Source organism: Brevundimonas aurifodinae (assembly GCF_040195595.1).
GTDB classification, from domain to species: Bacteria; Pseudomonadota; Alphaproteobacteria; order Caulobacterales; family Caulobacteraceae; genus Brevundimonas; species Brevundimonas aurifodinae.
On the sequence record NZ_JBEGDD010000011.1, the window covers coordinates 54,892 to 143,186 of the forward strand.

Annotated in this window: 87 protein-coding genes, 1 tRNA gene and 1 pseudogene (1 of these 89 running past the window's edge); 36 read left to right on the forward strand and 53 right to left on the reverse strand. The window is 68.9% G+C overall.

The window, feature by feature from the left end; all coding sequences use genetic code 11:
- From ABN401_RS12990 to ABN401_RS13005, 4 genes are all read right to left on the reverse strand, one after another.
- Window positions 1-812: the 5' portion of an MBL fold metallo-hydrolase gene (locus tag ABN401_RS12990; protein WP_349685283.1), read on the reverse strand. It extends 130 nt beyond the left edge of the window; 812 of the gene's 942 nt are visible here — the first part of the coding sequence; its start codon is at window positions 810-812; the stop codon falls past the left edge of the window.
- A gap of 121 nt (window positions 813-933) precedes the next feature.
- A complete protein-coding gene (locus tag ABN401_RS12995; RefSeq protein ID WP_349685284.1) occupies window positions 934-1,548 on the reverse strand; it encodes a superoxide dismutase in 615 nt (204 codons plus the stop codon).
- Between the two features lie 77 nt (window positions 1,549-1,625).
- Window positions 1,626-2,009: a VOC family protein gene (locus tag ABN401_RS13000; protein ID WP_349685285.1), complete on the reverse strand. Its 384-nt coding sequence runs from the start codon at window positions 2,007-2,009 to the stop codon at window positions 1,626-1,628.
- Between the two features lie 60 nt (window positions 2,010-2,069).
- The gene (locus tag ABN401_RS13005; protein WP_349685286.1) at window positions 2,070-3,176 is read right to left on the reverse strand and encodes an S-(hydroxymethyl)glutathione dehydrogenase/class III alcohol dehydrogenase; all 1,107 of its coding nucleotides are present in this window, start codon (window positions 3,174-3,176) and stop codon (window positions 2,070-2,072) included.
- 61 nt (window positions 3,177-3,237) lie between these two features.
- Between ABN401_RS13005 and ABN401_RS13010 the strand changes: the two genes are divergently transcribed.
- The gene (locus tag ABN401_RS13010) at window positions 3,238-3,948 is read left to right on the forward strand and encodes an NAD-dependent deacylase (RefSeq protein WP_349685287.1); all 711 of its coding nucleotides are present in this window, start codon (window positions 3,238-3,240) and stop codon (window positions 3,946-3,948) included.
- A gap of 66 nt (window positions 3,949-4,014) precedes the next feature.
- On the opposite strand, the gene ABN401_RS16420 is transcribed toward ABN401_RS13010, so the two are convergent.
- Genes ABN401_RS16420 through ABN401_RS13030 form a run of 5 tightly spaced genes read right to left on the reverse strand, consistent with a single transcriptional unit; the run spans window position 4,015 to window position 6,876 of the window.
- On the reverse strand, window positions 4,015-4,128 hold the full coding sequence (locus ABN401_RS16420) for a GIY-YIG nuclease family protein (RefSeq protein WP_490424186.1): 114 nt from the start codon (window positions 4,126-4,128) through the stop codon (window positions 4,015-4,017).
- Window positions 4,129-4,143: 15 nt separating this feature from the next.
- Window positions 4,144-4,311, reverse strand: coding sequence for a GIY-YIG nuclease family protein (locus ABN401_RS13015; RefSeq protein WP_349685288.1), 168 nt, complete (start codon window positions 4,309-4,311; stop codon window positions 4,144-4,146).
- A 3-nt stretch (window positions 4,312-4,314) separates the two neighbouring features.
- Window positions 4,315-5,130 carry an RNA methyltransferase gene (locus tag ABN401_RS13020; protein WP_349685289.1) on the reverse strand — a complete coding sequence of 272 codons (816 nt, stop codon included), beginning with the start codon at window positions 5,128-5,130 and terminating at the stop codon, window positions 4,315-4,317.
- A 5-nt stretch (window positions 5,131-5,135) separates the two neighbouring features.
- The gene (locus ABN401_RS13025; protein ID WP_349685290.1) at window positions 5,136-6,170 is read right to left on the reverse strand and encodes a phospholipase C/P1 nuclease family protein; all 1,035 of its coding nucleotides are present in this window, start codon (window positions 6,168-6,170) and stop codon (window positions 5,136-5,138) included.
- Window positions 6,171-6,201: 31 nt separating this feature from the next.
- Complete coding sequence (locus ABN401_RS13030) at window positions 6,202-6,876, reverse strand: nitroreductase family protein (RefSeq protein ID WP_349685291.1); 675 nt, start codon at window positions 6,874-6,876, stop codon at window positions 6,202-6,204.
- Window positions 6,877-6,973: 97 nt separating this feature from the next.
- Here ABN401_RS13030 and ABN401_RS13035 point away from each other — a divergent pair, with 97 nt between their 5' ends.
- Window positions 6,974-8,278, forward strand: a complete 1,305-nt coding sequence (locus tag ABN401_RS13035; RefSeq protein ID WP_349685292.1) for an FAD/NAD(P)-binding protein — start codon at window positions 6,974-6,976, stop codon at window positions 8,276-8,278.
- Here ABN401_RS13035 and glmM read toward each other — a convergent pair.
- Complete coding sequence (glmM, locus tag ABN401_RS13040) at window positions 8,275-9,624, reverse strand: phosphoglucosamine mutase (RefSeq protein ID WP_349685293.1); 1,350 nt, start codon at window positions 9,622-9,624, stop codon at window positions 8,275-8,277. The two genes, ABN401_RS13035 and glmM, sit on opposite strands and share 4 nt — an antisense overlap.
- Before the next feature lie 136 nt (window positions 9,625-9,760).
- Here glmM and glmS point away from each other — a divergent pair, with 136 nt between their 5' ends.
- Entirely contained in the window at window positions 9,761-11,590 is a 1,830-nt protein-coding gene (gene glmS, locus ABN401_RS13045) for a glutamine--fructose-6-phosphate transaminase (isomerizing) (protein WP_349685294.1), read from the forward strand.
- A 74-nt stretch (window positions 11,591-11,664) separates the two neighbouring features.
- On the forward strand, window positions 11,665-11,919 hold the full coding sequence (locus tag ABN401_RS13050) for a GlsB/YeaQ/YmgE family stress response membrane protein (RefSeq protein WP_349685295.1): 255 nt from the start codon (window positions 11,665-11,667) through the stop codon (window positions 11,917-11,919).
- A 254-nt stretch (window positions 11,920-12,173) separates the two neighbouring features.
- Here ABN401_RS13050 and ABN401_RS13055 read toward each other — a convergent pair whose 3' ends face one another.
- Entirely contained in the window at window positions 12,174-13,160 is a 987-nt protein-coding gene (locus tag ABN401_RS13055) for a 2-hydroxyacid dehydrogenase (protein ID WP_349685296.1), read from the reverse strand.
- A gap of 35 nt (window positions 13,161-13,195) precedes the next feature.
- Between ABN401_RS13055 and ABN401_RS13060 the strand changes: the two genes are divergently transcribed.
- The 3 genes from ABN401_RS13060 to fabB all read left to right on the forward strand — a co-directional run bounded on the left by ABN401_RS13060 (window position 13,196) and on the right by fabB (window position 15,809).
- The gene (locus ABN401_RS13060; RefSeq protein ID WP_349685297.1) at window positions 13,196-13,765 is read left to right on the forward strand and encodes an SH3 domain-containing protein; all 570 of its coding nucleotides are present in this window, start codon (window positions 13,196-13,198) and stop codon (window positions 13,763-13,765) included.
- 225 nt (window positions 13,766-13,990) lie between these two features.
- On the forward strand, window positions 13,991-14,524 hold the full coding sequence (gene fabA / locus ABN401_RS13065; protein WP_349685298.1) for a 3-hydroxyacyl-[acyl-carrier-protein] dehydratase FabA: 534 nt from the start codon (window positions 13,991-13,993) through the stop codon (window positions 14,522-14,524).
- Between the two features lie 55 nt (window positions 14,525-14,579).
- On the forward strand, window positions 14,580-15,809 hold the full coding sequence (fabB, locus tag ABN401_RS13070; protein WP_349685299.1) for a beta-ketoacyl-ACP synthase I: 1,230 nt from the start codon (window positions 14,580-14,582) through the stop codon (window positions 15,807-15,809).
- Here fabB and ABN401_RS13075 read toward each other — a convergent pair.
- The gene (locus ABN401_RS13075; RefSeq protein WP_349685300.1) at window positions 15,806-17,083 is read right to left on the reverse strand and encodes a Vgb family protein; all 1,278 of its coding nucleotides are present in this window, start codon (window positions 17,081-17,083) and stop codon (window positions 15,806-15,808) included. The two genes, fabB and ABN401_RS13075, sit on opposite strands and share 4 nt — an antisense overlap.
- Before the next feature lie 418 nt (window positions 17,084-17,501).
- Between ABN401_RS13075 and ABN401_RS13080 the strand changes: the two genes are divergently transcribed.
- Window positions 17,502-18,815: a cation:proton antiporter gene (locus ABN401_RS13080; protein ID WP_349685301.1), complete on the forward strand. Its 1,314-nt coding sequence runs from the start codon at window positions 17,502-17,504 to the stop codon at window positions 18,813-18,815.
- 37 nt (window positions 18,816-18,852) lie between these two features.
- On the forward strand, window positions 18,853-19,674 hold the full coding sequence (locus ABN401_RS13085; protein ID WP_432763561.1) for an enoyl-ACP reductase FabI: 822 nt from the start codon (window positions 18,853-18,855) through the stop codon (window positions 19,672-19,674).
- Between the two features lie 123 nt (window positions 19,675-19,797).
- Here ABN401_RS13085 and ABN401_RS13090 read toward each other — a convergent pair whose 3' ends face one another.
- The gene (locus tag ABN401_RS13090) at window positions 19,798-20,502 is read right to left on the reverse strand and encodes a glutathione S-transferase N-terminal domain-containing protein (protein ID WP_349685302.1); all 705 of its coding nucleotides are present in this window, start codon (window positions 20,500-20,502) and stop codon (window positions 19,798-19,800) included.
- A gap of 140 nt (window positions 20,503-20,642) precedes the next feature.
- On the opposite strand from ABN401_RS13090, the gene ABN401_RS13095 reads away from it, so the two are divergent.
- On the forward strand, window positions 20,643-20,822 hold the full coding sequence (locus ABN401_RS13095; RefSeq protein ID WP_349685303.1) for a YegP family protein: 180 nt from the start codon (window positions 20,643-20,645) through the stop codon (window positions 20,820-20,822).
- Window positions 20,823-20,826: 4 nt separating this feature from the next.
- Here ABN401_RS13095 and rimM read toward each other — a convergent pair whose 3' ends face one another.
- The 5 genes from rimM to ABN401_RS13120 all read right to left on the reverse strand — a co-directional run bounded on the left by rimM (window position 20,827) and on the right by ABN401_RS13120 (window position 24,425).
- Window positions 20,827-21,351: a ribosome maturation factor RimM gene (rimM, locus tag ABN401_RS13100; protein ID WP_349685304.1), complete on the reverse strand. Its 525-nt coding sequence runs from the start codon at window positions 21,349-21,351 to the stop codon at window positions 20,827-20,829.
- A 72-nt stretch (window positions 21,352-21,423) separates the two neighbouring features.
- Entirely contained in the window at window positions 21,424-22,044 is a 621-nt protein-coding gene (gene rpsP / locus ABN401_RS13105; RefSeq protein ID WP_349685305.1) for a 30S ribosomal protein S16, read from the reverse strand.
- A 21-nt stretch (window positions 22,045-22,065) separates the two neighbouring features.
- Entirely contained in the window at window positions 22,066-23,601 is a 1,536-nt protein-coding gene (gene ffh / locus ABN401_RS13110) for a signal recognition particle protein (RefSeq protein WP_349685306.1), read from the reverse strand.
- Window positions 23,602-23,802: 201 nt separating this feature from the next.
- On the reverse strand, window positions 23,803-24,132 hold the full coding sequence (locus tag ABN401_RS13115; RefSeq protein ID WP_349685307.1) for a type II toxin-antitoxin system HicB family antitoxin: 330 nt from the start codon (window positions 24,130-24,132) through the stop codon (window positions 23,803-23,805).
- A complete protein-coding gene (locus ABN401_RS13120; protein ID WP_349685308.1) occupies window positions 24,129-24,425 on the reverse strand; it encodes a type II toxin-antitoxin system HicA family toxin in 297 nt (98 codons plus the stop codon). The genes ABN401_RS13115 and ABN401_RS13120 overlap by 4 nt, the downstream gene beginning before the upstream one ends.
- Window positions 24,426-24,507: 82 nt before the next feature.
- On the opposite strand from ABN401_RS13120, the gene ppc reads away from it, so the two are divergent.
- From ppc to ABN401_RS13135, 3 genes are all read left to right on the forward strand, one after another.
- The gene (gene ppc / locus ABN401_RS13125; RefSeq protein WP_349685309.1) at window positions 24,508-27,213 is read left to right on the forward strand and encodes a phosphoenolpyruvate carboxylase; all 2,706 of its coding nucleotides are present in this window, start codon (window positions 24,508-24,510) and stop codon (window positions 27,211-27,213) included.
- Window positions 27,214-27,397: 184 nt separating this feature from the next.
- Entirely contained in the window at window positions 27,398-27,703 is a 306-nt protein-coding gene (locus ABN401_RS13130) for a UrcA family protein (RefSeq protein WP_349685310.1), read from the forward strand.
- 66 nt (window positions 27,704-27,769) lie between these two features.
- Window positions 27,770-29,722, forward strand: a complete 1,953-nt coding sequence (locus tag ABN401_RS13135) for a hybrid sensor histidine kinase/response regulator (RefSeq protein ID WP_349685311.1) — start codon at window positions 27,770-27,772, stop codon at window positions 29,720-29,722.
- Window positions 29,723-29,795: 73 nt separating this feature from the next.
- Here ABN401_RS13135 and ABN401_RS13140 read toward each other — a convergent pair whose 3' ends face one another.
- Window positions 29,796-31,961: a M3 family metallopeptidase gene (locus tag ABN401_RS13140; RefSeq protein WP_349685312.1), complete on the reverse strand. Its 2,166-nt coding sequence runs from the start codon at window positions 31,959-31,961 to the stop codon at window positions 29,796-29,798.
- Window positions 31,962-32,082: 121 nt separating this feature from the next.
- Here ABN401_RS13140 and ABN401_RS13145 point away from each other — a divergent pair, with 121 nt between their 5' ends.
- From ABN401_RS13145 to ABN401_RS13160, 4 genes are all read left to right on the forward strand, one after another.
- Window positions 32,083-32,946 carry a glutamate racemase gene (locus ABN401_RS13145; protein ID WP_349685313.1) on the forward strand — a complete coding sequence of 288 codons (864 nt, stop codon included), beginning with the start codon at window positions 32,083-32,085 and terminating at the stop codon, window positions 32,944-32,946.
- A 149-nt stretch (window positions 32,947-33,095) separates the two neighbouring features.
- The gene (locus ABN401_RS13150) at window positions 33,096-33,623 is read left to right on the forward strand and encodes an SRPBCC family protein (protein ID WP_349685314.1); all 528 of its coding nucleotides are present in this window, start codon (window positions 33,096-33,098) and stop codon (window positions 33,621-33,623) included.
- 119 nt (window positions 33,624-33,742) lie between these two features.
- A complete protein-coding gene (gene katG / locus ABN401_RS13155) occupies window positions 33,743-35,980 on the forward strand; it encodes a catalase/peroxidase HPI (RefSeq protein WP_349685315.1) in 2,238 nt (745 codons plus the stop codon).
- Between the two features lie 265 nt (window positions 35,981-36,245).
- Entirely contained in the window at window positions 36,246-37,130 is an 885-nt protein-coding gene (locus ABN401_RS13160; RefSeq protein ID WP_349685316.1) for a hydrogen peroxide-inducible genes activator, read from the forward strand.
- Between the two features lie 53 nt (window positions 37,131-37,183).
- On the opposite strand, the gene acnA is transcribed toward ABN401_RS13160, so the two are convergent.
- On the reverse strand, window positions 37,184-39,877 hold the full coding sequence (gene acnA / locus ABN401_RS13165) for an aconitate hydratase AcnA (protein ID WP_349685317.1): 2,694 nt from the start codon (window positions 39,875-39,877) through the stop codon (window positions 37,184-37,186).
- Between the two features lie 358 nt (window positions 39,878-40,235).
- On the opposite strand from acnA, the gene ccmA reads away from it, so the two are divergent.
- Window positions 40,236-40,859, forward strand: a complete 624-nt coding sequence (gene ccmA, locus ABN401_RS13170; RefSeq protein WP_349685318.1) for a heme ABC exporter ATP-binding protein CcmA — start codon at window positions 40,236-40,238, stop codon at window positions 40,857-40,859.
- Window positions 40,856-41,521, forward strand: a complete 666-nt coding sequence (gene ccmB, locus ABN401_RS13175; RefSeq protein WP_349685319.1) for a heme exporter protein CcmB — start codon at window positions 40,856-40,858, stop codon at window positions 41,519-41,521. Before ccmA ends, ccmB begins: the two co-directional genes overlap by 4 nt.
- Window positions 41,522-41,528: 7 nt before the next feature.
- Here ccmB and ABN401_RS13180 read toward each other — a convergent pair whose 3' ends face one another.
- Window positions 41,529-41,849, reverse strand: a complete 321-nt coding sequence (locus tag ABN401_RS13180; protein ID WP_349685320.1) for a hypothetical protein — start codon at window positions 41,847-41,849, stop codon at window positions 41,529-41,531.
- A 171-nt stretch (window positions 41,850-42,020) separates the two neighbouring features.
- Here ABN401_RS13180 and ABN401_RS13185 point away from each other — a divergent pair, with 171 nt between their 5' ends.
- The 3 genes from ABN401_RS13185 to ABN401_RS13195 all read left to right on the forward strand — a co-directional run bounded on the left by ABN401_RS13185 (window position 42,021) and on the right by ABN401_RS13195 (window position 46,815).
- The gene (locus tag ABN401_RS13185) at window positions 42,021-44,108 is read left to right on the forward strand and encodes an AsmA family protein (protein ID WP_349685321.1); all 2,088 of its coding nucleotides are present in this window, start codon (window positions 42,021-42,023) and stop codon (window positions 44,106-44,108) included.
- Between the two features lie 201 nt (window positions 44,109-44,309).
- Window positions 44,310-45,170 carry an alpha/beta hydrolase gene (locus ABN401_RS13190; protein WP_349685322.1) on the forward strand — a complete coding sequence of 287 codons (861 nt, stop codon included), beginning with the start codon at window positions 44,310-44,312 and terminating at the stop codon, window positions 45,168-45,170.
- Window positions 45,171-45,357: 187 nt separating this feature from the next.
- Window positions 45,358-46,815, forward strand: a complete 1,458-nt coding sequence (locus tag ABN401_RS13195) for an AMP nucleosidase (RefSeq protein WP_349685323.1) — start codon at window positions 45,358-45,360, stop codon at window positions 46,813-46,815.
- 5 nt (window positions 46,816-46,820) lie between these two features.
- Here the strand turns inward: ABN401_RS13195 and ABN401_RS13200 are convergent, their stop codons facing one another.
- From ABN401_RS13200 to kduD, 16 genes and pseudogenes are all read right to left on the reverse strand, one after another.
- Window positions 46,821-47,360 (reverse strand): periplasmic heavy metal sensor, encoded by a 540-nt coding sequence (locus tag ABN401_RS13200; protein WP_349685324.1) that lies wholly within the window; start codon window positions 47,358-47,360, stop codon window positions 46,821-46,823.
- A complete protein-coding gene (locus ABN401_RS13205) occupies window positions 47,357-47,782 on the reverse strand; it encodes a hypothetical protein (protein ID WP_349685325.1) in 426 nt (141 codons plus the stop codon). The genes ABN401_RS13200 and ABN401_RS13205 overlap by 4 nt, the downstream gene beginning before the upstream one ends.
- Window positions 47,779-48,363 (reverse strand): annotated as a pseudogene (locus tag ABN401_RS13210) (RNA polymerase sigma factor); the annotation flags it as partial. The pseudogene ABN401_RS13210 and the gene ABN401_RS13205, both read right to left, overlap by 4 nt.
- A gap of 57 nt (window positions 48,364-48,420) precedes the next feature.
- A complete protein-coding gene (locus tag ABN401_RS13215) occupies window positions 48,421-49,002 on the reverse strand; it encodes an EF-hand domain-containing protein (RefSeq protein WP_349685326.1) in 582 nt (193 codons plus the stop codon).
- Between the two features lie 72 nt (window positions 49,003-49,074).
- A complete protein-coding gene (locus ABN401_RS13220) occupies window positions 49,075-51,960 on the reverse strand; it encodes a bifunctional [glutamine synthetase] adenylyltransferase/[glutamine synthetase]-adenylyl-L-tyrosine phosphorylase (protein WP_349685327.1) in 2,886 nt (961 codons plus the stop codon).
- Window positions 51,957-53,417 carry a sensor histidine kinase gene (locus ABN401_RS13225; RefSeq protein WP_349685328.1) on the reverse strand — a complete coding sequence of 487 codons (1,461 nt, stop codon included), beginning with the start codon at window positions 53,415-53,417 and terminating at the stop codon, window positions 51,957-51,959. The genes ABN401_RS13220 and ABN401_RS13225 overlap by 4 nt, the downstream gene beginning before the upstream one ends.
- A 7-nt stretch (window positions 53,418-53,424) precedes the next feature.
- Window positions 53,425-53,823 (reverse strand): endonuclease domain-containing protein, encoded by a 399-nt coding sequence (locus ABN401_RS13230; RefSeq protein WP_349685329.1) that lies wholly within the window; start codon window positions 53,821-53,823, stop codon window positions 53,425-53,427.
- A gap of 72 nt (window positions 53,824-53,895) precedes the next feature.
- Window positions 53,896-54,567, reverse strand: coding sequence for a response regulator transcription factor (locus ABN401_RS13235; RefSeq protein WP_349685330.1), 672 nt, complete (start codon window positions 54,565-54,567; stop codon window positions 53,896-53,898).
- A gap of 85 nt (window positions 54,568-54,652) precedes the next feature.
- Window positions 54,653-56,221 carry a Do family serine endopeptidase gene (locus ABN401_RS13240; protein WP_349685331.1) on the reverse strand — a complete coding sequence of 523 codons (1,569 nt, stop codon included), beginning with the start codon at window positions 56,219-56,221 and terminating at the stop codon, window positions 54,653-54,655.
- 110 nt (window positions 56,222-56,331) lie between these two features.
- On the reverse strand, window positions 56,332-56,838 hold the full coding sequence (locus ABN401_RS13245) for a cytochrome c-type biogenesis protein (RefSeq protein WP_349685332.1): 507 nt from the start codon (window positions 56,836-56,838) through the stop codon (window positions 56,332-56,334).
- Window positions 56,835-58,829 (reverse strand): heme lyase CcmF/NrfE family subunit, encoded by a 1,995-nt coding sequence (locus ABN401_RS13250; RefSeq protein WP_349685333.1) that lies wholly within the window; start codon window positions 58,827-58,829, stop codon window positions 56,835-56,837. Before ABN401_RS13250 ends, ABN401_RS13245 begins: the two co-directional genes overlap by 4 nt.
- Window positions 58,826-59,353 carry a cytochrome c maturation protein CcmE gene (gene ccmE / locus ABN401_RS13255; RefSeq protein WP_349685334.1) on the reverse strand — a complete coding sequence of 176 codons (528 nt, stop codon included), beginning with the start codon at window positions 59,351-59,353 and terminating at the stop codon, window positions 58,826-58,828. The genes ABN401_RS13250 and ccmE overlap by 4 nt, the downstream gene beginning before the upstream one ends.
- A 39-nt stretch (window positions 59,354-59,392) precedes the next feature.
- A complete protein-coding gene (gene ccmI / locus ABN401_RS13260) occupies window positions 59,393-60,205 on the reverse strand; it encodes a c-type cytochrome biogenesis protein CcmI (protein ID WP_349685335.1) in 813 nt (270 codons plus the stop codon).
- Between the two features lie 78 nt (window positions 60,206-60,283).
- Window positions 60,284-61,642, reverse strand: coding sequence for a hypothetical protein (locus tag ABN401_RS13265; protein WP_349685336.1), 1,359 nt, complete (start codon window positions 61,640-61,642; stop codon window positions 60,284-60,286).
- A gap of 87 nt (window positions 61,643-61,729) precedes the next feature.
- On the reverse strand, window positions 61,730-62,740 hold the full coding sequence (locus ABN401_RS13270; RefSeq protein ID WP_349685337.1) for a sugar kinase: 1,011 nt from the start codon (window positions 62,738-62,740) through the stop codon (window positions 61,730-61,732).
- A gap of 9 nt (window positions 62,741-62,749) precedes the next feature.
- Window positions 62,750-63,511 carry a 2-dehydro-3-deoxy-D-gluconate 5-dehydrogenase KduD gene (gene kduD / locus ABN401_RS13275; RefSeq protein ID WP_349685338.1) on the reverse strand — a complete coding sequence of 254 codons (762 nt, stop codon included), beginning with the start codon at window positions 63,509-63,511 and terminating at the stop codon, window positions 62,750-62,752.
- Between the two features lie 142 nt (window positions 63,512-63,653).
- On the opposite strand from kduD, the gene ABN401_RS13280 reads away from it, so the two are divergent.
- Window positions 63,654-64,289: an RpiB/LacA/LacB family sugar-phosphate isomerase gene (locus ABN401_RS13280; RefSeq protein ID WP_349685339.1), complete on the forward strand. Its 636-nt coding sequence runs from the start codon at window positions 63,654-63,656 to the stop codon at window positions 64,287-64,289.
- 4 nt (window positions 64,290-64,293) lie between these two features.
- Here ABN401_RS13280 and ABN401_RS13285 read toward each other — a convergent pair whose 3' ends face one another.
- Window positions 64,294-65,358 carry a LacI family DNA-binding transcriptional regulator gene (locus ABN401_RS13285; RefSeq protein WP_349685340.1) on the reverse strand — a complete coding sequence of 355 codons (1,065 nt, stop codon included), beginning with the start codon at window positions 65,356-65,358 and terminating at the stop codon, window positions 64,294-64,296.
- 206 nt (window positions 65,359-65,564) lie between these two features.
- Here ABN401_RS13285 and ABN401_RS13290 point away from each other — a divergent pair, with 206 nt between their 5' ends.
- The 3 genes from ABN401_RS13290 (at window position 65,565) to ABN401_RS13300 (ending at window position 67,875) form a co-directional block, all read left to right on the forward strand.
- Window positions 65,565-66,377, forward strand: a complete 813-nt coding sequence (locus ABN401_RS13290; RefSeq protein WP_349685341.1) for a 2-keto-4-pentenoate hydratase — start codon at window positions 65,565-65,567, stop codon at window positions 66,375-66,377.
- Window positions 66,378-66,562: 185 nt separating this feature from the next.
- Window positions 66,563-67,117, forward strand: a complete 555-nt coding sequence (locus ABN401_RS13295) for a 3D domain-containing protein (protein WP_349685342.1) — start codon at window positions 66,563-66,565, stop codon at window positions 67,115-67,117.
- Between the two features lie 62 nt (window positions 67,118-67,179).
- Complete coding sequence (locus ABN401_RS13300; protein ID WP_349685343.1) at window positions 67,180-67,875, forward strand: hypothetical protein; 696 nt, start codon at window positions 67,180-67,182, stop codon at window positions 67,873-67,875.
- Here ABN401_RS13300 and ABN401_RS13305 read toward each other — a convergent pair.
- From ABN401_RS13305 to ABN401_RS13315, 3 genes are all read right to left on the reverse strand, one after another.
- A complete protein-coding gene (locus tag ABN401_RS13305) occupies window positions 67,872-68,192 on the reverse strand; it encodes an Mpo1-like protein (RefSeq protein ID WP_349685344.1) in 321 nt (106 codons plus the stop codon). The genes ABN401_RS13300 and ABN401_RS13305 overlap by 4 nt on opposite strands.
- A gap of 37 nt (window positions 68,193-68,229) precedes the next feature.
- Window positions 68,230-69,036 (reverse strand): undecaprenyl-diphosphate phosphatase, encoded by an 807-nt coding sequence (locus ABN401_RS13310; protein ID WP_349685345.1) that lies wholly within the window; start codon window positions 69,034-69,036, stop codon window positions 68,230-68,232.
- 71 nt (window positions 69,037-69,107) lie between these two features.
- Window positions 69,108-70,304, reverse strand: a complete 1,197-nt coding sequence (locus ABN401_RS13315) for a citrate/2-methylcitrate synthase (protein ID WP_349685346.1) — start codon at window positions 70,302-70,304, stop codon at window positions 69,108-69,110.
- A gap of 126 nt (window positions 70,305-70,430) precedes the next feature.
- Between ABN401_RS13315 and ABN401_RS13320 the strand changes: the two genes are divergently transcribed.
- The 3 genes from ABN401_RS13320 to queG all read left to right on the forward strand — a co-directional run bounded on the left by ABN401_RS13320 (window position 70,431) and on the right by queG (window position 73,397).
- On the forward strand, window positions 70,431-71,369 hold the full coding sequence (locus ABN401_RS13320; RefSeq protein ID WP_349685347.1) for a cation diffusion facilitator family transporter: 939 nt from the start codon (window positions 70,431-70,433) through the stop codon (window positions 71,367-71,369).
- 37 nt (window positions 71,370-71,406) lie between these two features.
- Complete coding sequence (gene fzlA / locus ABN401_RS13325; RefSeq protein WP_349685348.1) at window positions 71,407-72,087, forward strand: FtsZ-binding protein FzlA; 681 nt, start codon at window positions 71,407-71,409, stop codon at window positions 72,085-72,087.
- A gap of 155 nt (window positions 72,088-72,242) precedes the next feature.
- Window positions 72,243-73,397 carry a tRNA epoxyqueuosine(34) reductase QueG gene (gene queG, locus ABN401_RS13330; protein ID WP_349685349.1) on the forward strand — a complete coding sequence of 385 codons (1,155 nt, stop codon included), beginning with the start codon at window positions 72,243-72,245 and terminating at the stop codon, window positions 73,395-73,397.
- On the opposite strand, the gene ABN401_RS13335 is transcribed toward queG, so the two are convergent.
- The 3 genes from ABN401_RS13335 to ABN401_RS13345 form a co-directional block, all read right to left on the reverse strand.
- Window positions 73,364-73,753 carry an endonuclease domain-containing protein gene (locus tag ABN401_RS13335; protein WP_349685350.1) on the reverse strand — a complete coding sequence of 130 codons (390 nt, stop codon included), beginning with the start codon at window positions 73,751-73,753 and terminating at the stop codon, window positions 73,364-73,366. The genes queG and ABN401_RS13335 overlap by 34 nt on opposite strands.
- Before the next feature lie 66 nt (window positions 73,754-73,819).
- On the reverse strand, window positions 73,820-74,344 hold the full coding sequence (gene bamJ, locus ABN401_RS13340) for a BamJ family beta-barrel-assembly machinery protein (protein WP_349685351.1): 525 nt from the start codon (window positions 74,342-74,344) through the stop codon (window positions 73,820-73,822).
- A complete protein-coding gene (locus ABN401_RS13345; RefSeq protein WP_349685352.1) occupies window positions 74,325-75,527 on the reverse strand; it encodes a threonine ammonia-lyase in 1,203 nt (400 codons plus the stop codon). Before ABN401_RS13345 ends, bamJ begins: the two co-directional genes overlap by 20 nt.
- Before the next feature lie 171 nt (window positions 75,528-75,698).
- On the opposite strand from ABN401_RS13345, the gene ABN401_RS13350 reads away from it, so the two are divergent.
- From ABN401_RS13350 to ABN401_RS13360, 3 genes are all read left to right on the forward strand, one after another.
- Window positions 75,699-76,199 carry a hypothetical protein gene (locus ABN401_RS13350; protein ID WP_349685353.1) on the forward strand — a complete coding sequence of 167 codons (501 nt, stop codon included), beginning with the start codon at window positions 75,699-75,701 and terminating at the stop codon, window positions 76,197-76,199.
- Between the two features lie 46 nt (window positions 76,200-76,245).
- Window positions 76,246-76,770, forward strand: coding sequence for a BA14K family protein (locus ABN401_RS13355; protein WP_349685354.1), 525 nt, complete (start codon window positions 76,246-76,248; stop codon window positions 76,768-76,770).
- 123 nt (window positions 76,771-76,893) lie between these two features.
- On the forward strand, window positions 76,894-77,091 hold the full coding sequence (locus tag ABN401_RS13360) for a hypothetical protein (RefSeq protein WP_349685355.1): 198 nt from the start codon (window positions 76,894-76,896) through the stop codon (window positions 77,089-77,091).
- Here ABN401_RS13360 and ABN401_RS13365 read toward each other — a convergent pair.
- The 8 genes from ABN401_RS13365 to ABN401_RS13400 all read right to left on the reverse strand — a co-directional run bounded on the left by ABN401_RS13365 (window position 77,088) and on the right by ABN401_RS13400 (window position 83,500).
- Entirely contained in the window at window positions 77,088-77,444 is a 357-nt protein-coding gene (locus ABN401_RS13365; protein ID WP_349685356.1) for a DUF1428 domain-containing protein, read from the reverse strand. The genes ABN401_RS13360 and ABN401_RS13365 overlap by 4 nt on opposite strands.
- A gap of 69 nt (window positions 77,445-77,513) precedes the next feature.
- Window positions 77,514-79,172 carry a TadE/TadG family type IV pilus assembly protein gene (locus ABN401_RS13370; protein ID WP_349685357.1) on the reverse strand — a complete coding sequence of 553 codons (1,659 nt, stop codon included), beginning with the start codon at window positions 79,170-79,172 and terminating at the stop codon, window positions 77,514-77,516.
- A gap of 122 nt (window positions 79,173-79,294) precedes the next feature.
- Window positions 79,295-80,002 carry a monofunctional biosynthetic peptidoglycan transglycosylase gene (gene mtgA, locus ABN401_RS13375; protein ID WP_349685358.1) on the reverse strand — a complete coding sequence of 236 codons (708 nt, stop codon included), beginning with the start codon at window positions 80,000-80,002 and terminating at the stop codon, window positions 79,295-79,297.
- Between the two features lie 53 nt (window positions 80,003-80,055).
- Window positions 80,056-81,036 carry a WD40 repeat domain-containing protein gene (locus ABN401_RS13380; RefSeq protein ID WP_349685359.1) on the reverse strand — a complete coding sequence of 327 codons (981 nt, stop codon included), beginning with the start codon at window positions 81,034-81,036 and terminating at the stop codon, window positions 80,056-80,058.
- On the reverse strand, window positions 81,033-81,476 hold the full coding sequence (locus ABN401_RS13385; RefSeq protein ID WP_349685360.1) for a DUF1330 domain-containing protein: 444 nt from the start codon (window positions 81,474-81,476) through the stop codon (window positions 81,033-81,035). The genes ABN401_RS13380 and ABN401_RS13385 overlap by 4 nt, the downstream gene beginning before the upstream one ends.
- A complete protein-coding gene (locus ABN401_RS13390) occupies window positions 81,473-82,156 on the reverse strand; it encodes an SDR family NAD(P)-dependent oxidoreductase (RefSeq protein WP_349685361.1) in 684 nt (227 codons plus the stop codon). The genes ABN401_RS13385 and ABN401_RS13390 overlap by 4 nt, the downstream gene beginning before the upstream one ends.
- Before the next feature lie 11 nt (window positions 82,157-82,167).
- Window positions 82,168-83,304, reverse strand: a complete 1,137-nt coding sequence (locus ABN401_RS13395; protein ID WP_349685362.1) for a CobW family GTP-binding protein — start codon at window positions 83,302-83,304, stop codon at window positions 82,168-82,170.
- Between the two features lie 109 nt (window positions 83,305-83,413).
- Window positions 83,414-83,500, reverse strand: a tRNA-Leu gene (locus ABN401_RS13400).
- A 178-nt stretch (window positions 83,501-83,678) separates the two neighbouring features.
- Here ABN401_RS13400 and ABN401_RS13405 point away from each other — a divergent pair.
- Window positions 83,679-84,668, forward strand: a complete 990-nt coding sequence (locus ABN401_RS13405) for a complex I NDUFA9 subunit family protein (RefSeq protein WP_349685363.1) — start codon at window positions 83,679-83,681, stop codon at window positions 84,666-84,668.
- Between the two features lie 267 nt (window positions 84,669-84,935).
- Here ABN401_RS13405 and ABN401_RS13410 read toward each other — a convergent pair whose 3' ends face one another.
- Window positions 84,936-85,847 carry an isopenicillin N synthase family dioxygenase gene (locus ABN401_RS13410; RefSeq protein WP_349685370.1) on the reverse strand — a complete coding sequence of 304 codons (912 nt, stop codon included), beginning with the start codon at window positions 85,845-85,847 and terminating at the stop codon, window positions 84,936-84,938.
- 257 nt (window positions 85,848-86,104) lie between these two features.
- Here ABN401_RS13410 and ABN401_RS13415 point away from each other — a divergent pair, with 257 nt between their 5' ends.
- From ABN401_RS13415 to ABN401_RS13425, 3 genes are all read left to right on the forward strand, one after another.
- Entirely contained in the window at window positions 86,105-86,779 is a 675-nt protein-coding gene (locus ABN401_RS13415) for a YiaD family glycine zipper/OmpA-like lipoprotein (protein ID WP_349685364.1), read from the forward strand.
- A 207-nt stretch (window positions 86,780-86,986) separates the two neighbouring features.
- Window positions 86,987-87,154, forward strand: a complete 168-nt coding sequence (locus ABN401_RS13420) for a hypothetical protein (protein WP_349685365.1) — start codon at window positions 86,987-86,989, stop codon at window positions 87,152-87,154.
- Window positions 87,155-87,179: 25 nt separating this feature from the next.
- Window positions 87,180-88,295 (forward strand): DegT/DnrJ/EryC1/StrS family aminotransferase (locus ABN401_RS13425; protein ID WP_349685366.1); only part of this gene is annotated, 1,116 nt, incomplete at its 3' end.

Here is an 88,295-nt window from a genome sequence, read left to right on the forward strand (position 1 = left end):
TGGCGGCTGGCCTCGGCCGTGGCCTCGTCACCGTCGAAGGCGATGGTCCAGGTCGGCTGCTGCACGGAGATCACCGAGTGGTGCATGGCGTCGCCGATATAGACCAGACGTTCGTCGCCCGACGAAAGCTCATAGCCGGTGTGACCGGGCGTATGGCCGTCGATGGCATAGGCCTTGATCGCCGGGGTGATCTGCGCGCCGGGCTCGAAGGTCTCGACCTTGGGCGTGATCGCGGTGACCAGGGCGGCCAGCGGGGCGTCGGCCTGGATCGCGGTCCATTCCGCGGCCGTCATGCGGATTGTGGCGTTGGGGAAGGTCAGGGCCCCGGCTCCGTCGACCAGGCCCGCGACGTGGTCGCCGTGGCCGTGCGAGATCAGGATGTCGGTGATCTGACCGGGCTGGACGTCGGCGGCGGCGAGCGACGCGACCAGCTTGCCGGCGTTGGCACCCATGCTGGCCCCACCGCCCGCGTCGATCAGCACCAGTCGTTGGCCGTCACGCACCAGCAGGGGCTGAATCGACAGGTCCAGGGTGTCTCCGGGCAGGCCCGCGGACGTCAGCAGGGCGGAGACCTCTTCGGGCGTCTGGCCCACCGCCAGGACCGTGTTGTCGTTGGGCAGGCCGGTCAGTCCGCCGTCGCGCAGGGCGACCAGTTCCAGACTGCCGACGCGGAAACGCTGGACGTCGGGGCTCGTGGGGGCGGCCTCGGCCGTTGCCGGCTCGGGGGTCTCGGCGGGCTGGGAACAACCGGCGGCAGCGATCAGGCCGGAGAGCAGCACGCCCGCGGCGGCCAGTTTAAGGTGGGACGACATCGATGAACCTCGGCTTCGAAGCGGAATGGCGAAGCTGAGATAGGCGCGTCTTTCGCCGGCGCCAGTGGGCGGGTCGCAAAGGTTTCGCGACGACCCGCCCCGGCGGTTCAGAGGGTGCCGATCAGGCCGTGGCGGCGGCGAACAGTTCGTTCGCCTTGTTCCAGTTCACCACCTCCCAGAAGGCCTTCAGATAGTCGGCCCGGCGGTTCTGATACTTCAGGTAATAGGCGTGCTCCCAGACATCGGCCCCCAGAACGATCGCGCCCTGCTCGTCGGCGACGTCCATCAAGGGGTTGTCCTGGTTCGGCGTCGAGGTGACCTTCAGCTTACCGTCCTGGACGATCAGCCAGGCCCAGCCCGAGCCGAACTGGCCGGCCCCGGCGGCGTTGAACGCCTCCTTGAATTTGTCCAGCCCGCCCAGGTCGCGGTCGATCGCGGCCGACAGCTCAGCCGAGGGCTCCCCGCCCTGCCCCGCCGGGGCCAGCAGTTCCCAGAACAGGGCGTGGTTCCAGTGACCGCCACCGTTATTGCGCACGGCCTTGGGCGCGGAGGAGACCCCTGCGAACAACTCTTCCAGCGACTTGCCCTGCAGACTCGCGTCCGCGTCCACCGCCTTGTTCAGATTGTCGACATAGGCCTGATGGTGCTTGTCGTGGTGGAAGGTCATCGTCTCCTTGTCGATGGCCGGTTCCAGCGCGTCATGGGCATAGGGCAGGGGCGGCAGGGTGAAGGCCATGGGGAGGGTTCCTTGTGGTCGTTGAATCCGTAACGCGCATGTAGGCGTCCCGGCCCCGGAAGGAACCCCCTGCGACCTCAGCCCGGCCGGTGCATGGCGCAGACCTTGTTGCCCGAGGGATCGCGCAGATAGGCCAGGATCAGCGTTCCGAACGGCCCGTTGCGCTCGCCGGGCGGGTCCTCGATCGCCGTGCCGCCCGCGGCCACCCCGGCGTCGTGAAAGGCCTGGACCATCTCGGGCGTCTTCGCGTGAAAACCGATGGTGCCGCCGTTGGCGTGACAGGCCGGGTCGCCGTCGATCGGCGCGCCGACTGCGAAGGCCCCCATCTTGGTGCGCCACCAGAACCGGCCCTTGGCGTCCGGACCCGCTGCGGCATCGATGCACAGCGCGCCCAGCGCGGCGTCATAGAACCGGCGCGAGGCCTCGATGTCGTTGGCACCGACGGTGACGTGGGTGAACATGGTGATCTCCTCCCTGTTGTATGGCGACGCTAGCCGAGTCCGTTTTTCAATGCAACGGACCTAGAACACCACCACGCTGCGGATGCTCTCGCCGGCGTGCATCAGGTCGAAGGCCTCGTTGATGCGCTCCAGCGGCAGGGTGTGGGTGATCATGGGATCGATCTCGATCTTGCCGTCCATGTACCAGTCGACGATGCGCGGGGTGTCGGTACGCCCGCGCGCGCCGCCGAAGGCCGATCCGCGCCACACCCGGCCGGTGACCAGCTGGAACGGCCGCGTCGAAATCTCCTTGCCCGCCTCGGCCACGCCGATGACGATGCTCTCGCCCCAGCCCCGGTGGCAGGCCTCCAGCGCCTGGCGCATGACGGTGGTGTTGCCGGTGCAGTCGAAGGTGTAGTCAGCCCCGCCCCCGGTCAGTTCGACCAGGTGGGCGACGACGTCGGACACGTTCTTCGGGTTCACGAAGTGGGTCATGCCGAAGCGGCGACCCCATTCCTCCTTGGTGTCGTTGATGTCCACGCCGACGATCATGTCGGCCCCCACCATCTTCAGCCCCTGGATGACGTTCAGCCCGATGCCGCCCAGCCCGAAGACCACACAGTTCGCGCCCGGCTCGACCTTGGCGGTGTTGACCACCGCGCCGACACCCGTCGTCACGCCGCAGCCGACGTAGCAGGCGCTCTCGAACGGCGCGTCCTTGCGGATCTTGGCCACCGCGATCTCGGGCAGCACGGTGTAGTTCGAGAAGGTCGAACAGCCCATGTAGTGGGCGATGGCCTGACCCTTGTAGCTGAAGCGCGACGTGCCGTCGGGCATCAACCCCTTGCCCTGGGTCGTGCGAATGGCGGTGCAAAGATTGGTCTTTCGGCTGAGGCACGACTTACACTGGCGGCATTCCGGCGTGTAAAGCGGGATCACATGGTCGCCGACCGCGACGCTCGTAACCCCCGGCCCCACCTCGACCACCACGCCCGCGCCCTCGTGACCCAGGATGCTCGGGAAGATGCCCTCCGAATCCAGACCGTCCAGGGTGTAGGCGTCCGTGTGGCAGATGCCGGTCGCCTTGATCTCGACCAGCACCTCGCCGGCGCGTGGCCCTTCGAGGTCGACCTCGACGATCTCGAGCGGGTGTTTGGCCTCGAAGGCGACGGCGGCGCGGGTTTTCATGGATGGGTCTCCTGCAGGCGTTGGCCCTTCCTAGACGAAGCTGGGGGCGCCATGAAACGCCATGCGTCATCGTAACCTCGTCATCCTGACCGGCGCGGGCATCTCGGCCGAATCCGGGGTGCCGACCTTCCGGGCCGACGACGGGCTGTGGCTGGGGCACCGGGTCGAGGACGTGGCGACGCCCGAGGCCTTCGCGCGCGATCCGGCGCTGGTTCAGGACTTCTACAACACGCGCCGCCGCCAATTGGCCGAGGTCCAGCCGAACGCCGCGCACCGCGCCATCGCCGACTTCGCCGCGCGCTGGTCTGGCCGGATCACCCTGGTGACCCAAAACGTCGACGACCTGCACGACCGCGCCCATGCAGAGACACCGCCCGCCCCGGGGTTCGAGCTGATCCACATGCACGGCGAGCTGTTGAAGGCGGTCTGCACGGCGACCGGCCACGTCTGCGACTGGACCGAAGACCTCGACGCCTTCCACGACAGTCCGTTCAGCCCCGACGGCTGGCTGCGCCCGCACATCGTCTGGTTCGGCGAGTTTCCACTGCATATGGACCGGATCGAGCGGGCGCTGTCGGCCTGCGACCTGTTCGTCTCCATCGGCACCTCGGGCGCTGTCTACCCGGCGGCGGGCTTGGTGCGTCAGGCTCGGATGGCCGGAGCGCGGACGGTGGAGATCAATCTGGAGCCCAGCCTGGGCGCGTCCCTGTTCGACGAGGGCGTCTACGGCCCGGCGACGCAGACGGTGTCTGCGTTTCTCGACACCCTTTAACCGTCATTCCGGGGCCGCGAAGCGGTACCCGGAACCCAGGGTGTTTCCTCGGGCGCACCCTCAGTCCTACCAATGCCGAGCCAGATCGTTCCACGACTCATTCTCGGCCTCGATCAGGGCGATCTTCCACGACCTGCGCCATTTCTTGATCTGCTTTTCTCGGACGATCGCTTCGATCATCGAGCCGTGCTGCTCTTACCAAACCAACGTCTTGCAGCCGAGTTCCTCCGCGAACCCCTTCGTCAACCCGGTCTTGTGCTGCCAGACCCGGGTGACGAGGGCGCTCGTGACGCCCGTGTAGATCGTGCCGTTCCGCCGACTGGCCATCATGTAGACGGCGATCACAGCGTCGGCGGCCACCATGACTCAGTCCTCGCCGGCCTGGGTTCCGGGTTCGGCTACGCCGCCCCGGAATGACGGACGATTTTGCGCCGCAAGCTTCTCAAGCCGCCGTCCCCGCCCCTTCGACAGGGCGTGGATCACGCCGCGGAAGGTCGCCACCTCCTGTTCGGAGAAGGCGGCGCGGCCCAGCATGACGCGCAGGTTCTGCATCATCGAGGGCTTCTTCTCCGGCGGATAGAAGAAACCGCCCTCCTCCAGCTCGATCTCCAGATGGCCCATCATCCCTTCGATCAGCGCCCCCATGGCAGGCGGATCGCCCTCACGGAAGCTCGGCGGTGGGGCGTCCAGGATCAGGGTGCGCCACTCATAGGCGTTGATCGCCACTGCCTGGGCCAGGTTGAGCGAATGATGGCGGGGGTCGATGGGGATCGTGACGATGCCCTGGCACAGAGCGATGTCGGTGGTCTCCAGCCCGGCCCGTTCCCCGCCGAACAGCAGGCCAACCGACAGGCCCGATCCCGCGTCGTCGAACAGGACCCGCGCCCCCTCGCGCGGGGTGCGAACCGGCTGACGCGTCTCCCTCGGACGGGCGGTGGTGGCGAAGACCGTGTTCAGGTCGGCGACGGCGTCGGCCACGCTGTCGAACACCGCGATCCCGTCCAGCACCCAGTCGGCCCCGGACGCCGCCGCCCACGCCCGGTCCTGGGGCCAGCCGTCGCGCGGGCTGACCAGCCTCAGCCGGTCCAGACCGAAGTTCGCCATGACCCGCGCCACCGCGCCTATATTGTCGGCCAGCTGCGGCTTGTCGAGGATGACGACGGGGGCGTTGGCGTCGACCAAACCGATCAGTCCTCGCCCACCATCGCGCCCCAGGGATCGGCCGTTCCGGCCTCGACTTCGGCGACCCGCACGGCCGGCCAGCCGATGGACTGGGTGCCCGCGTCGCGCCACGCCAGGGTGATCAGGTCGCGCAGCTCGGCTGCGCCGGCGGACAGCCGGACCGTGACGAACTCGGCCCCGCGCGGGTCGGCGTCGACGAAACCGCCCGCCTTTTCCAGGCGGTAGAAGGGAATGACCTGGCCCAGACCCGCCGTCAGATAGGCCGCCACGCGTGGGCGCATCTCGAACCCGTCGAGGGCCGGAGCGGGCATGGCGGCCTCCACCAAATCCAGCCGCGCCGTGCGGCGGGTGAAGGCCCCCTCGAACGCGCCGTGCGTCTGGCGCGACGTGGTGAAGCCCTCGGGGTTGGGCGTGTTCCGGTCCCAGCCGTTGTAGTGGATCGACAGATGATGCGGCTGCGACCCGTCACCGATGTAGTGCGACAAATATCCGATATCCCTCAGGATCAGCGCCTCGCGACGCAGCCGGTCCTCGCGGTACCAGGCGCGTTTGGCCGGATCGGTCTCGCGCGCCTCGGCCGCGTTCAGCACGCGCCAGGTGGCGAAGTCGCGCGCCAGCTGCTGGAAGCCGTCCATGATCGCATAGGGCAGGTATCCAGCGTCGTTGACCTTGATGTCCGCCGCCAGCAGCAGCGCATCGTACTCGCTCTTCAGTTCCGGCAGTTCCGCCAGCGTCGGCCCGGCGGCGGTCATCACCCGGCCGTCGTCCGTCAGATCGACGAAGTGCGCCGTGTCGCGCTCGCGGTCATGCGGCTGGCCCGCGCCCTTGGTGCGGTCGGGCTCGCGCGAAAGCTCGCCGACCTCGGCGACCGCGCCGGGCTCGCGCAGGAAAGCCGGCAGTTCGTCCGTCAGGGCCCGCATGGCCGCGACGCCGATCAGCCGGTGCCCGGTCGCGCCCCAGGCGTCGGCGGGCGTCGATGATCCAAAGGCGGCGGCACCGGCCAGGGCGATGACGGACGCGGCGAGGGCGAGGCGTTTCATGGCGAAAACTCCGGCGAACAGGCCTCGCGGGTTAAATCCAGGCCGCCACCGCGTCCAGCGGCTTCTTGTCCAGAGCGGCGACGGGCACGGTCGCGTCCGCCGCCGGATGACCCGCGACCAAAAGCAGGAAGGGCTTCTCCCCCTCCGGTCGTCCGCAGATCTCGCTGAGGAAACTCATCGGTGCCGGAGTGTGCGTCAGCGTCGCCAGCCCCGCCTGATGCAGGGCCGCGATCAGGAAGCCCGTGGCGATGCCGACGCTCTCGGGGACATAGTAGTTCTTCTTGGCGTCCCCCGGCCGGGGGCCCCCGCGCTTCTGGCCGAAGACGGCGATCAGGACGGGCGCGACCTCCAGAAAGCTCTTGTCCGGATCGGTGCCCAGGGGGGCCAGGGCGTCCAGCCACTCCTGCGGGGCCTTGGTGGCATAGAACTCCCGCTCCTCGGCCTCGGCGGCCTCGCGGATGCGGCGGCGGGCCCCGGCGCTCTCGATCACGGCGAAGAACCAGGGCTGGTGATTGGCGCCGGACGGCGCGCCGGCGGCCGTCAGGATGGCCGCCTCGACGATCCGGCGATCGACGGGGCGGTCTGCATAGTCCCGCACCGTTCGGCGCGTCGCCATCGCGGCGCGGAACGCCTCGGCCCGCGCCAGCCGCTCGGCCTCGGGCAGGTCGGGATAGCCGGTCAGGGAGGTCGCAGGGTGGTCGCGCATGACGAAATCCCTAGCTTGGCGGGACAGCGGAAACCAGTCCACCCGCGTTTGACCCCGCCCGCGACGCGGTCCAGAAGCGCCCGGCGAAGGGGGGCGAATGTCCGGACAGGCTGAAGGCATCGCCATCGTCGGCGGCGGGTTCTCCGGAGCCATGCTGGCGGCGCGGCTGGCCGAGCGGGGCGTGACCTCGACGATCGTGAACCGCACGGCGGACTTCGGCCTGGGCGTCGCCTATTCCACCCCCTTCGACGGCCATCTGCTGAATGTGCGCTCGTCACGGATGAGCGCCCTGGCGGACCGGCCCGCGCATTTCGTCGATTGGCTGAAGGCCCACCACCCTGACTCCGCCGACCCCGACCGCTTCGCACCGCGCCGCGTCTTCGGCCTCTATGTCCAGGATCGTCTGAGGACAGTGGAAACAGCCCATCCCGGCACGATCCGCCGCGTCGTCGCAGAGGTCGCGCAGATCGCGGCTGACGGCGTGCAGCTGGCCGACGGCAGCGTCATCGCGGCGCGGGCGGTCGTGCTGGCGACCGGCAACCCGGCCCCGCGCACCGCCGAGGCCGGTGCCTCACCCCGCGTCATCGCCGACCCCTGGGCCACCGGGGCGCTGGACCGGATCGGAGCCGACGACGACGTCCTGATCGTCGGCACCGGCCTGACCATGGTGGACATGCTGCTGATGCTGGACGGGCGCGGCTGGACCGGACGGGCCACCGCCCTGTCGCGGCGCGGCTTGATGCCCCGGGTCCACGGCGAACGTCCCGATCCCCCCCGCCAACCGACCGAGACCCTACTGTCGGGTCCGCTTTCGCTGCGCCTGAACGAAGCCCGCCGCCTGTCGCGGGGCGGCGGCTGGCGCGAGGTCATGGAGGGTCTCCGCCCCATCACGGCCGAGCTGTGGATGCAAGCCGACCTGGCGACCCGCCGCAGGATCGTGCGCCACCTGCGCCCCTTCTGGGACGTGCATCGGCACCGGCTGGCGACGACGATCGGTGTCACGATGGATCGACTGACCGCCGAGAGCCGGCTGACGATCGTCACCGGCCGCGTCCGCGCGATCACCGCCGACGATCGCGGCGTGCGCCTGGACTGGCGGGCCCGACGCGGCGAGGCCCCGCCTCTGACGGCGCCGTGGCTGATCGACTGCACCGGCCCCGGCCACGCCGCCGACGCCGACCCCCTGACCGCGCCCCTGATCCATAGCGGGCGCGCGCGGCTCGATCCGCTGCGCCTCGGCCTCGACCTCGACCCCCTCGGCCGCGTCCTGGACCGCGAGGGCCGCCCCGCCTCGACCCTGTTCGTCCTCGGCCCCCCCGCCCGCGCCGCCTTCTGGGAGACCATCGCGGTGCCGGACATCCGCAAGCGGATCGAGGACGTGGCCGGTGCCCTGAGGGCCTAACCCGCCGCCTTCACCGCCGCCGACACATCGGCGACCACCCGCTTCACCAGCGCGCCGTCGTCGCCCTCGGCCATGACGCGGATCAGCTTCTCGGTGCCCGACGGGCGGACCAGCAGACGCCCCTGCCCGTTCAGCGCCGCCTCGCCGTCCCTGATCGCGGCCTTGACCCTGGCGTCGTCCAGAGGTTTGCCGCCATTGAACCGCACGTTCTGGAGCAGCTGGGGCACGGGCTCGAACTGGCGCGCCAGCTCGCTCATCGGCCGACCACTCTCGACCAGTACGGCCAGCACCTGCAGGGCCGCCATCAGGCCGTCGCCGGTCGTGGCGTGGTCGTGCAGGATCAGGTGGCCGGACTGTTCGCCACCCAGGTTGAAGCCGCCCTCGCGCATCCGCTCCATGACGTAGCGGTCGCCGACCCGGGTCCGCTCCAGGCTCAGGCCCTCGGCCAGCAGGGCGCGCTCCAGACCCAGATTGGACATGACCGTGGCGACCACGCCCTGGCCCTTCAGCACGCCGCGATGGGCCCAGTCGCGCGCGATCAGCGCCATGATCTGGTCGCCGTCAACGACCTGACCCTTCTCGTCGCAGATGATCAGCCGGTCCGCGTCGCCATCGAGGGCGATGCCGATGTCGGCGCGCTTGTCCCGGACCGCCTGTATGACCGAGGCCGGATGGGTCGAGCCGCAATCGGCGTTGATGTTGGTCCCGTTCGGCGAGACCCCGACCGCGCAGACCTCGGCCCCCAGTTCGTACAGCGTCGTGGGGGCGACCTTGTAGCCGGCCCCGTTGGCGCAATCGATGGCGATCCGCAGGCCCGCCAGCGACAGATGGCGGGGAAAGGCGGCCTTGGCGATCTCGATATAGCGGGGCGGGGCGTCGTCGATCCGCTTGACCCGGCCGAGGGCGCTGGACGCCGCCAGGCCCTGGTCCAGGCCCTCGTCCATCATCGATTCGATCTTCAGCTCGATCTCGTCGGACAGCTTGTATCCGTCCGGGCCGAACAGCTTGATGCCGTTGTCGGCGTAGTCGTTGTGCGAGGCCGAGATCATGACGCCCAGATCCGCGCGCATGGACCGGGTCATCATGGCGACGCCCGGCGTCGGGATCGGGCCAAAGGTCAGCACGTCCATCCCGACCGAGGAAAAGCCGGCCACCAGGGCCGGTTCGATCATGTAGCCGCTGAGGCGGGTGTCCTTGCCGATCACCACCAGGTGCCGTCGGTCGTCGCCCGACATGAACAGCCGCCCCGCCGCCAGCCCGACCCGCAGCGCCACCTCGGCCGTCATGGGGCTGACGTTGGCGCGGCCCCGGATCCCGTCCGTACCGAAGTATTTGCGCTCGCCCATGGCCGACCCCTCCGCCGCAATCATCCGAAACGCCAATTTAGGTGATGACGTGTAAAGGCCGTCCTAGACGACACTGCGAAGGCCGTCACCTTCACGCGCTCGGCGCGCGCGACGGGCCGACGAAGGGGAACATCTCATGTGCGGCATCATCGGCGTGACGGGCACGGGCCCGGCGGTTCCCCGGCTGATCGACAGCCTGAAGCGGCTGGAGTACCGCGGCTATGACTCTGCCGGCGTCGCCGCCATGGTCGACGGCCGCATCGAACGCCGCCGCGCCAAGGGCAAGATCCGCGAGCTGGAGGCCGTCCTCGCCACCGAACCCCTGAGCGCCACCGTCGGCATCGGCCACACGCGCTGGGCCACCCACGGCGCGCCGACGACGCCCAACGCCCACCCGCACAAGGCCGGCCGCGTCGCCCTGGTCCACAACGGCATCATCGAAAACTTCGCTGAGCTGAAGGCCGAGCTTCAGGCCGCTGGCCGCGTCTTCGAAAGCCAGACCGACACCGAGGTCGTCGCCCACCTGCTGGACCACGAACTGTCGGGCGGCAAGGCTCCGCTGGAGGCCTTCAAGGCCACGCTGGACCGGCTTACGGGAGCCTATGCCCTGGCAGTTCTTATCGAGGGCGAGGACGAGCTGATCCTGGGTGCGAGGAAGGGCTCGCCGCTGGTCGTCGGCTGGGGCGAAGGCGAGATGTATCTGGGCTCCGACGCCCTGGCGGTCGGGCCGTTCACCCAGAAGATCAGCTATCTGGAGGAAGGCGATTTCGTCGCCGTGACCCGGGCCGGTGCCACGATGTTCGACGCCTCGGGCGCGGCCGTCGACCGGCCGGTGGTCCAGGTCAGCGCGTCTTCGGCCATGGTCGAGAAGGGCGCCTATCGCCACTTCATGGAAAAGGAGATCCATGAACAGCCCGACAGCGTCCAGCACACCCTGTCGCACTATCTCGACCTGGTGACCGGCAAGGCCAAGGTGCAGACGCTGGAGGCCGGGGCTATCGACTTCGCCAAGGTGGACCGCATCCAGATCGTCGCCTGCGGCACCGCCTTCTACGCCGGCCAGATCGGCCGCTACGCCTTCGAGAAGCTGGCGGGCCTGCCCTGCGACGTCGAGATCGCGTCCGAGTTCCGCTATCGCTCCCCGGCCGTGACGCCGGGCACCCTGGCCGTCGCCGTCAGCCAGTCGGGCGAAACCGCCGACACCCTGGCCAGCCTGACCTGGTGCAAGTCCCAGGGACTGAAAACCGCCGCCATCGTCAATGTCCACTCATCCTCCATGGCCCGCGAAGCCCATGTCTTGTGGCCGACCCACGCGGGCCCCGAGATCGGCGTCGCTTCCACCAAGGCCTTCACCGCCCAGGTCTCGGCCCTACTCGCGTTGGCCGTCGCGGCCGGTGTCGCGCGCGGCAAGATCGACGGCCAGAGCGAGGGCGAACTGGTCAAGGCCCTGTTCGAGGCCCCGCGCCTGATTGCCGAGGCGCTGCAGATGGACGCCGACATCCGCGCGGTGACGGCCGAGTTGTCCAAGGCCACCGACGTCCTGTTCCTGGGCCGGGGCGCCATGTTCCCGCTCGCCATGGAAGGCGCGCTGAAGCTGAAGGAGATCAGCTACATCCACGCCGAGGGCTACGCCGCCGGAGAACTCAAGCACGGCCCCATCGCCCTGATCGACGAGGCCACACCGACCATCGCCCTGGCCCCGCTGGATGACGTGTTCGAGAAGACCGCCTCCAACTTGCAGGAAGTCGCCGCGCGCGGCGGTCCCGTCATCATGATCGCGCCGCGCACGGCGCCCGATCCGCACGGCGCGGGCATCCAGCGCATCCACGCCCCGGACTGCCACCCTCTGATCGCACCGCTCGTCTATGCCGTGCCGGTGCAACTGCTGGCCTACTACACGGCTGTCCAGAAGGGCACCGACGTCGACCAGCCCCGCAACCTGGCCAAATCCGTCACCGTCGAATGATCGCGACGCCCTGACGCAACCATCCGGGCCTCGTCGCATTCTGTCGTTACCTTGGCTTTGGAAGGATAGAAATCATGGGACTCGGTATCATCGGTTGGCTCGTCATCGGCATCGTCGCCGGTTGGCTCGCTGAAAAGGTCATGGGCCGCAATCACGGCCTGATCACCAATCTGATCGTCGGCGTCATCGGCGCCCTGATCGGCGGCTTCATCGCCCAGAACCTGTTCGGAACGCCCGTCGGCGGCTTCAACCTGGTGACGCTGATCGTCGCCTTCGGTGGTGCCTGCCTGCTGCTGTTCCTGCTGGGACTGGTCAAGCGTCGCGCCTGATCGGCGCACGAACACCGAAATGACGAAGGGCGGTCCTCACGGGCCGCCCTTTTTCGTATCGGCGATCCTCTCTTTCGTCATTCCGGGCGAAGCATAGCGAAGACCCGGAACCCAGCGGTGCCGGAGCGTAGCGTAGGCGAAATGCGTCAGCCGACTGTATGCGTGACAGTTTCGCGCTCTCGCGCGCCGCTGGGTTCCGGGTCTCTGGTCGCTTCGCTCCCGGCGCACGGAATGACGAAAGAAGGGGAGAAAGCTCAGAACATCGCCGGGATGACGCGATCCGGTGGGCGGTGACCGTTCTGGACGGTCATGATGTTGGCGATCACCCGATCTCCCATGTCCTGACGGGCCTCCAGGGTCGCGGACCCCAGATGCGGCAGCAGCACCACATTGGGATGACCGACCAGACCCAAGTGAACCTTCGGCTCGTTCTCGAACACGTCCAGCCCGACGCCCGCCAGGGAACGCCGCGAAACCGCCTCCGCCAGGGCCGTCTCGTCGATCAGCTCGCCCCGCGCGGTGTTGATCAGCAGGGCATGCGGCTGAAGCAGGGCCACCCGCCGCGCGTCCAGCAGATGATGGGTCTCCTTGGTCGCCGGACAGTTCAGCGAGATCACGTCCATGCGCGACAGCATGGTGTCCAGGTCGTCCCAGTAGGTCGCGCCCAGTTCCTCCTCGATGCGCGGGCTGACGGCCTTCCTGTTGTGATAATGGACCTGCATCCCCGACGCTCGGGCCCGGCGGGCCAGGGCCTGGCCGATCCGGCCCATGCCGACGATGCCGAGCCGCTTGCCCCACAGCTTGCGCCCGCACATCCAGGTGGGGGTCCAGCCCTCGAACCGGCCCTCGGCCATCACCTGCGCGCCTTCGACGATACGGCGGCTGACGGCCAGGATCAGGCTCATGGCCAGGTCGGCCGTGTCCTCGGTCAGGACGCCCGGCGTGTTGGTGACGATGATCTGGCGCGCGACGGCCGCGTCGATGTCGATGTGATCCACGCCCGCGCCGAAGTTGGCGATCATCTTCAGCTGCTCGCCGGCCGTGATGATCAGCCCGGCGTCGATCTGGTCGGTGATGGTGGGCACCAGGACGTCGGCCCGCTGCATGGCCGCCAGCAGGGCGGCGCGGTCCATCGGGATGTCCTTCAGGTTCAGCTCGGCGTCGAACAGCTCGCGCATGCGCGTCTCGACCGCGTCGGGCAGCCTTCTGGTTAAGACGACCTTAAGCCGAGTGCTGGACATAGGACCCTTGGATTTACCGCGAGCGGCCGACGCCGGTGTCTAGCAAGTCTCATCCCCGTCTCCAAAGCCTGTCGCGCCGGATCGTCACGATCGTCGCCGCCGCGTCGCTGGGCCTGCTCGTCGGCGCGGCGGCGACCATGCCCGACGGCCGTCCGACCCCGACCGGGCTCGAGGTCCCCCGCTGGGTCTCGCTGAAGTCGTCCGAAGTGCGGGCGCGACAGGGTCCGGGCCTCGACTACCGCATCCTGTGGGAATACCGCGCCGCCGGCCTGCCGGTTCAGGTCATCGCCGAGACGCGCGAGTGGCGAAAGATCTGCGATCCCGAAGGGGCCGTCGCCTGGATTCACCGCAGCGTCGCCTCCGGCCGTCGCGGGGCCTTCAACGCGACCACGGCCGAAGTCCCGATCCGCACCCGTCCCGACGACGAAGCGGCCATCAAGGCCCGCTTCAGCCCCCGCTCCCTGATCGCGCTCGACGACTGCGAGGACGGCTGGTGCCGCGTGCGCGCCGACAAGCTGCGCGGCTGGGTCAAGGCGGATGCGGTCTTCGGCGCATCCGACGCCGCCCTGTGCGACGCGGCGAGGCCGGCGGGCGAGGCGAGGTGACGCCTCTCCCTCCCCCTCGGGGGGAGGGTCGTCGCGCAGCGACGGGGTTGGGGGCGGCAAGGCAATACGCAGGGGATGTCTGAGTCGGGCTCGCCCGGCCGTCCCCACCCGGTCTTCGCTTCGCTCCGACCACCCTCCCCCGCAGGGGGAGGGAGAAGACATCGCGCCATTGACCCCCCGCCCGTGTCGTGTCACCCCGCCGCCACACCTCGGGAGCCGATCCTTTTGAGCCAGTCGCAATACCCCTCGTCGTTCGACCATGCCGCCCTCCTGGCCTCGGGACGGGGCGAGCTGTTCGGACCGGGCAATGCCCAGCTGCCGGCCCCGCCGATGCTGATGTTCGACCGCATCACCCAGATCAGCGGCGACGGCGGCGAACACGGCAAGGGCTATATGGAGGCCGAGCTGGATATTCATCCGGACCTCTGGTTCTTCGGCTGCCACTTCATCGGTGACCCCGTCATGCCCGGCTGTCTGGGTCTGGACGCCATGTGGCAGCTGGTCGGCTTCTACCTCGGCTGGATCGGCGGACCGGGCCGTGGCCGCGCGCTGGGTGTCGGCGAGGTCAAGTTCACCGGCCAGGTCACCCCGGACATCAAGAGGGTCACCTACAAGATCACGCTCAAGCGGGTCATCAACCGCCGCCTGGTCATGGGCATCGCCGACGGGGTTCTGGAAGCCGACGGCGTGCCTATCTATACGGCGACCGACATGCGCGTCGGCCTGTTCCAGCCGGGCGAAAAGCCGTCCGGCGGCTGAAGACGTCACGATAACCGCGATCAACGCGGACCAAGGCTAAAGAGAAGGAAACTGCATGCGGCGTGTCGTCGTCACGGGTCTGGGCATCGTCTCCTCCATCGGCACCGGTGCCGAAGAGGTGACCGCATCGCTGCGCTCGGCCCGATCGGGCGTTGTCGCCGCGCCCGATCACATCACCCACGGCTTCCGCAGCCAGGTCTGGGCACCGCCGTCGCTGGGCGTGTCGGCCGAGGACTGGGCCCCGCTGGTCGATCGCCGCGCCGCGCGCTTCCTGGCCAACGGCACCGCCTGGGGCCACATCGCCTTCGAGGAGGCGCTGAAGGATTCCGGCATGACGCCGGACGAGATCAAGGACGACCGCATCGGCCTGATCGTCGGCGAGGGTGGGCCTTCGACCCAGGTCATCCTGCAGGCGGCCCAGACCACCATCGAAAAGGGCTCGCCCAAGCGGATCGGGCCCTTCGCCGTGCCCAAGGCCATGGCCAGCGGTCCCTCGGCGGTGCTCGCCACCTGGTTCGAGCTGCGCGGCATCAACTATTCGATCTCCTCGGCCTGCGCGACCAGCGCCCACTGCATCGGCGCGGGCGCCGAACAGATCCAGTGGGGAAAGCAGGATGTGGTCTTCGCCGGCGGCTGCGAGGACATCGACTGGTCCATGTCCAACATGTTCGACGCCATGGGCGCCATGTCATCCAACTTCAACGCGACCCCGTCCGTCGCCAGCCGCGCCTATGACAAGGACCGCGACGGCTTCGTCATCGCCGGCGGCGCGGGCATCGTGGTGCTGGAGGAATACGAGCGGGCCAAGGCGCGCGGCGCGAAAATCTACGCCGAGGTCGTGGGCTACGGCGCCAACTCCGACGGCTACGACATGGTCGCCCCCTCCGGCGAGGGCGCCGAGCGATGCATGAAGATCGCCATGGCCCAGGCCGGCGGTCGCCGCATCGACTATCTGAACCCCCACGGCACCTCGACGCCCGTGGGCGACCTCAAGGAAATGGGCGCGGTCAGGAACGTGTTCGGCACCGACATGCCGCTGATCTCCTCGACCAAGTCCCTGACCGGTCACTCGCTCGGCGCTGCCGGGGCGCAGGAGGCGATCTATTCGCTGCTGATGCTCGAGCACGGCTTCGCGGCCGAAAGCGCTCACATCGAAAACCTGGACCCCGAGTTCGAGGGCATGCCGATCCTGCGCGAGCGCAAGGACGGAGAACTGACCACCGTAATGTCCAACTCCTTCGGGTTCGGCGGCACCAACGGGACGGTGATCTTCTCGAAGGTCTAGCCTGCGCGCGGGAGCGTCGCCAGGATGACGCTGTTGGCGCTGCCCTGGTGCATCAACAGATTTCCGTCGCGCGTCGCGCGCATGTGGCGCACGATGCCGCCTCGGAGCTGTCCCGCCTGGATTGGCCTGCTTTGGAACGTCTCTGTTCGCGGGTCGAACCTGACCAACGGATCAGGGCGCACCCCGCTTTCGCTGTACCAGACGATGTCGTCGATGACCGCTATGGCGTAGGGGTGAGACTCCGGCCCGCTCGGGCTGTCCCACTCGCGGGTTTGGCCCGTGCCGGGATCGTAGACCCCCAGGCGTCCTCGGCCTGAGTTCACATACCAGATCCGTCCATCACTGCTGATGTCGAGCCGCCGAACCGTTGTATCGTCACCAGGCAGGTCGATTTCCGTAAGGGCCATGGTCCGGGGATCCATGCGGATAAGGCAGTTGCTGCCGTTGCATGCGATCCAGAGTGTGCCGTCCGACGCGACCTTGATGCCGTATGGCCGAGCGCCTTCGCGTTCGACAGTGACCAGACGAATGTCTCCGGTGCGCGGGTCGAAGCGGCCGATCATGTTGCTGCGCTGCAGCGTGAACCACATGATGCCGTTCGCATCGAATTCTGCGGTGTGGGGATCGCGCGCGTCCGGATCCGGCATAGGATATTCGCGGGCTTGGCCGGTGGCCGGATCGAACCGGCCGATCGTGCCGTTGCCGTTGCCCATGTACCAAACGCCGCCTTGAGCATCGATATTGACGCTGTGAGGAAGAGCCTCTGCCGGCAGAGGCCATTCACGTACCTCACTGGTGCGCGGATCGATCTGCCCGATCGTATTGCCCTGCTGGCCGACATACCAGATCGATCCGTCTGGAGCTTGCACCGGATCGCGCGGGCGTTGGCCCAGCTGGCGAGTGCGCCAGGCCTGAAAGGACACTCGAAGCGGTCCATCGACGATGCGGGCCGGACGCGGACTGCCGGACGGCGGGTAGTGAGTGCTCAGATAGTCCAGCACGGTCTCTCTATCTGCCGGGCTCAGCTCCACCATCCCGGACACCAGTGCATCCCAGTGCTCACGCGTATAGCCGGTGCTCATGGTGATGTGGCTTACGCCGTGACAGGAGGAGCAGAGACTGTCGACCTGTGCCCGTCCCGTGGCCTCGATCAGCGAGGTGGGGGCTGCGGGGCCTTGCTCGCGGACCGTTTCCGGCGCGCACTGCACGACAAAGGGAGCGGCGATCAGGGCGAAGCTGCGGAGGATACGATTGGCGGTTGGACCGGATGTCATGGAGCCCCTCGCGTCGGCAGGGTTGGGAATGTCCGTTCTCAGGCCGCCACCGCGAAAACGCGCGACGTCCATGGCACAATGGAAACACATCAATGGCCCGCCGTCTGCCTCGAACTTGGACTGCAGACGCTGCGTGCGGCTCGGCGGGCGGCAATGTAAGGTCGTTGTCTGCCGACGGTCAGCGACGTCGATCAGAGCCGGGAGCGCTTTTGACCCGCGAACGCGAAACAATGCTCGGCTTCAAGCCTTACAGGACGCCATTGCAGCGCTCTCTTCGAAGACTCGAGGGCGGAGCTCGGAAAAGCGGCTCAGGTTATGGCTTCAGGCTGGATGACGACACGAGGGCGGAGCGACTTTTCTGGACACACTCCTTCTGACACCCAACCCTTACATCCTGTTCCTGCTCGGCCTCGGCGCGGTGGTTCTGCTCGTCTCCTGGGCTCCCAAGGGGCTGAGCCGGCTGCCGCTGTCGCTGGCCATGATCTGCGTCGGCCTGGGGGCCGGCATCTTCAGCTTCGACATCCTGTCCTTCAATCCCGATCCCCGAACCTGGGACACCCTGACCGAGCGTTTGACCGAGCTGGTGGTCATCATCTCGCTGATGGGGGCGGGACTGAAGCTGGACCGGCCCGTCAGTTGGAAGGGCTGGGCCCCGACCTGGCTGATGGGGGCGGGACTGAAGCTGGACCGGCCCGTCAGTTGGAAGGGCTGGGCCCCGACCTGGCGGCTGTTGGCCATCGCCATGCCGCTGACCGTCGCCGCCACTGCCTGGCTGGGCGTCGCGGGACTGGGCTTCAGCCTGGCCATGGCCCTTCTGCTGGGCGCGGCGATGGCCCCGACGGACCCGGTGCTGGCGTCGGACGTCCAGACCGGCCCGCCCCGGTCGGGCGAGGACAATGAGGTGCGCTTCAACCTGACCGCCGAGGCGGGCCTGAACGACGCCCTGGCCTTTCCCTTCGTCAACCTGGCCATTCTGGTCTCGCTGAGCGGAGCCGCGGCCTGGGCCGGACAGGGCCTGGGCCAGTGGCTGGCCATCGATGTGGGCTGGAAGCTGCTGGCCGGCGGCGTCATGGGCTGGGCGGTCGGCAAGGCCATGGGCTGGCTGATCTTCCGCGCCCATCGCCAGGGCATCTCGCGCCACGCCGATGGCCTGGTGGCGATCGGGGCGACCTTCATCGCCTATGCGGCGACCGAGGTGGTCCATGGCTACGGCTTCCTCGCCGTCTTCGTCTGCGCCCTGACCATTCGGGCCTCGGAGCGCGAGGACGACTTCCACGCGGAGATGCACGACTTCGCCGAGCAGATCGAACGTCTGCTCATGATGCTGCTCTTGGTCCTGTTCGGCGGGGCGCTCGCCAACGGTCTGCTCGACGCCCTGACCTGGACCGACGTCGGCATCGCCCTCGCGATCCTGTTCATCGTCCGTCCGGTGTTCGGATATCTGTCGCTGGTCGGCATCGACCTTCCCAGGCGGGACAAGGTGCTGCTGGCCTATCTGGGCATCCGTGGTCTGGGATCGGTCTACTATCTCGCCTACGGGCTTAACCACGGAGAGTTCGGCGATTCCGAGCGCCTGTGGGCCATCACCGGCTTCATCATCCTGACGTCCATCGTCGTCCACGGCGTGACCTCGACGCCGCTCATGCTGCTGATCGAGCGGCTCGGCGGCCGGCCTTTGCAGCGTCCGTCGGCCCCTGCTAACCCTCCCCCCAAGGACGAACAGCTGGGCTGATCCGACACCGGACGCCCGCCAATACGGAGACGACACGATGGCGAGCGAGAGCGGCTGGACCATGCCCACGGGCGAACTCATGAAGGGCAAGAAGGGCCTCATCATGGGGGTCGCGAACTCGAATTCGATCGCCTGGGGCATCGCCTCCCAGCTGGCGGCCCAAGGCGCGGAGCTCGCCTTCACCTACCTCGGCGAGGGGCTCGAACGCCGGGTGCGGCCGCTGGCCGAGAGCGTCGGCGCCAAGGCCCTGATCCAGGCCGACGTCACCGACGACGCCTCAATGGACGCCGCCTTCGCGGAGCTGGAAAAGACCTTCGGCACCATCGACTTCGTCGTCCATTCGGTCGCCTTCGCCAACAAGGACGAGCTGAAAGGCTCCTTCGTCGACAACACCTCGAGGGACAGCTTCCTGCTGGCCCTGAACATCTCGGCCTTCAGCTTCGTCGACGTGGCCAAGCGCGCGTCGAAACTGATGCCGAACGGCGGGTCCCTGGTGACCATGACCTATCTGGGGTCCGAGCGCGCCATACCGAACTACAATACCATGGGCGTGGCCAAGGCCGCGCTGGAGGCCGCGACCCGCTACATCGCCCGCGACCTGGGTCCCAAGGGCATCCGCGTCAACGCCATCTCGGCCGGTGCCATGCGCACCCTGTCGCTGGCCGGCATCTCAGGCGGCCGGGGCATGATCGCCCAGGGCCGCGCCATGTCGGCGATGAAGGAGGACACCTCGATGGAAGGCGTCGCCGGCTGCGCCCTGTGGCTGTGCTCGGACCTCGGCCTGTCGACCACCGGCGAGATCATCCACGTCGACGCCGGCTTCCACATGATGGGCCTGCCGGACGGCGAGGAGGGCTGATCTGCGGTATCGGCGGTATCGGCCGATATTTTGGCGGTAACGGCGGTTCACGGCCGCCGAGATTTGCAGTTCACGCTTTTCGGCGATCTGCGGTCTCGGCGGTGTTCACCGGTGATCACAGGCTCAGGGACGCGCCGGTATGGTCAGCCCTCGCGCCACCCCCGGCCTTGCTTCGCACCGCGCCACCCATTCCGGCACCGCCTTCAACGACGCCCAGTCAACCAGATCGGCGGCACCGTAGAACTCAGGGATGGCGCGGACCCAGCCGATCAGGCTGACGTCAGCGATGGTGAAGTCCTCGCCCATGACGAAGGGCCGGTCCGCCAGTCGGCCTTCCAGCACGCCCAGCAGGCGCTTGACCTCGGTGACGAAGCGGTCGCGCGGCCGCTTGTCCTCCCAGTCCTTGCCGGCGAACTTGTGGAAGAAGCCCATCTGGCCGGTCATCGGTCCCAGCGCCGCCATCTGCCAGAACACCCACTGCAGGGTCTCGTAGCGTCCCGCCGGATCGGTCGGGATCAGCTTGCCGGTCTTTTCCGCGAGATAGGTCAGGATCGCCCCGGACTCCCACAGGGCCAGCGGCTGTCCGCCCGGACCATCAGGATCCAGGATCGCCGGGATCTTGCCGTTGGGGTTCAGCGACAGATAGTCGGGCGTCCAGGTCTGGTTCTGCATGATGTCCACCAGATGGACCTCATAGGGCAGGCCGATCTCCTCCAGTATGATCGACGCCTTCACCCCGTTGGGGGTGGCGAACGAATACAGCTGGAGCCGCTCGGGGTGTTTCGCCGGATACTGGCGGGTGATCGGAAACGCGGTCAGGTCGGCCATGGGATACAGTCTCGGTTGCGATTAGAGGCTGATGCAGGGGCCGTCCGCTCACGCGCAAGTGTCCGCTGGTCGACACGCGGCCGGTTGACCTGATCCCACTCAGCTTGGCCTTATCCGGCTTGCAACCAGGGAGGCGCCGCGTGGCCCACAAGTTCGAAATCTACAAGGACAAGGCCGGAGAGTTCCGGGTCCGGTTCAAGTACAATTCCGAGACCATGTTCTCGACCGAGGGCTATGCGTCCAAGGCCTCGGCCCAGAACGCGATCGACTCGATCAAGAAGAACGGGCCGAACGCCCCGGTGGACGACACCACCGACTGACGCCTCAGTCGGGTTCGCGCTCTCCGACCTCGACCGGCCGCACGGCCAGCAGCCAGCCGTCGGCGATATGCAGTTCGGGCACGGCTTCGCGGGTGAAGGGCAGATACCACGTCGGCCCGCCCTGTGCCGGGGCGATCTCCAGCATGTCGTCGGCCCCGAAATTCTGGACCGCCTTGACCGCGCCCAGCACCTGGCCCGACCCGTCGCGCGCCGCCAGCCCGACCAGATCGGTCAGATAGAACTCGTCCTCGTCCGGCTGCGGCAGGGCCTCGCGAGGGACGTGGAGCTTCAGATTGCGCAGGGCGTCGGCCTCTTCCTTGGTGGCGACCTCCTTAACCCGGGCCACAAGGCCGTCCTTGGTGACGCGCGCAGCCCCCAGCGTCAGGGCATGGCCGCCGTCGGCGCGCAGCAGCGGGCCATAGGCCGTCAGCGCCATGGGATCGGCCGTATAGGTGGTGATCCGCACCTCGCCCTTGACCCCGAACGCCCCGGCGACGTGGCCGACGAGGATGAGTTTTTGATCCGTCATCACGGGCTCCGACAGCAAAAGGGCGGTGTCATTAGACACCGCCCTCGCTTCACATAGCAGGATCGAGGCGGATCAGGCCTCGGTCTTCTCTTCCTCGGCGGCCGGGGCCTCTTCCGCAGCAGCTTCGGCGGCCGGGGCCTCCTCGGCGGCGGCTTCCGGAGCAGCCCCTTCAGCAGCGGCTTCCTCGGCCGGAGCGGCCTCTTCCGCGACGGTCTCTTCAGCCGGAGCTTCCTCGACCGGCGGCGCGTTCTTGGCGGCTTCGGCGGCCGCGGCTGCCTCTTCCTTGGCGCGCTGGGCGGCTTCGGCGGCCTCGACCTTGGCGGCCGCTTCGGCCTCGGCGCGGTCGGCTTCACGCTGGGCGCGCTCGGCGGCGCGTTCCTGGGCCTTCTTGCCCGGCTCGCCCTTCTTCAGGTTCTGGCCTTGCGTCCACTTGACCTTGCCGGCCAGGGCCTCGTCCTGGGACAGGAAGCGGGCGACGCGGTCCGTCGGCTGGGCGCCCTTGCCCAGCCACTCGGCGATGCGGTCCGACTTCAGGGTCACGCGCGGCTTGTCGCCGTCCTTGGGCAGCATCGGGTTGTAGGTGCCCACCCGCTCCAGGAACTTGCCGTCGCGCGGAGAGTGGCTGTCGGCGATCACGATGTAATAGTAGGGGCGCTTCTTGGCGCCACCGCGGGCCAGACGAATCTTCAGCATTGTCAGTCTCTTTCTAGGAAATCAGTTCGGTTTCTTGGGGAGGCCCGGCAGGCCTGGAAGGCCTCCCGGCATTTGTCCGCCACCCAGGCCGGAGAGCCGGTCCTGGAGGGCTTTCATCTCTTGTTCGGTCGGCTCGGGCATGCGTCCGCCGCCCATGGCCTTGAGCCGGTTGATGTCGGGGCCGCCGCCACCGGGGCCGCCCCCCATGCCCATGCCGCCCATCATGGCGGCCATCTTCTGCATGTTGCCGCGCCCGCCCTTGGCCAGGGACTTGACCATGTCGGCCATCTGGCGGTGCTGTTTCAGCAGGCGGTTGATGTCCTGCACCTCGACGCCCGCGCCGGCGGCGATGCGCTTCTTGCGCGACGCGTTCAACAGATCGGGCTTCTTGCGCTCGATCTTGGTCATGGACGAGATGATCGCCTCCTGACGCAGGATCATGCGGTCGTCGATGTTGGCGTCGGCCATCTGGGCCTTCATCTTGGCCACGCCGGGCATCAGGCCCATGATGCCCTGAAGCCCGCCCATCTTCTTCATCTGCTGCAGCTGGGCGGCCAGGTCGTTCAGGTCGAACTGCCCCTTGGCCAGCTTCTTGGCCATGGCCTCGGCCTTGGCCTGGTCCAGCTCCCCGGCGGCCTTCTCGACCAGGGCGACGATGTCCCCCTGGCCCAGGATGCGGCCGGCGACGCGCCGCGCGTCGAACACGTCCAGCGCATCGACCTTCTCGCCCGCACCCAGATATTTGATCGGCAGGCCGGTGACCGCCCGCATCGACAGCATGGCCCCGCCGCGCCCGTCGCCGTCGGCGCGGGTCAGGACCAGACCCGTCAGCGGCAGACGCTCATGGAACGCCGCCGTGGTCCGAACCGCGTCCTGACCGGTCAGGCTGTCGGCGACCAGCAGGGTCTCGACCGGCTTGGCGATGGAGGCGACCTCGGCCACCTCGTTCATCAACGCCTCGTCCAGCGTGATCCGCCCGGCGGTGTCGAGGATCAGGACGTCGAAGCCCTGAAGCTTGGCCGACTGCAGCGCGCGCCGCGTGATCTGCACCGCGCTTTCGCCCGCAACGATCGGCAGGGTCGCGACCTCGATCTGCTTGCCCAGCTGGGCCAGCTGTTCCATCGCCGCCGGACGTCGCGTATCGAGGGATGCAAGCATGACCTTCTTGCGATCGAACTTGGTCAGGCGCAGCGCCAGCTTGGCCGAAGTGGTCGTCTTGCCCGACCCCTGCAGGCCCGCCATCAGCACCACCGCCGGCGGCGTGGCGTTGGTGTTCAGCGGGACCGGCTCCTCGCCGCCCAGCATTTCGATCAGGCCGTCGTAGACGATCTTGATGACCTGGTCGGCCGGCTTGACCGAGCGGATGACCTCTTCGCCCGTGGCGCGCTCGGTGGCGAAGGCGATGAAGTCCTTGACGACCGGCAGGGCGACGTCGGCCTCCAGCAGGGCCACGCGCACCTCGCGCATCGCCTCGGCCACGTCCTTTTCGGACAGGGCGCCGCGCCCGGTGATCCGGTCGAAGACGCCTGTCAGCCGCTCGTTCAGAGCCTCGAACATACAAACCTCGTTGACGACGAAGGTCCCCAAGACGGCCCCATACGACAACGGCCCCCGGCAACGATCACGTCGGCGGAGGGTTCTCGCCATCCTCGTCCCGAGCTGTCGGGGGTCGTGATGGTGGAGACGCGAAGGTTCACTTGCGTCGGAAGCGGCGGTGTATGGCGGAAACGCCGGGCTAAATCAACTTTGTGGTGACATTCAACCGGCGACCCGATCCAGCACCTCGGCGACATAGCCGTTCAGGCTCTTGCCCTCGCGCGCCGCCGCCGCCGCCGCCCGACGGTGAACCTCGGGCTTCACACGGACCGAAAACGTACCGGAGAAGGGCCGCTCTGGCGTCTTGCCGCGCGCTTGGCACCACTCGGCGTAGTCGGCGATGGTATCGGCGAAGGCCGCCTTCAGTTCGGCCGGCGTACGCCCCTGAAAGGTCAGCACGTCGCGCGTGTTCACCACCTCGCCGTGGAACAGACCGGCGTCCTCATCCAGCTCGATGGTGGCCAGATAGCCGTCGTGGGTCATGGTCGTCATGGTTTGGCATCGGGCGCGAAGCCCGCCTCCGTCAGGAACCGGCGCACCGACTTCAGCGCGCCCTTGTCCGTCTCCTTCTGGGGATGGGGACGGTGGAAGACAGCGTCCACGCCGTTCAGACTGACGCGAACGCGAGAACCGCGTCCCTCGCTGACGTCCGCCCCGGCCGCCTTGAACAGCGCCTCGACGTCGGACCACAGCACATTGGCGCGGACAGGTTCGGCGAAGATCGCGACCAGCGTCCTGGAATGCCGACCCCTCATCTGGATTTCGATACCATTTTCTGGTGACACGAACAACTCGTGTTTCCGGCCTCGCGGCGAGCTCGTCTTTGTCGCAGTGTTCGGATCTCTCCTTGGCCGCGCGAGACTGCCCATGCCCGCCACCCTGCCTGTCGCCGACAATCGCCTGCGCGAGGAGGTGCGGCTGCTCGGCGGTCTCCTGGGCGAGATCATTCGCGACGAAGGTGGCCAGGGTCTCTATGACCGGATCGAGGCGGTCCGCGTCGCCTCTGTCGGCTATCACCGCCATGCCGGGGCCCGGGGATCGGCCGAACTGGAGCGCCTGCTCTCGGACCTGTCGCTGGATGACGCCGTGGGGCTGGCGCACGGGTTCGCCGTCTTCTCCCTCCTGGCCAATGTCGCCGAGGACCGCGCCGGCAAGCGCCGCGCCCGGAGCCAGACGGCCGAGGGCGCGCGGGCCGATACGCCGGAGGGGGCCCTCGCCCGGCTGGAGGCGGCAGGACGTTCGACCGACGACGTCCGCGCCCTGTTGTCCGATGCCCTGATCTCTCCAGTCCTGACCGCCCATCCGTCGGAAGTGAGGCGCAAGAGCGTCATCGACCGCATCGCCGCCGTGTCCGACCTGCTGGATGGCTGCGACCGCGACGACCTGGCCTGCGCGCCCGAGGTGCTGAGGTCGGGCTTGCGGCGGCAGGCGGTGATCCTGTGGGCCACCCGGCTGGTCCGCACCACCGGCCTTGTGGTCCAGGACGAGATCGACACCGTGGTCTCCTTCCTGGAGCGGGTGTTCCTGAAGGTCGCGCCGGAACAGCTGATCGACTGGCGACGTCGCCTGAACGCGCCGGAGCTCAAGCCCTTCGTGCGGATCGGGGCCTGGGTCGGCGGCGACCGCGACGGCAATCCCAATGTCGACGCGGGGGCCTTGCGCGCCGCCTTCGCCACCCCGGCCAGGGCGGTCCTTCGGCATTACCTCGAGGCGGTGAACACCCTGGGCGCCGAACTCAGCCTGTCCGGCTCCCTGGCGCGTGTCAGTCCGGAGCTGGAGGCCCTGGCCGCCGGCTCGGGCGACGCCTCGCCCCACAGGGCCGACGAACCGTATCGACGCGCGCTCAGCCAGATCTATGCCCGGCTTTCGGAGACTCATCTGATCCTGACCGGCGAGGCCGCGCCGCGCCCCGCCCCGTTCGCCGCTCCGCCCTATGACGGCCCGTCGCAGTTCCGCGCGGATCTGAGCGTGCTGCACGACAGCCTGGTCGCGAGCCACGGCGACGTCTTCGCCGATGACGGTCTCGCCCGGCTGATCGCGACCGTCGATGTCTTCGGCTTCCACATGGCGACCCTGGACCTGCGCCAGAACTCCGACGTCCACGCGCGCGTGGTCGCAGACCTTCTGCGGGTCGCGGGCGTCTGCGCGGACTATGCGGCGCTGGACGAGGAGGCGCGGCTAGCCGTCCTGGCCGCCGAGCTCCAGACCCCCCGGCCCCTGTTCAGCCCCTACGCCGACTACGCGCCTGAGACCCTGAAGGAACGCGCGATCCTTCAGGCCGCGGCCGAAGCCATCGCGCGGTTCGGTCCCGACGCCATCCGCACCCACATCGTGTCCAAGACCGACGCGGCCTCGGACCTGCTGGAAGTCTATCTGCTGCTCAAGGACGTCGGCCTCTACCGGCCCGAGGACCCCGGCGCCTGCCCGATCCAGGCCGCCCCCCTGTTCGAGACCATCGACGATCTGCGCGCCGCCCGACCGACGCTGGAACGCCTGCTTCGCGAACCGTCGGCCCTCGCCGTCGCCCGGGCACGGGGCGTGCAGGAGGTCATGATCGGCTACTCCGACTCCAACAAGGACGGCTCCTACCTGACCTCGACCTGGGAGTTGCACGAGGCCTCGCGCGGCCTGCTCTCGGTCACCCAGGCGGTGGGTCTGCGGCTTCAGCTGTTCCATGGCCGTGGTGGGGCCGTGGGTCGGGGCGGCGGGTCCAGCTTCGCCGGCGTGATCTCGCAGCCGACGGGCACCGTCGCCGGTCGCATCCGCATCACCGAACAGGGCGAGGTCATCGCCAACAAATACGGCGAACCCGACGTGGCCCGGCGCAATCTCGACGCCCTGACGGCCGGAACCCTGATCGCCTCCCTCACCCCGCCGCCGGACGAGCGTATGTCGGAGCGCCACGGACCCACGGCGGCGGCTCTGTCGCGGGCTTCCATGGCCGCCTATCGCTCCGTGGTCTACGAGACGCCGGGCTTCGTCGACTACTTCCGCGCGGCCACCCCGATCAACGAGATCGCCGAGCTGAAGATCGGCTCGCGGCCCACGTCGCGAACGGCGTCCACCGCGATCGAGGATCTCAGGGCCATTCCGTGGGTGCTCAGCTGGTCCCAGAGCCGGGTCATGCTGCCGGGCTGGTTCGGCTTCGGCTCGGCCTGCGAAGGCGCGGATCACGAGGAACTTCGGGCCATGGCCGTCGACTGGCCCTTCTTCCGGACCCTCGTTCAGAACATGGAGATGATCATGGCCAAGGCGGACATGACCATTGCCCGCCGCTACGCCTCCCTGGTCGAGGATCAGGCTCTGGCCGCGCGGGTCTTCGGTGCCATCCAGGCGGAATGGGACCGGACCCATGCGGCCGTCCTGTCGATCACGGGCCAGACGGCGCTGCTGGGCGGCCAGCCCGAGCTCGACCGGCTGATCCGCATGCGGATGCCCTATGTCGAGCCCTTGAACCACGTCCAGATCGAGCTGATCCGGCGCAGGCGGGCCGGCGACGACGACCCCCGCGTGCGCGAGGGCATCCTTCTGGCCATCAACGGCATCGCGGCGGGTCTGAGGAACAGCGGCTGACTGCTCACAGCGACGAACACGGATCATCCGTCATTTGCCGCACTGAGGGCAAGGATTGCCAATCATGAACGAAGATTAGGGAAGAGTTCACCACGCGGTCACGGAAGCCTTCCGGCCCTGTCATCGAACACCGTCATACGGCCCGCGTTCGCCTCCCTGCGATCCCAGCCAAGGACGTTCCGCCATGAAAACCCTCGCCATCGCCGTTTCCGCCCTGGCACTGCTGGCCGGTGCCGCTTCCGCCCAGGACTACCGCATCCCCTTCGGCGACCTCGATCTCGCGTCCGTTCAGGGGGCCAACGCCTTTGACGCGCGCGTCGATGCCGCGTCGCGCCAGGCCTGCCGCGGCGGCGGCCCGCTGGCCGAGCATCAGTGCCGCGTCCGTTTCCGCGCCGAGGCCATTCGCCTTCTGCCCACCGTGCGCCGCGATGATTATGCGCGCGCCCGCGGCGGCAGGATTCTGGCCATGGTTCCTGTCATCTACGGCTGATCGAACCGCGTTCACGGCTTGGAAGCCATTGTCGTTCACGGTGCGCCCTTCGTTCAAGGGATGCCCATGACGATCGAAACCAGCGATCGAGACTCGCTCGCCATCGCTCTGGCCGGCCTGAAAGGGCTGGGTGTGGGCTGGTGGCGGGTGCTCGATCCGAAGACGACCTGGTGGTCGCCGGGCATGTACGAGATCGCCGGTCTCGATCCCGCTGCGGGCGTTCCGACCCGAGACCAGATCTTCCGTCTCTATCACCCCGACGATACGAACCTCGTCGGTCGATCCTGGCGGCGAATGTTCGAGACCGACGAGAAGGTCCAGATCCGCTACCGGATCGTGCGACCGTCCGGCGAGTATCGTGACGTCGTCAACTGGGGCCAGCGACAACCGCCCGACGCCGAGGGGCGGCGCTGGGTCTTCGGCATGTCGGTCGACGTCAGCGACCACGTCGACGACCGCGAGTTGTTCGAAAGCGAGCGGGCCTTCCGCTTCGTGGCCGAACACACCTCCGACATGGTGGTTCGCAGCCGGATGGACGCGGGCATCACCTACGCCTCGCCGGCCTCGCGCGCCGTGCTCGGCTACTCGCCGAGCGAGATCGTCGGCATGAACCCGGCGGAAATGGTCGCCGAGGAAGACGTCACGCGCATCCGCGCCATCCTCAGGGACCGCATCGCCCGTGGCGAGCTGATCAGTCCGACCGGTTACGAGTACCGCTGCCGTCACAAGGACGGGCACTTCGTCTGGCTGGAGGCCAACCCGCGTCTCGTGCTGAACGGCGCGGGCGAACTGACCGAGATCGTCGATGTCGTTCGCGACATCACCGCGCGCAAGGAAGCCCAGGCCGCCCTCGTCCTGGCGCGCCAGGAAGCCGAGGCCGCGTCATCGGCCAAGAGCGAATTCCTGGCGAACATGAGCCACGAACTGCGGACCCCCCTGACCAGCATTCTCGGCTTCTCGCGCCTGATCGGCCGCGACGGCGGATTGTCGGAGGCCGACCGGGGTCATCTCGATCTGATTCGAAGCGCCGGCGAGACCCTGCTGGCCGTGGTCAACGACATCCTCGACTTCTCCAAGCTGGAAGCCGGGGCGCTGAGCCTCGCCCCGGAGGCCTTTTCCGTCGCCGAGCTGGGCCAGGGCGTCGTGGCGCTACTGGGAGGCCAGGCCGACGACAAGGGGCTGGACCTGAGTTGCGAGGCCCCGGCCGGCTCGTGGTTGACCGGCGACGCGGCGCGCCTGCGCCAGGTGTTGCTCAACCTGGTGTCGAACGCGGTGAAGTTCACGGAAGAGGGGTCCGTTCAGGTCCGGCTGGACGTTCGACCGACGACCGATGGCCGCGCCGTTCTGGAGGCCTTCGTTCGCGACACCGGGGTCGGGCTGGATCCCGCCCAGATCGAGCAGATGTTCGATCGCTTCACCCAGGCGGACGGCTCGGTCTCGCGCAGGTTCGGCGGCACGGGCCTGGGCCTGGCCATCTCGCGGCGGCTGATCGGGATGATGGGCGGCGAGATCGGGGCGGACAGCGACGGCCGCAGCGGATCGACCTTCTGGTTCCGGGTGCCGCTGGCGGTCGCCGCAGCCGTCGAGACCCACCCGATCACAGGACCCGACGTCGGCCCAGAACGCCGGCTCCGGGTGCTCCTCGCCGAGGACAACCCGGCCAACCGCGCCCTGATCGCCGCCTTGATCGCGCCCCTCGATCTCGATCTCGACATGGTCGAGAACGGGATGGAGGCCATCGCGGCGGCGCGGGCCGGCGACTACGACCTGGTCCTCATGGACATGCAGATGCCGGTGATGGACGGCCCCTCGGCCGCCCGCGCCATCCGCTCGTCTCCCGGACCCGAGCGCGACACGCCGATCGTGGCCCTGACCGCGAATGTCCTTCCCGAGCAGATCGAACAGTGCCGCGCGGCGGGCATGCAGGGCCATGTCGCCAAGCCGATCGACCCCCGCGCCCTGTTCGCCGCCCTGGGCGAGCATGCGCGGCCCCTTCGGCAGAAAGCCGCCGCGGCCTGAACCGCGACGGCTTGAACAGATCGATCCAGTGAGCGGCTTTGGCGCCGCTCACCGACCGGTTCGAACTCCAACCTCAGCTGACCGGGAACCCCCGCACGCGCAGCAGGGCCGCCACGTCCGGGTTGCGTCCCCGGAACCGGCGATAGGCCTCGCCGCGATCCGACGAATTGCCCTCCGCCAGGATGATCGACTTGTACCGACCGGCGATGTCCGGATTGAACACGTCGCCCGACTCCTCGAAATAGGCCCAGGTGTCGGCGTCCATGACCTCGGACCACAGATAGCTGTAATAGCCGGCCGAATAGGCGTCGGACGTGAACAGGTGATTGAACTGCGGCAGGCGGTGCCGCATCACGATCTCCTTCGGCATGCCGTAGCGCGCCAGGCTCTCGCGTTCGAAGGCATCGATATCGGTCGGCGGCGTGGCCCGCGTGTGCAGGTCCATGTCGACCAGGGCCGACGACAGATAGCTGACCGTGGCATAGCCCTGGTTGAAGGTCGCGGCCGCCTCGACCTTGTCCACCAGCGCCTGGGGCATGGGCTCGCCGGTCTGATAGTGGCGCATGAAGCCGTCCAGGATCGGCCGGCTCAGCACCCAGTGCTCGTGCACCTGGGACGGATACTCGACGTAGTCGCGCGGCGTGTTGCCCAGGGCCGGATAGCGGACCTGGTACGACAGATAGTGCAGAGCGTGGCCGAACTCGTGGAACAGGGTCTCGGCGTCGTCCAGCGAGATCAGGATCGGCTGCCCGGCCTCGGCCTTGGTGAAGTTGTTGTTGTTCGACACCAGCTTGTTGCCGCCGCCGTCATAGCCCCAGGCCAGGCGATAGCTGGTCATCCAGGCCCCCGACCGCTTGCCCGCGCGGGCGAAGTCGTCGGAATAGAACAGGCCGACGTGGCTCCCGTCCGACTTGTTCCTGACCTCGAACACCTCGACGTCCGGATGGAAGCCCGGGACGCTGCCCGCCGGCACCGGCGTGAAGTCGAAGCCGTACAGCCGCTCGGCCATGTAGAAGGCCCCGCGCTTGACCGCGTTCAGCTCGAAATAGGGCTTCAGCTCGTTCTGATCGAGGTCGTATTTCGCCTTCCGGACCTTCTCGGCGTAGTAGAGGTAGTCCCACGGCTCGATGTCGTGCCCGGCGATCTCGCGCATGTCGGCGACCTCCTGGGTCACCCGCGCCTTGGCCGGTTCCCAGACCCGCATCATCAGTTCCATGGCCGCCGCCGGGGTCCTGGCCATGGTGTCCTGCATCCGCCACTCGGCGTGGTTGCCATAGCCCAGCAGGCGGGCGCGATCGGCCCGCAGCTTCACAATCTCGGCGATCAGGGCGTTGGTGTCGTTGCGGTCGCCATTGTCGCCCCGGTTGACGAACTTGGTCCAGACCTGCTGACGCAGCGCCCGGTCGTCGGCGAAGGTCAGGAAGGGGTCGACGCTGGAGCGGGTGTTGACGATGGCCCAGCCCTGCAGGTTCCTCGACCGGGCGGCGCCCGCCGCGGCGGCCTTGTTGGAGTCGGGCAGACCCGCCACTCCGGCCTCATTGGCGATCAGGGTCCAGGTGTTCTCGTCGGCGACGACCTTCTGGCTGAAGCTGGTGAAGGCATTGGCCAGGGCGGTGTTGATTCGACCCAGCTCCGCCTTGCCGGCGGCGTCCAGCGCCGCGCCGTTGCGGATGAAGGCATCGCGGCTGCGCTCGGCCACGCGGGTCTGCTCGGGCGTCAGGCCCGCGGCGCGCGCAGTGTCGGCGACGGTCTTGATGCGCTGGAACAGCGGTTCGTTGAAGGTGATCTCGTCACCGGCGACGGACAGCAGCGGCGTCACCTCGGTGTCGACGGCGTTGTAGTCGTCCGAGCCGATGTTCTGGGTCATGACGCCGAAGATCGAGGTCGCCCGGTCCAGCGGCTGACCGGCCAGCTGCATCGGCACCATGGTGTTGGCGAAGGTCGGGGGCGCGGGGTTGCCGGCGATCGCCGCGATCTCGGCGCGCTGCAGCTCGATGCCTTCGATGATGGCGGCCTTCAGCTTGTCGGCGGTCACCGACGGCCAGGGCGGCACGCCCTCGTACGGGCCGGTCCACGGCTGCAGCAGTTCGGCGCGCGGCGTCTGCACCGGCAGCACCGCCTTGGCGATCGCCAGTTCGTCGGCGGTCGCGGCGGCCCCGCCGCCCATCGCGCCCGCGCTGGCGCATCCGGTCAAGGCCATCAGGCTCGCACCACCGATAAGGAGCTGGCGTCTTTGCATGGGAACATCCTGTTCTTGGTTCTCTGGGGTCGCGGCACCCTGGTGGGGCTCGCATGACCTTCGCATGAACGACATCTAAACCCGTTGGACGCCAAGGCAAGCCGAGGCTACAGCCCTGCGTATGGCGATAGGCGTATTCGACAGCGGCGTGGGCGGGCTGACGGTCCACCGCGAACTGACCCGGCGGTTCTCGCAGAGGGACTTCATCTACCTGGCCGACCAGGCCCACGCCCCCTACGGCGGTCGCGGCGGCGAGGAGATCGTCGACCTGACGCGCGCCGGCTGCGAACGCCTGTTCGAGGTCGGGGCCAGCGTCATCGTCCTGGCCTGCAACACCGCCTCGGCCATCGCCCTTCGCCGCCTGCAGCAGACCTGGGTGCCCGAGGCGCGGGCCCGGCACGGCCGTGCGGTCAATGTGCTGGGCATCATCGTCCCGACCATCGAGGCGGCGACCGGCCTGCCCTGGAGCTTCGAGGCCGAACGCAGTGAACGTTTCGGGGGCGACAAGATCGAGGCCCTGGAGATCACCGGCGTCTTCTGCACCGCCGCCACCGCCATGAGCCGCGTCTATGAGATCGAGATCGACAAGCGGCGCGAGGACCTCGCGGTCTTCTCCGAGCCCTGCCCGGGCCTGGCCGGACTGATCGAACTGGGCGCCCCGGCCGAGGAGCTGACCGTCGTCGTGCGCGACCACGTCGACGCCCTGCGTCGTCGCATCGGTCGCCATCCCGACAAGGCCATCCTGGGCTGCACCCACTACGAGATCGTCGCCGACATCTTCGCCGAAGCCCTGCCGCCCGGCACGCCGGTGATCCACCAGCCCAGCGCCGTGGCCGACGCCCTGGATCGCTATTTCCAGCGCCATCCGGAATACGGCCTGGGCGATACCGGCCGCCGGACCTTCCTGACGACGGGCCGGCCCGGCGCACAGTCGGACCTGGTCGCCCAGTTCTGGGGCGCGCCCCTTACGTTCGACGCGGCTTGAACTGCCCCAATCGTCATCCTCGGACTTGATCCGAGGATCGGATGCGCCGCGCGTTGGATCGTTGAACCGCGGCTCGGCGCGTCCTAGTCTGCGTCCAGTGACCTGAAGGTCCGATCCTCGGATCAAGTCCGAGGATGACGGAGATCGCTATGAGGATCGGTGCCCTTGTTCTGATGGCGGCCCTGTCAGGCGCGACCCCCGCCGTCGCCGAGATCGTGTCCCGCAGCGACAACACCTTCACCCTCCGCTTCGCCGTCGGGCTGGAGGCGTCGCGCGCGGACGTCATCGACGCCGTCCAGAACGTTCCCGCCTGGTGGGATCCGGCCCACAGCTACACCGGCGACGCGGCCAACCTGTCCCTGGCCTTTCAGCCCGGCGGATGCTGGTGCGAGCGGATGGCCGACGGCACCGACTTCCGTCATGGCTCGGTGGTGTCGATCGACCCCGACCAGATCCGGTTCAACGCGCCCCTGGGCCCATTGAACGGCAAAGCCACCCGGGCCGACCTGACCTTCTCGGCCGGGCCCGAGAACCGGGGCACGCTCGCGTCCATGGAGTTCGTGGTCGAGGGCCCGGGCATCGGAGCCTTCGCCGACGCCGTCCACGGCGTCATGCAGCAGGCCTGGACGCGCTACGTCCGCTTCATCGAATATGGCGAACCCGCTGCCCAAGACTGATCGCCCTTGGACACCCTCTCGATAAGCTGCGTGTATCGTCTGTCCAAGTTTAATCGATTGGTCTTGTCGTGCACGAAGGCGTAGTCTGAAGGTCAATCTTTGACCCTTGGGAGGCCACCATGGACGGCGAAAACTCACCCCTGTCTGATCCGAGCAAGAAGGCCGCCGCCAAACGCGCGCTGCTGGGCCGCACCAACCGCGACTGGTGGCCAAACACGCTCGCGGTCGACATCCTGCATCAGCACGGCAAGACCGGCGACCCGATGGGCGACGGCTTCAGCTACGCCGAGGCGTTCAAGTCGATCGACTACGAAGGCCTGAAGCGCGACCTGACCGCCCTGATGACCGACAGCCAGCCCTGGTGGCCGGCGGACTATGGCCACTACGGCCCCTTCTTCATCCGCATGGCCTGGCACGCGGCCGGCACCTACCGGACCGGCGACGGTCGTGGCGGCTCCAGCTCGGGTCAGCAGCGGTTCGCCCCGCTGAACTCCTGGCCGGACAACGGCAATCTGGACAAGGCGCGCCGCCTCTTGTGGCCGATCAAGCAGAAATACGGCGCCAACATCAGCTGGGCCGACCTGTTCATCCTGACCGGCAATGTCGCCATCGAATCGATGGGCGGCCCGGTGTTCGGCTTCGGCGGCGGCCGCGCAGACGTCTGGGAGCCGGAAAAGGACGTCTACTGGGGCACGGAAGAGGAGTGGGTCGGCTCCGAAGGCGCGCCGACGCGCATCCAGCCCGACAAGGAAATGGCCCTGGAAGAGCCCCTGGCCGCCATCCAGATGGGCCTCATCTACGTCAACCCGGAAGGTCCGGGCGGCGTGCCCGAGGCGCTGCAGTCCGCGCGCGACATCCGCATCACCTTCGCCCGCATGGGCATGGACGACGTCGAGACGGCGGCGCTCACGGCCGGTGGCCACACCTTCGGCAAGGCCCACGGCGCGGGTGACGCGTCCAAGGTCGGCGTGGCTCCGGAAGGCGGCGACATCGCCCTTCAGGGCCTCGGCTGGATCTCGGGCCACGAGAGCGGCATCGGCGACCATACGATCACCTCGGGCATCGAGGGCGCCTGGACCCCGACGCCGGTCACCTGGGACATGTCCTATTTCGACATGCTGCTGGACCACGAGTACGAGCTGGTCCGCTCGCCCGCTGGCGCCAAGCAGTGGCAACCGGTCGGCAACCCGGCAGAGACCCTGGCCCCCGCGGCTCACACGCCGGGCAAGAAGGTCCCGACCATGATGACGACGGCCGACATGGCCTTCAAGGTCGACCCCGAGTACCGCAAGATCATGGAGAAGTTCCGGGCCGAGCCGGCCTGGTTCGCCGACCAGTTCGCGCGCGCCTGGTTCAAGCTGTGCCACCGCGACATGGGCCCCAAGGCCCGCTACCTCGGACCGGAAGTCCCGGCCGAAGACCTGATCTGGCAGGACCCGATCCCGGCCCACATGGGACCCAAGCTGTCCGACGCCGACGTCAAGACGCTGAAGGACCACATCGCGGCCTCCGGTCTGTCGGTCGGCGACCTCGTCCGTACGGCCTGGGCCTCGGCCGCCACCTGGCGTGGGTCCGATCACCGCGGCGGCGCCAACGGTGCCCGCATCCGGCTGGAGCCGCAGCGCAGCTGGGACGTCAACGAGCCCGAGAAGCTGTCGCGCGTCCTGGCCGTCTATGAGGACATCAAGGCCCGGTCCGGCCTGAACGTCTCCATCGCGGACCTGATCGTGCTGGGCGGCTCGGTCGGCATCGAGCAGGCGGCCAAGGCCGCCGGCCACGACGTGGTCGTCCCCTTCACGCCGGGTCGCACCGACGCCACGGCGGAACAGACCGACGCCGAGAGCTTCGCGGTCCTCGAGCCCCGCGCCGACGGCTTCCGCAACTATCTGCAGGTCAAGTTCAACGTCCCGACCGAGGAACTGCTGATCGACCGGGCCCAGCTCCTGGGCCTGACCGCGCCGCAGATGACGGCCCTGGTCGGCGGCCTGCGCGTCCTGGGCATCAACCACAAGGACGCCAGGGACGGCGTCTTCACCGACCGCCCGGGCCAGCTGACGAACGACTTCTTCGTCAACCTGCTCGACATGTCGACGGCCTGGAAACAGGTCGACGACACCTCGGACGAGACCTTCGTCGGCACGGACCGCATCACCGGCGAACGCCGCTGGACCGCGACCCGCACCGACCTGGTGTTCGGCTCCAACTCCCAGCTGCGCGCCATCGCCGAGGTCTTCGCCGAGGGCCAGTCTCAGGAGGTGTTCCTGAACACCTTCATCAAGGCCTGGACCCAGGTCATGGAGAACGACCGCTACGACATCCCCAAGCGCGCCCTGCACGCCGAGAAGCTGGCGGCGTAAGCCTTCGGGATTGACGCTCTGACGACCCCCGTCCTCCCTGAAAGGACGGGGGTCTTCTTTTGCTCCCCCTGCCGTGCACCCCGGCGAAGGCCGGGGTCCAGATCACGGACACCGCCAGTCGAAAGGGGGCACGGCGAGTCAGCCTCAGCCAGCGAATGCGCCTCTGGACCCCGGCCTTCGCCGGGGTGCGCGGTGGTCGGGCGGCGGGGTATAAGCCTGCTCGATGCTTGTGGCGCTCAGCCAAGATCACGCCTATGTCGGGTGCATGCTCCCGACCCTTCGCCAACTTCAGTATCTGAAGCTCCTGGCAGAGCATGGCTCCTTCAGCCGCGCCGCCGAAGCCGCGTCCGTCAGCCAGCCTGCCTTGTCGGCCGGCATTCAGGAACTGGAGCGTGTGCTGGGGGCCCCAGTCGTCGATCGCACGCGAGGCGCCGTGCAGCTGACCGCCGTTGGCACCGAGGCCGTGGCCCGCGCGGAAGACGTGCTGGCCCGCACCGAGGATCTGGTCGAGGCGGCGAAGAACGCCGGACGACCGTTGTCTGGGCGGCTGCGGCTCGGCATCATCCCGACCGTCGCGCCGTTCCTGTTGCCCGCGACCCTGCCCAGCCTGAAGGCGGCCTATCCGTCGCTGCGGCTGTTCATTCGCGAGGACCTGACCTCGCGCCTGATCGCGGGGCTGAAGGCCGGTCAGCTGGACTGCGCCGTCATCGCCCTGCCCTACGCCGCCTCGGGCATCGACCACGCCCGCATCGGCGACGACGAGATCCTCGCCGCGGCGCCCGTCGGTCATCCCCTCGCGTCCGGCGGCGACATCCAGCCCGGCGCGCTGAGGGGCGAGGACCTGATCCTGCTGGAAGACGGCCACTGCCTGCGCGACCAGGCGCTGGCCGCCGTCGACATCGACGCCCCGCGCGGCGAAGACGTCTTCGCCGCCACCAGCCTGCACACCCTGGTGCAGATGGTGTCCTCGGGCCTGGGCGTGTCTTTCCTGCCCGCCATGGCGGTGCGGGCGGGTCTGGCCGACGACGCCGGTGTCGTCATCCGATCCTTCGCCGCCGAAGCGCCCAGCCGCGAGATCGTCGTCGCCTGGCGCAAGGGCTCCAGCCGCGCGGCCGAGGCGCGGCTTTTGGCGGAGGCGATGCGGGTTTAGCGGACCGTCTCCTCCCCATTCGCCAAGTGGCGAACAGGGAGGACACATCAGTGCTAAGCGGCCAGGTTCCGCAGAACGTAGGGCATCACCCCACCGGCCTTGAAGTAATCCAGCTCGGTCTGGTTATCGATGCGGCAGCGCACGGGGAACCGCGCCATCTTGCCGTCCGACGGGCGGAACAGCTCGACCCACAGGTCCTGACGCGGACGCAGCTTGCCGATGTTGACGTCGGACAGGCCGCGGATCGTCACGATCTCCTCGCCGGTCAGACCCAGCTTGGTCCAGCCGTCCGCCTTGAACTGCAGCGGCACCACGCCCATCCCAACCAGATTCGAGCGGTGGATGCGCTCATAGCTCTCGGCGATGACGGCGCGAACGCCCAGCAGCCGCGTGCCCTTGGCCGCCCAGTCGCGCGACGAGCCCGTGCCGTATTCCTTGCCCGCGATCACCACCAGCGACCGGCCCTCGGACTGGTAGCGCATGGCCGCGTCATAGATCGACATGACGTCGCCCGACGGGAAGTGCCTGGTCATGCCGCCCTCGATGTCGGGCGTGATGCGATTGCGGATGCGGATGTTGGCGAAGGTGCCGCGCATCATCACCTCGTGGTGACCGCGACGGGCACCATAGGAGTTGAACTCGGCGGATTCGACACCGCGCGCGTTCAGATACTGACCCGCGGGCGACGACGTCTTGATCGATCCGGCCGGAGAGATGTGGTCGGTCGTGATCGAGTCGCCGAAGATCGCCAGGACCCGGCCCTCGACCACATCGGTGACCGGCGTGGGCTCCATCGACAGGCCCTCGAAATAGGGCGGGTTGGCGACATAGGTCGAGCTTTCGTCCCAGGCGTAGGTCTGGCCGCCGGCGACGGAGATCGCCTGCCAGTGCTCATCGCCCTTGAACACGTCGGCATAGCGTTTGGCGAACATGGCCGAGGTGACGGCCTTCTTCTGGATGGCGGCGATCTCGGCGGTCGTGGGCCACACGTCCTTCAGGAAGACGTCCTTGCCCTTCTTGTCCTGGCCGATCGGGTCCCTGGTGATGTCGATCCGCATCGAACCGGCCAGGGCATAGGCCACGACCAGCGGCGGCGAGGCCAGGTAGTTGGCCTGAACGTCGGGGTTCACCCGGCCCTCGAAGTTGCGGTTGCCCGACAGCACGCTGGTGGCGACGATCGCGTTCTCGTTGATCGTCTTCGAGATCGCCGGATCCAGCGGGCCCGAGTTGCCGATGCAGGTGGTGCAGCCGTAGCCGACCAGGTTGAAGCCGAGCGCGTCCAGCTCCTTCTGCAGGCCAGCGGCGGTCAGATAGTCGGTCACGACCTGCGAGCCCGGGGCCAGCGAGGTCTTGACCCAGGGCTTGGTCTTCAGACCCAGCTTGTTGGCCTTCTGCGCCACCAGACCCGCCGCGATCAGGACCGAGGGGTTCGAAGTGTTGGTGCACGAGGTGATGGCCGCGATGACCACGTCACCGTCGCCGATGTCGAAGGTCTGTCCCTCGACCGCCGCGCGCGGGGCGTCCGGCGCGCGGTTGAACACCTCGCCCAGCGCCGTCTCGAACGAAGGCGCGGCGACGGTCAGCTCGACGCGGTCCTGAGGGCGCTTCGGTCCGGCCAGCGACGGCACGACCGTCGACAGGTCCAGTTCCAGCACGTCGGTGAAGATGGGGTCTTCCGAGGTCTCGTCGATCCACAGGCCCTGCGCCTTCGCATAGGCCTCGACCAGCGCCACGCGCGCCTTGTCGCGGCCCGTGGCGGTCAGATAGCCGATGGTGGCCTGGCTGACGGGGAAGAAGCCGCAGGTGGCACCGTATTCCGGGGCCATGTTGGCGATGGTGGCCTGGTCCTCGATGGTCAGGCCGCTGACCGCCGGGCCGAAGAACTCGACGAACTTGCCGACGACGCCCTTCTTCCTCAGCATCTGGGTGACGGTCAGCACCAGGTCGGTGGCCGTCGTGCCCTCGGGCATGGCGCCGGTCAGCTTGAAGCCGACGACCTCGGGGATCAGCATCGGGATCGGCTGGCCCAGCATGGCGGCCTCGGCCTCGATGCCGCCGACGCCCCAGCCCAGCACGGCCAGGCCGTTGATCATGGTGGTGTGGCTGTCGGTGCCGACCACGGTGTCGGGATAGGCGACGGTCGCCTTGCCCTCGGCCACGGTCCAGACGGTCTGGGCCAGGTTTTCCAGGTTCACCTGGTGGCAGATGCCCGTTCCCGGCGGCACCACGCGGAAGTTGTTGAAGGCCGAAGACCCCCAGCGCAGGAAGTTGTAGCGCTCGATGTTGCGCTCATACTCGCGCTCGACGTTCTGGGCGAAGGCGCCCGGCGTGCCGAAGTGATCGACCATGACCGAGTGGTCGATGACCAGATCGACGGGCACCAGCGGGTTGATCTTGGTCGCGTCGGCGCCCAGCGCGCTCATGGCGTCGCGCATGGCGGCCAGATCCACGACGGCGGGAACCCCGGTGAAGTCCTGCATCAGGACGCGCGCCGGGCGGAAGGCGATCTCGTGCTCGACCGAGCCCTTGTTCTGGGTCCAGGCGGCGACGGCGCGCAGGTCGGCCTCGGTGACGGACACGCCGTCCTCGTTGCGCAGCAGGTTCTCCAGCAGCACCTTCATGGAGCGCGGCAGGCGGTCGATGCCCTCAAGTCCCGCTTCCTGAGCGGCCGGAAGGCTGTAATAGGCGTATTTCTTGCGCCCGACGGTCATGTCCCGGCGGGTGGAAAGGCTGTCGACTGACGGCATGGGAGTGGTCCTCTGGTTCAGCCGCCCGGACATCCGGTCGCGCCGTCTCGCGGCGATCGCAGGGGCGCACAGGTCCCCGGCGCGCGCGGCGACAGCCTGCTGCGGCGAGGCGGGATATAGCCGTGGTCGGACAAGCCGTCCATGAGTCCACGATGTGCGTGTGGACATTGAGAACGGGTCGCAGGCAGCGGGCGCGCAACCTCTCCCTCCCCCTGCGGGGGAGGGTGGTCGCAGCGCAGCGGAGACCGGGTGGGGAGGGCAAGGCAATCCAGGGATACGTCTGCTGCATATCGCCTCGCCGCCCCCACCCCGCTTCGCTGCGCTCAGCGACCCTCCCCCGAGGGGGAGGGAGAAGACCGTGATCCACTCCCTCTCCCTCGCCTCCCTGACCCTCGCCCGCGGAGAGCGCACCCTGTTCCGCGACCTGTCGCTGACGCTGAACGCCGGCGAGGCGGTCGCCCTGACCGGGGCCAACGGCGCGGGCAAGACCAGCCTGCTGCGCGCGGTCGCCGGCTTCATCCGGCCCGAGACGGGCGAGGTCGCCTTCCACGACGCCGACGCCAACGCCATCGATCCGACCGAGGCCCGCGCCCGGCAGGTCCACATGCTCGGTCACCTCGAAGGTCTGAAAGGCGCCCGGACGGCGCGCGAAGAGCTCGCCTTCCAGGCCGGCTGGCTGGGCCAGGTCCATGGCGGCGTCGACGAGGCTGTCCAGACTCTCGGCCTGAGGCCCCTGCTGGATCTCGAGGTCCGCAAACTGTCGGCCGGCCAGCGTCGCCGCCTCGCCCTGGCCCGCCTCATCGCCGCCCCCCGCGCCCTGTGGCTGCTCGACGAGCCGCTCAGCCCCCTGGACGCCCGATGGCGCGAGGCGGTCGGCGCGCTGATGACCCGTCACCTCGACGGCGGCGGCCTGATTCTGGCGGCCGTCCACGACCCTCTCCCGATCCCCGCGCGATCGGTCGACGTCGGAGCGGCCCGATGAGCGCGGTCGTCATCCTGTTCCGGCGAGAACTGGCCCTGGCCTGGGGCGGCGGCGGCGGCCCGCTGCTGGCGTGCGGGTTCTTCGTCTGTCTGACGACCATCGTGCCCCTGGCGGCAGGCGGCGATCTGGCCACCCTGCGCCCCGTCGCGGCCGGCGTGGCCTGGCTGGCCCTGGCGCTGGCGTCCCTGCTGTCGCTCGAGCGGTTGTTCGAGCGGGATCTGGAGGACGGGGCGCTGGATCTGCTGGCGCTCGGCCCCCTGTCGCTGGAGGCCGTCGTGGCCATCAAGGCCGCCGCCCAGTGGCTGGCGACCGGACTGCCGCTCGCCCTGGCCGCCCCGATCGCGGCCTTGGCTCTGGGTCAATCCATCGATCTGGCCCCCTTGACGATGCTGGCCGCGCTGATCGGCGGTCTGGGGTTCGCCTTCACCGGGGCATTGGGCGCGGCCCTGGCCCTGGGGGCCAAGAGGGGCGGCCTGCTGATCGCGATCGTGGTGCTGCCGCTGTTCATCCCGCCGGTGGTGTTCGGAGCCGGAGCCCTGACGCGCGCGGCCGAAGGGCTCAGCCCATGGCCGGCGATGGCGTTGCTGACGGCCTATGTGCTGTTCGCGGCGGTGATCGCGCCCCCGGCGGGCGCCGCGGCGATCCGCGGCGCCCAGGGGTAGTCTCGCTCTATCGGACGGAGGCGTAGGCGGTCAGGGTCGAGACCAGCCGCGCGTGCTCGCGCTCGGTCATACAGCGGGGCGCTTCCCAACGCTGGTTCTCGGCACGCGCGCGAAGCGCCTCCTCGGCGGTCACGAAGGTCGGGGCCTGGCCGTGCTCCCGACGGAAGGCGCTGCGGGTGGCGTCGTCATTGTCACACATCATGACGACACGCTGGGCCTCGGGCGGCGCCTGAGTGGGGAAACGGGTCTCCTCCTGCTGGGCCAGGGCGGGCAGGGCTGCGGACGCGGCCAGCGTCAGGACGGCGGCGAAAACGGTCGAACGGTTCATGGCGGGCACCTCCTAAAGGCCCGGATTAAGTCAGGGTCCGGAGCAATAATGCGCCGGTTTTCTCTCATGTAAAGAAAATAAGACAAACACGTCGCAAACGGATGACATTTGGCGGCATTGTCATCTTGACGCGGGATGGGCCCGCCACCCGGTCTCGCGCGTTGTGGCCCCGTGCCGAGCAATCCGTTCCGACATCTGAGGCCGCCCCAGGGGTGGCGGCCCGAGGCCTGGCGGGGTGCTGTCGGTCGCCGTCTGGCTCCGGTCGGCGGTCGCGCATCGGCCTGGCGCGACTGGGTCGTGGCGAACGACCCCGTCTATGGCTCCTTTCGCCGACCCGGCCAGGCGGAGACGATCGCCGCCTCCGTCACCCTCGCGCTCGTCCTGGCGATCGTGCTGTTTCTGGCCCTGTTCGACTGGAACTGGCTGCGGGGTCCGATCGGACGCTGGGCCTCGGCGGAATATGATCGCGAGATCGCGCTGCGGGGCGATGTGGATGTGAAGCTTTTCAGCTGGACCCCGTCTGTGGTGGTCCAGGACTTGCGATTCGGCGGCCCTGCCTGGGCAAGGGATCGCGACACCGTCACCGCGGAACGGATCGAGGCCAGCGTCCGGCTGCGAACTCTGCTGGCGGGGCGGATCGAGATGCCGCTCCTGGCCATCACCCGCCCTCGCGCCGTTCTGATCGTCACCGAGGACGGCCGCCGGAGCTGGGATCTGAACCCCGACAGGCCCGACGACGGCGAGGGCCTGAAGCTGCCGCCGATCAACCGTCTGATCATCGAAGACGGCCGGCTGAGCCTGGACGAACAGGGACGCGACATCACCCTGGAGGCTCAGCTCACGGCGCGAGAGGCGACGGGCGCGACGGAGGGTGAAACCGGCTTCCTTCTGACCGGCGACGGGACCATCGAAGGTTCCCCCCTGACACTGCGGATCGAGGGCGGGCCGTTCATCAACATCCGCCGCGATCGTCCCTACGCCTTCAAGGCCACGGTCGAGGGCGCTCGGTCACAGCTGATCGCCGATGGGTCGATCACCCGCCCGTTCGATCTGGGGCAGTTCCAGGCCACCCTGTCGCTGCGGGGCCAGGATCTGAACGACCTCTACAACCTGACCCGGATCGCCCTGCCCAACACCCCGCCCTATCGCCTGGCGGGCACTCTGACCCGGGACGACCGGATCTGGACCTTCGCGGACTTCGACGGACGCGTCGGGGCGTCGGACCTGTCCGGTGACGTCCGGGTCGAGGGCGGCGAACGGCTGAATGTACGCGCCGATCTCCGATCACGGCGGCTCGACCTGGACGACCTCATCGCCATTCTGGGGGGATCGACCCGGACCAACGACGCAGGCACGGAAACGACCACGGTCAGCTCGGGCGGCGCGCCGGGGCGGCTGCTGCCGGACGCCAGTCTCCAGGTCGATCGCCTGCGGACCATGGACGGACAGCTGACCTATCGGGCGGTCTCGGTGAAGGCCAACGACCTCGATGTCAGACAGGTGCGGCTGGGCGCTGTCCTCGAGGCCGGGATTCTGGACCTCGATCCCGTCTCCTTCGCTTTCAACCGGGGCGAACTGAACGGCACGGCGCGGATCAACGCCACCCGGGACCGCCCCTACAGCGCCATCGACTTCCGGCTCGCCGGCTATCCGCTGGAGTCCATCATCCCCGCCCGGAACGGCGTCGCGCCGCTCACCGGCCGGGCGCTCGGCAGGGCGCGGCTGGAAGGCCCGGGGGCCTCGATCCACGACTTCGCCGCCGCATCCAGGGGCTCGATCAGCCTCGTCGTGCCCCAGGGTCAGATGCGGACGGCCTTCGCTGAACTCCTGGGCGTCAACGCCTCGGCGGGGCTGCTACGCCTGCTGCGCGGCGACGAGTCCCAGAGCACGATCCGCTGCGGCGTCGCCGACTTCGATGTGGCCAACGGCGTGGCGCGGGCGCGCACCCTGGTCATCGACACCGACGTCGTCCTGGCCAGCGGGTCCGGCACTATCAACCTCGGCACCGAACAGATGGACCTGAAGATCGACGGCGAAAGCAAACGGCCCCGGCTGCTTCGCCTTTGGACGCCCATCCTGATCCGCGGCCCCCTCACAGGCCCCAGCGTCGGCATCGACACCGGCTCGACCGTCGCCCAGGCGGGCCTCACCGGCCTGCTGGCGGCGGTCGTCGCGCCCGTCGCCGCCCTGTTCGCCTTCGTCGAACCAGGCCTGGCCGAGGACGCCAACTGCGGCTCCCTGATCGCCTCCGCGCGATGAGCGACATTGCGACGCGCCTCAGCGCCGACGTCCGATTCTGACGTAGGTGCCCGCTACTGTGGTCTGGCGCGGGCGTCGGCCTTCGCAAGACATCGACGGATTTCGCACTATTCAGACGGTTCGCACCCTGTTTTTTCCGATGCGCCCAATCGCGGCGTCCTGCGTATCTGATGGGACCCTGTCCCGCTGCCCTGAGAGACCATGACCCGAAGAGGCCTGATCGCCCCCGCCCTCGGCGCCCTCGCCGCCGCCTGCAGCCCGCTGGGCCTGCTGAACGCCGTCGGTCCGCGCGATCCCGGCGCGCGGCGGGTGGCGCGCGGCCTCGCCTACGGCGACCATCCGCGTCAGGCGTTCGATGTCTTCGCGCCCAGCACGGCCGGCGCCGAACGTCCCCTGCCCGTCCTCGTCTTCTTCTACGGGGGTGGCTGGGATTCGGGGTCCAGGGACGTCTATGGCTGGGCCGCCCAGGCCCTGGCGGCGCAGGGGTTCGTCGTCGCCGTGCCCGACTATCGCCTCGTGCCCGAGGTCCACTTCCCGACCTTCATCCAGGACGCGGCGGCGGCCACGGCCCGGGTTGCCCAGATCGCGGCGACCTATGGCGGCGACCCCGATCGGCTCGGGGTCCTGGGCCATTCGGCGGGCGCGCATCTGGCCATGATGATCGCCCTGGATCGGCGCTATATGCAGGCGGCCGGCGCGCCGGACCTCATCAAGGCCGCGGCGGGTCTGGCCGGTCCCTACGAATTCCTGCCGTTCGACGTGGCGGCCTCAGTCAATGCCTTCGGCCGGGCCCCCGATCCGCTCCAGACCCAGCCCCTGACCTTCGCCCGCGCCGACGCGCCCCCGATCTGGCTGGGTCACGGCACGGCCGATGTCACCGTCCATGACGAGGATTCCATCCTGCTGGACGCCCGAACCCGCGAACTGGGCGGGCGCTCGGAGCTGACGCTCTACCCCGGCCTGACCCACGAGGACCTGATCGCGACCTTCTCGCCCCTGTTCCGCAAGAAGGCGCCGGTGCTGACCGACGTCACCGCCTTCTTCCGGCGAGAGCTTTCATGACGGGGCTCAAGCAGCGAGCGACCGCGTCGCGAGCGGTAGCCGACATGTTCAGGCTCAAGCAGCGAGCGACCGCGTCGCGAGCGGTAGCCGACATGTTCGGGCTCAAGCAGCGAGGCTCCGCGAGCCGAGCGGTAGCCCACAAGCATAGCCGTCTCGCCAAGGTCACGATCGTCCGTTAGAGGAGGCCATGACAGAACACATGATCGGGGCGCTGTCCGCGCCCGAGGCGCTGGAACGCCTCAACACCCTCTACGCCGACGCCGTCGCCAATCTCAGGCAAGCCGTCCGCACCTATCTCCAGACCGGCCAGACGCCCGACCCCGCAACCCGGGCCAAGGGGCTGTTCTGCTATCCGCGCCTTCGCATGCGCTGGTTCGGCGACCGGCCGGAAAACCTGGCCCAGCGTGCCTATGCCCGGATTTCCAAACCCGGCATCTACTCGACGACCATCACTCGACCTGACTTGTTCGGGCCCTATATCGCCGAGCAGCTGCGTCTGCTGGAGGGCGACTACGGCGCGACGTTCGAGGTCGAGGCGTCGGAGCAGGAAATCCCCTTCCCCTATGTTCTGGACGGCTCCGAGGTGGTGCTGGACCGGTCCATGACGGCCGCCATCGCCCGCCATTTCCCCACCACCGACCTGGCCCACATCGGCGATGAGATCTCCGACGGCCTGTTCGATCCGGGCGAGGATTTCCCCCTGTCGCAGTTCGACGGCCTCAGGACCGACTTCTCCCTGGCCCGCCTGCGCCACTACACCGGGACCCCGGTCGAGGACGTCCAGTCCTACATCCTGTTCACCAACTATCACCGCTACGTCGACGAGTTCGTCCGCTGGGCCTGCGCCCAGCTGGCCGACCCGACCTCGCCCTACGAGACCCTGTCCTGCGCCGGCGGCGTGGTGATCGATCGCGGCAATCCGGATCCCGAACTGGCCATCGCCGACGCGGCCTGGCGCAAGCACCAGATGCCCGCCTATCACCTGACCGCGCCGGGCTGGGAGGGGGTGACCCTGGTCAACATCGGCGTCGGCCCGTCGAACGCCAAGACGATCTGCGATCACCTGGCGGTCACCCGCCCGCACGCCTGGATGATGATCGGCCACTGCGGCGGCCTGCGTCCCAGCCAGACAATCGGCGACTACGTCCTGGCCCACGCCTATCTGCGCGACGACCACGTTCTGGACGCCGTCCTGCCGCCGGACATCCCCATCCCCTCGATCGCCGAGGTGCAACGCGCTCTCTATGACGCGGCCAAGTCCGTCTCGGGCATGCCCGGCGAAGAGGTCAAGAAGCGGCTGCGTACCGGCACCGTGGTCACCACCGACGACCGGAACTGGGAGCTGCGCTATTCCAAGTCCGCGCTGCGCTTCAACCAGAGCCGCGCCGTGGCCATCGACATGGAAAGCGCCACCATCGCCGCCCAGGGCTACCGCTTCCGCGTGCCCTACGGGACCCTGCTGTGCGTCTCGGACAAGCCGCTGCACGGCGAGATCAAGCTGCCGGGCCAGGCCAACCGCTTCTACGAGGGCTCGATCTCCGAGCACCTGCAGATCGGAATTCAGGCGGTGGACCTGCTCAGGAACGAGGGCGCGAACCTGCACAGCCGCAAGCTGCGGGCCTTCGACGAACCGCCGTTCAGATAGTGGCTCTAGGGTTCGGTTCGCGGGGCGTCGCTGGCGGAGCGATCGCCCGCCTGCCGGGACTGATCGCCGTCGCGTCCGCCTCGTCCGCCGCGCCCGGCCAGGAGTGTCGCGACGACGCGGCGATCCTCTGCCGACAGACCCTCGAGCACGACGAGGGCATCGGTCTCCAGCCGGGCCCGCCCCCGGGCCTCGGCCTCACGGGATTGGGTCAGCAGGGCGTCCACCCGAGCCCGGTCGAAAGGATCGGCGCGGGCGGCCTCGACCGCCTCCGCGCGGGCGGCCCGGGCGACCTGGAAGTCAGGTCGGGCGCGCAGCCCGGCCTCACGCAGGGCGCGGCGCACGGTCCGGCGGGTCTCGGGCTCGAGGGACGCCAGCAGGGTCCGCGTCGAAGGGCGCCGCTCCCCCTCGCGACGCTGATCCAGCTCGCGCTCGATCTTCTTCTGGCCGGACAAGGCGGTCACGGCCGCCGTCGCGGCGAACAGGTTGATCCCGACCGAGATGGCCAGAGCGATCCCCAGGATGATGGCGAGCAGGCGCGGGTTCATCCCAGGACCGCCGTGTCATCCAGCCCGCCGACCGAAGCCTGCTCCAGCACCACGTCCAGCTGGACCTGGCGTTCGAAATCGCTGGTCAGGACCTGACCGAAGACGACGCCCGCACAGGCCGCCGCCGCCCAGCCGGCCCCGCCGACCCACAACAGCTTGCGCAGACCCGGCCAGACCGTCCGGGCGCGCAGGCCGGCCGCCGCCGCGGAGGCGATGACGCGGTCACGCAGCGCCGCGGAGACGGCCGGCCGGGGCGCGGCGTCCAGGGCGGCGTCCAGCTGGCGCGCGGCGAACAGGGCGCGCTCGGCCGCCTCCGGGGCGCTGCGTGAAAAAGCCTCGGCGGCCCGGCGCTCCGTCTCCGGCCAGCGACGCAGGTCGCCGCCCCAAACCTCGGCCAGATCGCGCATGCGGTCAGCGTTCATCCTCGTCCTCCTATGGCATCGGGGCTCGCGCCCGGCGCCAGATCGGCCAGCGCGGCGCGCAGCGCGCGGCGGCCCCTTCCCAGCAGGCTTTCCAGCGCCTCGACGCTGACGCCCATCAGGCCAGCCGCCTCGATATTGCCGAGCTCCTGATAATGGCACAGCACGATGGCTTCGCGCTGCCGCTCGGGCAACGCCTTCAGGGCGCCGTCGACCCGCGCGCCGAGCTCGGCGGCCAGCAGACCCCGATCCGGGGCCGGCCCCGGATCGGGCCGGTCCGGCGTGACCTCCATCAGAACCTCGCGGCGACGCCGCATCCGGTCGTAGCAGAGGTTCAGCGCCACCCGGTGCAGCCAGGTGTCGAACTTCGCCCTTCCGGGTGTCCAGCGCGGTGCCTGTTTCCAGGCTCTCATCATGGCCTCCTGCGCCACGTCCTCAGCCTCGACCGCGTCGCCCAGCATGCGCTGGGCGAGCGCCATCATCCGGGGCAGCTTGCGCGCCACCATGGCCTGAATGGCCGCGGGGTCGCCCTGACCCACGCGGCGCACCAGATCCTCGTCCGGGTCGGCGACGGCTGCCAATCGGTCCCTTTCCGCGCAGGAGGCTCGGCCGGGTGAACCCGGCCTGACCCGACACCGACCCTACTCCGAAGCGGGCGCCGGACGCGACGCCCCACCGCGCTCTGCCCGACGTTCGGCGCGACGCTCCTGCCGGGCCTCGCGCATCCGGGTCGGTGCCGCCTGACGCTCGACCTCGCTCAGATAGCCGTCGCGGTCCGCGTCCAGCGTCGCGAAGGCCTCGGTCGCGCGGGTGCGGGCCTGCTCCAGCTCGATCGGCCCGCGCATCATGGAGCGACCGGCTCGGCGTTCCTGACGTTGCATCCGGGAGCCGCCGCGTCCGGCGCGCTCGGGGCGCTGGGCCGCGAACTCGGCTTGAGTGATCGCGCCGTTTCCGTCGGCATCCAGGCGGGCGAACATCTGGTTGCGGCGCTCGGATCGCTGGGCCTGGTGGGCGGACTGGGCTTCCTCGCGGGTCACCTGGCCATCCCGGTTTGCGTCGGCGTTGGCCAGGCGCGCCGTGCGCTGGGCGACGAACTCGGCCTGGCTGATCCGGCCGTCGCCATCGGCGTCGGCACGGCCGAGGCCGCGCGCCTGCTGGGCGCTGCTGGTTCCGGCCAGGGCCAGAGCCCCGATGGCCACGACGGTCATGGTCTTGAGGTTCATCTTGTCTCTCCGATGGGCGGCGGCGAACCGCGCCCGTGCATCCCCACCGGACCTGTAACGGGGTTCGCGCCGCTATCCGTCGCGCGCGGGCGGCAGGGCGGCTTCGAAGGCCCTCCGCGCTTCGGCCCGCACCTGCTCCAGACGGCGGATCAGGGCAGCGAAATCAGCCTGACCGGCGGCTGCGGCCAGCCGCGCGTGAAAGGTCGCCGGCTCCGCCTCCACCTCCGCGCGGTCGTCGAAGGCGCAGGCCAGCAGTTGCGCCAGACCCTGTTGCAATCGCCACGCCTCGTGCAGAGCCGGATCGTGGAACAGCTGCTCCAGGGTGGAAACCGTCAGCGGTCCTCCGGACGCCGCCGACTGCAGCTGTCTGTACTGACCGACGAATTCCGCATCGACCAGTCCGCCGGGTGCCAGCTTCAGGTCCCAGAAGCCTTCCGGGCGGCGCTCGCGCGCCATCAAGTCCCGCATGGCCCGGACGTCGCCTGCCACATCGACACCGGGGCGAGGTCGGCGAAGCGCCTGGTCCAGGGCATCGGCGGTGCGCGCGGCGAACCCGGGATCGCTGGCCCAGACCACCCGCGCGCGGGTCAGGGCCATGAACTCCCAGGTCGCGGCCTCCGCCCCGTAGTAGGCTTCGAGCCCGGACAGCCGAACCGAGACCGGGCCCTTGGACCCGGACGGCCTCAGCCGCATGTCGACTTCGTACAGACTGCCTTCCGCCGTATGGGCCGACAAAGCCGAGATCAGCCGCTGGGTGAACCGCACATAGAAGACATCGGCCGCCCAGCCCTTGCCAGACGAGACCGCCTCGGGTGGGGCGTCATAGACGGTCATCAGGTCCAGATCCGACCCTGCGGTCATCTCGCCCGAGCCCGCCTTGCCCAGGGCGATCACTGCGACCGCGCCGGCCATGGCTCCCCCCAGGCGTTCCGTCTCCGCAAGGGCCGCGGCCGACAGGGTGCGCATGACGGCATCGGCCAGATTGGTGAACCCCTGACCCGCCGCCTCGGGCCCGATCCGGCCCGACAGGGTCTGCATGCCGATGCGGAATACCTGCTCGCGGTGGAGACGCCGGACCGCATTCATCGCGCCTTCGAAATCGCGGGCCTCCGCCGCCTCGGCCTCCATCTGGTCGAACAGACCGGTATTGATCCCCAGCTCGGTCTCGAACCGCGCGTCCAGCATCGAGTCCAGCGCGGCCGGATAGCGCCCCAGCGTCCGCGCCAGTCGCGGCGCGAAGGCCATGACGCCGACGATCCGCTCGAACAGCTCCGGCTGGTTCAGGAACAGGGCCTGGACCTGCACCCCCGCTGACAGGCCCGCGAAGAAGACCGAGAACCGACGAAAGGCCGCGTCAGCCGCGCCGGTCTGGGCCGCCACGGTCAGCAGCCGGGGCGCCAGTCGCGTGAACAGCTCCCGGCCTCGTGCCGACCGGGTCGCCGGAATGCGGCCGTGGTGCCAGGCGCGGATGGTGTCCGACACGGCGACCGGATCTGAAAACCCCATGCGATCAAGGGTCGCCAGGGTCTCTGGGTCGTTCTCCACGCCGGTGAAGACCAGGCTGCCGAACGGCGAAGACAGCGCCTCTTCGCCCTCGAACAGATCGCCATATCGGCGGTTGACCCCGATCAGCAGGGTCTCGACCTCGGCGTCGAACCGCGCCAGGTCCTCATGGCCGGACAGGGTCGCCACCGCGATGCGCCGGGCGGGGTCGATGGGCAGGATGTGGGTCTGTTCGTCGTCCAGCATCTGGACCCGGTGCTCGAGCCCCCTCAGCCGTTGATAGGAGACGGTCAGTTCCGCCGCGACCTCGGCCGGAATGTGATCCTTGTCGGCCAGCGCCTTCAACGCCTCCACCGTCCGCTGGCTTCTCAGCGACGGATCACGACCGCCCAGGATCAGCTGCTGGGTCTGGGCGTAGAACTCGATCTCCCGGATGCCGCCGCGCCCGAGCTTGAGATTCGCGCCCGCCGCCTGGAGGCCGTCGCCGGTCTTGTGGACGTGGATCTGGCGCTTGATCGACTGGATGTCGAGGACGGCCTGATAGTCCAGGCTGCGTCGCCAGACGAAGGGCGTCAGCGCCTTCAGGAACGCTTCGCCCTCGTCCAGGTCGCCGATCGCCGGGCGAGCCTTGATGAAGGCCGCGCGCTCCCAGTTCTGTCCAACGCCCTCGTAATAGTCGAGCGCCATCGGGACGGCGACGACGGGCGGGGTCGAGGAGGGATCGGGCCGAAGCCTCAAATCGACGCGAAACACATAGCCGTCGCCGGTACGCTCCTGCATCAGCTGGGCGAAGGCCTGGGCCAGGCGGTCCAGGAACCGCTGGGGCTCCACTCCGTCGGCCAGGACTGGAATGACCGCGTCGGGCTCCCAGAACAGGCTGATGTCGATGTCGGAGGAATAGTTCAGCTCGTTCGCGCCGTGCTTGCCCATCGCCAGGCCGAACAGGCCGGGGACGGGGCCGCGCGGGTCCTCGGGCGCAGAGACCAGCCTTCCCCGCTCGCGCTGGTCGTGGGCCACGGCGCGCAAGGCGGTGGTCGCGGCGGCGTCGGCGAACCGGCTGAGCGCCAGGGTCACCGCGTCCAGATCCCAGACCTCCCCCAGATCCGCCAGCGCCGTCAGCAGATGCAGTTCAGCCTTGAGCTGCCGCAAGGGTGCCCGCACCTGGTCGGCCCCGCCCTCCAGCGCCAGAGTCTTCGACAGGATGTCCGTCAGGCGGGCGTCGGGATCGTCGGCGAGGATCGCCCTCAATGAATCCGGCCAGCGACGCATCAACCCGGCCAGATAGGGCGAGGCGGCCAGGACAGGCACAAGTGACGGTCGCGCCTCTTCCAGGAGCGGCGACCACTTCCCGTCTATCGCCGCCTGCGTCAGTCCCTCTAGCGCCCGATCGACGGTCGCTGTCGAGACCACCGGCCCGCAGGGTCGCAGACGCGCGCCGAGCGGTCCCGACGTCACGCCGCGCTCGCGGGCGGCAGGACCAGCGCGACCCGGAGCCCCGGCCCGTGGCCGCCATAGGCCCCCGGACCCTCGTCCAGCTGGATGCGACCGGTGTGGGCCTCCATCACCGCCCCGACCAGCGACAAGCCCAGCCCCGACCCGGCCTCGGTCCGGCTGTTGTCGAGACGGACGAACCGCTGGATCACCCGCTCGCGATCGCCTTCGGGCACGCCCGGTCCGGTGTCGGTGACGGAGTATTCGATCTCGCCCGAAGACCGACGCCGCGCCCGCAGCTTCACCGCCCCGCCAGTCGGGGTGTATTTGATGGCGTTGTCGATCACATTGGCCAGCGCCTGCGCCAGGAAGGGCCGCGCCCCCTCGATCAACAGGCCCTTTTCGATCTCGGCGGAGAAATCGAGGCCCTTGTCCTCGGCGGCGGGCTCATAAAGTTCGGCCATGTCCGCGGCCAGATCGGCGGCGTCGAACACCTCGGCGTCCGGGATGCGACCCGCCGCCGCCTGCAGCCGGGCGATGGCCAGCACGGTGTTGAAGGTCTTCAAGAGGGCGTCGGCCTCGTCGAGCGCGATCTGCAGGGCGTCGACGCCGTCCAGACGCCCGCTCTCGGCGTCGATCAGGGCGACCTCCAGCTTGGCCCGCATGCGGGTCAGGGGCGAGCGCAGGTCGTGGGCGATGGCGTCGCCGGCATGGCGGGTCGAGGCCATCGAGGCCTCCAGCCGATCCAGCATCCGGTTCAGCCCCTGGCCCAGCTCGTCCAGCTCGTCGCCCGAGTTCCGAACGGCCACGCGGGCCTTCAGATCGCCGTCCTGGACCGCCGCCACCACGGTGTTCAGCCGGCCCATGGCCCGCTCGACGTTGCGGCTGATCAACAGACCGCCGCCCGCGCCCAGCAACAGGACCATGCCCATCGCCATCCAAAGCGCCTGCGTCAGCCGACCCAGATAGGCTTCGGTGTCCCCCAGGTCCTGACCGACATAGAGCATCTGGCCGTTGGACAGGGTGGTCTGGACGCCGAAGGCTTCCTTTCGGACCACGCGCCCGTCCGGGTCGGTGTCGGTGAAGCGGAAGGTCGCCCAGACCTCGCCCCCGGCATAGTTGGGGATCGGCGACTGGTTCAGGGCCCGCTCGGCGGTCTGGCCGTCCTCGCCCTGGGCGGTGACGCTGAGGTTGCCGGTGATGCCGGTCCCGTCGCGGTCCATGTAGAGATACAGAAAGGTCCCGCCGGTCAGGATGCGATCGACCAGCGCCTGGTTCAGGGCATCGGGCCCGCGTTCGCGAAACACCGAGGTCAGGGTGCCGTTCTCCTGCTCGACCGCGTCGCGCGCCCGGGCCTGCGCCTCCTGCGCCGAGGCCACATAGACATAGGCCAGGATGGCGCTGGCCGCCGCCGCGAACAGCGCCAGAAACAGCAGCGTCAGCCGGAAGGGCGTGCGGCGAAAGAGGGAGGGGAGACGCATCGCCAAACTATTCTCCCTCCCCTTCATGGGGAGGGTGGTCGGAGCGCAGCGGAGACCGGGTGGGGTACGCCACAAGCGTCTGCCTCACGAACTCCACCGCATCGGCAAGGTTGTAACGGATCATCGCATTGTCGAACCGCAAGGTCCTGAACCCTTCCTGTGCGAACACCGCGTCCCTGATCCTATCCTTCTGCGCCTGATCTTCGGTCTCGTGTGAGGTACCGTCCACCTCGATGATCAGCCGGTGACTGAAACAAACGAAGTCGAGGAAATAGCCCCTGACCGGTGCCTGGCGCCTGAAATGATAGCCCTCGCGTCGCAGAGCTTTAAGGCCGACCCACAACCGTGCCTCGGGCGGTGTCATCGCCTTTCGCATCGCCCGGGCTCTGATGGTCGCTTCTTTCAAGTCGTGGAGTTCCCCACCCGACCTCGCTGCGCTCGGCCACCCTCCCCATGAAGGGGAGGGAGAAACTCATCGCTACGCCTCCAGCCGATACCCCGCGCCCCGGACCGTCTGGAGCATCGCCCGGTCGAAGCCCTTGTCGATCTTGGAGCGCAGGCGGCTGATGTGGACGTCGATGACGTTGGTCTGGGGATCGAAGTGATACTCCCACACCTTCTCCAGCAGCATGGTGCGGGTCACCGACTGGCCGGCGTGGCGCATGAGAAACTCCAGCAGCTGAAACTCGCGCGGTTGCAGGTCGATCTCGGTCGTGCCCCGATGCACCGTGCGGGCGATCAGGTTCATCTCCAGATCGCCGACCTTCAGGACCGTCTGGACGCCGCCGGTCTCGCGCCGCCGCGACAGGGCCTCGACCCGGGCGATCAGCTCGGCGAAGGCATAGGGCTTGACCAGATAGTCGTCGCCGCCGGCCTTCAGGCCAACAACCCGATCCTCGACCTCGCCCATGGCCGACAGGAACAGGACCGGGGTCTGGTCGCCATCCTTGCGCAAGGTCTCGACCATGCCGATGCCGTCGAGGCGCGGCATCATCCGGTCGACGACATAGACGTCGTAGTCGCCCTTCTGCGCTTCCAGCAGGCCGTAGGCCCCGTCGATGGCGTGGGAGACGACATGGCCGGCCTCGGTCAGGCCGCGCACCATGGCCTGAGCGGCTTCGGCGTCGTCCTCGACCACCAGGATTTTCATGTGACGCCCCTTCGGAATCAAAATCGCCGCCGACGGTAGCCCATCGGCGGCGACTTAGGGAGTTAAGGCTTGTTCAGGGTCGGGACTATCCGTTGTCGGACAGCTCCAGCACGAACGGCCGATTGCCAGCCGGGATGCGGAGCAGAAGCAGGATGCTCTCGCGATTGGCCGCGCGGGCGTCGGCCACCACGGCCCGGAACTCGGCGGCGGTCGAGACCGGCCGGCCATTGGCCTGCAGGATCACGGTCCCGACCGGGATCTGGGCCCGACCGGCCCGCGAGGTTTCGGCCACCGCGGTGATCACAAGGCCTCGCACGCCCTCGGCGATGGAGTAGCGCTGCCGCAGGGCGTCGGTGACGGGGGCCACCGACATGCCTTCGACGACCTCGCCGGCCGGAGCCTGAGGCCGGCCCGGCTGAACCTCGTCCTCGGGGCTCAGATTGTCGTTCAGCGCATTGACGTCGGACGGGCGCGTGCCGGAGCGAACGTTGATGGTCTGACGACGACCCTCACGGATGATCTCCAGCCGCAGCGTGTCACCCGGCGCGGCCTGTCCGACCCGGCGGGTCAGTTCGGTCGAGGTGGTGATCGGAGCGCCGTTCAGGGCCACGACAACGTCACCCTCCCGCAGGCCCGCCTGGGCCGCAGGACCCCCGGCCGTGACCTCGGCGATATAGGCACCCTCCTGATCTTCGGACAGACCGAGCGGCGCGCGGTATTCGTCGAGCAGGTTCTGGATCTGCACGCCGAGATAGCCACGCTGGATGGTCTCTCCGCGCATCAGCCGCTCGGTCACGGGCTTGGCGATCGAGGCAGGGATGGCGAAGCCGATGCCGACCGATCCGCCGCTCGGCGTGAAGATCGCCGAGTTCACGCCGATGACCCGGCCATAGATGTCGAAGGTCGGACCGCCCGAGTTGCCCCGGTTGATGGCGGCATCAATCTGCAGATAGTCGGTATAGGGGGTGCGGCTGTCGGAGATGTCGCGGGCGCGCGCCGAGACGATGCCGGCCGTGGCCGTGCCGCCCAGGCCAAAGGGGTTGCCCACCGCGATGACCCAGTCCCCCACGCGCGGATCGGCCTGTTCCTCGAAGTTGACGAAGGGATAGTCCGAACCCTCGATCTTCAGAACCGCCAGGTCGGTATCGGCGTCGCGGCCGACCAGGCGCGCCTCGGCCTCGCGCCCGTCCGACAGCTTGACAGTGATCCTGGTGGCGTTCTCGACGACGTGGTTGTTCGTCACGATGAAGCCGTCGGCCGAGATGAAGAAGCCCGAGCCGGCCCCCTGGGCGGTCGGCGCGTCCTCGTCATCCTCCGCGCCCGGGGGCGTCTGGCCTTCCGGCAGGCGGAAACCGAAGCCGGGCGGCAGGCCCGGGATCTGCACCAGGCCCTGCGGTCGCTCGATACGGGTCTCGACGTCGATCTGGACCACGGCCGGCGACACCTGGTCGAAGATGTCCGCGAAGCTGAGCGGCGCGCCCTGCGGCGGGGCGAAGGCGAGGCCTGCGGCACCGGCCGACGGGATCAGACGACCGGCGGCCGTCCGCTCCTGCGCGTTCGCACCCGGCCAGTCGATGACGCCCCCGGCCGTGGCGGCGGCGGCGAAGGTCAGGCCGACGGCGGCCCCCAGGATAAATTCCTTGCGCTTCAACATCGTGTGTTTCGCTCGATCCTCGAGAGATGGGGTCCGGCGGACCCGGTTCGTCCTAGATATAGGCCGTCGGCTCGATTGGCCAACCGCCGCTGTGCGACGCTTGACCGTCGTCAACGCCCGTCGTGAGGCGGGGATGCGTCAGGATCGGGGCGAACTGTTTCCGTTTGGAGAAGATCGGCCAGCCGACGTTCCTCATCGGGCGAAAGCGGCTCGGTCTCGATCGAGCGGCGACGCATGAAGGCCAGCAGGGCCGCGCCTCCGGCCAGAACCAGCAGGGCCGGACCGAACCACAAGAGCCAGGTGCCTGTCCGAACCGGCGGGGTGAACAGGACGTAGTCGCCATATCGTCGCACAAGATCGTCCTTGATCGCCTGGTCGGTCGCGCCGCCCGCGATCTCCTCGCGGATCAGGCGGCGCATGTCGCCGGCGATGCCCGCAGGGCTGTCGGCTATGGACTCGTGCTGACAGACGACGCAGCGCACGACTTCGAAAATCGCCTGGGCGCGGGCTTCCTGGGACGCCTGAGGCAGGGGTCGATCCGGCGGCGCGACCGGCGCCTGGGCCAAGGCGGGCGTGGCCAGAAGCGCGAGCGCCAGGAGTGCGCCCAGCCCTCTCACGCCGCCACTCCCTTGCGTCGCCCTGGCATCGCCAGCCTCAGCCGCCGGTCCATCAGGGACAGGACCCCGCCCAGCGCCATGATCGCCGGGCCCAGAAAGATCAGCCGGGCCCACGGATTGTGATACAGCCGCAGGCTCCAGGCCCGCTCACCCGCAGGCGTTGCGCGCCGTTCCCCCATGACCACATAGACGTCGTCGAGCCCCCGGAAATCCAGCCCGACCTCGGTGGTCGTCTGACCACCCGCCGGGAAGAAGCGCCGCTCCGACGTCACCGTGCGCGGGGTGGCCCGGCCTTCGACGGACGTCACGGTCACGACGCCCTGCTCGGCCAGATAGTTCGGCCCCTCGACGATGCGAACGTCGGTCAGGGTCGCCTTCCAGGGGCCCGCGATCACGCTGCCGCCGATGGGCAGGGCCTCGGCGCTCTCCAGCTTGAAGCTGGTCTCCGCCACGGCCCCCAGCACGAAGACGCCCAGGCCCGCGTGGGCGAGCGTCATGCCCCAGGCCCCCATCGGCAGGCCGCGCGCGCGGCGCAGGACCTCGGCCACCGGGACGCGGAACAGGCGGACCCGCTCGAGCACCTCAGCCAGCGCCCCGAGAATCAGCCAGGCCCCGATGGCGATCCCGGCCGCCGCCAGGGCCTTCTTCGGCTCGAACGCAAGCCAGAAGGCGAAGCCGCAGGCGATCGCCAGCCCGCCTGCGAGCGCCAGCCTCTGCATCGCGCCCCGTGCGTCGGCCCGCTTCCAGCTGAGCAGCGGCCCCGCCGGCAGGATGAGGAAGGCCACCAGCATCAGGGGCGTGAAGGTCATGGCGAAATAGGGCGGCCCGACCGAGATGGTCTGGCCCGTCGCCGCCTCCAGGATCAGCGGATACAGAGTGCCCAGCAGGACCGTCGCCGCCGCGACGGTCAGGAACAGGTTGTTCAACACCAGGGCCCCCTCGCGGCTGACCGGGGCGAACATCCCCCCGCCCTTCAGCTGAGGCGCGCGCCAGGCGAACAGGGCGAAGGCCGAGCCCGCCGCGACGGCCAGAATGGCCAGCAGCATCAGGCCCCGTTCCGGATCGACGGCGAAGGCGTGGACGCTGGTCAGGACGCCGGAGCGGACCAGGAAGGCCCCCAGCATGGAGAAGGTGAAGGCCAGCAACGCCAGGAACACGGTCCATCCGGCGAGAGCGCCCCGTCGCTCGGTCACCACCGCGCTGTGCAGCAGGGCCGCGCCCGCCAGCCACGGCATGAAGGAGGCGTTCTCGACCGGGTCCCAGAACCACCAGCCGCCCCACCCCAGCTCGTAATAGGCCCAGAAGGAGCCGAGGGTGATCCCGGCGGTCAGGAAGACCCAGCTGGCCAGTGCCCAAGGCCGGACCCATCGACCCCAGGCGGGCCAGAAGCCGGAAAAGGCGCGCCCCTCGATCAGCGCGGCCACCGCAAGCGAGAATGTCACGGAGAAGCCGACGTAGCCGAAGTAGAGCAGCGGCGGATGGATCGCGAGGGCGGGGTCCTGAAGCAGGGGATTCAGCGAGTTGCCCTGGACCGGCGCGTCCTCGATCCGGACGAAGGGATTGGAGGTGAAGACGGCGAAGGCGAGGAACAGGGTCGTCAGCGCGCCCTGCACCCCCACGGCCGAAGTCTTGAGCCCGAACGGCAGGCCGCGCGCCCGGGCCAGGATCGCGGCGAACACCGCCATGACCCCGCACCACAGGACCAGCGACCCCTCATGGCTGCCCCAGGCGGCGGCGACCTTGTACAGCATCGGCTTGTCGGTGTGGCTGTTCCGGGCCACGTTCTCGACCGAGAAGTCCGAGGTCGCGAAGGCATAGATCAGCGCGGCGAACGCGAGGACGATAGCGAAGGCGGACGCCATGGCCGCCCCGTCCGCGCCGCCCGCCAGCAGCGGGCTGCGTCGAACGCGCCCGACCGTCGCCAGGCCGGTCTGGAGAACCGACAGCGCCAGCGCCAGGACGAGGGCGAAGGCCCCGAATTCGACGATCATAGAGTTCTGGTGGCGCTATCGCCCATCGGGCTAGGTGAGCGCACTGACGAAGCCGCTGCCGGAGCGGCCGCCCCGCCTTCGGGACGCCACTCGCCGCTGGCCTTCAGCCGGTCGGCGACCTCGCGCGGCATATAGGTCTCGTCGTGCTTGGCCAGGACGGTCGAGGCGCGGAACACGCGGTCCGAGCCGAACGACCCCTCGGCCACAATCCCCTGCCCCTCGCGGAACAGGTCGGGCAGGTCGCCCTCGTAGATCACGCGGCTGGTGGCGGCGTTGTCGGTGACGGCGAAGCTGACGGTCGCCCCGTCCTGAACGACGCTGCCGGTCTCGACCAGGCCGCCCAGACGAATGGTCCGGCCCGCCGGCGCGGCCTCGGCCGTCGCCTCGGAGGGCGAGAAGAAGAAGGTCACATTGTCCTGCATGGCCCACAGCGACAGGCCGACGGCAAGGGCCAGCACGGGGGTGGCCGCGGCGACGACCCACAGGCGACGGCGGGCCTTGGGCGATTTGGGAAGCCAGCTCATGGGGTCGCTATAGCTCCGGCCCGCGCGGGGTCCAACGGGTCATGCCGCCGCGTCCAGGCGGGCCACCAGATCGGCCCGGCGAGGATCGGCAGGATCGAGCACGGCGATCAGAGGCGTCCACAGCTCCCGCGCGCGATCAACCTCGCCGCGCGACAGAGCCACGTCGCCCAGGAAGAAGCGGGCACCCAGCTGGCCGGGATCGAGTTCCAGCGCGCGGGCGAAGGCGGCCTCGGCGTCCGGCTGGACCTCGCCCTCGGCGGCGCGGACAAGGCTCTCGCCGAGGCGCGCCCAGCTGGTGGCGTCGTTGGGCTGAAGCGTCAGGGCGCGGCGAAAGGCCGTGGCCGCACCGATCGGATCACCCGCCTCGAACCGCGCCGCGCCCAGCATGGTCAGGGCGGTGAGGTTCTCGGGCTCGCGCCGGACTGCCCGGCTCAGAACCGCGGCGACGCGCGGCGCATCGAGGGTCTCGGCGGAGGCGGCCCACTCATCGATCCGGCGCTCATAGGGGCGGTCCGGCAGACCCGGGTCGCCGATGAAGAAGTAGAGGCCGAGCGCCGCGGCGGCGGTCGCGACGAGAGCGCCGAGCGCGATCGTCCGGTCGCGCGGACCGATCATCAGCGGCAGGGGCGCGGCGGGTTGTGCCAGCAGCCGGCGACCGGCCTCGGCGCGGGCGGAGGCCCAGGCTTCCTCGTCCAGCAACCCTCGGGCCTTCAGTCGATCCAGTTCGTCGAGCTCCGCCGACGCCGTCGGTGCCGCGGGCTCGCTCGCGTCCGCCCCCCGCCGGGCTCCGGTGAGGACCATCAAGCCGGCGAGCGCGGCGGCGAGGCCTGTCAGGGTCCAGAAGGCGATCATGGATCAACGCTTAGCGGATCGTCCGCCGTGCCGCGAGGCCCCGCGACGCGATGTCGTCGTCACGACGCTCGTCGGCGGTCAGGCGATCTTGGGCAGGGCGCCGGCGGCGGCGGCGCGGCGGCGGACGGTCTTGGCCGGGTCCGTCGCGCCGATCAGGAGCAGGAATTTCGCCAGGGTTTCCACTCGCGCCAGGGCCGACGCCTGATCTGGGGCCTCGCCGGCGTTCACGGCCTCGATGGTCTGATCGACATAGGTGGTGACGCGGTCGATGATGGACTGGACCAGCTGCGACCGCTGGCTCTCGATGCCGAAAGTCTGGGCGGCGTTGCGGATGGCTCCGATGAGGGTCAGCAGCGCCGTGGCGTTCTGCACCATCTCGGGAGCGACGATCTGGTCCAGATCCGGAGCCTCCCGCGTCATCCGGCCCGCTGTCTGAACGCGCTTGGTGGGCATGGTCTTGTCCAGCGCCTTGTCAGTGGACTTAAGGGTCGCTGAAAGGCCACGATTGATCCGCGCGCGGGCGTCCCGGGCGGCCTTGCCCCATTCGCCGTCGGGGTCGAGCTGAAGCGTCATGTCCAGTTCGGCCAGGGTTTCCGCGCACCAGGCGATATCGGTCTTGATGGTCTGACCGGGATCGGCACCCGCTCCGGGCTTGAAGGCCCCGATGCGGGCCACGCGCGCCTCGACCTCGGCGATCAGTCGATTGACGAAGACGGCCATCTCAGAGCCCGAAAGCACGCCCTCCTTGCCGGCGGCCCGCGACGAGTGGACCACCAACCGCAGGACCAGCGAGGCGTCGCCGAGATGAGCGAACAGGATTTCCAGCATCCGCGGACCGCCATCGGGCGTCACTTCGCCGGCATCATGGATCAGCAGCCGCAGTTCCGCTAACTGGTCCTCGGTCGGTCGCATAATCCAGTGCGGCAGCGCGCGGAGGCCCCGGCGCGCGAGGACCGCCAGATCGAAGCACCGCGCCAGGTCCAGCAGGCGGGCCTCGCGCGCCGCTTCCAGGCCCGCCACCGAAGGCCAGATGACGTCCGGCTTGTCGCGAATCAAGCCTGCCGCCGCCACGCAGAAGCGGTCGGCCACGGCGACGACCTTGGGGTCGTCCTCGCGCAGCCGAATGTCGTCGAGCAGCGGCAGCAGGCTCGGCTCCGTCGCCGATGCCGACTTCCACAGGCGCGGCAGGACGCCGGGCGGGAATGTCAGGCTCTCGACACCGTCGGGCCTGGTTTGGAACAACGGCAGCATGGGCCCGAAGGCGACGGCGCGACGCTTCCGGTCCACGCCCTCCTCGGCCAGCATGGTGGCGAGCGCGCGCGCCCTGGCGCCCGGCATCTGGGCGACGGCCAGGGACAGGGTCTTCAGCGTCTTGTCCGGCAGCCGTTCGACCATCTGGGCCAGAACGGCTCGCTGGGCGACCGACAGTTCGGCCATTGCGCTCTCCGACAGCCGGAGGGACCCGGCGGTCTCGCATGGTGAACATCCAGGGTTAAGGAAACGGCAAAAGCGTCGCCGCTCAGGTCAGCGACGAATGTCGAACCCGTCCGCCGTCATGGCGGCTCGCACCTGGGCCTCGTCGAACAGGTTGAAGTCGCCGGACACCGAGTGCTTCAGCGCCGCCGACGCCAGACCGAAGCCCAAGGCTTCGTCGTTCGACCAGCCGCGCCAGACCCCGTGCAACACACCGGCGGCGAAGGCGTCACCGCCCCCGACGCGATCGACGACGCCGGTCAGGGCGATGGGCGCGGCCTCGTGCTCGCCGTCGCGGGTGATCATCACCGCCGACAGGGTCTGGTCGGCCACGCTGTCGTTGACGCGCAGGGTGCAGCAGATGCGCTGCAGCCGCGGCCAGGTCTCGAACGCCACGGCGGCGGCGGCGCGGCGGCGCTCGGCCGGATCGGGGCTGTCGAAGCCGCGCCCCAGCACCAGGGCGACGTCCCGATCGTCGGCGAAGGCCAGCTCGGCTCCGGACAGCAGCTGACCCAGGACGGCGGGGGGATCGCTGTCCCACTCGGACCACATCTTGCCGCGGAAGTTGCCGTCGAAGCTGACCTTGACGCCCGCAGCCCCGGCCGCGCGGACCGCCTTCAAGGCCGCCGCCGAACCGCCCGGTCCGGTCGCGGGCGTGACCCCTGACAGATGCAGCCATTCGACGCCCTCAAGCATCTCCGCCCAGTCGAACGCCTCCTCGACGTGACGAACGAAGGCGGACCCGGCGCGGTCGTACAACACGTCGGACGGCCGGCGAACCGCGCCCGGCGTCAGGAAGTAGAGCCCCATCCGGCCGGGCATGAACCGGACGCGCGAGGTGTCGACTCCATGTCGGCGCGCCTCGTCTCGGGCGGCATGCCCCAGGGCATTGTCCGGCAGGACGGTGGCGAGCGCGGCGGGCGCTCCCAGTCTGGCCAGAGATACCGCGACATTGGCCTCCGCTCCGCCCGGCCGAACGGTCAGGCCGGGCGACTGAAGCAAAAGCTGGCCAGGGTCGGGCGCAAGACGCAGCAGCATCTCGCCGAAGCAGAGAATGGTCATGCCGCCACGCTAGCGCGCGAGCCAGCCACCGTCGACCGGCAGGGTGATACCCTGCACATAGTCCGAGGCCGCCGACGCCAGGAAGACGACCGCCCCGCCGATATCCGACGGCTGGCCCCAGCGACCGGCGGGGATACGCCCCAGGATGTCCCTGGAACGGACCGGGTCGTCCTGCAGCGCCTGGGTGTTGTCGGTGGCGAAATAGCCGGGCGCGATGGCGTTGGCGTTGATGCCGTGCTTGGCCCACTCGTTGGCCATCAGCTTGGTCAGGCCCGCGACGCCCGACTTGGACGCCGTATAGGACGGCACCCGGATGCCGCCCTGGAAGCTGAGCATCGAGGCGGTGTTGATGATCTTGCCGCCGCGCGCCTCGGCGATCCAGCGCCGGACCACGGCCTGGCTGAGGAAGAAGACCGACTTCAGGTTGACGTCCATGACCGCATCCCAGTCGGCTTCGGAGAAATCCACCGCATCCGCGCGTCGGATGATGCCGGCGTTGTTCACCAGGATGTCGATGGGCCCCAAGGCGTGCGTCGCCTCGTCGAGGATCCGCTCGATCGGCTCCATGGAGCCGAGGTCGGCCTGGACCGACACGGCCTTGACCCCCTTGGCCAGGCAGCGACCGACGGTGTCGTCCGAGGGACGACGAGCCACCGAGGCCACGGCCGCGCCCGCATCGGCCAGGGCCAGGGCGATGCCCTGGCCGATGCCGGTATTGCCGCCTGTTACGAGGGCGGCTTTTCCGGTCAGGTCGAAGGAACTCGCGGGCATCGGGGTCGGCTCACAGATCGTTGGCGGGGCGTCCGGGAAACAGGCTTAGAGCCGTCTCCGGGTTGCGACCATAGGTAACCGGTGTCATATCCCGGTGCAAATCCTGCGGTCCAAGAGCCGCCCCGATGCCCCAGAGGACACCATGAAGATCGCGCTCATCACCGAGAACAGCCAGGCCGCCAAGAACGCGACCATCCATTCCGCCCTGACGGCGGTTGCCGAGCCGCTGGGGCATGAGGTCTTCAACTACGGCATGTACTCCGCCGAGGACAAAGCCTCTCTGACCTATGTCATGAACGGCCTCCTGACGGGCATCCTGCTTAACTCGGGGGCGGCGGATTTCGTGGTCACGGGTTGCGGCACCGGCATGGGGTCGATGCTGGCCTGCAACGCCATGCCGGGCGTGTTCTGCGGCCTGATCATCGACCCGACCGACGCCTTCCTGTTTGCCCAGATCAACGACGGTAACGCCATCTCCATGCCCTATGCCAAGGGGTTCGGCTGGGCCGCGGAGCTGAACCTGCAGGACGTCTACCGCAAGCTGTTCGAAGGCGAGAGCGGCCTCGGCTATCCCAAGGAGCGCGCCGAGATCATGGCCCGCAACCGCGGCATCCTGCGCGATCTGAAAGCCGTGACCTGCCACGACATGCTGACCGTGCTGAAGTCGGTCGACCAGGATTTGCTGAAGGCTGCGGTCGCGGGCGAGCGGTTCCAGGAGTATTTCTTCGCCAACGCCAAGGACGCGGCGATCGCCGATTACATCCGCACCGTGGTCTGAGCCGTCAGGGCTTCAGCGCCGTCGCTGAATCGCGGACGACCAGCGACGGCCGAACCTCGGGTTGGTCCAGCTTGGCGGGATCCAGCCCCCGCATGGGCGCGAGCAGCTTCTCGGCCGCCATCCGGCCCATGTCCCGGATGGGCAGACGCACCGACGTCAGGTTCGGCCACACGCGCGACGCCATCGGCAGGTCGTCATACCCGACAACCGACAGGTCGCGGGGGATCTCCAGGCCCATGTCGCGCGCGACCTTGAACACGCCCAGCGCCATCTCGTCATTGCCGGTGAAGATGGCGGTCGGGCGCGGGTCGAGCGCCAGCAGGGATTTGGCCGCCTCGACGCCGCTCTCGAACGTATAGGCGCCCTCGACGACCAGCCGCTCGTCCAGCGCCACCCCCCTTTCGGCCAGGGCGTCGCGCAGACCGCCGCCGCGCACCGCGCTGGAGCGGAACAGGGTCGGGCCGGAGATGAAGCCGATCCGTCGGTGTCCCAGATCTGCCAGGTGCCGACCCGCCTCTGCGGCACCCAGGTGGTCGTTGGTCACCAGCATCCGCTCGGGCGCGTCCAGCGAGACCGAGGCGATCCGCACATAGGGGCAATCCAGTTCGCGCAGCACATCGATGACGGCCTCGTCCTCTGAAACCGACGGCGGCAGGATCACGCCGAACAGCTTCTGACGCTCCACGAAGGCGCGAATCTCGGACACCAGGGCCGGGTTGGACCGGTCGCAAGGGTGGACCACCAACTCCAGCCCCGACCCGCGCAGGGCGTCCAGCACGCCCTGCTGCATGTTCACGACATAGTTCGGGCTGGGGTTGTCATAGATCAGCCCGACCAGGAACGAGCGGCGAAACGCCAGCCCGCGCGCCTGGACATCCGGCGTGAAGCCCAGGTCGTCGATGACCGCCGACACCTTGACGCGAGTCTCCTCGCGGACGAACGGCGACTGGTTGATGACACGGGAAACGGTCTTCTTGGAGACTCCGGCGATCCGGGCCACATCGTTGATCGTCGGCCGTTTTCCGGGCTTCAGCCCGGCGCGGGAGGCCGTGGTGTCGTCGTCGGTCAAGCTCGACCTCATCATGCAGGACCTCACAGCCATACAACCGTCGCCGGGCAGGCGCCATGAAAACTCAGCCACCGGCACAGCGGGAATTCTCCCCGTTGACACCGGTTTCCTAACGCTCCAATCATCCTGTGACCGGCGGCAAGACCGGCGGGGACACTGGGAATAGACGGCGTGACGGGCAGACCCACGATTTCGGCGGACGCGGCATGAGCGTGGTCACTGCCTCGCAGACCCGGTCCGACACGGCGGCGATCGCCAGGCGTTTCGTCGAGGCGCGCCTGGCGTGCCGCGCCCTGGCCGACTTTCCCGGTCAACTGCCGCTCGACATGGCCACGGCCTACGCCACTCAGGACGTGGCGATCGACCTTTATCCCGACGAGATCGTCGCCTGGAAGGTCGGCATGGTCCCGCCCGCTCTTCACGAACAGCTCGGGGCCCGCCGCCTGGCCGGTCCGATCTTCCGCCGTAATCTTTGGACCGCCACCGCCGTGCCGACCCCCCTGCCCGCGATCCCCGGCGGGTTCGCGGCGGTCGAGGGCGAGTTCGTGGCCCGGGTGGGCGCGATCGATCCTTCCAAGCAGGACTGGACGCTGGACGAGGCGACCGACGCCATCGCGGCCCTGCACATCGGCGTCGAGCTCGCCGGCAGCCCGCTGAAGTCCATCAATGCCCTGGGGTCCGCCGTCGTCGCCTCCGATTTCGGCAACAATGCGGGCCTGGTGCTGGGGATCGAGATCGAGGACTGGCCTACGCGCCTCGAAGGCATAGAGGTCCAGACCACACTCGACGGCGCTGTCGTCGGCACCGGGACCGCGAACTCGATCCCGGCCGGAATCCTGGAATCGGTCCGTTTCCTGATCGAGCATTGCGCGAGGCGCGGACGGCCGCTCACCGAGGGGGTCCTGATCTCCACTGGGGCGGTCACCGGCGTCCACGAAGCACCGATCGGAGCCCGCTCCACTTGCGCCTTCTCTGGCGTCGGCGAAATCCACTGCACCGTGGTCGCTGACGACCGCTGACCGCCGACCCCAATTCTGACGCCAACGCGCCTTCCGGCAAAGATCCAAGGCTGTCAGAGACTTGGCGGCGCGGTTCGCTCGTCGTCGCGGCCGAAGCCCTGCGACGCCTCATTCTCGCCACCCGGCGCGGCGACACCGCGACCGCCGGTACGAACTGGAGCCGGTGCCTTCCCTGAGTTCGATCTGTGTTCAGCACCGTCGCGGCGTTCGCCATGCTTTGGGCTGCGGCCTTCCCGGCCGGAGATCCGATCTCCTACGAGGCGGCCGTCGCGGCCGATCCGGTCGTGATGGAAAGCACCGAAACGCCTGATGGTTCCACGGACGCGCTGGCGGAACTGACCGCCGAACAGGCCGAGCTGATGGCCCGCGACCCCGACTGGAGCGCCCACGCCAGTCTGTATCACGCGGGCGGAGGCGGCGCGACGGGCAACGATTCGCTGGGATGCCGCCCCATCGCCATGCGCACCATCGCCACCGATCCACGGGTCATCCCCCGCCGCACGCGCGTCTTCATCCGCGAGACGGTCGGCATCCGCCTGCCGGACGGAACGGTGCACGACGGTTACTGGTATGCGTCGGATACGGGCGGTGCCATTCGCGGCCAAAGGGTCGATCTTTACACCGGCCACGGCCGCCGTTCGATGGATCCCGTGATGCGCTTCAACCAGCGCCGGCTGACCATCACCGAGGCCGGTCGCTTCGACGGCTGTCCCCCGGCCTGGGAAACCGCGTCGAACTAACACCGGTCTTCTAGGCGAAGCGCGCATGGTCTAGGTTGGGTCTTCCCAGACGGAGCCACGCCATGCGTCGCCTGACCTTCGCTTGCGTCCTGATGATCCTGACGGTCGCCGTCGCCGCGCCTTTCGTCGCCTCAGCCCAGGACGAAGCCGTGCCGATGCGCGACCGCACCGAGCGGATCGGTCTTGCGGGTCGGCGCGGTCCCAGCCTGTTCCGCCCCGGCTTCGCGGTCGGCGAATACACGGGTTGGGCATCGCTGCGAGACAACGAGGTCCGCCTGCCGTGGCAGTCGCGCGACTTCACCTCGGCCGAGCTGTCCATCATGACGCCGGCCGGCGAGGTCACGGCCAGCTGCGGCGGGGGCCAGGGGCACCGCAACATCCTGGGCATCACCTTCGACCGTGATCCTATCAGCTATGACTGTGATTACGCCGGCGCTGCCCCGGCCGACGCAGCGATGGGACTGGCTCTGGCGCGGGGGTCAATCCTACGCCGGCTTCAGCAGCCGCAGCGGGCCGGCTTCCTGACCTGGAACGACGTCGAATACCGTACCGAGACGCGCCGCATCGGCGGCCTTCCATTCGGCGGCGGCGCGGTCATGGGCTATGTCATCAGCCGGGACGGCGTCGAGGTCGGCGGCGTCGACCTGAACGGCATGCGTCCGACCTTCTACCTACCGCCTGAGGGGTCGCCGGACCGGGACGCGGTCGCTGTCCTTGCCCTCAGCCTCTGGGCTTTCCGCGACCCCGCTAACCGTTAGAACTTCCGCTGGCCGCTGACGGTCTCGAAGAACATCCGCCAGTCGCCCATCAGGCTCCACAGCGGGTATTTGAAGGTCGCCGGCCGGTTCTTCTCGAAGAAGAAGTGCCCCACCCAGGCGAAGCCGTAGCCGACCAGAGGCATGGCGACGAACCACCAGGCGTTGACGAACAACCCCAGCATCGCGGCCACGATCACCAGCGCGGACCCCACGACGTGGATGCGCCGGCACGTCCGGTTGGAATGCTCGTGGATATAGTACGGATAGAAGGCCTGGAACGACTTGAAGCGTTCACCGTCTGCGGGCTGGCTGGTCATGGTCGAACGATGACCCCAAAGCCGGCCGCCTGACAAGTCAGGCTCCCACGCCCGCCCAGATAAGCACCAGTCCCAGCGTCCCGACCGCGATCCGCCACCAGGCGAAGGGGGCGAACCCGTGCTTGCTTACGAAATCCAGCAGGAACCGCACCACGAACAGCGCCGTCACGAAGGCCGTGACGAACCCCACGGCGATCAGGCCGGCGTCGGTGAAATCCAGATCGTTGCGGCTCTGGAACAGGTCATAGGCCACCGCCCCGCCCATGGTCGGAAGGGCGAGGAAGAAGGTGAACTCCGCCGCCGACCGCTTGTCGGTGCCCAGCAGCAAACCGCCCGCGACCGTCGCTCCCGACCGCGACACGCCGGGCAGCAGGGCCAGGCACTGAAACAGGCCGATCAGACCGTAGACCCGCAGCGGATAGGTGTTCACATCGAGATAGCGGGGAACGCGCTTCATGCGGTCCACCAGCAGCAACAGAACCCCGCCGACGATCAAGGCGCCGCAGATGATCACCGGGGTCTCGAAGAAGATTTCCTTGATGATGTCGTACATGAACACCCCCGCGACGGCCGCCGGCAGGAAAGCGATCAGGACGCCGATGATGAAATGCCGGGCCTGGGCGTCGTGCGGCCAGCGCGTGGCCAGAGCCCAGAGGCGCCGGAAATAGACGCTGACGATGGCCAGGATCGCGCCGAGCTGGATCACGATCTCGAAGGTCTTGCCCTCGCTCTCAAAGCCCATGAAGTGGCCGAGCAAGAGCAGATGTCCGGTGGACGAGACGGGAATGAACTCCGTCAGCCCCTCGACGATGCCCAGGATGATCGCCGCGAGCCAGTCCGACATGAGTTTCCTTGTCCCCCGGTCGGGCCATCCCCGGACGGGCCGCCACCTGATCCGCGATCAGGCGCCCGGTTTCAAGTCTCGATATGCGAGGTGCGAGGGCCGGTGTAGCGCAGTCGCGCCCGGATCGGCGATCCTCCGACGATCTGGTCCAGCGCGTGGGCCATCAACCCGACCAGCCGCCCCGCCAGAAGAACATCCAGCGCGCCATCCCGGGGCAGATCGAGCCGCCGCGCCATGATGGCCAGGGCGCCCGAGAAGGCGATCCTCTGGCCAGACGCCGCCTCGCCCTCGCGCACGATCGCCGTCAGGTCGGCAGGCAGGTCGGCCAGCGCCAGCAGGGCCTCGGCCCGGGGATCGCCGTGTGGGAAGCTGTCGCTGCCGAACCCCGGCAGGCAGGATTCCGACATCATGCGCCGCTGCGCCGCGCCTGCCGGGTCGCGCCGCGCCTCGATGACATAGGCGATCGACCGTTTCACCGTCCGGACCATCGCCGACCCATGCAGCGCCGACAGGCCCGCCATGGTCGCCGCTGCCGGTGACGCCCCTCCGGACGCCGCCGCCCGGGTCGCCAGCACCGACGGATTCATGTCGTGCTCTGCGCCCAGGACCAAGGCACGACGCAGATGCACGCTGTCGCGTTCCAGCATCTTGAAGCCCCGCGCCAACCGCTGGTGGAAGAAGAGCCGGGGACCCGGCCCGGCGATGGCATCGATGACCTCGTTCAGGGTCGAGGCCGCTTCCTGACGCAGGGTCCCCGCGTCGCGACCGACGGAGGGCGCATCCTCTTCGGCCCGGCGCGACAGGGCGGCGAACAGGCGGGCACGGTGCGACGCGCCTCCGGCCGTGTCGACCCGGACGCCCAGTCCCGCGAAGGGGTTGGTGGCCTCGCAACACCATAGAAGTCGCGCGGTCTCCTCCAGGGTCGCGCCCTGCGCCCATTCTGCGGCGTCGCGCCCACGATAATAGATGCGGCCGTCCGCGACATGACTGACGGAGCAATCGATGCGGGCCTCGCCCTTCACTTCGGGCTCGAAGGGCACGACCGCGCCGGCGGGCTCCGGCGTCGCGCCGCCCTTCAGACGGACCACGTCGGCGACGGCATACAGACTGCGGCGAGGATGCTCCGGATCGGGCCGCGCAGCGATCCGCCCCCGGCTGACATAGGCATAGAGGGTCTGGGTCTTCACGCCGAGCAGGGACAAGGCCTCACCGCGTGGCACCCACCGGTCCACGGCATCACTGCCCGCCTTGTCCAACCCTGCCGTCATCGTCGCTCCGGCTTTCATCACCATCTGTTTAGGATGTTGAGGCCCTTTCGTGGCGGAAACGCTAACGCCGGTCCGCGACTTCGCGACCATTGGCAACCCACGGGCGATCCGCCAGAACATGCGGCGATGACCGACCCTGCCACGCCCACCCCCTCCGCCGCCTCCAGAACCCTGGACGCGCGCCAGGTCACGACCCTGTCGGTCGCGGTGGCGGTGGTGCTGATCGCGCTGAAGGCCTTCGCCCTGGGCGCGTCCGGATCCGTATCGATCCTGGCGTCCCTGACCGACTCCGTGCTCGATCTGGCCGCCTCGCTCACCACCTTCTATGCCGTGCGGTGGGCGGCCCGGCCGGGAGATCACACCCACCGATACGGGCACGGCAAGGGAGAGGCCATGGCGGCCCTGGTGCAGGCCGGCCTGATCTTCGCCTCGGCGATCTTCATCGGCTGGGAGGCTCTGGCCCGGATGTTCGACCCGCGTCCCGTCACCGGCGGGTCATGGGCGATCGGCGTGGTGGTGATCTCCATGGTCCTGACCGCCGGCCTCGTCTGGACCCAGACCCGGTCGCTGAAGGCCAGCGGCTCCATGGCCGTTCAGGCGGACCGCGCCCATTACGCGGCAGACCTGGCGGCCGGCGCGGTCGTTCTGATCGGTGTGGTTTCAGGGGCCTTTCTCGAGGCGCCCGGGCTGGACGCCGCAGCAGGTCTGGTCGTGGCTGTCTGGCTGTTCTGGGGGGCGCTGAGTCTGCTGAAAGGCGCCGCCGATCAACTGCTGGACCGGGAGACATCTGACGCCGACCGCGCCGCCCTGACCACGGCCGTGCTCGCCGACCCCCGCGTGGGCGGCGTGCATCAGCTGAGAACGCGGATGTCGGGCACCCGGCTGGTCGCCCAGATGCACATCGATCTGGACCGGGCCCTGACGTTCGAGGCCGCCCATGACATCGTGGTCGATGCGGAACAGCGCGTGCTGGCCGCCTTCCCGGACGCCGACGTGCTGATCCACGCCGACCCGCGTGGGCCGTGGAGTCCGGCCGTCCCCGCCACGCCGTCGCCATCACCGTAAACGCGGATTTAACGGCCGCTGCGGCAGGACCGGCCGTATGTCCGCGAGCGTCCTGTTCCATTTTCCCTTCGATCCGGGCTCGCGCGCGGCGCGCCTGGCGCTCGGCGAGGCGCGGATAGACTGGACCGAGGTCCTGGTGCGGCCCTGGGAGCCGGACTGCCCCGTCGGCGACCTGAACCCCTCGGGCATGCCGCCGGTTCTGCAGGTCGCGGGTCCGCCTGCCCTGACCCTGTGCGAGGTCCAGGCCATACTGGGCTGGATCGAGGACGGCCAGAAAGCGCCTCTTCTGATGCCGACCGATCCCGGCGAGCGCGCCGAGGTCCGGCGTCTGACCGCTTGGTTCGAGCGCCGCTTCACCGACGAGGTCAACGCCGTCCTGCTGCACGAGCGGATGGAGAAGCCCCTGCTGCGCCTCGGCCCGCCGGAAGCCCGGATGCTGCGCGAGGGCCGCGAGGCGCTGAAACACCATCTGGCGGTTTTCGACGGCCTGCTGTCCGGGCGTGACTGGCTGGCCGGGCGGCGGCTCAGCCAGGCTGACATCCTGGCGGCGGCCCACCTGTCGACGCTGGACTATTTCGGCGAGATCGCCTGGGCGTCGTGGCCGGGGCTGAAGACCTGGTACATGACGATCAAGTCACGGCCGTGCTTCCGCCCCCTGCTGGCCGACCGGTTCCAGGGCCTGGCTCCCGCGGCCTGCTATGCGGATCTGGACTTCTAGTGATCTTCTCCCTCCCCCTCGGGGGAGGGTGGTCGGAGTGAAACAGAGACCGGGTGGGGGCGGCCAGCAAGCCCGCGTCCGGACAACGACCGCTCCCACCCCGTCGCTGCGCGACGACCCTCCCCGTGACGGGGAGGGAGGGCTATAGCCCTGCCATGTCCGACCCTCGCGACATTCTGCGCGCCAAGGCAGCCGACCTGGGCTTCGACGTCTGCCGCTTCGCCTCGGCCTCAGAGCCCTGGACCGCGGGCGAGCGGCTGGCGCATTTCGTCGAGGCCGGCCGGCACGGCGACATGGGCTGGATGGAGACGACACTGGAGCGCCGCGCCCACCCGACCGCCATGTGGCAGGGCGCGCGCACGGCCATGGTGTTGGGCATGAACTACGGTTCCGGGCGCGACCCCCTGCCTGAAATGGAGGATCGCTCGGCGGCCTACATCTCGGTCTACGCGCGCGGCGATGACTATCACGAGGTCATCAAGGGCCGGCTGAAGACCCTGGCCGGACAGGTCGCGGCGCGGCTGGGGGCCGCCCATCTGCCCAGTGAGGTCAAGGTGTTCGTGGACACCGCCCCCCTGATGGAAAAGCCCCTGGCCCAGCGGGCGGGCCTGGGCTGGCAGGGCAAGCACACCAATCTGCTGAGCCGAGAACACGGCAACTGGCTGTTCCTGGGCGTCATCCTGACCGCCGCCGAGATCGAGGCCGACGCCCCGGAGGCCGAGCACTGCGGCTCCTGCACCGCCTGCCTGACGGCCTGCCCGACAAACGCCTTCCCGGCCCCGTTCCAGCTGGATGCCCGGCGCTGCCTGTCCTACCTGACCATCGAGCACGCCGGGCCCTGGCCGGTGGAGTTCCGCGCGGCGGCTGGCTCACGCATATACGGCTGCGACGACTGTCTGGCGGTCTGTCCCTGGAACAAGTTCGCCGAGACCGCGCGCGAGGCCCGGCTGACGGCGCGCGAAGCGTTGGTGTCGCCCCGGCTTGCCGATCTGGCGGCGCTGGACGACGCGGCGTTCCGGGCCCTGTTCTCGAAGAGCCCGATCAAGCGGATCGGCCGCGACCGCTTCATGCGGAACGTGCTGTACGCGATCGGCAACAGCGGGGATGCGGCGCTGGTGGACAGCGCGATGAGGCTGCTGAACGACCCCTCGCCGCTGGTGCGCGGCGCGGCGGTCTGGGCCCTGTCGCGATTGCTCGATCCCGACGCGTTCGAGGGAGTGCGTGACCTGCGTCTGGCAGGCGAAGACGACAAGGGCGTTCGTTCAGAATGGCACCATCACTCTCCCTCCCCGGCAGGGGAGGGTGGCTGACGCTCTTGCGTCAGCCGGGTGGGAGCGGCCTCAAGTTCTCGCGCGATCCAGTCGATGACGTCGCCGATCCTATCCCGGACGTCGATCGCCTGTACGCGCAACGTCTTCAAACCAAGCCGGGCGATCGCGGCATCTCTATCGTGGTCCCAGTCTCCACGGCCCGCATGCGACGAGCCGTCCACCTCGACGATGATGCCGCGATCCAGGCAAACGAAATCGAGGAAGTAGCCTCTGAGAGGGTGCTGACGGCGGAAAAGGAACCCCTTCGCTCGCAGAGGACGCAGGGCGACCCACAGACTCGCCTCTGGAGGAGACATGGCTCTGCGCATTGCGCGCGCCTTTGCGATCGTCGCCATGTCCTGGACCGCCCCCACCCGGTCGCTTCGCGACCACCCTCCCCTGAAGGGGAGGGTGAGACAAGGTCACCCCGTCGCCAGACCAACGCCTCGGCCGCCGCCCGGCACCGGGGCGACGTCCAGCAGCTTGATGCGGAACACCAGCACCGAGTTCGGCGGGATGTCCGAGCCCTGCCCGCGTTCGCCGTACCCGAGCTCTGGAGGAACATAGAGCAGCCACTCGTCGCCGACCTTCATGCGCTGCAGCGCCTCGGTCCAGCCCGGGACGACCTGTTCGGCAGTCGTCACATAGGGCTGACCTCGGCTGAACGAACTGTCGAACACCGTGCCGTCGGTCAGGGAGCCCTCATAGTCCACGCGAACCAGGTCGTTGCGGTCCGGCGACGCCGCCCCGGACGGCCCCGACTGCACGACCTTGTATTGCAGCCCGCTCTCGAGGGTCCGCACGCCGTCGGCCTTGGCGTTGGAGTCCATGAAGAAGGTCGCCGCCCGGGCATTGGCCTCGGCATCGACCGCGCTTTCGCCCGCCCCGCCACAGGCGGCCAGGGCCAGGGATCCCGCGACCGCGACGCTAGCCCATCCGAAGCGCATAGCCCTTGTCCTTCAATGCCTGTCCGATCTCGTCGGCGTGGGCGCTATCGCGCGTTTCGACCATGATGTCGAACTCCGCCCCCTTGGCCGGGACATCCAGCGCCAGGCGGTTGTGGACCACGTCGATGATGTTGCCGCCCAGCCCCCCAATGACCGCCGCCATGGCCGACAGCATGCCCGGCCGGTCGTCGCCCAGGATGCGATAAACGATCAACCGCCGCTCGCGCACCATCTCCCGGTTCAGCACCACCGCCAGCATCCGCGCGTCGATGTTTCCACCGCACAGCACCAGCCCGACCTTCAGCCCCTTGAACCGATCCGGCTGAGCCAGCAGGGCGGCCAGCCCCCCGGCGCCCGCGCCCTCGGCCACGGTCTTCTCCAGGGTCGCGAACAGGGCGACGGCCTTCTCGAAATCCTCCTCGGCGCAGACGATCACGTCCTCGACCAGGGGATCAGCCAAGGCGAAGGGGATGTCGCCCACCGCCTTGATCGCGATGCCCTCCGCAATCGTCGCGCCGCCGCATTTGGGGGCCTCGCCCCGCCGCCGGGCACTGAAGGACGGATACATGGCCGCCTCGACGCCGAACACGCGGATGTCCGGCTTCATCGCCTTGGCCGCGATGGCGCAGCCCGCGATCAGTCCGCCGCCGCCGATCGGAACGATCAGGGCATCGAGGTCCGGCGCGTCCTCCAGGAACTCGATGGCGCAGACGCCCTGCCCGGTGACGATGCCCTCGTCGTCGAAGGCCGAGATAAAGACATAGCCCCTCTCGTCCCTCAGCCGGTGCGCCTCGGCGGTCGAGCCGGTGAAGTCCAGGCCCTCGATCACCACTGTCGCCCCGTGGCCGCGCGTGCCGTCGACCTTTGTGAAGGGCGTGCCCTCCGGCATCACGATCGTAACAGGAATGCCCAGCCGGCCCCCATGATAGGCCAGGGCCTGCGCGTGGTTGCCCGCGCTGGCCGCCACCACGCCGCGCCGCCGCTCATCGGGTGTCAGAGAGAGCAGCCGGTTCAGCGCGCCGCGCTCCTTGAAGCTGCCGGTGAAATGCAGGTTGTCGTACTTCACCCAGACCTCGGCCTCGGTCAGCTGCGACAGCCGACGCGAGTGCCGCGCAGGCGTGCGATCCACCTGACCGGCGATCCGCGCCTGGGCCGCCTGGATGTCCGCGAATACGACTGTCATGGGGATCCTGTAAGGGCATCTGGAGGGGTCATCACCGCGACCGGGTCGGCCACCTCATGATCGCCTTGTGGCGCCCGCCATCCGGCGTCGCAACCTTGACCTTATGTCCGCGTTTGGCGTTCTGTGGTTCGCGCGCCGAGCGAAGTCATCCCGTTGCAGTCAGAGAGTATCATGACCGTCTGCATCGCCCTTCCCGCCCTCGCCGTCGTCGCGACCCTGGCCGCCTGCGCGCCCGCGCCCGCTCCCGCCGCCTATGGGCCGCCCGCCGCCTTCTCGGCGTCTGATTTCGCCTGGTCGACGCGGGGCGGCACGGCCGGGATCGATGGCCGCGTCGCCTTCGGCCGCGACGGCCAGAGCTTCGCCTGCACCGGATCGGTCGCCCTGACGCCGGACACCCCCTACACCCGCCAACGCTTCCAGACCCTGTACGGCTCGACCGACAGCGCGGCCGTGCCCGAGGCCGTGGTGCGCGCGCGCACCGTGCCCGATCCCAACTCGGACTACCGCTCCTACGTCCGCTCCACGACCTGCTCGGGCGGGAGCTTCCGCTTCGACGGCCTGCCCGACGGCGGCTGGTTCCTGATCACCCCCGTCAGCGCCGGCGGAGACCGGATCGTGCTGATGCGTTATGTTCGGACCCGTCAAGGCACGACCGCCACCGTCACCCTCTGAGGGTTCATCCGCGCGGGTCCGCCCGCATAAGCCGAGGCGTCCATCCATGAAAGCCGTCGCCGTCGCCCTGCTCATGACCGGTCTGGTCGCCGCCCCCGCCGCTGCCCAGTATCGCGGCGGCTACGATTCTGCGGCCCAGGGGTCGCGCACCTGGTCCAGTCAAGGGGGCGGCTGGGACTACAACGGCCAGGCTGATCGTCCGGGCGACTACCGCTGCGACGCCTATTGGGATCGGGCCCGCGACGACTGCGCCGCCGGCTGGCGCGACCAGCGACCGTTCGTTCGGCACTACGGCTCCGGCCACCGGACGCGCGGCTACAGGCCTTCGGGCGGCCATGCCTACCAGCCCTATAACCAGGGGACCCAGTACTGGGGGGCCTACGGGCGACCGGACCAGGTCTATCCGGGGTCTGGCTATGGCGGTCACGTCGGCTATCCGGGACAGGCGTACCAGGGGGCGGGATATCGCGACGCCAATCGCTCGGCCTGGTGCGCGGCGACCTACCGGTCCTACGATCCCGTCAGCGGCTACTACCGGGCCTATTCGGGTCGCCTGATCTTCTGCGGCTGAGACCAACCCGCGTTCGTCCGATCACGGATTCGCGTCCTATCGTCGTTCGCCATCTTTCCGCCTTGCCCGCCGCGCTTGTCGCCCGGGTCCAGTTCGGACGGGCCAGCCTCGGGGAGCGCGTTCATGTCCCAGCACAACATCGTCGGTTCGGAAGCCTTCAACCGCACGCCCCCGCTGATCATCCGCAAGGTGCGGACCCGCGCCCTGCGTCGCCGTCAGGCCCGGGCGGTCTGGATGTTCGTGGCCGGCGCGGGCGTCACGGCGATCGCCGGCGTCGTGGCCGTGCTGGCGATGGTGGGACCGGGCTTGGCGGGCGGTTAAGCCGCCGACCGTTCAAAGATCGTCTCGAACCCGCCCCACATCATCCGCTTGCCGTCGAACGGCATGTCCATATTGGCCATGTCGGGGTCTTCCATCATGGCGGCCCAGGCGCTGTCGGCGGTCGCCTTGTCCGGCCAGACCAGCCAGGCCAGAACGACCGCCTCGCCCTCCTCCTTCTTGACCGCGCGGTTGAAGTCCGTGGTGTGCCCGTCGGCGATGTCGACGCCCCAGGTCTCCATGTGGTGCAGGCATCCGTGCTTCTGGAAGAACGGCCAGGAGGCTTCGGCCGACTTGATGTAGCGGTCGCGGTCTTGGGTCTTCACGGGGGTCAGGAAGCCGGAGACATAGGTCATGGGTGCGCGCCTCGTTGGATCGATGCCGCAAACTGGACCCGCACCCCGCGCCCGTCCAGCGTCACCGGATCAGCGCGAGATTCGCAGGTTCTCGATCCGCCCGGCGATCCGATCGAACGCCGCGCCGATGCCCGAGGCGCTGTCGACCGGAAAGTAGTGATCCTCGACGGTGGTGGCGCATCGACGAAGCAGGGTCTGGGCCGTCGAATCGACCTGGACGGCGACCGTGTAAACCTCGATCCCGCTGTCCTTCATGTTTCCGCACAGGTCTTCCTGGCCGGCGGTGGGATGGTCGAGACGGTCGTCCATCCGGTCGCGACGGGTGCTGCTGTTGCCCGAGGTGATGCCCAAACGATTCTGCCAGATGTAGCCGAGACCGTTGTAGGGAGAATCATTGGGGCTGGAGGTGTCGCCCAGCACGTTGGCGCCGTCGGTCATGATGATGATGATCTTCTGCAACCGCTCGGCGTTGTAGGGCAGGCCGTCGCCGAAGGGCGCGTTGGGCGACAGCGTGTGCCACCCCCACATGGCCCCGAGCGGCACATTGGTGTTGCCGGTGGCGATCATGTTGTCCACCGCCGCACGCAGCGTGTCGTACTGATCCGTCAGGCGGATGACCGGCTGGAGATTGCAGCCCCTGTTCGGCCCGAAACCGGTGTGGAGACCGCTGGTGCTCACATACTTGTTGACGTTGCGAACGCGGGCGAACCACTCGTCCCGACGCGCCTGATTGCTGGCGAACGGGCTGGAACTGTTCGACCCCGACCGTCTGTCGTCCAGATAGTTGTTGCCCTCGTACTGCCAGTTCCACCAGGTCGAGTGATTGGGATAGTCGTTCCGATCAGGTTCGTCGGGCGCGAAGTAGGGGACGAACATCGACGCCTGGTCTCCGCTGCTCGGAGGGGTATCGCGGATATCGAAGGGCTGGGGACGGGCCTCTATGCAACCACCCCACGTCGTGCCGAGGGTCTGGAACAGGTTGAGGCGACCCCGCCCGGCGCTGAAGATGCCATAGGTGCCCGTCGAGCCGGTATGATTGTCGGCGTTCGATACCCAGTTCGGCGCGTTGTTCGTCCCGCCTTGATGAACGCGGACCGTCTGCGAGAACGGCACCAGCGAAATCTTGATCGCGTCTTCCTCGATCGAGCGACTGTCCGCCGCCTCGAGGCGGTTGATGAGATCGATCGCCGCCGCCTTGGTGGCCTCCAGCTTCGCGCCCGACATCGAGCCGGTGTTGTCGATGACCAGCGCGACCTCGATGCGGTTGTTCGAGCGCAGCACTTCCGAATGAGCGCGCACTGGCAGGCGGTCGTCCAGGATTTCGCCATAGGGCGGCAGGACAATGTTGGCGACCAGGGTCCTGACGCTGACCACGGCGTTGGCGATCACCGCCCCGGTCTCGGTGTCCAGGGTGAAGGTGGTCTGGCCGGCGTCCAGGGTGATGTCCTGGAACGGGGCCAGGTTCGCACGCAGCGACGCCAGGCCCACCTCGGTGATCTCGTCGTCCTCGACGAACTGCGACCGGGCGGCCGCCAGGGTCGCCGCGTCCAGCGCGTCCTGCAGGTTCATCTTGACCGTCGAGGCGCGACTGATGTCGACCCCGCCCAGGGTGATCATGATCAGCAAGGGCAGGACCAGGGCGAAGATCACGGCCACATTGCCGCGTCCGTCCCGGGCGAAACGGCCAGCGATCTGGGTCACGGCCCTGAGATGAGCGACGATGGTCATGGTGGCCCCGGCAGTCCCTGCTCGCGGACCCGCTCGGCCCGCAATCGACCTGCCGTATCAGGACGCGGTTAAGACAAGCCCCAACGCCAAGGGTTAATCCGCCGAAATCGATCGGCGTTCGATCAGGGCAGGACGCAGTCGTCCAACCCTTCATTGCGGACCGTATTCGCAGCCGCCTGGACGCGCGAGGCCCGCCTCCGGACATAGGGACCCGGCGAGGCAGCATCATAGCGACGGGGGCTGGGAAGGATGGCCGCCAGTCTCGCCGCCTCGCGCGCCGACAGATCCGATGCCGACTTGCCGAACCAGTGCTGGGAGGCGGCCTCCGCGCCGTAGACCCCGGGGGCCATCTCGGCGACGTTCAGATAGACCTCGACGATGCGTCGCTTGCCCCAGATCGTCTCGATCAGGACCGTGTATCCCGCCTCCAGCCCCTTTCTGACCCAGTCGCGGCCGGGCCAGAGGAAGACGTTCTTGGCGGTCTGCTGGCTGATGGTCGATCCACCGCGCATGCGCCGCCCCTGCTCGTTGGCCTTAAGGGCGTCCTCGATGGCCTGGAGGTCGAAGCCCCGATGGCTGCAGAAGCGGGCGTCCTCGGCGGCGATGACGGCCGACACCAGCCCGGGCGAGATGTCGTCGAGCGACCGCCAGCGATAGCTCAAACCCTGGCCGCCCAGCGACCGCTGCGCCATCAGCAGCGTCATGGGGGGCGGCACGAGCGCGTGGATCAGCACGCCACCCAGCGGCAGCAGGGCCAGCACCAGCAGGGCGAGCAGGATCGGACGCCCATTGCGGCGCGGCGTCTGCGTGTGGGGGGTGCCCTCCTCCATGCGGTGACGCTAGAGGCCACCGGAGGGCGTGGCAACCAAGCGCCGAACCGCCGTCAGGCGAGGTCGCTGGTCAGGTCCGAGACGCCCGCCCGCCCATCCTCGTCGGCCCAGGCCAGACGCCGCGCGTCGGGGCTGAGCGCCAGGGCGGTGATCGGCGGCCCCTTGTCGGCCTTGACGAAGGTCAGCCCCTGGGTCGCCGGATCGGCCACCCAGACGCGCCCATCCGCAAGGCCCGCGGCCAGCCGGCCATGCGCCGTCCGGGCCGCCACCAGATTGACCAGGGTGGTGTCGTCGAAGCCGATCTCGGACGCCTCGCGCCCCATCGGACCGTTGGCCCCGGTGAAGGGCCACAGCACCGCGCCCTGGGCCCCCGAGGTGGCCAGAAGCTGGCCCCTGGACAGAAAGGCCAGGCTGCGGATCTTGCCCGGATAGCCGCCCATCCGCAGGTTCTTCGCGTCCTTCAGGCGCCAGCCGTGCAGCTGGTTGTCCTGCATCGTGGTGATGACGAAGGCCCCGTCGGGCGAGAAGGCGACCCCGGTGTGCGAACCAGCCCAGGCCAGCTTCGTCGGCTTCTGTTCGGCGATCCGCGCGTACCACAGCCAGGCCCCGCCATAGGTCGAGGTGGCGATGCGGCGGCCCTTGGGATCGAAGGCGACGCCGGACACGGTGCGCTCGTGCGCGAAATCCCGGCGGAAGGCGACATCGGTGGCGTCGATGATCGAAAGGGTCCGGCCGGCGGAGAAGGCGATGAGCTTCGACTCGGCCGAGGCATCGAGGGAGTCGATCCACTGGCCTTTGGCGGTGGCCAGCACGCCCGCCTCGCCCTTGCGGCTCCAGATCACGCGGCCGTCGTCGCCGCCGGTGACGAGGCCTTCGCCCGACGGATGGACGGCCGCGCACAGGATGGCACCGTCATGAACCGCGTCGAAGGTCCCGTCCTCGAACCGGACCGAGCCGTCGCCGAGGGCGAAGGCGGCGCCGGAGGCCTCGAAATGCACCGCCGTGACCTGGGCGTCGAACTGGAAGGACCTCACGCCTCGCCGTCCTCGCCGAAGGCCGCGCCAGGTCCACGCGGCTCGCACCGGATCAGCCGGGAATCGAGCACCGCCGCCTGACGGTGGACGACCGCCTCGCGATACTCCGGATCGCGCAGCATGGCGACGAAGGCGTCGCCGGTCGGATAGGCGGCGATGAAGGCCAGGTCCCAGGTCTCGTCAGCCGGGCCGATGACCGTCAGCTCGGCGCGGCCCAACCAGACCTGCCGCCCACGGGCCCTCTGAAACGGCGCGGCCGCGGCGGCCCCATAGCGGCGATAGGCGTCGGCCCCGCTCAGCCCCGTGGCGTGGTCGGCGTGGTCGGAGGGATAGTCGGCGCGATCCCTGAAGCGCAGCAGGTTGATCATGGCGATCGGGCGGTCGGACGGCAGGTCGCGGAAGGCGGCCATGACCTCGCGCGTGGGGTCGATGTGGCTCACCAGGGCAGCTCCCGGCCGTTCCAGCCGATGAAGCGGTGCTCGTGGGCCCCGGCGTTGGCGGCGAGCTGGTTGGCCATGCCCCGGCAGCTGGTCTCCACGTCGATCGTGCCACCGGGGCCGCCCATGTCGGTGCGGACCCAGCCCGGGTTGACCGACAGGACGGTGACGCCCCGCGCCCGCGCCGACCCGATCCACAGGCTGCGCGCCAGCATGTTCTGCGCCGCCTTGGAGGCCCGATAGATGTCGTAGCCGCCCGAGGTGTTGTCCGCGATCGATGCCATGCCAGTCGACATCAGGGCCAGAACGCCGGTCTGTTCGCGGAGCTTGTCCATCAGCGCCCACGCAAGGCGCGCGGGGCCAAAGGCGTTGGTCCGCATGACCCGGTCGATCTCCTCGACCGAGGCCGAGAGCATGTCCGGCGGCCCCATGATCCCGGCGTTGATGAACAGCAGGTCGAGGGGCTCCGGGACCTCCGACACGAGCCGGTCGATGTCGGCGTCAGACGTCACGTCCGCATGGCGAACGGTCAGCCGCCCAGAGCCCGCAAGCGCCCTCAACGCCGCCTCGCCCGAGGCGTCGCGCACCGTGGCGATGACGGTCCAGCCGCGCGACAGAAATTCCGCGACCAGGCCGAGGCCCAGCCCGCGCGAGGCGCCGACGATCAGAGCGGTCTGGGTCAACTGGTTCTCCTTTACGCCGCGCAGGCCTCGAAGCCCGCCCTCAACGCCGCCTCGTCCAGATCGCGGCCGATGAAGACGGCGCGGCTCCAGCGGCGCTCTGTGGCCCCCCACTCGCGCTGGAGATCGCCCTCCAGGATCATGTGGACGGCCTGGAAGACCAGGCGGCGATCCTCGCCCTGGACGTCGATGATGCCCTTGGCGCGCAGGATGTTCTGGCCTTGCTGACCCAGCAGCTGATCCAGCCACTGGGTGAACCTGACCCCGTTCATGGGCCGGTCGAGCGACAGGGATATGCCCCGGATGTCGTCGGCATGATTGTGCCCTCGCGGCCCCGTTTCAGACGCTGAATCCGCGTGCGAACCGTCTGAATCGTGCGAATGGCCCGCATGGCCGTGCCCGTGATCGGCGTGATCGTGGTCATGATCGTGCGCGTGGCCCTGGGCATGACCACAGTGCTCGTCGTGGACGTGGCCGTCCTCGCCGTGGGCCGGATTCGCGAACTGCGGGTTGATGTCCAGGATGCGCTCCAGATCGAAGCCACCCAGGCCCAGCACCTGATCCAGCGGCACGTTCGCCCGCTCGGCGCGGGTGATGGGGGCGAGCGGGTTCAGCGCGCGCAGCCGCCGCTCCACCGCCGCCAATTCATCCGCCGAGGCCAGGTCGGTCTTGTTCAGGATGATGCGGTCGGCGAAGGCGACCTGCTCGCGCGCCTCCCTGGAATCATCCAGCCGCGCCATGACGTGTTTGGCGTCGACCAGGGCCGTGACGCTGTCCAGCGTCGTCTTGGCCTTGACGTCCTCGTCCACGAAGAAGGTCTGGGCCACCGGGCCGGGATCGGCGAGGCCCGTCGTCTCCACGATGATGGCGTCGAAGGCGGGGGCACCCGGTTTCTGGCGCTTCATCAGGCCGGCGACGACGCGGATCAGGTCGCCGCGCACCGTGCAGCAGACGCAGCCGTTGTTCATCTCGAACACGTCCTCGTCGGCGCCGACGACCAGGTCGTTGTCGATGCCGATCTCGCCGAACTCGTTGACGATGACGGCGTACCGCTTGCCGTGATCCTCGGTGAGGATGCGGTTCAGCAGGGTGGTCTTTCCGGCGCCGAGGTAGCCGGTGAGGACGGTGACGGGAATGCGAGCGTCGGACATGGCCGCCAGATGGGGCGTGGCGGGCCGGAATGAAAGGCCCGGCGACGACCGGAACGCCTCAAAGACGAACGGCGCCGGACCCCTTCGGATCCGACGCCGCTCGAGAAGATGGTGCCCAGAAGAGGACTCGAACCTCCACGGCCTTTCAGCCACTGGCACCTGAAGCCAGCGCGTCTACCAATTCCGCCATCTGGGCCCAGACCGGTGCGCCACAAGGACGTCCCGGACCGGAAGGCGCGGACCTGTAAGGCAGTGCACGGACGGGGTCAACACGGCTCGTGACGCTTTTCCGAGGCCTGCGTCCCCGCCCCGCGTTGCGACCCCGGAAGCCATCGTCTATCCCGACCCTCGAACGCCTTCCCAGGATGCCCCTCATGTCCGAATCCACGCCCGGCCTGGTCACCGTCTTCGGCGGCTCCGGCTTCGTCGGAACCCAGGTGGTGCGCGCCCTGGCCAAGCGCGGCTGGCGGGTGAAGGTGGCCGTGCGCCGCCCCAACCTGGCCCAGGACCTGCGTCTGTCGGGCGACGTCGGCCAGATACAGCCGGTCCGCTGCGACATCACCCGGCCGGCCGACGTCGAGGCCGCCCTGAAGGGATCCGACGCCGCCGTGAACCTGGTCGGCCTGCTGTTCGAGGCTCCGGGCCGCAAGTTCGCCGCCGCCCACGTCCAGGGCGCGCGGACGATCGCCGAGACCTGCGCGGCGAACGGCATCGCGCGCTTCGTCCACATCTCGGCCATCGGGGCGGACGCCGGCTCCGAAGCCGACTATGGCCGGACCAAGGGCGAGGCCGAACGGGCGATCCTGGCGGCCCTGCCGACGGCGACGGTGCTGAGGCCCTCGATCGTGTTCGGGGCCGGGGACGGCTTTCTGAACCGCTTCGCGGCCATGGCGACCACCTCGCCGGCCCTGCCCCTGATCGGCGGCGGCAAGACGAAGTTCCAGCCGGTATTCGTCGGCGACGTGGCCGAGGCGGTCGCGGCGTCTCTGGGCCTGCCGCAGGCCGCCGGACGGACCTATGAACTGGGCGGGCCGGCGGTCTGGTCGTTCAAGGACATCCTGAAGTACATCCTGCGCGAGACCGGCCGCAGCCGGATCCTGGCCCCCCTGCCGGTCTTCGTCGCCGCGACCATGGGGCGGGTCACCGGCCTGACGGCCATGGTCGGCATCCCGCCCGTGCTGACGCGCGATCAGGTGCTGATGCTGAAGACCGACAATGTCGTGTCGCCCGGCTCGCTGGGCCTGAAGGATCTCGGCATCGAGGCGACGGGGCTGGAGGCCATCGCCCCGTCCTATCTGTGGCGCTATCGCCGGGGCGGGCAGTTCGCGGAGAACCCGCGCGATCCGGAGACGTTGCCGGCCTGAGGCGTTGCAGAGGTGAGGTTCATCACGGCGAACACGGCGAATGCACGGCGGACACGGCGGGACCGAGCGCGCAGAGTCAGCGCCGACTGCTCGTCCTTGGGGGCGAATTACTTTTCGGCTTGGCGCTTCGCGCCGTTGCAAACGCCGCTGCGCAGCCGCAGTCCACTACTGAGTATGGCAGGAGCAGCGTCGGTCCGCTCGGTCTCGCTGTGTCCGCTGTGATCTCGCTGTGATCGCCGTGATGAACCGCTCTCAATAACGCGACCCTTAGAGCAGCCGGATTTCCCTCAGACGCTCGGTCAGGAAGTCCTCGGCCATGATGGCCTTGCCCGCATAGCGGTCGGGGTTCTGGGCGGTGACCGTGCCCGGCAGGGTCTGGATCACATAGTCCGGGTTGAAGTGCAGGAAGAAGGGCGTCGAATAGCGGGCGAAGCCGCGCCGCTCCGGCGCCGGATTGACCACCCGGTGGGTCGTCGACGGCAGGACGTGGTTGGTCAGCCGCTGCAGCATGTCGCCGATGTTGACGACCAGGGCGCCCGGCGGCGGGGCGATGTCCAGCCATTCGCCGTCGGCGTCCTTCAGCTGCAGTCCAGCCTCCTCGGCCCCCAGCAGCAAGGTGATGACGTTGATGTCCTCGTGCGCGCCCGCCCGCACGCCCGGCGCATCGGCCGGCACCGGGGGATAGTGCAGCATCCGCAGCACGCTGTTGCCCAGCTGGACCTTGTCCTCGAAGAAGGCGTCGTCGAGCTGAAGATAGCGGGCGATGGCCTTGAGGATGCGGCGACCCAGGGCGTCCAGCGCCTCGAACATGGCATAGACGTCGTCACGGAACCCCGGGATCTCGGTCGGCCACAGGTTGTCGCGCATGTATCTGCGATAAGGATGGCCCTCCGGCAGTTCGCGGCCGGTGTGCCAGAACTCCTTCAGATCCACCGATGCCGCGCCCTTGGCGGCCTCGACGCCGAATGGGGTCAAACCGCGCGCACCGCCCGTACCCGGCTGGTGATAGGCCCGCTTTACGTCCTCGGGCAGGGCGAAGAAGGCCTTGGCGTCGTCGATGGCGCGGCGGATGACATCCTCGTCCAGGCCGTGGTCGGCGACGACGGCGAAGCCGTAACGCTGGAACGAGGCCCCCAGATCGTCGCTGAAACCCTGAAAGTCGGCTGCGTAGCGCGACATGGACACCGGCACGATGCCCCTGGGGGTCTGGCCGTCGGCGGAAAGGGCATCGAGGGTGGCGGTCACGGCTGGGGCCTCATGGAATGGAGCGCGGCGTCACGCGCTGTCGGACGCCGGGAAATGCGCCTTACGCCCTGACAGCGCAAATTGGCAGTCCCGGGGCGGCGGCGCGTTGACGCGACCGCGATTGCCGAAACGGAACCTTGACCGTAAGCCGACGTTGAGGTGCCTGAGGGCTTTTCCCGGAGAGACACACCATGCGCATGAACCTGATCGTCAGCGGCCTCGGCGTCGCCGCCATGCTGGGCGCGACCGCCTGCACAACGACCGACCCCTATTCCTCGGCTCCGCGCCGCAACAACACCGCCACGGGCGCCATCGCCGGCGCGCTGGGCGGGGCCGTTCTCGGCTACCTGACCAACACCTCGGACGGCGAGCAGGGCCGTCGCAACGCCCTGATCGGCGCAGGCATCGGCGCCCTGGGTGGCGCGGCCGTCGGCAGCTACATGGACAATCAGCAGCGCGCGCTGGAGGCCGAACTCTCGGGCACCGGCGTGGGCGTGGCGCGCCAGGGCGACAACCTGATCCTGCGCATGCCCTCGGACGTCACCTTCGCGGTGAACCAGTCCAACATCGAGCCCCGCTTCGAGGCCGTTCTGGCCGACGTGGCCGCCGTGCTGCGCGAGTACGACCGCTCGGTCGTGGACATCAAGGGCCACACCGATTCGTCGGGCGGAGACGCCATCAACCAGCCCCTGTCGGAGCGCCGGGCCCTGTCGGTCGCCGACGCCCTGATCTCGCAAGGCGTGCTGCGCGAGCGGCTGTTCGTCGAAGGCCTGTCCTCGCGCGCGCCCGTGGCCACCAACGCCACCGCCGAGGGCCGCGCCCAGAACCGCCGGGTCGAGATCCTGATCCGTCCGTTCACGGGCTGATCCGTGGACCTTGATCGGCTGAGGAGGAATCGCTTCGCGATTCCGCCGATGCCGTGAATCAAGGTCCAACGGTTTCCCGGGGCCTGATCCGACCGGAAAACCGCTCACACTTTTCCGGATCAGGCCCTGGATCTGACACGCACGGTTCGGTGACTTGCGTCATCGGGCCGTGTGTGATTCCTCTGTCGTCACGGATTCGGGGGCGGCATGGACGATCAGGACGGCTTGGGCACGGGCGGACGCATGGTCCTGGCCGCCACGGTTTCCGCCGTCGTGGTGGCCGCCCTGGTGATCCTGGTCGGCGGGCCGCTGGTGGAGCGGACGATCTCCGTTCCCTCGGCCCAGCCTGTGCCCCTGGTCCTGACAGCGGGTTGATGCGTTCGATTCACCGGGTCTGGTCATGATCGCCCTGTCCGCGCCCGATCTGGGCCCGGTCGATCGCGAGGCGGTTCTGGCGACGCTGGACGACGGCTGGGTCTCGTCGGCCGCGCCAGCGGTGACCGCTTTCGAACAGGCCTTCGCCCGCACGGTGGGACGGGCCCATGCCACGGCCGTCTCGTCGGGTACGGCGGCCCTGCATCTCGCCCTGCACATGCTGGATCTGGGGCCGGGCGACGCGGTCATCGCCCCGACGCTGACCTTTATCGGCGGCGTCGCGCCCATCCTGCACGCCGGCGCGCGCCCGATCTTCGTCGATTGCGGCGCGGCGGACTGGAACCTCGACCCGGCCCTGCTCGAGGAGGCCTTTGCGCGGGCCGGGCGAGAGGGGCTGACGGTACGCGCCATCGTGCCGGCCGACCTCTATGGCCAGTGCTGCGATATCGCAGCCATCCGCGCGGTGGCGGACGAAAAGGGCGTGCCGGTGATCCTGGACTCGGCCGAGGCCGTGGGGGCGACGCTGGATGGACGGCACGCGGGGCACGGAGCCATGGCCGCCGCCTACTCCTTCAACGGCAACAAGATCATCACCACGGGCGGGGGCGGCATGCTGGCCTCGGACGACGCGGCCCTGATCGCCCGGGCGCGCAGCCTGGCCACGGCCGCCCGCGTCCCGGCGGTCCACTATGAGCACGCCGAGGTGGGCTTCAACTACAGGATGACGGGCCTGGCAGCGGCCCTGGGGAGCGCCCAGCTGGCCACGCTGGAGGACAAGGTGGCGCGGCGCCGGGCCATCCATGGCCGCTACAGGGATCGGCTGGACGCGCTGGCGGGCGTGGCCTTCGCGCCCGAGGCGCCCGGGCGGCGGCATTCGCGCTGGCTGACGGTCATGTTGCTGGACCAAACCGCCACGGCGGTTGCGCCCGAGGCCCTGAGACTGGCGCTGGAGGCGGCGGGCATCGAGAGCCGCCCGGTGTGGAAGCCGATGCATCTTCAGCCCGTGTTCCGCGATCACCCCATGATCGGCGGGGCTGTGTCCGAAAGGCTATTCGCCGACGGCCTGTGCCTGCCGTCCGGCAGCGTCCTGACGGACGCCGAGATCGACCGCGTCTGCGAGGTCATCGAGGCGACCCTGGCC

Bases quoted from the DNA above. Each gene is read 5' to 3' on its own strand.
- ABN401_RS13415 (WP_349685364.1), top strand. From the start codon at position 86,105: ATGCGCATGAACCTGATCGTCAGCGGCCTCGGCGTCGCCGCCATGCTG.
- ABN401_RS13310 (WP_349685345.1), bottom strand. From the start codon at position 69,036: ATGTCGGACTGGCTCGCGGCGATCATCCTGGGCATCGTCGAGGGGCTG.
- ABN401_RS13205 (WP_349685325.1), bottom strand. From the start codon at position 47,782: ATGAACGCTGACCGCATGCGCGATCTGGCCGAGGTTTGGGGCGGCGAC.
- fabB (WP_349685299.1), top strand. From the start codon at position 14,580: ATGCGGCGTGTCGTCGTCACGGGTCTGGGCATCGTCTCCTCCATCGGC.
- ABN401_RS13290 (WP_349685341.1), top strand. From the start codon at position 65,565: ATGAGCGTGGTCACTGCCTCGCAGACCCGGTCCGACACGGCGGCGATC.
- ffh (WP_349685306.1), bottom strand. From the start codon at position 23,601: ATGTTCGAGGCTCTGAACGAGCGGCTGACAGGCGTCTTCGACCGGATC.
- glmS (WP_349685294.1), top strand. From the start codon at position 9,761: ATGTGCGGCATCATCGGCGTGACGGGCACGGGCCCGGCGGTTCCCCGG.
- ABN401_RS13035 (WP_349685292.1), top strand. From the start codon at position 6,974: ATGTCCGGACAGGCTGAAGGCATCGCCATCGTCGGCGGCGGGTTCTCC.
- ABN401_RS13085 (WP_432763561.1), top strand. From the start codon at position 18,853: ATGGCGAGCGAGAGCGGCTGGACCATGCCCACGGGCGAACTCATGAAG.
- ABN401_RS13140 (WP_349685312.1), bottom strand. From the start codon at position 31,961: ATGCAAAGACGCCAGCTCCTTATCGGTGGTGCGAGCCTGATGGCCTTG.
- ABN401_RS13130 (WP_349685310.1), top strand. From the start codon at position 27,398: ATGAAAACCCTCGCCATCGCCGTTTCCGCCCTGGCACTGCTGGCCGGT.
- fzlA (WP_349685348.1), top strand. From the start codon at position 71,407: ATGTCCGCGAGCGTCCTGTTCCATTTTCCCTTCGATCCGGGCTCGCGC.
- ABN401_RS13030 (WP_349685291.1), bottom strand. From the start codon at position 6,876: ATGCGCGACCACCCTGCGACCTCCCTGACCGGCTATCCCGACCTGCCC.
- ABN401_RS13025 (WP_349685290.1), bottom strand. From the start codon at position 6,170: ATGAAACGCCTCGCCCTCGCCGCGTCCGTCATCGCCCTGGCCGGTGCC.
- ABN401_RS13195 (WP_349685323.1), top strand. From the start codon at position 45,358: ATGACAGAACACATGATCGGGGCGCTGTCCGCGCCCGAGGCGCTGGAA.
- ABN401_RS13010 (WP_349685287.1), top strand. From the start codon at position 3,238: ATGCGTCATCGTAACCTCGTCATCCTGACCGGCGCGGGCATCTCGGCC.
- ABN401_RS12995 (WP_349685284.1), bottom strand. From the start codon at position 1,548: ATGGCCTTCACCCTGCCGCCCCTGCCCTATGCCCATGACGCGCTGGAA.
- ABN401_RS13420 (WP_349685365.1), top strand. From the start codon at position 86,987: ATGGACGATCAGGACGGCTTGGGCACGGGCGGACGCATGGTCCTGGCC.
- ABN401_RS13190 (WP_349685322.1), top strand. From the start codon at position 44,310: ATGACCCGAAGAGGCCTGATCGCCCCCGCCCTCGGCGCCCTCGCCGCC.
- ABN401_RS13265 (WP_349685336.1), bottom strand. From the start codon at position 61,642: ATGGCCGAACTGTCGGTCGCCCAGCGAGCCGTTCTGGCCCAGATGGTC.
- ABN401_RS13355 (WP_349685354.1), top strand. From the start codon at position 76,246: ATGAAAGCCGTCGCCGTCGCCCTGCTCATGACCGGTCTGGTCGCCGCC.
- ABN401_RS13370 (WP_349685357.1), bottom strand. From the start codon at position 79,172: ATGACCATCGTCGCTCATCTCAGGGCCGTGACCCAGATCGCTGGCCGT.
- ABN401_RS13180 (WP_349685320.1), bottom strand. From the start codon at position 41,849: ATGAACCGTTCGACCGTTTTCGCCGCCGTCCTGACGCTGGCCGCGTCC.
- ABN401_RS13235 (WP_349685330.1), bottom strand. From the start codon at position 54,567: ATGAAAATCCTGGTGGTCGAGGACGACGCCGAAGCCGCTCAGGCCATG.
- ABN401_RS13320 (WP_349685347.1), top strand. From the start codon at position 70,431: ATGACCGACCCTGCCACGCCCACCCCCTCCGCCGCCTCCAGAACCCTG.
- ABN401_RS16420 (WP_490424186.1), bottom strand. From the start codon at position 4,128: ATGATCGAAGCGATCGTCCGAGAAAAGCAGATCAAGAAATGGCGCAGG.
- rimM (WP_349685304.1), bottom strand. From the start codon at position 21,351: ATGACGGATCAAAAACTCATCCTCGTCGGCCACGTCGCCGGGGCGTTC.
- ABN401_RS13000 (WP_349685285.1), bottom strand. From the start codon at position 2,009: ATGTTCACCCACGTCACCGTCGGTGCCAACGACATCGAGGCCTCGCGC.
- ABN401_RS13090 (WP_349685302.1), bottom strand. From the start codon at position 20,502: ATGGCCGACCTGACCGCGTTTCCGATCACCCGCCAGTATCCGGCGAAA.
- ABN401_RS13005 (WP_349685286.1), bottom strand. From the start codon at position 3,176: ATGAAAACCCGCGCCGCCGTCGCCTTCGAGGCCAAACACCCGCTCGAG.
- acnA (WP_349685317.1), bottom strand. From the start codon at position 39,877: ATGCCGTCAGTCGACAGCCTTTCCACCCGCCGGGACATGACCGTCGGG.
- ABN401_RS13365 (WP_349685356.1), bottom strand. From the start codon at position 77,444: ATGACCTATGTCTCCGGCTTCCTGACCCCCGTGAAGACCCAAGACCGC.
- ABN401_RS13240 (WP_349685331.1), bottom strand. From the start codon at position 56,221: ATGTTGAAGCGCAAGGAATTTATCCTGGGGGCCGCCGTCGGCCTGACC.
- ABN401_RS13075 (WP_349685300.1), bottom strand. From the start codon at position 17,083: ATGACATCCGGTCCAACCGCCAATCGTATCCTCCGCAGCTTCGCCCTG.
- ABN401_RS13315 (WP_349685346.1), bottom strand. From the start codon at position 70,304: ATGACGGCAGGGTTGGACAAGGCGGGCAGTGATGCCGTGGACCGGTGG.
- ccmI (WP_349685335.1), bottom strand. From the start codon at position 60,205: ATGATCGCCTTCTGGACCCTGACAGGCCTCGCCGCCGCGCTCGCCGGC.
- ABN401_RS13345 (WP_349685352.1), bottom strand. From the start codon at position 75,527: ATGACAGTCGTATTCGCGGACATCCAGGCGGCCCAGGCGCGGATCGCC.
- ABN401_RS13350 (WP_349685353.1), top strand. From the start codon at position 75,699: ATGACCGTCTGCATCGCCCTTCCCGCCCTCGCCGTCGTCGCGACCCTG.
- ABN401_RS13410 (WP_349685370.1), bottom strand. From the start codon at position 85,847: ATGTCGCGCTACGCAGCCGACTTTCAGGGTTTCAGCGACGATCTGGGG.
- ABN401_RS13225 (WP_349685328.1), bottom strand. From the start codon at position 53,417: ATGCGTCTCCCCTCCCTCTTTCGCCGCACGCCCTTCCGGCTGACGCTG.
- ABN401_RS13200 (WP_349685324.1), bottom strand. From the start codon at position 47,360: ATGAACCCGCGCCTGCTCGCCATCATCCTGGGGATCGCTCTGGCCATC.
- ABN401_RS13145 (WP_349685313.1), top strand. From the start codon at position 32,083: ATGGCGATAGGCGTATTCGACAGCGGCGTGGGCGGGCTGACGGTCCAC.
- ABN401_RS13335 (WP_349685350.1), bottom strand. From the start codon at position 73,753: ATGGCGACGATCGCAAAGGCGCGCGCAATGCGCAGAGCCATGTCTCCT.
- ABN401_RS13160 (WP_349685316.1), top strand. From the start codon at position 36,246: ATGCTCCCGACCCTTCGCCAACTTCAGTATCTGAAGCTCCTGGCAGAG.
- queG (WP_349685349.1), top strand. From the start codon at position 72,243: ATGTCCGACCCTCGCGACATTCTGCGCGCCAAGGCAGCCGACCTGGGC.
- ABN401_RS13135 (WP_349685311.1), top strand. From the start codon at position 27,770: ATGACGATCGAAACCAGCGATCGAGACTCGCTCGCCATCGCTCTGGCC.
- rpsP (WP_349685305.1), bottom strand. From the start codon at position 22,044: ATGCTGAAGATTCGTCTGGCCCGCGGTGGCGCCAAGAAGCGCCCCTAC.
- bamJ (WP_349685351.1), bottom strand. From the start codon at position 74,344: ATGCGCTTCGGATGGGCTAGCGTCGCGGTCGCGGGATCCCTGGCCCTG.
- ABN401_RS13050 (WP_349685295.1), top strand. From the start codon at position 11,665: ATGGGACTCGGTATCATCGGTTGGCTCGTCATCGGCATCGTCGCCGGT.
- ABN401_RS13395 (WP_349685362.1), bottom strand. From the start codon at position 83,304: ATGTCCGACGCTCGCATTCCCGTCACCGTCCTCACCGGCTACCTCGGC.
- ABN401_RS13405 (WP_349685363.1), top strand. From the start codon at position 83,679: ATGTCCGAATCCACGCCCGGCCTGGTCACCGTCTTCGGCGGCTCCGGC.
- kduD (WP_349685338.1), bottom strand. From the start codon at position 63,511: ATGCCCGCGAGTTCCTTCGACCTGACCGGAAAAGCCGCCCTCGTAACA.
- katG (WP_349685315.1), top strand. From the start codon at position 33,743: ATGGACGGCGAAAACTCACCCCTGTCTGATCCGAGCAAGAAGGCCGCC.
- ccmB (WP_349685319.1), top strand. From the start codon at position 40,856: ATGAGCGCGGTCGTCATCCTGTTCCGGCGAGAACTGGCCCTGGCCTGG.
- ABN401_RS13305 (WP_349685344.1), bottom strand. From the start codon at position 68,192: ATGACCAGCCAGCCCGCAGACGGTGAACGCTTCAAGTCGTTCCAGGCC.
- mtgA (WP_349685358.1), bottom strand. From the start codon at position 80,002: ATGGAGGAGGGCACCCCCCACACGCAGACGCCGCGCCGCAATGGGCGT.
- ABN401_RS13360 (WP_349685355.1), top strand. From the start codon at position 76,894: ATGTCCCAGCACAACATCGTCGGTTCGGAAGCCTTCAACCGCACGCCC.
- ABN401_RS13300 (WP_349685343.1), top strand. From the start codon at position 67,180: ATGCGTCGCCTGACCTTCGCTTGCGTCCTGATGATCCTGACGGTCGCC.
- ppc (WP_349685309.1), top strand. From the start codon at position 24,508: ATGCCCGCCACCCTGCCTGTCGCCGACAATCGCCTGCGCGAGGAGGTG.
- ABN401_RS13055 (WP_349685296.1), bottom strand. From the start codon at position 13,160: ATGTCCAGCACTCGGCTTAAGGTCGTCTTAACCAGAAGGCTGCCCGAC.
- ABN401_RS13280 (WP_349685339.1), top strand. From the start codon at position 63,654: ATGAAGATCGCGCTCATCACCGAGAACAGCCAGGCCGCCAAGAACGCG.
- ABN401_RS13270 (WP_349685337.1), bottom strand. From the start codon at position 62,740: ATGACCATTCTCTGCTTCGGCGAGATGCTGCTGCGTCTTGCGCCCGAC.
- ABN401_RS13215 (WP_349685326.1), bottom strand. From the start codon at position 49,002: ATGAACCTCAAGACCATGACCGTCGTGGCCATCGGGGCTCTGGCCCTG.
- glmM (WP_349685293.1), bottom strand. From the start codon at position 9,624: ATGGGCGAGCGCAAATACTTCGGTACGGACGGGATCCGGGGCCGCGCC.
- ccmE (WP_349685334.1), bottom strand. From the start codon at position 59,353: ATGAGCTGGCTTCCCAAATCGCCCAAGGCCCGCCGTCGCCTGTGGGTC.
- ABN401_RS13015 (WP_349685288.1), bottom strand. From the start codon at position 4,311: ATGGTGGCCGCCGACGCTGTGATCGCCGTCTACATGATGGCCAGTCGG.
- ABN401_RS13250 (WP_349685333.1), bottom strand. From the start codon at position 58,829: ATGATCGTCGAATTCGGGGCCTTCGCCCTCGTCCTGGCGCTGGCGCTG.
- ABN401_RS13115 (WP_349685307.1), bottom strand. From the start codon at position 24,132: ATGACGACCATGACCCACGACGGCTATCTGGCCACCATCGAGCTGGAT.
- ABN401_RS13150 (WP_349685314.1), top strand. From the start codon at position 33,096: ATGAGGATCGGTGCCCTTGTTCTGATGGCGGCCCTGTCAGGCGCGACC.